This is a genomic window from Methylobacterium sp. Leaf399, assembly GCF_001424525.1.
In the GTDB taxonomy this organism is placed as follows: Bacteria; Pseudomonadota; Alphaproteobacteria; order Rhizobiales; family Beijerinckiaceae; genus Methylobacterium.
This window is the reverse complement of record NZ_LMQK01000034.1, coordinates 1-112,857: the sequence shown is the minus strand read 5'-3', so window position 1 is coordinate 112,857 and position 112,857 is coordinate 1. Positions and strand designations below refer to the sequence as shown.

Genomic DNA, 112,857 nt, shown 5'->3' with positions numbered 1-112,857 from the left:
GGTTGGCGTGGCTGAGCATCACCCCCTTGGGCAACCCGGTGGAGCCGGAGGTGTAGAGGATCGCCGCGAGGTTTTCCGGAGGAGGCGGGCCGTCCCGCGGTGCCAGGGCGAAGACGCGGACGGTGTCGTCCGGGCGGTCGCCGCCCCCAAGGGACAGCGGATCGGAGGTCGCGTCGCTCACCAGCGCGCCGGCCCCGCAATCGTCCAGGATGTGCCGGACCTGGGGCGGCTTCAGGCTCGGATGGATCGGCACCACGACCCCGCCCGCGAGGCTCACGGCGAAGATCGCGGCACATTCCGCCGCCGATTTCGGCAGGAGGATCCCGACCCGGTCGCCCGCCCCCACCCCCGCCGTCCTCAGGCGGTCGGCCAGAACCGTCACCCGGCCGCGCAGGGCGTCGTAGCTCACGCGGTCGGCGCCATCGACGATGGCCTCGCGCCCGCCCGCGCTGGCCGGACCGTCGAGGAGGTGGTGCAGCAGGCGTGGGACGGCCATGCCGGTGGTCAGGCCCGCACCCGCCTGCCGTCGATGGACCGGGCCAGGGCGTCGACGCTCTCGAAGTTGGGAAGCGCGAAGCTCTCCTCGTCCACGGGCACGTCGAAGCGCTCGCCCAGCTCCATCAGGAGGTCGAGCACCCCAATCGAATCGAGGACGTCGCTGGTGACGAGGGAGGTCGCCCCGGTCACCGCGCCGGGCGCGATGCCGGGATTGCGGCTGGCGACGAAGGCGAGGATGGCCTCGCGCACGGCGGCTTCGCTCGGACTCAACACGGCCATGCTCCCGGCTCGGCGCCGACCTGCGCCGTTCGCGCCCTTAGCGAGGGCTGCGGGACAAGTCCATCGGGCCGTCGCTCCATGGCATGCGCGACAGCAGGCGCCCTTTCGGGCGCCTGCTGTCGTCGTGACGTCCCGCGGGGGCTCAGTTGGCGCGCGACACCTCGACGAGGTTGTCGGAGAAGGACGGGGCGTGGCCCATGTCGGTGAAGGCCGACGAGCTGATGCTGTTGACCGTGCCGTCGTTGAGCTGGCGCCAGTAGCCCAGCGTCGCCACGACGATGCCGGCCCTGACGTCTTCGGTGATGCGCGCCACGCCCTTGAAGGCGCCGCGGTCGTTGGCGACCTGGACGCGGTCGCCGTCCCTGATCCCGCGCGCGTCGGCGTCGGCTTGACTGATCATCACGAACTGCTCGCCCTGGCCCTTCTGCTTGTCCTCCATGTTGGCGTAGCAGGAGTTCAGGAAGTAGTGGCTTTTCGGCGAGACGATGTTGAGCGGGAAGCGCCTGGCGAGCTCCGGATCGTTCGCGTGGGACTCGCGGGGGCCGAGGTAGTCGGGCAGCGGGTCGAGCGCCTCGCCGGGCTGGAAGCCCTCGTACATCTGCCGGAACGGCGGGGCGACGAAGTTGGTGGCGCCCTCGACCTTGAGCATGCACTTGCCGGTGGGCGTCGGGAAGTTGCCTTCCCGGTGCGGCGCCCGGTCGTCCGGCGTGCCGACCTTGAGTCGGGCGAAGCCGTTCTCGCGCATGTACTGGAGATCGATGCCCTCGCAGGCCGGCGCGTTCCAGTCCACGTAGTGCTCCAGGCACTCCGTGTCGGTCCACTTGAAGTTCTCCTCCTCGAAGCCGAGCCGGGCGGCCAGCCGCCGGAAGATCTCGTTGTTGGGGATCGCCTCCCCCGGCGCCTCGGCGCACTTGGTGTTGTAGGTCAGGTAGAGGTGGCCCCAGGACAGGATCATGTCCTCCATCTCCGCGCCCATCGTGGCGGGGAGCAGGATGTCGGCGTAGGCTGCGGTGTCCGAGACGAAGTGCTCGGCCGAGACCATGAACAGGTCCTCGCGCATCAGCCCGGCGACGATCTTGTCGGTCTCGGGCGCCTGCGTGACCGGGTTCGAGTTCCAGCACATCATCGACATGATCGGCGGGTCGAGCTGCAATTCGCCGGTGAGCGCGCGTCCGATCTGCAGGTTCGAGACGACGCGGGTGCCTTCCGGGATCAGGTCGGGGCGGCACATCACGTCGAACTTGTAGGGGTGCTCCCAGACGCCGAACTGCGTGACGCCGCCGCCGACGTGGCGCCAGGCGCCGGTCAGCGCCGGGATCGAGGACACCGCCCGGATGGTCTGGCCGCCGCCGTAGTGCCGCTCCAGCGCCACGCCCATGCGGATGCCCACGGGCTGCTCGGTGGCCATCTCGCGGGCGAGCGTGCGGATGTCCTCGGCCGGGATGCCGGTGATCTCGGCGGCCCATTCCGGCGTACGCGGAGCGGCACGCTCCTTCAGGTCCTCGAAACCGACCGTGTAGTTGTCGACGTAGTCCTGGTCGACGAGGCCCTGTTCGATGATCGAGTTGATCAGCGCCATGGCGAGCGCGCCGTCCGTGCCGGGCTTGGGCGCGATGTGCCAGTCGGCGGCTTTGGCGGTCCGCGAGGCGTAGGCGTCGATCACGACGACCTTGGCGCCCTTCTTCTGGGCGTCCTTGACGATGGCCCAATGGTGCAGGTTGGTGCTGACCGAGTTGCAGGCCCAGATCACGATGTACTTGGAGTGGATGTAGCTGTCCGGGTCGAGGCCGGCGGTGGGGCCGACCGTGAGCAGCCAGGCCGTGCACGAGCCCTCGCCGCAGAAGGTGCGCTCGGTCACCGTGGCGCCCAGGCGGTTGAAGAAGGCGTCGCCGCCGTTCAGCCCGTGCACGAGGCCCTGGTTGCCGAGGTAGCTGTAGGGGGCGATGGCCTCGGGGCCGTACTGGTCGACGATGCCCTTCCAGCGCGTGACGATCGTGTCGAGGGCCTCGTCCCAGGTGATGCGCTCGAACTGCTTCGAGCCCTTCGGGCCGACCCGCTTCATCGGGTAGAGCAGACGATCGGGATGGTAGTGGCGCTTCTCGTAGTCCTTGAGCTTCACGCACAGGCCGCCGCGGGTCATCGGATGGTCCGGGTTGCCGCGCACGCTCAGGAGCTCGCCATCCTTCACCTCGAACAGCATCGAGCAGGTGTCGGGACAGTCGTGCGGGCAGCCGCCGAAGAAGGTCTCGGTCAGGCTCTCGGCCTGGGCGACGAGCAGCGAGTCGGGCTTGACGATCTCGTTCATGTTTCCTCCACGGCCGAGCGTCCCGCCTTATTGTTCCTGGCGGGCCGGCCCGATGCGCCGGAGCATGCACGAAAGGTATAGGAATTCCAATTCCAGGTCGGTCCACGGTCCGACCAGGTGCCGTCGTCGAAGCTCATGAGGATGAGCCCGGACACTCCGGTTTCCCGGGCGGGGCGACCGCCGTCGGCCGGCGATCCTGCGAAGCGGAGGTGGGCTCGCCCGGGTCAGGCCGTGGCGGCCTCGGGCTCGGCCCGTTCGAACTCCGCGACCTCGGGCGGCATCGCCTCGCCCTCGGGGATCACGTCCACCTCCACCCGCAGCTTCTGCGAGCCGGAGGAGGAGACGATGCCGTCGATGGGGGAGACGTCGGTGTAGTCGCGGCCGCGCGCCACCAGGATGTGGTCGTCGCGCACGCCGATGCCGTTGGTGGGGTCGAGGCCGATCCAGCCCTGCCCGCACCAGACCGCGACCCAGGCGTGGCTGGCGTCCGCCCCGCGCAGGCGCGGCCGGCCCGGCGGCGGGATGGTGCGCAGGTAGCCGCTGACGTAGGCCGCCGGCAGCCCGAGGCCGCGCAGGGCCGCGATCATGATATGGGCGAAGTCCTGGCAGACGCCGGCGCGCAGGGCGAAGGATTCCGCCAGGGGGGTCTGCACGGTGGTGGCCTTGGAATCGAATCGGAAATCGGCCCGGATGCGCATCATCAGGTCGAAGGCGCCGCCGTAGGCGCTGCGGCCGGGCGGGAAGCTGGCGCGGGCGTAGTCCGTCACCTCCGCCACCAGGGGCACCCGCACGCTCGGGAACAGGAAGTGGATCGGCGCCTCGGGCGCCAGCGACCGCGACGCCAGGGCGGACAGGCGGACCTCCTCCCAGCTCGGGCCGGATTCGGGCTCGGGCAGGGCCGGTCGCTCCACCAGCACCCGCGACAGGGCCTCGACCCGCAGCTCGCTGTGGACCGCGTCGATGGTCACCGCCTCGGTCTCCAGGCCGAAGTAGTCGCGCCGCACGATGCGGGTGCGCGGGGTCGGCGAGATTGCGAGGGTGCTCTCCAGCACCCGCTGGCCGTCGCCGTCCTGGGGCCGCAGGCGCAGGGCGCAGCGGGCGAAGCGGACCGGCTTGCCGTAGCGATAGCGGGTGAGGTGGCGCAGCGTGTAGATCACGCGAGCCCCATCAGCTTCTCGGGCCGCAGGGCATGCGGGCCGTTGGGGAAGTAGCGTCCGGCGATGGCGTCGGCCAGGCTCTCGAACGAGGCCTCCAGGCGGGCCAGCGTCGCGCTCTCGAAGTCCACCGCCTCGCCGGTGGAGAACTCGGCCCGCAGCTGCAGGGCGAGGCGCCGGTGCGGCTCGGGCAGGCCGTCGGCGCGCAGGGCCGGCAACTCGTCGAGGTGGCGCACGATCGCCTCGATCTGGAAGGCCACCGAGCGGGGGTTGAAGGCGTCGAGCAGCACCATGTCCCGCACCGGATCGAGGGCGACGCCGTGCATGTAGCGCGCGCCGTAGGTGATATGCGAGTCGCACAGCGACAGCATCACCGCCAGGTCCTCGGCCCCCGCCTCGTCGCCGGCGAACCGCACCGCCAGGGCGCTGGTGTTGATCGCCCGCTCGATGCGCCGGCCGAGGTCGACGAAGTGCCAGCCGGCGGTGCGGTTCATGTTCTCGCCGGCCAGCCCCGAGAGGGCGGCGATGTGGCTGAGCGCCCGCTCGGCGAGGCCGAGCAGCTCCGCCTCCGAGCGCGCCTCGCCGTCGTCGTGGTCGAGGGCGTCGCGCAGGTCCGTGAGCACCCGCCAGGCCTCGCTGGAGAGGCGCTCGCGCAGGGAGGCGGCGTTGTCCCGCGCCGACAGCCCGTGCGCCAGGGCCGAGCCGTGGGTCTTGCGACCGCACAGGGCCTCGCGGGCGATGGCGACGGTGGGCAGGTCGGGCGCGCTGATGGCGCCCCATTCGTCGAGGAGCGCCCGGATGCGCAGGGCGGTGGGTGCCTTGGCGTCGCCGGCCAGATCCGCCACCACCGCGTCGCCGACGCTGCCCAGATGCGCGATGACGAGGCGGATCACGATCTCGGCGCGCTCGACGTAGCGACCGAACCAGAACAGGTTGTCGGCCGCCCGCGACGGCAGGTGCCCGGCGATGCGCCGCACACGGGGCGCGCCCTGCTGGATCAGCGAGACCGATTCCACCGGCCGGTTCGACAGGACCCACACGTCTGCCGACTTGATGCCCGCCCGCATCTCGATGGGGGCGACGTCCGGCCGTTCGGAGATGCGGCAGAACCCGCCGGGCATGACGCGCCAGCCCTCGGGGGTGGCGGCCGCGAACACCCGCATCACGAACGGGCGCGGCACCAGGCGCAGCCCGCCCGGGCCCCGCTCCCAGCCGGGGGTGGTGGAGAGGGGCGCCGCTTCCTCGGCGACGAAGTCGAACGGCCGGTCGCGCAGGGCCGAGACCAGGCGCTCGCGCTCGGCCTCCAGCGCGTGGGGCCCGAGGATGGCGTCGCGGGCCATGCCCTTGCCGGGGGTCGCCACCGGGCGGAGGGTGAGGCCGTCGAGGTGGTCGCGGACATGGGCGAGGGCGTCGGGATCGCCGCACCACCACGAGCGCGGCCCCGGCAGCGACAGGCCGTGCCCCAGCACGTGCCGGGCGATGCCGCCGAGGTAGGGCGAGAGCGCGCCCGATTCGAGGATGCCCGAGCCCGGCATGTTGCCCACGACCAGGTGGCCCCCGCGCAGGGCTTCGACCAGCCCGGGCACCCCCAGCCGCGAGGCCGGGTTGAGTTCGAGGGGGTCCATGTAATCGGAATCGATCCGCCGCCACAGGACGTCGGCCCGCTTGAGGCCCGAGACGGTGCGCACGTGCAGCACCCCGTCCTGGGTGACGAGGTCGTCGCCCTCCACCAGCAGCAGCCCGAGGTAGCGCGCCAGCGCCGCCTGCTCGACGTAGGTCGAGCTCATCGGCCCGGAGGTCAGCAGGCAGATGCGCGGATCGCTGCGCTGGGCCCCCACCGCCAGGCCCTCGCGAAACGCCTGGAAGAAGCTCGCCAGCCGCTCGACGTGGAGGTCGGTGTAGAGGTCGGGGAAGGCGCGGGTGAGCACCAGCCGGTTCTCCAGCGCGTAACCCGGGCCGGAGGGAGACTGCGTCCGGTCGGCGAGCACCCGCCAGCGCCCGTCGGGGCCGCGGCCGATGTCGGCGGCGTAGAGCTTGAGCCAGCGCCCGCCCGGCGGCGCGACGCCGTGGAGCGGCCGCAGGAACTCGGGGCTGCCGGCCACCGCGGCGGCGGGGAGCAGACCCTGCGCCACCAGGCTGCCGGCGCCGTAGATGTCGGAGAGCACCCATTCCATCAGGCCGGCGCGCTCGACGATGCCCTCGCTCAGGGAGCGCCACTCGTCCTCCTCGATCACCAGCGGCATCGAGCCCAGCGGCCAGGCGTGGTCGCGCTGGTCGCCGTAGATCCGGTAGGAGACCCCGGCATCGCGGATGTGGCGTTCGGCGGAGGCGAAGCGGGCGCCGATCTCGGATTCGTCCATGGCGCCGAGGCGGTCGAGCACCCGCGGCCAGGCCCCCTTCACCCGGCCCTGGTCGTCCATGAACTCGTCCGGCACGCCCGCGTGCGGCCGGTAGCCGGCCGTCCAGCGGGCGATGCGCTGGCTCGGTGTCTCGTGCGCCGATCCCGGGGGCGGTGTCATGTCGGGGCCGGAACCCGCATGTCGAGGGTCATGGGGAACTCGCGGCTGCCCTCCTCGGGCGGCATCGCGACCTTGCCGGGGGTGTGGCCGTGCGCCTGGAACCGTGCCAGGCGCCGCCCCTCGGCCTCGTAGGTGTTGACCGGGAAGGTCTCGTAGTTGCGCCCGCCCGGATGGCTGACGTGGTAGCGGCAGCCGCCGAGCGAACGCCCGCTCCACGCATCGAGGATGTCGATGGTGAGGGGCGAATGGGCCGGAATCGTCGGATGCATCGACGAGGCCGGTTGCCAGGCCTTGAAGCGCAGGCCCGCCACGGCCTCGCCGGAGACCCCGGTGGAGGTCATCGGCAGGCGCCGGCCGTTGCAGGCGATGACGTGGCGGCCGGGCACGAAGCCGGTGGCCTTCACCTGCAGGCGCTCCACCGAGGAATCGACGTAGCGCACGGTGCCGCCGATGGCGCCCTCTTCGCCGAGCACGTGCCAGGGCTCCAGGGCCTGGCGCAGTTCGAGGCTCACGCCGCCCTGCTCGATGCTGCCGAACACGGGGAAGCGGAACTCGAACTGCGCCTGGAAGGCGGCCGGGTCGAAGTCGTAGCCGGCCTCGCGCAGGTCCGCGAGGACGCCGAGGAAGTCGCTCCAGAGGAAGTGGGGCAGCATGAAGCGGTCGTGCAGCCCGGTGCCCCAGCGGACGCAGCCGCCACCTTGCGGCTCGCGCCAGGCCCAGGCCACGATGGCGCGCAGGAGGAGCTGCTGCGCCAGGCTCATGCGCGGGTCCGGCGGCATCTCGAAGGAGCGGAACTCGAGCAGCCCGAGGCGCCCCGTCGGCCCGTCCGGCGAGTACAGCTTGTCGATGCAGATCTCGGAGCGGTGGGTGTTGCCGGTGACGTCCACCAGGATGTTGCGGAAGATGCGGTCCACGAGCCAGCGCGGGATGTTGGGCTCGTCGGGCTTGGGCACCTGGGCCAGCGCGATCTCGAGTTCGTAGAGCCCGTCGTGGCGGGCCTCGTCCATGCGCGGTGCCTGGCTGGTGGGACCGATGTAGAGGCCGGCGAACAGGTACGAGAGCGAGGGGTGGCGCTGCCAGTACAGCACCAGGCTCTTGAGGAGGTCGGGCCGGCGCAGGAACGGCGAATCCGCCGGCGTGGCGCCGCCGAGCACCACGTGGTTGCCGCCGCCGGTGCCGGTGTGGCGCCCGTCGATCATGAACTTCTGGGCGCCGAGCCGGATCTGGCGGGCCTCCTCGTAGAGGTCGGTGGTGATGGCGACGGCCTCGCGCCAGCTGGCGGCGGGGTGCACGTTGACCTCGATCACGCCGGGATCGGGCGTGACCTTGATGACGCCGATGCGCGGATCGAACGGCGGCTCGTAGCCCTCGATGTGCAGGGGCTGGCCGAGGTCGGTGGCCACGGCCTCTAGGTGGCCGAGCAGTTCCAGGTACTCGTCCACCCGTTCGAGGGGCGGCATGAAGACGTGCAGCACGCCCTCGCGCGGCTCGATCGCCAGGGCGGTACGCACCGCCACCCCGGTGACGCCCGAGCCGTTGGCCGTCGCCGTGGCCGGCGCCGCCCCGGGCAGCACCCCACGCTCTTCGAGCGGGTCCTGCGGCTGGTAGTAGGGATAGTGCTCGGGCGGCACGTAGGGGAGCGAGGACAGCGGCAGGCGGTAGCCCGCCGGGGAATCGCCCGGCGTGAGGAAGGCGTGGCCGCGCCGGAACTCCCAGGCCTCCGAGATCCAGCGCCGAGCGTCGTCCTCCCCCAGGGCGAGGCTCGCCAGCGGAAGGGCGAACCCGGTGGGCTCGCCCAGGCCCCGCTCGAACACCCGCTTCATGCGGGCGTTGGTCTCGGGGTTGGGGAACTTCGGGTCCGAGGTGGTGACGTTGACCGGCAGTTCGTCCTTCTTCTCCTGCCAGTAGACCGGGTCCTCGTAGGCCGGGAGCACGTAGGCGGAGAGGCCGAGCTTGCCCGCGAGCCCGTCGATGAGGGCCTTGGCCTGGTGGATCTTGGCGTCGCGCGGGCCGGTCTCGGAGGCGATCAGGTCGGCGTCGCGCCAGATCGGCTGCCCGTCCTTGCGCCAGAACAGGGCGAAGGCCCAGCGCGGCAGGCTCTCGCCGGGATACCACTTGCCCTGGCCGTAGTGCAGCATGCCGCCGGGCGCGAACCGGGTGCGCAGGCGCCGGATCAGCTTGTCGGCGAGGCCCCGCTTGGTCGGCCCCACGGCGGAGGCGTTCCATTCGGCGGATTCGAAGTCGTCGATGGAGACGAAGGTCGGCTCGCCGCCCATGGTCAGGCGCACGTCCTGGGCCAGGAGGTCGGCGTCGATGCGCTCGCCCAGCGCATCCATCGCGGTCCAGACCGCGTCCGAGAACGGCTTGGTGATGCGCGGCGCCTCCGCCACGCGGGTCACGTTCATCTCGAAGCCGAAGGTCACCCCGGCCGGCTCGGCCAGGCCCGAGATCGGGGCCGCCGACTGGTAGTGCGGGGTCGCCGCCAGGGGGATGTGGCCCTCGCCGCACAGGAGGCCGGAGGTGGCGTCGAGCCCGATCCAGCCGGCACCCGGCAGGTAGACCTCGGCCCAGGCGTGGAGGTCGGTGAAATCGGTGGAGGTGCCGACCGGCCCGTCGACGGCGGTGGTGTCGGGAATGAGCTGGATCAGGTAGCCGGAGACGAAGCGGGCCGCCATGCCGAGGCGGCGCAGCACCTGCACCAGCAGCCAGGCGGAGTCGCGGCACGAGCCGCTCTTGAGGGTCAGGGTCTCGGCCGGCGTCTGGACGCCCGGCTCCATCCGCACGCCGTAGGCGACCTCGGCGGCGATCTGCGCGTTGAGCGCCACCAGGAACAGGACGGTGTTGGTCTCCGTCGGCAGCCGGGTCAGGAAGGCGTCGATCTCGGGGCCGGTGGCGTCGTCGGTGACGAGGTAGGGCTTCAGCTCGGCGGTGAGGTCGGCCTCGTAGGCGAACGGCCGGTTCTGGGCGTACTCCTCCACGAAGAAGTCGAACGGGTTGATCACCGCCATGTCGGCGGTGAGGTCGACCTGGATCTTCAGTTCGGTGGTCTTCTCGGGAAACACCAGCCGGGCGAGCCAGTTGCCGTTGGGGTCCTGCTGCCAGTTGATGAAGTGGTTCTCGGGCGTCACCGTGAGCGAATAGGCCGGCACCTTGGTGCGGGTGTGCGGCGCCGGACGCAGCCGCACCACCTGCGGCCCCAGCGCGATCGGCCGGTCGTAGGTGTAGTGGGTGACGTGGTGCAGGGCGGCTTTGATCGACACGGAGGCTCCCGCAAGTTCAGTCGAGGAGGCCGTGCCCGTCCCGCGCTCGGGATCGACACGGCGATGATCGAGGGACGGCCCGTCGGCCGCCCGTCACGATGCCGGCCCTCTATAGGCCGGCGATGGTAGGCCTGTAACCGGGCCGATGCGAATCCCGCAGGGCCCGGGGTGCGCGCGCCCGCTTCGTGAGCCGGCGGCGAGGCTTGGTGGCAAGCAAATCCCGTGCATCATGCCGTGGCGGGAACCGGGGGGCCGGCAATCCTCTTGGTTCCCGCCGGTGACGCCCGGTGCGAGCCCGCGGCGTGCGCCCGCCGCCCTCACCTGGAGTTCCGCCATCGAGACCCCGTCATGAAGATCTTCCAGTGCCAGGCCTGCGACCAGCCGGTGAGCTTCGAGAGCACCGCCTGCGACAGTTGCCAACGGCGCCTCGGCTACGTCTGCGAAGGGCACAGCGTCTCGGCGCTCGAACCGTCGGGAGACCTCTGGCACGCCTATGCCGACCCGGGCCGCAAGTATCGCTTCTGCGCCAACGCCGAGCACGGCGCCTGCAATTGGCTGGTGCCCGACGACGAGCCGGGGGCGTTCTGCGCCGCCTGCCGCCACAACCGGCTGGTGCCGGACCTGCGCATCGCCTGGAACCTGACCCGCTGGCGCCAGATCGAGGCGGCCAAGCACCGCCTGTTCTACTCGCTGATGCGCCTGCGTCTGCCGCTGATGACCCGTGCCGAGAACCCGGCCTCCGGGCTCGCCTTCGACTTCCTGGTGGACCCCACCGAGAGCTACCGCCTCGGGCCGCCGGTGATGACGGGCCATCTCAACGGCCTCATCACCATGAACATCGCCGAGGCCGACGACGTCGAGCGCGAGCGCCGGCGGATGCTGTTCGGCGAATACTACCGGACCCTGCTCGGCCATTTCCGGCACGAGATCGGCCATTACTTCTGGACGATGCTCGTGCGCCAGGACCCGAGCCTGTGGGATTTTCGCGATCTGTTCGGCGACGAGACCCGGAACTACGCCGCCGCCCTCCAACGCCACCACGCCTACGGGCCGCCCGACGACTGGGCCGAGGGCTACGTCAGCGCCTATGCCACCTGCCACCCGTGGGAAGATTTCGCCGAGACCTTCGCGCATTACCTCCACATCGTCGACACCCTGGAGACCGCCGGCGTGTTCGGCCTGAGCCTGAACCCGCACCTGCGCAACCAGGCGCCCCAGACCGTGCGGATCGAGTTCGACCCGCACCGCAGCCCCGACCTCGACCGGATGATCGAGGCCTGGCTGCCGTTGACCTACGCCATCAATTCGCTCAGCCGCAGCATGGGCCAGCCGGCCCTCTACCCCTTCAAGCTGACGCCGGCCGTGATCGCCAAGCTCTCCTTCGTCCACGACCGGATCTACGCGGCGCAGGGCTACCGGCAGGTCCAGGGCGACGCGGGCACCGACATCCTCAAGGCGGTGATCACCGGGCTGCGCCAGCGGGTGGCGGCGCCCAACATCTGAGCGTCCGCCCGGACGGCGGAACGATCACGGCCGATGCCCGCGGTTCCCTTAACCGGCCCCCCACACTTTCCGGCTAACGCTCGACGCGGCGCGACCTCGTCACGGTTCGGCGCGCAGGAGCCTGCCCGTGGCCGTCCCGTCCCTCGACACCCCGTCCGCGTCGCCCGCCGGCCAGGAGCCGCGCCGGCGCATCCTGCATGTGTTCCGTGCCCCCGTCGGCGGCCTGTTCCGCCACGTCTCCGACCTCGTCCGTCTCCAGGCCGCGGCCGGGCACGACGTCGGGATCGTCTGCGATTCCGGAACCGGCGGCGACCGGGCCGAACGCGCGCTGGCCGACCTGCGCCCGGTCCTCCGCCTCGGCGTCGTGCGCATCCCGATGAGCCGCAATCCGCACGCCGCCGACCTCGCGGCCCTGTGGCGGCTGTCGCGCCATGCCGCCGCCCTCGGGGTGGGCGTGTTGCACGGGCACGGCGCCAAGGGCGGCGCCTATGCCCGGCTCGCCGTCGTGCGGGGCGCCATCCGCGCCTACACGCCCCACGGCGGCAGCTACAACTACCGTCCGGGCAGCCGCCTCCACCGCCTCTACATGGGCGTCGAGCGTGCCCTCGCGGGGCGTACCGACGTGTTCCTGTTCGAGAGCGCCTTCGTCGCCGGCCGGCACCGGGCCTACGTGAGCGAGACCCGCCGCGCCCGGATCGTCTACAACGGCATCGACGCCGCAGAATTCGCCCCCATCGCGAGGGCGCACGACCCGTTCGACCTCGTCTATGTCGGCGAGTTGCGCGAGGCCAAGGGCATCCCGGTCCTCATCGACGCCCTGGCGGCCTTGCGCGCGGCGGGGCGCCCGGTGCGCCTGCTCATGGTCGGATCGGGCCCCGACGCCGATGCGATCGCCGCGGCCGTGGCGCGGCTGGGCCTCGCCGACGCCGTGGTCTACGAGCCGCCCCAGCCGATCCGGGACGCCCTGGCCCGGGGCCGGGTGATGGTGGTGCCCTCGTTCGCGGAATCCCTGCCCTACGTGGTGCTGGAGGCGGCGGCCGCGCGCCAACCCCTGGTCGCCACCGATGTCGGCGGCATTCCCGAGATCTTCGGCGCCGCGGCCCGGGACCTGGTGCCGCCCCGCGACGCCAAGGCCCTCGCCGCGGCCCTCGCCCGTGTCCTCGACGAGGCCCCCGAGGCCCTCGCCGAGCGGGTCGGCCGGCTGGCGACATCGGTGGAGGCCCGGTTCTCGATGCGGCGGATGGGAGCGGGCGTGCTCGCCGGCTACGCCGCCGCCGTGGCGGCCAGGGGCGACCCGGCCCGCGCGGCGGCGATCTTCGCCGACGACTCGCTCGGGTCGGGGGCGGCACCGTTAAGCCTTCCGTGAGGTCGGCCCGCTACGCTCGACCGACGCGCGATCCGGACCGGACGACGGGTCCCGACCCGCGAACGGGGGCGGTCGACGCCCGGCTCCCCCTCCCCGGTCCGATGTGCAAGGTGGCCATCCGATGAGTGCCTTCGACGTCCGCGACCTCCTCAAGGTGGCCGGCGCGCCCGGAGCCCGGGTCGCCGGGTTCGACGTCCCCGCCGCCGCGCCACCGGCCGAGACCACGCGGCCGATGCCCGCCGCGCCGCTCTCCCCCGTCGTCCTGACGGGGACGGTCCGCGTTCTCGAATTCGCGGCGATCGTCGGCCTCGGGGTGGCCGTCCACCTCGTGCAGCCCGACCGGATCGGGCCGCTGGGCCTGCGCTACCTCGCTGCCATCCTCGGCAGCGCGGTCCTGGCCGTGGCGCTGATCCAGGTGAGCGGCGGCTATCGCATCGCGGCCTTCCGCAGCGTCCTCAAGGCCGCTCCACGGCTGTTCGCGGCCTGGTCGCTCGCGTTTCTCGTGGTCGCCGCGGCCCTGGTCTTCGCCAAGATCGCCGACCAGTACTCGCGGATCTGGCTCGCCACCTTCTACGGGGCCGGCCTCGTTGGCGTGATGGCCGGCCGCATGGTGCTGGCGCGCATCGTCGCCACGCAGATGCGCCAGGGGCGCTTCGACCGCCGCACCGCCATCGTCGGCGGCGGGCCGCTGGCCGAGAACCTGATCCGCGCCCTCGAGGCGCAGGCCGATGCCGGCATCCGCGTCGTCGGGTTCTTCGACGATCGCGCCGACGACCGCGCCGCCACGGTGATCGCCGGCTATCCGAAGCTCGGCACGGTCAGCGATCTCGTCGCCTATGCCCGCTCCACCCGCCTCGACCTCGTGGTCTTCACCCTGCCCATCGCCGCCGAGGAGCGGCTGATGCAGATGCTGACCAAGTTGTGGGTCCTGCCCATCGACATCCGGCTCTCGGCCCAGGCGACGCGGCTGAAGCTGCGCCCGCGCGCCTATTCCTACCTCGGCGACGTCGCCGTCCTCGACGTGTTCGACAAGCCGATCGCCGATTGGGACATCGTGGTGAAGGGCATCTTCGACCGGGTCGTGGGCGTGGCGATGCTCGTCGCCCTCGCTCCCGTGATGATCGGCGTCGCCCTGGCGGTGCGCTTCACCTCGCCCGGCCCGATCCTGTTCCGGCAGAAGCGGCACGGCTTCAACAACGAGATCATCGAGGTCCTGAAGTTCCGCTCGATGTACGTCGACCAGTGCGACTACGCCGCCGCCAAGCAGGTGACGCGCGGCGACCCGCGCGTCACGCCCGTCGGGCGCTTCATCCGCCGCACGTCCCTCGACGAGCTGCCCCAGCTCTTCAACGTACTCAAGGGCGAGCTCTCCCTCGTCGGCCCGCGCCCGCACGCGATCAACGCGCGGACCGCCAACACCCTCTACGACCAGGTGGTGGACGGCTACTTCGCCCGCCACAAGGTCAAGCCGGGCATCACCGGCTGGGCCCAGGTCAAGGGCTGGCGCGGCGAGACCGACACCGACGACAAGATCCAGCGCCGGGTCGAGCACGACCTGTACTACATCGAGAACTGGTCGGTCCTGTTCGACATCCGGATCATGCTCGAGACGCCGATCTCGCTGTTCACGACACGCAACGCCTACTGAGGTCCTGGGCGGCGTACGCTACGGCAGGGCGCCGGCCTTCTCCTTGGCCTGGGTCATGGTCGCCTCGCAGCCCTTGACGTCGCCGGCCTTGTCCTGGGCCTTGGCCTGCCGGATGAGGTCGCGCGCCGCCTCGACACCCGAGGCGGTGGGGCGGGCCGCCGGATCGGTCGGCTTGCCGGCCGGGGGAGCGTCCAGCGCCTTGCCGGATGCCGGCGGGGTCGGCCCCCCGGGCGGGACCGTGCCGGTGACGGTGGCCGCCCCGGCGCTGTCGAGACGCTTCTCGATGGTCGCGATCTGGTCGGTGCAGGACGAGGCGAAGGCCGGCGCCGTACCGGACAGGGCGAGAAGACCGGCCGCGAGGCCAAGGGTGAACCGCATGAACACATTCCCGATCGTTGAAAAACAGACAACGCCGGAGGCGACTCCGGCGTTGCTGCGACAGATCGGGCCCTGGGGGGCGGCGGTTACTTCATCAGCTTGAGGACGGCCTTGCCGGCCGGCTTGCCGAATTCCTTGGCATCGAGGGTGCCGTCGCCGTCCGGATCGGCCTTCGAGAAGCGCTTGGCGACGATGGCCAGGTACTCGTTCTTGTCGAGGGTGCCGTCCATGTCCGGATCGGCGGCCTTGAGCTCCTTGGCCGTCAGGCGGCCCTTCAGCTCCTTCTTGTCGAGGGTGCCGTCCTTGTCGGGGTCGAGGGAATCGAACAGGGCGGCGGCGGCGGCCTGCGCCTCCTTGAGATCGACCGTGCCGTCCTTGTCGGGATCGAACATCTCGACGGCCATCTTGCCGGCGGGGGCGGCGAGGGCCTGCCCCATCGGCAGGGCGACGAGGATCGCGGAGAACAGCAGGGCGTGACGAAGGTGGGAGGACATCGATCGGGTCTCCAAGGTCATGGACCAGGGAACGGTCGGTCCCCGGTTCTCGTCCGTCGCAAGGGCCGGTCGGCGGGTGCTTCGCCCGCCGGGACCGCGGCGCATCCCGTGGCGACGGTTTTCGGGACGGCTGAGGCGACATAGTGCAAGTCGGCGGCCAAGGGAACGATGCGCAACCCATCCGGGTGACAATACCCGCCGATGTGCGTGTTTTTCCCGGTCCCCGAGGCGGTGTCCCACGCCTGCGAGTCCTGTCCGCCGTCGTTTTCGGCGTGCCCTCATGACAAAGCCCCCGCGGGGGCGACCCGCGGGGGCTTGTATCGGGATGATGCGGGGCCGCTCGGCGCGGCCCCGCGATCGCATCGGGCGGTGCTACCAGAAGATGCGCAGGCCACCGTAGGCGGCGATGGGCGCTCCGGGCGCGAGGCTGCGGTTGGAGCTGGCGTTGGGCAGGGCCAGGATCGGCACCTCGCCCACCGGCGAGAAGGTGCCGAAGGTGGCGTATTTCGCGTTGAGGGCGTTCTCGACGTAGCCGTAGACCTCGATGTTCTGGGCGATCCGGTAGCTGGTGTTGAAGCCGATCACCGCGTAGTCGCCGGTGGTCTTGTTGAGGTTCGAATCGTCGCCCACCAGGAACTTGCCGGTGGCGTAGCGGGCGAGCATGCCGACCTTCCACTCGGGCGTGACGAGGTACTGCACGCCGACCTTGATCTGGTGGGGGGCGACGCCGGGCAGCCTGTCGCCGGGCCGCACGAACACCTGGCGGGCCTCGTCGTTGTCCGGCTGGGCCGGGTTGGGGGTGGCGAAGGGGTTGCCGCCGGAGTTCAGGGTCAGGGGCGTCTGGAAGGTGGCGTCGACGAAGGCGTAGTCGAGGAAGGCGTTCCAGACCGGGGTGGTGTAGGCGATGCCCGCCTCGACGCCCTGGCGGCGGGTCGAGCCGACGTTCTGGAAGAAGGCCCGGCCGATGGTGATGTCGGAGGGGACGAAGGTGATGTCGTCCTCGTTGCGGGCCCGGAACACGCCGGCCTTCCAGCTCACGATGCCGCCGAATTCCGCCGACACCGGGATGCGGCCGCGAAAGCCGGCTTCCACGGTGCGCGACACCACCTGCTTGAGCGGCGGGTCGCCGACGAAGAAGTTGGTGAGCGAGCACGGCGCCAGCGGGTCGGCGCAGGAGAGCTCGGCCGGGGTCGGCGCGCGGTTGGCCTCGACGTAGCCGCCGTAGGCGGTGAGCAGGTCGGGGATGATCTTGTAGGTGGCGCCGATGCCGGGGTTGAAACGCTCGAAGTAATGGTCGCCGTTGAGCGCCGTGCCGATCTGGTCGCGCAGGACGATCTTGGCCATGTTGTAGCGGCCCTGCAGGGTCAGGGTCAGCCGGTCGGTGATGTCGGTGTTGTTCTGGATGTAGATGCCGCCGTAGTCGTTGCTGGAGTGCACGCTCACCGGGGTGATGGCGTTGTCGTCGGAGCGCACCACGATGCCGGGGCCGGCGAAACCGCGGTCGAAGGTCAGGCCGCCCACCGAGTTGTCGGCGGAAAAGCGGGTGCGACCGCCGTCGTAGGAGCCGCCGAGCACGAAGCGGTTGGGCATGTCGAACAGCCGCTCGCGCACCGTGGTCTGGATGGTGGCGCCGAAGTTGTCGGTCTGGGTGCGGGTCTGGTTGAGGAAGGCGTAGGGCCCGCCCTCGTCGAAGCGGTCGGCGAAGAGCGGCAGCGAGGCGAAGTCGGCCGTGCGCACGCTGCTGGCCCGCACCGGGGCGTTCATGCGGTCGCGCAGGAAGAACTGCTGCTCGTTGGCGCCTTCCGAACAGATGAAGTCCGGGTTGGCTTCGCAGTTCTCGAGCTCGGCGGCGTCGCCGTTGGCGGTCTGCTGCGAGAACCGGCCGATGTAGGCGTTGCCCTGCAGGGTGACGGTGGGCGCGATGTCGTAGATGCCCGAGATGCCGATGCGGCCGTACTCGTTGAGGGTCTTGTCGGGGTAGGTGAAGACCTCGTTGCGCTGGAAGGCGAGCAGGTCCACCGGCAGGGTGCCGTTGCCGGTCAGGCTGTTGATGGCGCCCGAGAAGTTGAGGTGGAACTCGCCCTTCTCCGCCTGCACGCCGAGGTCGGCGTAGAACTGGCGCAGCCGCGAGGGCGAGCGCTTGCGCCAGCCGTTCTCGGACAGCGAGGTGCCGGCGATGTAGAGGCCGACGTTGTCCGAGCGCTGGCCGTGCTGGAACGAGACCGAGCCGCGGCCGAACGAGCCGCCGAGCACGTTGAGCTCGGTGCCCTGGTAGGTGAAGCCGTTCTTGAGCAGCACCTGCAGCGAGCCGCCGAGCGCGTTGAGGCCGAAGGCCGGGTTCGAGCCCTCGAGCTCGATGCGGTCCACCGCGATGTCGGGGATCAGGTCCCACTGCACCGTGTCGCCGAACGAGGTGTTGAAGCGCTGGCCGTTGACGTAGACGGCGACCCCCTGCGGGCTGCCGCCCAGCGGCGAGGCCTCGAAGCCGCGATAGGTGATCGTCGGCTGGAAGGGGTTGCCCTGGGCGTTGTTGATGCTGATCGAGCCGACGCGCTCGTCCAGTGCCCGCAGCACGCTCGGTGCGCCGACGCGGTTCACGTCGGCCGAGGTCAGCACGCTGGAATTCTGGGGCAGCTTGTCGCGGTCGATGCCGAGGAGCGCGCCGCTGGCGCTGCGCACGCTCGCCGAGGGGGCCGAGGCGACGACGTCGAGCTCGCCCAGTGTGACCGCCTGCTGGGCGCCCTGAGCGTAGACCACGCTCGGCAGCATCGCCGCCGATACGAGGAGGCTGCTGCGCAGCGTCCGCTTGTTCATTCTCTCGACCCCTGTCCCCGGTTTGGTCCGCCGGTTGTTCCCCGGCGTGTTCGGGTATGTTTCGAGAGGAGTGCGCTTCAACACAATCGGGTGAGCCGCGAATTTCCCCATCTCACCGGAGGTTCGGTCCGGATCGCGATCGAGGGTGTCCAAACGGCAACAGAAATCTCAATGACCACAACGGGTTCATGCCAATTCGGCATCAAATCCGGGAGGATTCGGCAATGCGCGGCGACACGATTTTGGCCCGGTGTTGCGGATTGGCCCAGGGGCTCCGACCGTGTCGCTACGGGCGGTGCGGCGGTCGAATCGGCTCGGCGGTCGGGCCCAAGCGGCAGCTCGCCGCGGCGACGAAAAAAGGCCCGCCGGGAGGGGTCCGGCGAGCCTTTCGGTGAGAGGGCGCGGGGTCTGGCGATTCAGAGCCGCGCCTGAATCTTGCGGGCGATTTCGCCCAGGCGCTGTTCGAGCAGGGTCGGCACCTCGCAGACGTAGGCCAGCGACTGGCTGCGCTCGGTGAAGATGCGCCGGTCCCAGGCGAACTGGTTCTCGAGCTCGGAGGCTTCCTTGGGGATCTCGCGGGCGTCGGAGGCGCTCGGGCCGTCCTTGGTGGCGCTGATCTTGTCGGCCTCGTCGCGGATGCGCTCGGCCATGCGGCGCTGGCCCTGGGCGTAGCGGGTGATGCCGCCCATGACGCGGGCGCGCTCGCCGTTGACCACCTCGAACACGCCGGCGAACACCCGGGTCAGGCGCTTGGCCTTCTCGTCGCCGGCCTTGGCCGCGAAGTCGTCGAGGAGCGGATCGACCTGGGACAGCTCGGTGCGGCGCGAGGCGATCTTCTGGGCGAGGGCGGCCGCCTCGAAGTCGTCGCCCCACGGGCCGGCCTCGGCGATGTCCGGCCCGGTCCAGACCGTGCCGGGGCTGAGCGTCGTGACCTTGCGCTGCACGCAGGGCCAGTCGGGATCGCTCTTGGGCTGGGCGCCGGCCGGGGCGGCCAGGAGGGCGAGGGAGGCGAGGACCAGGGCGGAACGAACGGGAACGAAACGGATCATGGGGCTTCTCCGGCGGGACCGCCGCGCCGGGCCATGATGCCGCGGCCGGGATCGTAGGCGATGACGGCGAGGGTGAAGACGACGAGGGTGGTGCCGACCACCACGGCGCAGGCCAGCGGATCGAACTGGCCGTAGAGGGCGAACCGCACGAGCTGGACGGCGTGGGTGAAGGGGTTGGCCATGCAGATGGCGTAGAGGGTCTCGGAGGATTCCCGGATGCGCCAGAGCGGGTAGAGCGCCGAGGAGGCGAAGAACATCGGGAAGATCACGAAGTTCATGACGCTCGCGAAGTTCTCCAGCTGCTTGACCATCGAGGACAGCAACAGGCCGATGGCGCCGAGCATCAGCCCGGCGGCGACGAAGGCGGGCAGGGCGGCGAGGTAGCCGATCGCGGGGATGTCGAGCTCCCAGAAATACGCGATGGCGAGGAAGGCGTAGGCCTGCACCACCGACACCGTGACGCCGGCCACGAGCTTGGCCAGCAGCAGCAGCCAGCGCGGATAGGGGCTGGTGAGCAGCACCTTCATCGAGCCGACCTCGCGGTCGTAGACCATCGAGAGCGACGACTGCATGCCGTTGAAGAGCTGGATCATCACCGCGAGCCCGGGCACCACGTAGACCTCGTAGAGCACGTAGGTCTGGTAGGGCGGCTCGATGGAGACGCCGAGCGTGTTGCGGAAGCCCGCCGCGAAGATGAACAGCCACACCAGCGGCCGCACCAGGGCGGAGAAGAACCGCTCCTTCTGGTTGAAGAAGCGCAGCAGCTCCCGGCGCACGATGCCGGACAGGCAGATGAGGTAGCCGACCGCATCGAGCCGCCCGAGGTGGGGGACCGGCTTCTCGAGGGGGGTGGCCGAGGCCTGGGGGCCGGGTGGTGTCGTCATGCCGCCTGCCTCGCCGGGTCCGCCACCAGGCGCCGGAACGCCGCCTCCAGGGTCTCGCCCGGACGGGCGATGCTGCCGGCGGTGCCGCGCGCCACGATGCGGCCCTTGTGCAGCACCACCGCGTCGTCGTCCCCCTCGATCTCCTCGAAGATGTGGGTGGCCCACAGCACCGACAGCCCCTCCTCCCGCACCAGGGCGCGCACGATCGCGACGATGTCGGCCCGCGATTCGAGGTCGAGGCCGACGGTGGGCTCGTCGAGGAGCAGGAGCCGCGGCTCGTGGATCAGCGACCGCGCGATCTCGATGCGGCGGGACTGGCCGCCCGAGAGCGTGCGGATCTTGTCGGCCCGCCGGTCGGCGAGCCCGACCCGGTCGAGCAGCACCGCGATCCGCGCCCCGGCCACCCGGCGGGCGATGCCGTGCAGGCTGGCGTGGTAGAACAGGTTCTGCTCGACGGTGAGATCGGTGTCGAGGGTCCGGGCCTGGAACACCACGCCCATCCGGGCCAGCGCCCGGGACGGCTCCCGGTCGAGGCCGTGCCCGAAGATCGCGACCCGGCCGTCCTGGTGGGTGTAGAGCCGGGTGATCACCGAGAACAGGGTGGTCTTGCCGGCGCCGTTGGGGCCGAGCAGCGCCACGAACCGGCCGCGCCCGACCTCCAGGGAGACGTCGGAGAGCGCCGCCCGGCTGCCGAAGCGATGCGTGACGCCGGCGACCGCGAGGGCCGGAGCGTCGCTCATCGCGCCAAAGCCCGCTTGGCGTCGCCCACCGCGTCGAGGCACTCGTCGAACTCGCCCTCGTCGCGCTCGCGCTTGGCCACGCGCAGGGCGGTCGCCAGCTTGGGCCGCGCGGCTTCCGAGGGGGATGCGGCCAGGGCCGCCTCGATCATGGCGATGCCCTCCGAGCACTCGGCCTTGTCGTCGGCGAGGGCGGGCGCGGTGGTGAGGGCCAGGACGGCCAGGCCGTGACGGAGGGAACGCATGGAGGAACTCCGGTCTACTTGACGATGAACTTGCCGGTCATGCCCTTGGCCTCCAGGCCGCGGATCGTCCAGGGGTACTCGCCCGGCTTGATCGTCACGAACTCGACCGCGATCTCGCCCGGCTCGTCGAACTCGAAATGGTCGGGCGGGCCGCCGCCGTGGATCTCCAGGTGCTGGATCACGATCTGGTTGAGCCAGATGTAGCGGAAGAACTCGGGCGCGTAGAACTTGTACTCCTGCCGGCCCTTGGCGACGATGCGCAGCCGGTAGGCCTTGCCGGATTCGAGTTCGATCTCCTTGTTCTCGACGACGAAGTCGTTGCCCTCCTCGTTGCCGAGGACGAGGTCGGGCAGGGTCTGGCGCTTCTTCGTGAGGTCGAGGGCGGTGGCCGGGCCCGCTGCCAGGAGGGCCGCCAAGGGGGCCGCCAAAAGGGCCGCCAGCCGCAGGCCGGCGAGCCGAAACGTCGCTGTCATCCGTCTTGTCCCTCCCTGAGCGCCGCCTTGTGGCGGTCGCGTTCGGTCATCGTCTTCGCGACCCGCTCCCCTCCCCTGTGGAGAGGAGAAGCGCCTCGGCTAGTTCGGAGAACTCGCGACGCCCCAGGGCAGCAGCCCCACCGCGATGCTCTTCACGACCTTGCCGGCCTCCACGTCGATCACCGAGACGTCGTTGGACGAGCCGTTGGTGGAGAACAGGAGCTTCTGGTCCGGCGTGAAGGCGAGCTGCCAGACGCGCTGGCCCACCGGCAGGTACTTCTCGACCTCGAAGGTCTTGGCGTTGACCACCGCCACCCGGTTGGCCGGCCCCAGCGCCACGAAGGCCTTGGTGCCGTCCTTCGTGATGCGTACGCCCACCGGCTGGATCGCCTCGTCCGTCACGCCGGGGATCTTGAAGGTGATCTTGCGGGTCACCTTGCGCGTCTCCACGTCGATGATGCTGATCGTGCCGCCGACCTCGGCCGAGACCCAGAGCGTCTTGCCGTCCGACGTGAACTCGGCGAACCGGGGCCGGGCGTCCACCAGCACGTTGTCGACGATCTGGTGCGTCGTGGTGTCGATGAAGTGGGCCATGTTGGTGGTCTCGGAGGTGTTCACGAGAATCTTGCCGTCCGGCGAGAGGCCCATGCCCTCCGGCTCGACGCCGACGGGGATCTCCGCCAGCACCTTGTTCTTCTCGATGTCGATCACCGTGACCTGGCTGTCGTCCTCGTTGGCGACGTAGAGCGGGTTGCCGTCGGGACCGAGGATGAACTGCTCCGGGTCGGGCCCCGAGCGCAAGGAGCGCAGGGTCTTGCCGGTGGCGGTGTCGAGCACGTCGACGCGGTCGTCGTCCGAGGCGCAGACGAACAATTCCTTGCCGTCCTTGCTCACGGTGACGCCGCGCGGGCGGCGACCCGTCTTCCAGGTCCCGGTGACGGTCAGAGTCGTCGTGTCGATGACGCTGACCGAGTTGCCCTTCTCGTTGGTGACGTAGACGGTGTAGGCCGCGGCCGGGGCGGCCGTGCCCAGCAGCGCCCCGGCGAGGGCGGCGAGCCCGAACCCGGCCTTCACGTCCATGCGGGCCATCTTACGGCTCATCCGTGTCTCCCTGTCCCTGCGCGCGGCGCGCTCGTGTCGCGTCCGTCGTTTGAGGTTCCCGGTGCTGGTTGTAGGGCAGTTCGGCCTCCGAGACAGGCCCGGACCGCATCCGCATCGCCGCAGCCGGGCCGGTCGGCGGAGCCTGCCGCCCGTCAGCGCAGCTTGCAGGTCGTCTCCGGCTGGTCGACGCCCAGCGTGTCCAGCGGCGTGCGCTGGTGGATGAAGCCCTGCTCGGGCGCCACCGTCACCATCGCCTTAGCCTGCGCCACCACGATCGGTTGGCGCAGCTGGTGGTCCCACGGGCGGTAGCTCAACGACACACCCTTGTAGGCCGGCAGGCCGAAGGCGGGGTCGGCGAAATACGGCACCAGCACCGCCGGATCGGCGGTCTTCTTCTGGGTCGCCGCCTCGCCGACCGTGCGGACCGCCGCCCAGGCCTGGTAGTCGAGGGGGCGCATCAGCCGGCCGGCCTGACGCCGGAACCGGTTCTGCGCCTGGGCCGCCCCCCAGGTCTCCAGCGTCGGGTGCCAGGTGGTGGCGATCAGCCCCTGCGTGCCCGCCACGGGGCGCGGGTCCACCGTGCGGAACGGGACGTAGTCGCCCCAGTCGTTCGCCTCGTCGGCGACCACCGCGAGGTCGTAGTCGAGGCCGCGGGTGAACACCATCGCCTCGGCGCGGGTCGGCGTGTCGCCGCGCGCCCGCGCCAGGGGGCCGAAGGTCCAGGGTTTCTCGGCGTTGATCTTGAGCGAGAACTTTTTCGCCGATTTCCGGAACGCGTCGGCATAGAGCCCGTCGGCCTCGTTGGGGCCGACGATGAGGAACATCTTGCGCCAGCGCATCAGCGTGAAGAACTGCGCCAGGGCGTCGGTCTGCATCGCCCGGCTCGGGACGACGTGGAAGACGTTGGCGCGGCACTCGGCTCCCCGCAGGGCGTCGTCGGGGGCGGCGGTGTTGAAGACCGTGACGCCCTCGCCCTTCACCGCGTCGGCGACCGCCAGCACCTCCGCCGCCGGCAGGGCGAGGACGAGGTAGCGGATGCCGCGCGAGGCCAGGTCCCTGGCCGCCGCCACGGCCGCGTCCCGCCCCTGCTCGGGCGTCAGGGCGACCTCGTCGAGGGCGTAGGTCTGCTTGGTGAAGCGGCCGGTGGTGTTGTTGTCGCGCACCGCCATGCGGGCGCCGGCGACCCCCTCGTCGTCGGGCACGGCCTCGGCGTCGTAGGAGGACGGGGCCGGCTGCGGCCGGTAGATCAGGCCGATGTGGGTATCGCCGGGCGCCGCCGCGGGCGGCGTGGCGCCCTGTCCCTTGGTCTCCTGAGCCAACGTCTCCTGAGCTGCCACCGGCATCGGGACGAGCCCCGCCGAGGCTGCGGCGAGGGCGAGGGCGAGGAGGGGCCGGGATGAAGCGTGCATGCGGCCGGCACGCTAACAACATTGCGGGTTCGCGCTCAACGCCGGATGCATAAGGAAACGCTAAGGAGCCGCCGTCGCCGTTGCCCGGCGCCCGCCGGGTGCTATCTGAGGTCGGCCGGCACCGATGAGAGGCTAGAGATCGCATGACCGTCGTCTTCAAGTCCCTCGCGGGCGCCCTCGCCCTCGGCCTGATGCTGCCGGGCGTCGCCTCGGCCGCCCCCGACAAGGTGGCGATCTTCGGGATCGAGCTCAACGATCCGGCCGTGGTCGGCGGCCGCAAGGCCCGGCCCGACGAGGTCCGCCGCCTCGGGCTCGTCACCGAGGAACTGCGCAAGGCGCTCACCGCCACCCTGGAGCCGGTGGACGTGGCGCCGCAGGCGACCGAGATCACGAAGCAGGCGCCACTGTTCAAGTGCGAGGGCTGCGCCGCGACGATCGCCAAGGCCCTGGGCGCCGATCTCGCCGTCACCGGCTACGTCGACAAGGGCTCCAACCAGATCTTCAACCTCAACGTCGCCATCTCGGACGCCGCCACCGGCAAGGTGCTGCGCGCCGGTCAGGCGGTGATCCGCGCCGACACCGACGACACCTGGGCCCACGCCATGCGCTGGATCGTCAAGAACCGCCTCCTGGCCGAGCCGTTGCCGAACCGCTCGTGAACGGCGTCGTCCCGGCCCGCGCTCGCTCGTCGCCGGTCGCCCCGAACCGACCGCATTGATCATTCGGCGCGCGTATGACACCCCACGGCCCCATGACCCGGCCTGAGCCCCATCTGTCCGTCCGAGCGGCTCCGCGCCTCCTCGTGAGCGTGCGCGACGCCGCCGAGGCGGAGGTCGCCCGTGCGGCGGGAGCCGACCTCGTCGACGCCAAGGATCCCGCCCGCGGGGCGCTGGGCGCCCTTGACCCGGCCCTGGTCCGTGCCATGGTGGCCCGCATCGGGGACCGCGCGACCACCAGCGCCGTGGCCGGCGAGCCGCGGGAGGCGGGCGACCTCGTCGCCAAGGTCGCCGCCATGGCCGCGACGGGGGTCGACTACGTCAAGGTCGCGCTCCCTCCCGGCCTGCGCTCCGGCCGCGACGGCCTTCGCGAGGCGGCGGATGCGGCGCGCGGCCGCCTCATCGCCGTGCTGTTCGCCGAGGACGGGCTCGACCTCGCCGTCCTGCCGACCCTGGCCGACGCCGGGTTCGTCGGCGCGATGATCGATACGAACACCAAGGACGGGCGCCGCCTCACCGACCGCATCGCCGTGCCGGCTCTATCCGCCTTCACCGCCGCCTGCCGAGCGGAGGGGCTGGTCTCGGGGCTGGCGGGCTCCCTGGCGCTCGCCGACATCCCGGCCCTGTCGGACCTCGGCGCCGGTTACCTCGGCTTTCGCGGCGGCCTCTGCCGGGGCGGCGACCGCCGGGGCGACCTCGATCCGGCTCGCATCGCCGAGGCCGCCCGGCTCCTGCGCGCCGGAGGCCGCCGCGATGCCGCCTGAGGCGACGCCTTTGAGCGTGGTGAAGGTCGGCGGCAGCCTGCTCGCCGATCCCGCCCGCCTCGCCCGCCTGCTGTCGGACCTCGCCGAAGGGCGCGAGGGAGCCGTCGTCGTCGTGCCCGGCGGCGGCGGCTTCGCGGATGCCGTGCGCGCGGCGCAGGCCATCGCGCGCTTCGACGACGGCGAGGCCCACCGCCGCGCCCTCGACGCCATGGGACGCATGGCGGCGTGCTTCGTCGGGATCGAGCCGAGGCTGAGGATCGCGAAAACCCTCGCCGCGTGCCGGAGCCTGTCCGAGGCCGGCGCCACCCCGGTATGGGACCCGGTGATGCTGCGGGCCGGGCACCCCGGCATCGCCGAATCCTGGGCCGTCACCTCCGACAGCCTCGCCCTGTGGCTGGCGGGCGAGATCGGGGCGCGGGCCTGCATCCTGGAGAAGTCCGTCGCCGTGCCGGCCGGCGCCGGTCCGGCCGAACTCGCCGCGACCGGTCTCGTCGACGCCGCCTTCCCGGACTTCGCCCGGCGCTTTGCCGGCCGCATCGTGGTCCGCGGCCCGGGCTGCGCCGCGCCGGACCGGGCCGCCGCATGAGCGCCGCAGGCAAGAGCATGAGCGCCCCCGAACACCTCGTCTTCATCACCGGCAAGATGGCGCGGGCCCGGCTGGAGAAGGTCGCCGCCACCCTGCCGGCCGACCGGTTCGCCTGGAGCATCGCCGATGCCGGGGTGAAGGTCGCCGCGCTGATGACCGAGGAGATCATCCGCCGCCGGGTGACGATGCCCGAGGGCGCCACCCGCATCGTCCTGCCCGGCCGCTGCCGCGCCGACCCCGAGGCCCTGAGCCGGCATTTCGGCCTGCCGGTGGAACGCGGCCCCGACGAGGTGGTGGACCTGCCCGCCCACCTCGGGCTCGCCGGCCGCACCATCGACCTCTCGAAACACGACCTGCGCATCTTCTCCGAGATCGTCGATTCCTCGAAGATGACGCCCGAGCAGATCCTGGCCAAGGGCCTCGACCTCGCCCGGCGCGGGGCCGACGTGATCGACCTCGGCGGCCTGCCCGACACCGACTTCCCCCATCTCGAGGAGAGCGTGCGCCTGCTCAAGGGCGCCGGGCTCAAGGTCAGCGTCGATTCGTTCTCCCTCGACGAACTGATCCGCGGCGCCAGGGCCGGGGCCGACTTCCTCCTCAGCCTCAACGAGGAGACGCTCGATCTCGCCTTCGAGACCGACGCGGTGCCGGTGCTGGTGCCGATGCGGCCCGACGACCTGCCCTCCCTCGACCGGGCGATCGAGCGGATGGAGAAGGCCGGGCGCCCCTACATGGCCGACCCGATCCTGGAGCCGATCCACTTCGGCTTCGTCGAATCGATCACCCGCTACCACGAGATCCGCCGGCGCTGGCCAGGCATCGAGATGATGATGGGCACCGGCAACCTCACCGAGCTCACCGAGGCCGACAGCCTCGGCGTCACCGCGCTGCTGGTGGGGATGTGCTCCGAGCTGAGCGTGCGCAACGTGCTCATCGTCCAGGTCTCCAACCACACCCGGCGCACGGTGGAGGAGCACGACGCCGCCCGACGGGTGATGTTCGCCGCCAAGGGCGACGCGGCCCTGCCCAAGGGCTACGGCCGGGAGCTTCTGGCACTTCACGACAAGCGCCCCTTCGTGCAGACCTCGGACGAGATCGCGGCGCAGGCGGCCGAGGTGCGCGACCCCAACTACCGCATCGCGGTGGCCGAGGACGGCGTCCACGTCTACAACCGCTCCGTTCACGAGGTCGGCACCGACGCGATGGCGTTCTTCCCTCATCTCGACGTCGCCACCGACGGAGGCCACGCCTTCTATCTCGGCGGCGAACTGACCAAGGCCGAGACCGCCTGGCGGCTCGGCAAGCGCTACGTGCAGGACGAGCCCCTGCGCTGGGGGGCCGCCGCCGATCCGGTCGCCGAGGACACCACCGCGTTCAAGGCCGCCGGGCCGACGCGGGGCACCGGCTCTCCCTCCGCGGCGGAACCCGCCGCCGAGGCCGGGCGTATCGTCTGCGGCAAGCTCGTGCCGGCCGGGGAGCGTTGAGTCGGTGCCCTTGATCCTGGAAACCGTGGTGACGACGCGCTCGGCCGAGGGCGACGTCCATCTCGTGCCGTTCGGCCTGATCGAGGACGGCGGGGAGTGGATCCTCGCCCCGTTCCGGCCCTCGCCCACCATCCTCAACCTCGAGGCCAACCCGGTGTTCGCCGCCTCGAGCCCGCGCGACATCCGGGTGATCGCCGGCGCCGTCACCGGCCGGCGCGAGTGGGCCACCCTGCCCTGCGCGGTCATTCCCGGCGTGCGCCTGGCCGAGAGCTTCGGCCATGCCGAGTTCGAGGTGGTGGCGGTGGAGGAGGACGAGACCCGCCCGCGTTACCGCGGCCGCATGGTCCATCGGGAGAGCCACACCCCGTTCATCGGCTACAACCGGGCACAGGGCGCGGTGCTGGAGGCGGCGATCCTCTCGACGCGCCTGACCATGCTGGAGCCCGAGAAGATCCTGACGGAGATGGCCTACCATGCCATCGCGATATCCAAGACCGCCGGGCCTGCCGAGCGCGAGGCCTGGAGCTGGATCGAGGACAAGGTCGCCGCCGCCCTCGGGCGCGACGGTCCCGTCCTCGCACAACCCGACGCCGCCGGCTAAACCGCGGCTCGTCCAAGGAGAACGAACACATGAAAGTCATGACGCTGGCCGCCGTGGCGGCGCTCGCCACGGTGTCCTTCGCGGCGCAGGCCCACGGCCCGACCCGCCAGAAGGTTTCGGACTCGATCGAGATCGCCGCCCCCGCCGACAAGGTCTGGGCCGTCGTCGGCGAGTTCCAGGACGCGAGCTGGATCCCGGTGGTCGAGAAGACCGAGGGCAAGGGCGGCAACGACGCCAAGGCCACCCGCGTGCTGACGCTCAAGGGCGGCGCCACCGTCGAGGAGGAGCTCAACAAGCGCGACGCCGACAAGAAGAGCCTCTCCTACCGGATCACCAAGGTCGACGTGAAGACCCTGCCGGTGAACGACTATTCCTCCACGATCGAGGTCGAGGGCGACGGCGCCAAGACCAAGGTCACCTGGAAGGGGGCGTTCTACCGGGGCTACATGAACAACGATCCCCCGGCCGACCTCAACGACGAGGCCTCCAAGAAGGCGGTCCTCGGCCTCTACAAGGCCGGCCTCGAGAACCTGAAGACGAAGGTCGAGAAGGGCTCGTGAGCCGTCCGCGCCTCGTCGCGGCCTGCCTCGTCGCGCTGATCGCGACGGCTCCCGCCGCGTCGGCGGCGCAGGCCGCGTCGGCGGCGCAGGCCGTGGTGACGGTGCAGGGCGCCAATGCCGTCGAGATCGTCGATCTCGACGGCGGCGCCGTCGTCGCCACCATCCCGGTGGCGGGCTCGCCCGCAGGGGTCGCGCTGTCCCCCGACAGGGCCACCGCCTACGTCACCCGGCCCGATGGGCCGGGGCTGGCGGTGATCGACCTCGCCGCCCGCAAGGTCGTCGGCCTCGTCCCCCTCCCCGGCGGGCCGCTCGGCATCGCCGTCGATCCGGTCTCCGGGGCGGTCTACGTGGCCGATTGGTACGCCGCCCGCGTCTTCGTCCTGGTGCCGAGGGACGGCACCCTCGCCCTCGACGGCGAGATCGCGGTGGGCGCCTCGCCCTCGGGCCTCGCCGTGACGCCGGACGGTGCCACGCTGCTCGTTGCCAACCGCGAGGACGATTCCGTCTCCATCGTCGCCCTCGCCACCCGGCGCGAGACGGCACGCGTCAAGGTCGGCCACCACCCCTTCGGCCTCACCCTCGATGCGACCGGCGCGCGCGCCTACACCGCCAACGTCACCGGCAACGACGTCTCGGTGATCGACGTCGCCGCCGCCCGCGAGGTCGGCCGGGCCGCCACGGGCGAGCGGCCCTACGTGGTGGCTCTGGCCGGGGGGCGCGGCTTCGTCACCGACCAGTACGGGAACACCGTGACGGTGTTCGACCTCGCCACCCTGAAGACCCTCAAGACCATCGACGTCGGAGACCATCCCGAAGGCATCGCCGCCACCAGGGACGGACGCCGGCTCTATGTCGCCAACTGGGGCGACAACACGCTGAGCGTGATCGATGCCGGCACCCTCGCCGTGACCGGGGAGATCAAGATGTCGGACGGACCGAGGGCGTTCGGAGATTTCTTGCGCTAGCCCCTCGCCTCACGCCGCCTCAGGCGGCTCGCCGGTCCCCTCGTCGGCCGGCGAGTTGAGGATATCCTCCAATTCGTCGATCAGCCGGTCGACCTGATCGGGCGTCGCCAGCAGCTTGAGGGTCTGGCCACCCTGGGTTGCGATGGCAAGCTCGATGTCGGCGCCCGAGCGCGCGGCGAGGATGCGGGCGAGTTTCTGGGCGTGGCTCATGAGGGGCTCCGGTCGGATGGGGGCGAGGTCGGGCCCGGCGCTACCTCGGCGAGCAGGGCCACCGCCACGGCCGGGCCGCAGGTGGAAGCCCATTCCGCCCCCTCCCCGCTGGGAAGCCGAGGGGCGATCAGGTCGGTGAAGGCGACGCCGGCGCGGCCGAGGCGCCGGGCCAGGCGCTCGGCCAGGAAGCGGCCGGCGCCGCAGACCACGAGGGGCGCGTCGCCGGGCATGTCGGGGTGCGACAGCAGCCGGGCGGCCGCGTCGTGGACGAGGCGCAGCTGCGCCTCCGCCACATGGTCGGCGAGCGCGCGCCAGTCCGCCGTGCCGCCCTCGCCGTGGTCGCGTCCGATCATCCGGGCGAGCCGCGTCTCACTCTCGGGGACGGACTTGCCCTTGAGGTCGGCGCTGTCCTGCTGGTCGGCGCCGGCGGGGAGGTCGCCGGTGATCCGGTAGACGTCCGCCGTGGTGGCGAAGACCTCCGCCATCAGCGCCGTGCGCCGGCCCCGGAACGGAACGTGGCGGCACAGGGCCAGCACCGGCGTGCGCACCACCCCGGTGTAGACGAGTTCGCCCGTCTCCAGCCGCTCGGCGTCGCTGTAGCCGGTGGCCGCCGGCAGCCCGTCGCGGATCGGGATCAGGTCGGCGGTGGTCGAGCCGATGTCCACGAGGAGGCCCGCGCGAACGCCCTGCCCAGCCAGGGCCGCGGTGGCGTGCCAATTGGCCGAGGCGATGTCGGCGGCCGCTCGTCGCGCGGCTTCGGGCGCGACGAGGCCGGCGCGTCCGCCGTAGATCGCCACCGGTCCGCGCAGGGTCCGTGCGGCCCACTCCGCGATCTGCCCGACGCCGTCGGTCCGGTCCGAAAAGCAGTCGGTGAGTTCGCCGGTCATGGTGACGGCGTGGCGGGCCTGTCCGCGAAAGACCTCCGGCAGCAGGCCGAGGGCGTCGTCGATGGCGCCGACCCCCTCCCACAGCCGGCACGGCGCCTGGACCACCTCCACCACCCGGCCGTCCCGCACCAGGGCCGCCTTGACATGGACCCCCCCGAGATCCCAGCCGATCACCGGCGACGTCGAGGGCAGGGCTGGATCTGTCACGGCGGTGGCTCGACGGAGGAAACGGATGGGCGACGCGTTCGAGGTGATCCCGGTGATCGACCTGCGCCACGGGCTGGTGGTGCGGGCGCGGGCCGGGATGCGCGACTCCTATGCCCCGATCGTGACGCCCTTGGCAAAGGGGTCCGCCCCCGCCGACGTCGCTCGCGGGCTGATCGGGGCGACCGGTGCCGCGACCCTCTACGTCGCCGACCTCGATGCGATCGTGGAGGGCGCAAGCCCGGATCTGGCGAGCCTGCGCCGGATCGCGGCGGCCTGCCCGGGGGTGACGCTGTGGGTCGATGCGGGATTTCGCGATCGTGATTCCGCCGATGCATTCCTGAGTGAAGAGCTCGGCCGGCCGGTGATCGGCAGCGAGAGCCAGACGGATGCGGCCCTGGTACGGGCGCTCGGCGACCGGGCGGTGTTCTCCCTCGATACCCGCGGCGGGCAGGCCCTGGGGCCGGCGTGCCTCCACGCCGATGCACAGGCCTGGCCGGGCGAGGTGATCGTGATGACCCTGGCCAGCATCGGCACCGGGGCGGGGCCGGACATGGCGCGGCTCGCAGGCCTCGCGGCGGCCCATCCCGGCCGGCGCTTCTACGCGGCGGGCGGCGTGCGCGGGCCGGAGGACCTCGCGGCGCTGGCGGCGATCGGGGTCGCCGGGGCCCTGGTCGCCTCGGCGATCCACGACCGACGCCTCGGCCGCGGTGCGGTCACGGGGTGACGGGGCCGCCAAAAAGAATGGGGCGGCCGAAGCCGCCCCACGCAAAGAAGTTCATCGTCCGAGGAAGATGGAAGCCAGTCGCTGGAGCAGGCCCCGCGGTACGGGCGGAGGCTCGCTCTGCCCAGGACTGCCCCCAATCTAAGCGTTCGCGGCGAAGGGGTGCGAGGCCGAGTTGCGCTGCTCGGTGACGACGGCCGCGGTGGGCTCGCCCTTCACGGCGCGCTCGATCGAGAGCTTGACGGCGTCGTAGTTGTACTTCTGGATCTTGGCGTCGTCGGCCGCTTCCCAGTGGATGAACACGCCGACCAGGATGAACAGGTCGTCGGCTTCGTCGGCCGGGATGGTGCCTTCGGCAACCGCGTCCTGGACGGCCTTGGCGACGCCGTGCTGAGCAGGGCCGAACATCTGGACGGCCTGACGGGCGTCGTTGATGGTGACCTTGTTGAACATCAGGGTGTTGGGCTTGCAGGGCAGGTTCGGCGCGATGACCGCGAGCAGGCTGGTGAAGCCGTGCTTGTTGTTCACGAGGCCGTTGCAGAAGGCGGTCTCGGCAGGCGAACCGCGCGGTCCGATGATGAGATCGATGTGGGCGACCTCGTTGCCGTCGCCGACGAGAGCCTCGCCGACCATAACCTTGGTGATTTTCGCCATGTGGGGTTTCTCCCGGTAGTCTTGAAAGACGCGGCCGCATCCGGAGTCGGACGCGGCCCAAAGCCATCCTTGTTCACGGCGTCCAGCCCCGTTCGGGCCGGACCGGTTTGCCCGGATCGCGGCGCGGACCCTACTCTGGGCTCCTGCCCGGAACAACCCGCCTGCGGCCGGGAGGGTGCGGAATTATCGAGCGGCCACCATCCGGGGACGAGGAGGGCTCGCCGGCCGTCGGGCTCACGCCACGAGCTGGGCGAGGGCGTCGCAGAACAGGGTCGCCACGGTGAAATCGGCGCTGGTGCCCGGGTTGATCGCCTGGGCCTTCAGCCGCGCGTCGTGGGCGAGCAGGGCGGAAACGGGGCCCGTCGCCAGGTCGAGGGACAGCAGGGCCCGGGCTTCGCTGCGCACCGCCTCGGCCCGGGCCGCCCCGTGCTTGCGGGCCACATGGCTGTCGGGCACGGCCGCGAGATAGGCGAGGAACACGGCCGTGGTCGTCCAGGGCGGCGCCAGCCCGCGGCCACGGGCGGCGGCCAGGGCCGGCAGGCCGATGGCGGCAAGATCCGAGAACCCGGTGACGTAGGCCCCGGCGATGCGGTCGCGCGGGGCGGCCTCGGCCATCGCCGCCAACAGGGAGGCGGGGGCGGCCTCGTGGACGTCGTGGCGCGCCGCGGCGCCGAGCCCGCCCGGATTGGCGATCCGGATTGCGGCGAAGACGTCGGCGGCGTCCTGCGCCTCCAGCCCGGCCAGCACGTCGCCGAGCGGGATGCCGCGTTCGGCGGCCATGGCCAGGGGGGCGCACAGGAGCAGGATGCCGAGGTTGGTGTTCTGGCCCACGGCCGCCATCGTGGCCTCGACCCCGCCCAGCACCCGTTGCCCGAGGCCGGCCCCGGCCTTGGCGAGGTGGGGCGCCGAGACGGCGGCGCTGGTGACGAAATCGGCCGCGTCCATGCGGTGGCCGGCCGAGAAGACGTGGACGTTGCCGGGCTTCAGCGCGTCGAGTTCGGCCAGGCAGCAGGCCTCGTAGGCCGCCGCAACGGCGGCGGGCGGGAGCGTCACGCCACCACCAGCCGCGGGGCGTGGCCGGCGCGCACCGCCGCCAGGAAGCCGCGCGCCACGCTGAGCGCGATGTCGACCTCGGTGACCTTCTGCAGGCCCGACCAGGCCGGCATCGAGTTCACCTCGAGCACCTGGAAGCCGCCCTCCCCGTCCTCGACGAGGTCGACGCCGGTGTAGTCGACGCCCACCGCCTGCGCGGTACGCTCGGCGAGGTCGGCGGCCTGGCGCGGCATCGCCCAGGGCAGCGGCCGGCCGCCGCGGTGGACGTTGGTGATCCAGCCGTCGCCCTCGCGGATCATGCCGGCGATGGCGCGGCCCTCGCAGACGAAGACGCGGAAGTCGCGCCACAGCCCGTCGCTGCGCGGCACGTAGCGCTGCAGGTAGTAGACCCGCGACACGGCCGCCTCGTCGGGCAGGTCCTCCGGTCGTTCGACGAGCTGGAGCCCCTCTCCCTGCGACCCGAACAGGGGTTTCAGGACCAGCGGACGGCCCGGGGCCGCCTCGCGGGCGACGATGGCGGCGGCGGCCTCGCGCCTCGAGACCACGAAGGTGTCGGGCGTCGGCAGGCCGGCGCGGGCGATGAGCAGGCTCGTCATCGCCTTGTCCACCGAGCGCTCGATGGCCACGGGCGCGTTCCAGACGGTGGTGCCCGCCGCCACCAGGGCGTGCAGCACGCCGAGCCGCATGGTGGTCGCCTCGAAGGTCCCTCCGGCGACGGTGCGCAGGAGGACGCCGTCGGGCAGGCCGTCGGGGAAGCCCGGCACCCGCAGCGGCTCGCCCCCGTCGGTGACGATGGCGACGTCGGCCAGCGAGAACAGCACCGGCTCGGCCCCGAGCGTCCGCAGGGCCGCCAGGAGGCGCCCCTTGTGCCAATTGCCGTTGTCGGCGGCGAGCCCGATGCGCATGGAGGTTTTCTCTGACGTCACCCGCCCCCTTCGTGGGGAGGGTGGCCCGCGAAGGGGGTCGGGAGAGGGGATCGCCGCCATATCCGAAGCGGTCGCGATCCCCCGTCTACCCTGTGGAAGCGCTCAGCTGAACGAGGCTTCCACCAGCTCGGGCATCAGCTTGCCCCCGCGAAAGCTCTCGCCGGTGGTGAGCGAGGTCACGATGACCTCGGCCGGGCTGAACAGGGCGCCGTCGATCTTGTAGAAGTCGCCGTTCACCCGCGAGAAGATGTCGGCGAAGGGCGCGCCGTGGTCGGCGGAGGTCGTCGAGGGCAGCTGCTCGGCGAGCTGGCGGGCGTCGGCCGAATCGGCCTCCACGAACAGCTGCACCCGGCCGCCGTAGATGATGGCGTCGTTGGTGCGGCCCATCGCCTTGACGAAGTCGGGATGCTGGGGCGAGAGCGGCGCCGAGCCGATGCCGTCCACGATCTTGTGGAGGTCGAAGCCGACCGTGTGGGCCTTGTGCAGGGCGACCTCGAGGACGCGGGCCACCACCTGGGTGGAACCGGCGAGGCTCTGGGTCGGCGCGTAGATGAAGGTCACGGCCTCGGGCGACAGGCCTGCCGCCTCGGCGACCTTGGCGACGACGGAGGCCGGGGGCGCGCTGGCGCTCTCCAGCACCAGGGCGGTGGCGCCGGCGGCATCGCGATATCCGAGTTCCTTGTAGAGGTCCTCGACCACCGCCAGCGCCCGGCCGGGGCCCGACCCCAGGGCGAAGAAGCCGGAATCGCCGGTCTCGTCGGCGAGACTCCAGCCGGCGTACTGGCTGCCGAGGCAGGCGAGCACCGGATCGGCGGCATGGACCACCACCGAATACGGCCAGGCCGCGATCGGCCCGGTGGGGGAGATCGTGACGGTGCCCAGCCCCCCGAGGCAGATCTCGGCGATGCGCCGGCCGGCCTCGATCGATCCGCGCGCGCGAGCGCCGGCATCGACCATGCGCGCGCCGTGCGCCGTGGTCACCGACAGGCGCAGGCTCTCGGCCTCGGCCACCAGCCGCTCCACCAGGGGGGCGGTGAGGCCGTTGAGGCTCGGGCTGGTGCGGACGGGGCCGGTGTGGGTCGTGCTCATCGATGGACTCCTTGAGAACCGAGGCGGGCGCGGAGCCTGTCGGCCCTCGCCTGCGAGATCGCGCGCGCGTCCGATGCGTCCCGTCCCGTGGCGACCACCGTGCAGAGCGGCGCCCCCCGTGCGACTGGGGAGCCGGCGCGGGGGCGGTCACGCACGTGGTCGGGCCAGTCGAGGGGGGGCACCGGGGCGTAGTCGGTGGTCGCGTAACAGATCCGCGCGGCCGCCGCATCCACCGGAACGTCGCCGACGGACAGGAGACGGCCGAGATGGGCCGCCACATGCGCCGACAGCAGCGGTTCTGGGCGCCGGTCGAGGACGTCGAGGGTGGCACCGGGGCGCGGGTTGATCTCCATGAGCCACCAGGCCCCGCCGTCGACCAGGATGTCGGCGCTGGCGAGCCCCGTGAGGCCGGTGGCGGAGACGAGCGCCGCCGCCGCCCGCGTCACCGCGGCGACGAGGGCGGGAGGCAGCAGGGGCGTGGCGTCCCGCGCCTGCTCGACGGCGCCGCCGTAGCGGAAGGGCCGGATCCGCGAAGGGTCGCTCCATTGCGCCGTGACCCCGACCGCGGCGATGTCGCGGCCGTCGGCGAGGAAGGCGAGGGCGTGGGCATTTCCCCTCACCCGCGCCTGGAGATAGGCGCCCGGCGGCGGCGCGGCGGCGGTCGCCGCGCGGATGTGGCTGCCGCCCGAGCCGCCGTCCCGCTTCAGGAGCCAGGCCTTCGGGTCGGCGACCGCCCCGCGGGTGACCGCCGGATGCGGGATGGCGAGGCGCTCGCACAGGGACGCGAAGCGGATCGGGTCCTTCAGCGCCGCCACCGCATCGGCCGAGGCGCCGAGCAGGCGATGGCGCGTCGCGATTCTCGCGACGAGGTCGGGGGCATCCTCGAACCCGGAGCCGAGCACGATGCCCAGCGGCGTCGGGCCGGTGGCCGCGAGGTCGTCGAGGTGCGCCAGCAGGGCATCGCCGTCGAGGCGGCCGGCGCCGAACCGCCCCGCCGCCAGCCGGTGGCGTCCCGCCAGCGCCAGGGTGTCGGCATCGCCGAACAGGTCGACCACCAGGGGGACGAGCCCGGCCCGGCGCGCCGCCTGCGCCAGGGCGCGGCCCGATTGCGCCGCGACGAGGATGGTGTCGGCGGACCGGTTCAGCCGGCGACCTCGACGGCCACCGTGTAGGCATCGCGGAAATCGAGGATCAGCGGCTCGGGCGCCTCGAGCATCCGCCGGAGCAGGCGCGACTGGGTCTGGTACTTGACGTTGCCCACCGCCAGCGCGCCGATGCCGATGCCCTTGCCGGTGGGCAGGGCCACGTCGACGGCGTTGACGTCGATGCCCGCGATGCCGGCGGGGGGCACGGCGTTGACGTCCGAGGCCACCAGGAGGCGAGGCGCCGATTCGAGGTCCTCGGCCGAAAGGATCGAGACGCCGGCCGGGCCGGCCGAGAGGATGACGTCGGCGTCCCGGATGGCGGCGCGGCGCGCCTCCGCGTTCGAACCGTCGACGGCGCCGACGTCGATGCCGAAGCGCCACTTCATGGTGAAGGCGATCTTGCTCACCCGCTCCTCGCCGTCGTGGCCGACGATGACGGTCTTGGCGCCTTCGAGCGCGCCGATCACCGCCGCCACGTAGGCGACGACGCCGGCGCCCCCGAAGATCACGATGCGCTTGTCCTTGAGGTCGGTGTCGAACTTCGCCTTCAGCGCGCGGGTCACCTCGGCGACCATGGCCGCACCCGTGGTGAAGGACCCGGCCGGATCGGCGATGATGTGGTTGGCGAAGGGCGGCACCAGGGCCTTCCTGGCCCGGTCCACCATGTCGAGGGCGTCCTCGGCGTTCTTGCCGCCGATGAAGATGCCGGTGCGGATCCCGTCCTGGGGGGAGCGCGAAAAGATCGAATCCTGCACCAGGGAGGTCACGTCGGGCAGCGTCACGTCGGTGTAGGTGGCGATGGTCTCGAAGCCGGCATCGATGGCCATGTTCACGTCGAACGGGCTCATGTGCTTGAGCGGGGTCAGCATGTGCAGGATCGAGCGGGCCATCGTCGGTTTCCTCGGATCTGGCGTGTCGGATCAGGCGTATCGGCGCCGGCGTACGTTCGGTGCGTTGAAGGACGGCGGGCCGACGAGGTCAAGCGCGGCCGGGGCGGCGACCCTGCCACGCCCTCTCTTAAGGTGCCGTGACCGCGCAGACGTCAGGCCGAGGGGATTTCAGGCCGAGGAGACGTCAGGCCGAGGAGACGTCAGGCCGAGGAGACGTCAGGCCGAGGAGACGTCGGCGCCTGTGTTGCGGCCCCGCGCGACGAGGAAGCGCAAAGGTCCTGGCCGCTGCAGGCTCGCCACCAGGGCCCGCGCCTCGGCTTCGGAGGCCACGAGCGCGAAGCCGGTGGGGCCCCACGAGCTCTGGCCGTAACCGGCCACCCCCTGCGCCGCGACGGCGGCGAGCACCTCGGCGACGCGGGGGCTGGCGAACCGCCCGCCCTGGTGGGGTGCGAAGTGGTCGCCGACGAGGCGCTGGATGGTGCTGATGCCGGCCCCGAAGCCCTGCGGCTCCGCGGTGGCGAGCGCGGGCAGGATCTGCATCAGCACGATGCGGCAGATCTCGGCGGCCTCGCCTTCGGGGAACCGCGGCAGGTCGCGGAAAGCCTCGACCTCGCGGCTGCCGTGGACGCCGGTCATCGCTTCGTCGAGGATGAGGACCACCCGCCAGGCGTCCGGATAGGGCAGCCGCGCGATCACGGGGGGTGGGGCGCCACCGGCATCGCGGCCGCCGTCGACGATGAGCCCCCCTTGCGTGAAGGCGGCGAGCCCGACCCCGGAGCGGTTGCCCCGATCGAGGACGTCGGCGAAGTCGGCGGGTGCGAAGGGCCGTCCGTGCAGGGCGGCCAGGGCCGCCGCCACGGCGAGCGCGAGCTGCGTGCCCGAGCCGAACCCGGCATGCGCCGGAATCGCCGACTCGATCCGGATCGCCACGTCGGGGGGCAGGTCGAGGTGCTTGGCCGCCGCCAGGACGTAGCCGCGGACCCGCTCGACCTCCGGTCCGGTGACGATCGTGCCGGGGGCGCGTTCGGCGGTGAGGGCGACCGCCGGCGTGTCGAGGGCGAGCCCGATGCTGCCGAAACGCCGGCCGAGGCCGCCGTGCAGGTCGAGGAACCCGAAATGCAGGCGGGCCGGGGCGCGGACCGCGACGCGGGCCGGCAACGCTTCGGGGGTCTCCATCACTTCGGGGGTCTCCACCACGACGATCCCCTCGATCCTCTTCGACGGCGCGGCCGACGCCGCCGCGCGGGCTTCTCCCACGGCGGCGGGAGGCCTCGCAAGCCGCGTCGCACGAAACCTGGTCGACCACGGACGGTGCCGGAGAAATCGCGCCCCGGGACTTGCTTGCGGCGTTGCGCGAATGCAAACGTCCCCGCCGGGCCCCCTCGGGAGCCCGTACGACGTGACCGGCCGGACCCGAGTAGACGGCATCCGATCGACGGAGACGGCGTCCGATCGAAGCCGGGCACAACGGCCGGCAGCGCGACAGCGGCGCGCGTTTCCCGAAGGTGAGGACCATGGCAGCCTGGGTTAAGGGTGGCGCGACCGACGCCGACGCGGCGATCAAGGCCGCCGCCGATCTGCTGGCCGGCGCCCGGACACCCGTCTTCGCCGGCCTCAACGCCGACGTCGCCGCCCTCCGTGCGGCCTACGGCCTGGCCGGGGTCATCGGCGCCTCCCTCGATTCCGTCGCCGCCCCCGCCCTCTACGCCGAACTCGGCGTCCTCAGCCGGGCCGGCGCCATGCTCACCACCGCCGCCGAGGCGGTCGGGCGCGCCGATGTCGTGCTGGTGATCGGCAGCGCGCCGTGGGACCGTCCCATCGTCGCCGAGATCGCCGCGGCCGCACCCCGGCGCGGCCGCGCCGCCGGCTCCGAACGCACCCTTCTTTCGCTCGGGAGCCCGAGCAACGGCGCCACCCGCCACGTCTCCTACCCCGTCGAGGACGGCGGCCTCGCGGTCTCGATCGCGCACCTGCGGGCCTTCGCCAAGGGCAACCTGTCCGGCGAGGCCGCCTATGCCGACCTCGCCCGTCGCCTCGCCGCCGCCCGGTTCGGGGTGGTGCTCTACGAGCCCGCAGAGGTGGGCGAACTCGGCGTCGAGATGTTGCAGGGCCTCGTCAAGGACCTCAACGAGACCACGCGCTTCTTCGCCCTGCCCATCGCCGACCCCTTCCAGGGTCGCGCCCTGGTGCAGCTTTCGGCCTGGACCACCGGACAGGCCCCGCGCACCGGCTTCGGCCGATCCCTGCCCGAGCACGACCCCTGGCGCTTCGACAGCGAGCGCCAGGTCCGCGCGGGCGAGGCCGATGCCGTCGTGTGGCTCGCCACCCTGCCCGCCCCGCGGCCGGATTGGCTCGGCTCGGTGCCCTCGGTCGCCATCGTCGGCGAGGGCGGCACCGACGCCACCGGCGACGCCGCCGAGGTCGTGATCGCCGTGGGCGTCCCGGGCGAGAGCGCGGGCGGCACGCTCTGGGACGAACGCCGGGGCACGCTGGGCTATCGCGCCGCCGCCGGGCAGCCCGTCGCGCTGACCGCCGCAGCGGTCCTCGACGCGATCCGCGCGCACCTCACTGTGAAGGACCTTGCCGCATGCTGACGCTGATCAGGGGTGGACGGGTCGTCGATCCCACCGCCGGCCGCGACGCCGTCGGCGACGTCTGGATCGAGGACGGCCGCATCGTGGCGCCCTCACAGCGCGCCCCCGACAGCACCGTCGACGCCACCGGCTGCGTCGTGATGGCCGGCGGCGTCGAGGTGCATTCGCACATCGCCGGCGGCAACGTGAACATGTCGCGTCTGCTCCTGCCCGACCTCTATGCCAGCGAGGCGGCGCCCGAGGGCCATCCCTTCGCCCATGCCGGCGGCTCCGCCGCCTGGATCGGCGCCAACTACGCCCGGATGGGTTACACCACGGCGGTGGAGCCGGCGATGCCGCCCGCCAACGCGCTCTCGACCCAGCTCGAACTCGCCGACATCCCGCTCCTCGACCGCGGCGCGCTCGCCGTGTTGGGGAACGACGACCAGCTCCTCGAGCTCCTGCGCCAGCGCGAGGGTGCCAACGCGGTGCGCGACCTCGTGGCCCTCAACGTCGCTACCTCGCGGGCGCTGGGCGTCAAGTGCATCAATGCCGGCGGCGCCTCGGCCTTCAAGGACGGCGTGCTCAAGCTCAGCCTCGACGACGAGATCCCGGTCTACGGCCTCTCGACGCGCAAGATCATGACGGCGCTCCTCGACGCCGTCGAGGAGATCGGGGTGCCCCACCCCCTCCACGTCCATTGCAACAACCTCGGCATCCCCGGCGCCGACGATTCGTTCGTCGCGACGATGGAGGCGGCGGAAGGCCGGCGCATCCACTTCGCCCATGCCCAGTTCTACGCCTATGCCGTCTCCGACCCGTCCGACCCCTCCGTGGGCGGGTTCCGTTCGGCGGCGGCCCGGATCGCGGAGGCGATGGAGAAGCATCCCAACGCCACCTACGACGTCGGCCAGGTCGCCTTCGGCCAGACCGTGACGATCTCGCTGGACATCCTGCGCCAGTTCGCCGGGCGCAAGGGCGCCAACCCGAAGAAGTGGATCCTCACCGCGGGCGATGCCGAGGGCGGCGGCGTGGTGCCGTTCCTCTACAAGCCGCGCGGCGCGGTCAGCTCCCTGCAATGGGCGATCGGCCTCGAGCTGATGCTGCTCTCGGGCGACCCCGAGCGCACCATCCTCACCACCGACCACCCCAACGGCGGCCCCTTCACCGAATACCCGCGCATCATCCACTGGCTGATGGACAAGGAGGCCCGCGACCGCGAGATCGCGAGCCTGCATGCGGTGATCGGCGAGCGCTCCGGCCTCGGCGCCATCGAGCGCGAATATACCCTGTCCGAGATCGCGCAGCTCACCCGCTCCGGGCCGGCCAAGCTGTTGGGGCTCACCGACCGCGGCCACCTGCGCGAGGGCGCCCGCGCCGATGTCGCGGTCTACCGCGACGACCGCGACCGCACCGCCATGTTCGCCCGGGCGAAACTGGTGTTCAAGGACGGCCAGGTCGTCGTCGAGGACGGCGAGGTGGTGTCCTGGCGCTCGGGCCACACCCTCGCACTGTCGGTGGAATCCGATCGTGCGATGGAGAAGCGCACCGACGCCTACCTGGTCGACCGCTTCGGCGCCGGCCTCGACAGTTTCGCCGTGCCCGACGAGGCGTTCTCCACGCCCGACGCCTTCGAGGACGTGGCATGCCTGGCGTGATCGCGAGGGTTCGTTGCGTCCCGCACGGGACCGTCCGGGCCAGTGGGACGACACGTGGCGTCAAGAACCGGTGACCGAGATGTCTGACTTCACCCTCAACGGCATCACCGTCGTCGACACCTTCGCCGAGGCGTTCGACGTCGCCGGGACGGCGCTGATCATCACCAACGACACCGCCAAATGGGCGATGATCGCGGCCGTCACGATGACCGGGTTCGCCACCTCCGTCATCGGCTGCGGCGCCGAGGCCGGGATCGACTGCGAACTGTCGCCGGACGAGACGCCGGACGGGCGCCCCGGCGTGCGCGTGCTGCTGTTCGGCTTCGAGCCCAACGGCCTCAAGGACCAGCTCCTCAAGCGCGTCGGCCAGTGCATCCTCACCTGCCCCGGCACCGCCTGCTATGCCGGCGTCGAGGGGCCCCACAAGATCAAGCTCGGGGGCGCCATCCGCTACTTCGGCGACGGCTTCGCCGTGGCCAAGCGCCTGCCCGACCCCGCCACGGGCAAGGCCCGGCGCTACTGGCGCATCCCGGTGATGGACGGCGAGTTCCTGTGCGAGGACTTCGTGCGCGCGGTGGACGGCGCCGTGGGCGGCGGCAACCTGCTGTTCCTAGGGCGCACCCACGCCGGGACGCTGAAGGTGGCCGAGATCGCCGTGGACGCCGCCCGGGCGGTGTCCGACGTCATCCTGCCCTTCCCCGGCGGCATCGTCCGCTCGGGCTCGAAGGTGGGGGCGCGCACCAAGGGTATGATGGCCTCCACCAATGACGCCTATTGCCCGACGCTCAAGGGCAGGGCCGGCTCGGAGCTGGCGGCCGAGGTCGGCGTGGTGCTGGAGATCGTCATCGACGGCCTGACCTCGCGCTCGGTGGCCGAATCCATGCGCGCGGCCCTGCATGCCTCCACCGAGGCCGGGGCGGCCCACGGCCTCGTGGCGGTGACGGCGGGGAACTACGGCGGCAATCTCGGCCGCCACCATTACCACCTCAAGGATCTCCTCTCGAAGGAGCCGGCGGCCGAGGCGACAGCGTCATGAGCACCCTCACCCTGCGCCAGGAGCCGCCCGAGCGGCTCGACCTCCTCCCCGTCACCCCGCTCTCGCTGTCCGGCCTGTCCGAGGCCGAGGCGGCGCGCCTGCCCGTCGGCACCAGCCGGCGCGGGCTGACGCTGGGCGATTGCTTCTCCCTGTCGCTCGATGGCTCCGACACGCTCACCATCGAGGGCGGATCCGCGCGCCTCGACGGCGTCGGCGGCTCCCTGAGCGGCGGCGTCATCCGGGTCGTCGGCGACGTCGGCCAGCGGCTGGGTGCCGGCATGAGCGGGGGGACGCTCACCGTCACCGGCTCGGCCGGACCCTTCGCCGGAGCGGGCGCCACCGGCGGCACCATCACGATCGAGGGGGATGCCGGCGACCACGCCGGCGGGGCGGTCTATGCCGCCAAGGCCGGCCTCGACGGCGCCACCCTGGTGATCCGGGGCCGGGCCGGCGACCACCTCGGCGACCGCATGCGCCGCGGCCTGCTCCTCGTGGGCCAGGCCGGCGCCTATGCCGGCGCCCGCATGATCGCCGGTACCATCGCCGCGCAGAGCGTCGGCGACCATCCCGGCTACGGCATGCGCCGGGGCACGATCCTCACCGGCGGCCACGGCGCCCTGTCCCCGAGCTTCGTCGCCACCGGCACCCACGACCTGGTGTTCCTGCGCCTCCTGGCCCGCTCCCTGCGCACGATCAGCGCCACCCATGCCGACCTCGCCGCCGGGGCGCTCACGCGCTACTCGGGCGACCTCGCGACCCTGGGCAAGGGGGAATTGTGGGTGGCGGCGGGCTGAAGTCGCGATGGCCTTTGCCATCGTTTGAAACGCGGCTCCCGCCATCGTTCGGTCGGCGAAGCGTCGGCTCCTTCCTCCCTGGTTGAGGAGGATCCCTGCGCCTCTCGTCTCGGGGACGACCAGACCGCTCCGGGGGGCTCGACGGCGGCGATGATCGTCTCGCGGACGCCGTCGAGATTTTCGACGACATTCCTCCAGCCGTCGAGACGGCGTGGGCGCGGGGCCTTCCAGAGCTTGGCTCCCGCGCCCGCCGATGGCCGCGGGAGGTGTGCAGCCGTGTTCGAGCGCGCCACAGGCAGGTCCAGTCGGTCGGAGGTCTTGCACTCACCATGATACTGCAACGTCGCCTCCTGAGGCGACGTGGCGCAGAACTATTCTGCAACGAGGCTTGCCTTGCCAGGTTGCTTCCATGACGTTCGACAACCCGGATCGTGACGCACTCGCGGGGGTCCGGGTCCTTTCCCCGTCAGGCGAGCCCGGACCGATGCTCCTCCTTCTCTCCGTCTGCCTCATCGCGCAGCCCGATCAATGCCGCGAAGATCGCATCAGCATGTCGTTCGAGGCGCGCAGCCCCTTCGTCTGCCTGCGCCACGCCCAGAGCACGCTGGCCACCTGGCAGGCCGAGCATCCCGAATGGCATGTGGCCCGCTGGCGCTGTGCCGTGCGCGGGAGCTTGCCCAAGGACCTCTAGGCGGTTCATCTGCCCCTCGAGCGGCGGTCCGGTCGGGCGTCGCGGGCGGGTATGGACGGTGTGAGACGATGCGGTCCCTGAAAGTCCGGTTCGCGCTTCTCCTCGGCGCGACGGCGGTCCTCGTCGTCCTCGCCGCCCTCGGGGTCCTCGCCGCCATCGGCGCCGCCGAGCGCGCCATCGACCGGACCCTGGCCGCGCAGGGGCGCCTCGAACTGCTGGTCGAGCTCTCCGGACGGATGACGCAGTACGGGCTGGCCGCCCTCGAGGCCGTGAGCAACCCCGACGCCCAGCCGGAGGGGCTGGCCCTGGCCCGCACCGCCGTCGACAAGGCCCTGACCGCGGTGGACGATTCCCTCGGGCGCACCATCGTGGCCAGCAACGATCCCCTCGACCGCACCCTCTACGCCGCCCGCACCCGCCCGATGGCGCAACTGCGCTCGGCGCGGGTGGTGCTCGACCGGCAGGTCACCCAGGTGCTGCGCAAGTCCGAGGACGAACAGCGCAAGGCGGCGATCCGCGGCGCCCTCAACGGGTTCGGCGCCATGACCGGCCAGCCGCTGTCGTTCCTGATCGAGGTCGAGCGCCGCTCGATGATCGCCGGATCGGACGAGGCCCGCGACCTGTCGGGCCGGCTGCGGATCGCCGCCTTCGCGGCGGCCGTCTTCGCCCTCGCGGTGGTGCTGGTGCTCTACCGCGGCGTCACCCGCCCGACCCTGGCGCGGATCGAGGCGATCCGCCGGGCCGCCGGTGCCGTCGGCCGCGGCGAACTCGACACCCGTCTTTCGGTGGCCACCCGCGACGAACTCGGGTTGCTCGTCGCCAACTTCAACCGCATGGCCGCGCGCCTCGCCCGGCGCGAGGGCCGGCTGGCGGCGGACAGGGCCGCCCTCGAGGATACGGTGGCCGCCCGCACCCTGGACCTGCGCGCGGCCAACGAGCGCCTGGAGGCGGTGGACCGCTCGCGGCGCCGGTTCTTCGCCGACGTCAGCCACGAGTTGCGCACGCCGCTCACGGTCATCCTCGGCGAATGCGACATCGCCGCCCGTTCGTCCGGGCGCAACCTCGACCCGACCCCGGTCTTCTCCACCATCCGCAAGCGGGCGTTGCGCCTGCAGCGGCGGGTGGAGGACCTGCTGCGGGTCGCCCGCTCGGAATCCGGCCAGATCGAACTCGACCGCCGGCCCACGGACGCGGCCGCCATCCTCACCGATGCCGTCGACAGCATGGCCTCTGAGGCGGTCCGCCGGCGCGTGGCGCTGCGCCTCGAGACGCACGGGCACGAGGCCCGGGTGCTGGCCGACCGCGAGTGGCTGCGCCAGGTCGTCGAGAGCCTGGTGGACAACGCCATGCGCCACGCGCTCGGCCTGACCCGGGTCGTGGTCGCCCTGGAGGTCGGCGAGGCCGTGGCCACTCTCACGGTGAGCGACGACGGCCCCGGCTTCCCCGAGGCGGCCGAGGGGCTGTTCGAGCGGTTCCAGCGTGGCCCGCGCTCGGTGGAAAGCGGCTTCGGGATCGGTTTGGCCCTGGCGCGCTGGGTGATCGAACGCCATGATGGCGCGATCCGCATCGGGACGGCCGAGGGGGGCGGCGCCCGCGTGGCGCTCGACATCCCCCTCCTGGACGCCGATCCGGGCCACCCGATCGAGCTGACGCAGAAGGAGGGCGTGGCATGACGCGCATACTCATCGTGGAGGATGACGGCGACATCCGCGGCATGCTCGCCCGCGGCCTCGAGGCGGAGGGGTTCTCGGTGGGCGTCGCCGGCCGGGTCGACGACGCCCTGGCCGCCGCCCGCGACGACGCCCCGGAGGCCATCGTCCTCGACATCAACCTGCCGGACGGCTCGGGCCACGACGTCTGCCGCTCCCTGCGCGAGGGCGGCTATCCCGGCCCGATCCTGTTCCTGTCGGCCCGCGACGAGGTCCGCGACCGCGCCGAGGGCTTGGCGCTCGGCGCCGACGACTACATCGTCAAGCCGTTCGTGTTCGACGAGCTCCTGGCCCGCCTGCAGACCCACTTGCTACGGCGCAAGGCGTCGGAGCAGCCGCGCACCGTCATCACCGCCGGCCGGCTGATCCTCGACCTGACCATCCGCCAGGTCGCCTTCTCCGACGCCACCGCCCGGCTCACACCCCGCGAGGCCGAGGTGCTGGCCCTCCTGATGGACAGCGCCAACCAGCCGGTCTCGCGCGGCGACATCTTCGACAAGCTCTGGGCCGGCCAGGGCGGGCTCTCGCTCAACGTGGTCGACGTCTACGTCGGCTACCTGCGCACCAAGCTCTCGGACTTCGTGCGGCTCGGCGGCCCGGTGATCGTCACGGTGCGCGGACGCGGGTTCATGCTCGACCTGAAGGGGCAGGATTTTCGCCATTAGCCCCGCCGCGATCGGGCGACGGTGGTATCCGCGACCGCGGCTGCCGCGGGCGCACGGCGATCCCGCCGCCTGACCATCGCCGGGGGCGCGGCGTCGCGCCGCCCTGTCGCGAGGCTGCAGGATATGAGAACTTTCTAATGGCGCAGCGGGACGATTCGGCAATTTTGCGCTTGAAGAGTCGGCGTAAAACGACGATACAGCTCCCGCGACAGAAATGACTGCGCCGTCAGTATCTTACGATCTTCTTAGTCGTCGATCCGGACACTGACGACCCTTAAGAAACTGTATTGGAGAAACACCATGACCTGGGCTGCCCCCATCGTTTCCGAGATCTGCGTCGGCATGGAAGTCACGAGCTACGAGTCGGCCGAGATCGACACCTTCAACTGAGACCTTGTAACCAAGGTCGTGTGGAACCAGCGGATTGAAGGATAGCATCGGTTCGCCATGCATGTCGTGATCCTCGGTTCCGCCGCGGGCGGCGGCCTTCCCCAGTGGAACTGCCGCTGCCCCATCTGTTCCCTCGCCCGCACGGCGTCGGGGCGGGTCAAGCCCCGCACCCAGTCGAGCATCGCCGTCTCTCCCGATGGAGAACGCTGGCTCCTGGTGAACGCTTCGCCGGACATCCGGCAACAGATCTCCGATACCGCCGTGCTGCATCCGCGTGACGGCCTGCGCCACTCGCCGATCCATGCCGTGCTCCTGACCAACGGTGACGTCGACCATGTCGCCGGCCTCCTCACCCTGCGCGAGGGCCAGCCCTTCACCCTCTACGGCACCGCCGGCATCCTCGATTCGGTGAACGGCAACCGGGTCTTCGACGTGATGGCGGCGGACGTGGTGCGCCGCGAGCCGATCCGTCTCGACCACGCCTTCGAGCCGGTCCCCGGCCTCACCGTCACCCTCTTCGCGGTGCCCGGCAAGGTGCCCCTGTGGCTCGAGGACGAGACCATGGAGATCGGCGCCGAGACCGAGACCACGGTGGGCGCGATGATCGAGTCCGGCCCCAAGCGCCTCGCCTACATCCCTGGCTGCGCTCGCGTCACCGACGACCTCAAGGCGCGGATCGCGGGGGTCGACGCGCTCCTCTTCGACGGCACCGTCCTCCACGACGACGACATGATCCGGGCCGGGGTCGGCACCAAGACCGGCTGGCGCATGGGCCATGTGCCGATGACCGGTCCGGGCGGCTCGATCGAGGCCCTGGCCGACACGGACATCGGTCGGCGCATCTTCGTCCATATCAACAACACCAACCCGGTGCTGGTCGAGGATTCGGTCGAGCGCGACCGCGTCGAGAGCCGGAATTGGACCGTGGCCCATGACGGATTGAGCCTGACGCTCTAGGTCATGTGCGAGGCGCCCGCGTTCCTTCCGCCCAAGGGCGGAGTGACGCGTGCCCGGTGACGGACCTGGAAATTTAGTTCTCCGGTCCTTATAGGATGCGCAATATAATAGCGCGATCGGCACCCTCGACGGTGTCGCCCACGAACCATTCGGAAACGCCTCGAACGGACGAACGCCATGACCGCGCCCTTCCCGACTCCCAAGACCGAAGATGCCCAGCGCCTGCTCGGCCCCGACGAGATCGAGGCGGCCCTGCGCGACATCGGCGCCCGCCGCTACCACAACCTGCATCCGTTCCACCGCCTGCTGCACGACGGCAAGCTGAACAAGGATCAGGTCCGGGCCTGGGCGCTCAACCGCTACTACTACCAGGCGATGATCCCGGTGAAGGACGCCGCCGTTCTCGCCCGCATGGAGGATGCCTCCCTGCGCCGGGTCTGGCGCCAGCGCATCGTCGACCACGACGGCGACGCGCCCGGCGACGGCGGCATCGAGCGCTGGCTCAAGCTGGCGGAAGGGGTGGGCTTCGAACGCGCCTACGTCGAGTCGACGCAGGGCATCCTGTCGGCGACCCGCTTCTCGGTGGACGCCTACGTCCACTTCGTGAAGGAGCGTTCGCTCCTCGAGGCCATCGCCTCGTCGCTCACCGAGATGTTCTCGCCGACCATCATCTCCGAGCGCGTCGCGGGGATGCTCAAGAACTACGACTTCATCACCAAGGACACCCTGGCCTATTTCGACAAGCGCCTCACCCAGGCGCCGCGCGATGCGGAATTCGCCATCGACTACGTCAAGCAGCACGCCACCACGCCGGAGCTGCAGCGCAAGGCCATGGCGGCACTCACCTTCAAGTGCAACGTGCTGTGGACGCAGCTCGACGCCTTGTATTTCGCCTATGTCGCGCCGGGCATGATCCCGCCCGACGCCTGGACCCCCGGCACCGGGCTCGTGCCCGAGGTGACGCAGGCCGCCGGCACCGGGACGATCGGCGCCACCGACGTGCCGCGCCTGCCCCGCGGCGTGCGCCTGCGCCACGACGAGGTTCGCGGCCAGCACGTGCTGCTGGCGCCCGAGCGCACCTTCGACCTCGACGGCAACGCCGTCGCCGTGCTCTCCCTCGTGGACGGCACGCGCACGGTGCGCGACATCGCGGGCGTGCTCGCCGAGACATACGCGGCCGATCGCGCGGTGATCGAGGTCGACGTCCTGGCGATGCTCAACGACCTGGCCACGAAACGGGTGCTCGAGCGATGAACGCCGTCACGCCGACCGGTCCCGTGTTGCCGGCCCCGGTCGGGCTGCTGGCGGAGCTGACGCATCGCTGCCCCCTGCGCTGTCCGTATTGCTCGAACCCGCTCGAACTCGACCGGCGCTCGGGCGAGCTCGACACGGCCACCTGGCAGCGGGTGCTCACCGAGGCGGCGGGGCTCGGCGTGCTGCACGTCCACCTCTCGGGCGGCGAACCCACCGCGCGCAACGACATCGTCGAGATCACCGAGACCTGCGCCAAGCTCGGCCTCTACTCCAACCTGATCACCTCGGGCGTCGGCGGCGCGCTCGCCAAGCTCGACGCGCTCTACGACGTCGGCCTCGACCACGTTCAGCTGTCGGTGCAGGGCGTCGATGCCGCCAATGCCGAGAAGATCGGCGGCCTCAAGAACGCGCAGCCCCAGAAACTCGCCTTCGCCGAGCGGGTGACGCAGCTCGGCCTGCCGCTGACGCTCAACAGCGTGATCCACCGCGGCAATATCCACGAGGTCGAGGGCTTCATCGACCTCGCGGTGAAGCTCGGCGCCAAGCGCCTGGAGGTGGCCCACACCCAGTATTACGGCTGGGCCTACGTCAACCGGCCCGCTCTGATGCCGGACAAGGCCCAGGTCGACCGGTCGATCCGGATCGTCGAGGCGGCGCGCGAGCGGCTCAAGGGCCAGCTCGTCATCGATCTCGTGGTGCCGGACTATTATGCGAAATACCCCAAGGCCTGCGCCGGCGGCTGGGGCCGCAAGCTGATGAACGTCACCCCGGCCGGCAAGGTGCTGCCCTGCCACGCCGCCGAGACCATCAAGCAACTGGAGTTCTGGTACGTCACCGATCATTCGCTCGGCGACATCTGGGCGAACTCCCCGGCCTTCACCGCCTACCGCGGCACCGACTGGATGCAGGAGCCCTGCCGCTCCTGCGACCGGCGCGAGAAGGACTGGGGCGGTTGCCGCTGCCAGGCCCTGGCGCTGGCCGGTGACGCCGCCGCCACCGACCCGGCCTGCTCGCTCTCGCCCCTCCACGCCAAGGTCCGCGAACTCGCCACCGAGGAAGCGGCCGAGACCCCGCCCGACTACGTGTATCGCACCATCGGCAGTAACGCGGACCGCGCGGTCCGTTCGCCGCTGACGGAGGAAGCCCCCCAGTGAAGATTTTCGGACTGGCCGCGCTGATCGCGGTCCTGACATCGTCCGCTCTGGCGCAGACCGCCCCGCCCACCGGGGCCCCGCCCGTGGAGGCGGCCAAGCCGGACTCTGCCAAGCCGGACTCTGCCAAGCCGGATGCCGCCAAAGCGGATGTGCCCAACGCCTCCGACGTGCTGTTCGAACAGCCGCAGATGAAGAACGTCGCCCCCGGCACCACGCTCACCTACGGCTACCTGCGCCGCAGCGGCATCGAGAAGGCCCCGTTCGGCCCTCCCCTCGACGACCGCATCAAGCTGATGGTCGACCCGGGGGCCAACCCCGACACCCGCACCATCCGGGTCGAGATGTTCTCGGGCGCCAACCGCTTCCCGGCCGGCCCCTTCACCGACATGCCCGGCAATCCGGTGATGACGCTGTTCCTGGAGCATCACCTCAAGGATCTCGCCCGCGTCCTGATGGCCAACCCGCGCTACATCAAGAACGCCATCCGCAAGTCCCTGCGCGAGAACGCCACGGTGACGCCGGTCAAGGCGACCTTCAAGGGTCGGACGGTGGATGCCTGGCGCATCGAGACCAGGCCCTTCGTCGAGGACAGGATGAAGGATCGCATGCGCGGGTTCGACAACCTGACCTACGTCTTCGTCACATCCGAGGCCGTTCCCGGCGAGCTGCTCTCCATCGAGGCGCAGTCCAAGAACCCGGAGGGCGGAGAACTCCTCGAGGAGAAGCTGAGCTATGATCAGAACGCTGGTTGAACGCGCCGCGGGCGCCCTCGTCGGTCTCGCCATGCTCGCCGGACCGGCGCTGGCCGTGGACGGCGAGAACGACTACCCCACCGAGGCGCGGGCCGATTACATCTTCGGCTGCATGGCGGCCAACGGCCAGTCGCGCGAGGCGCTGTCGCGCTGCTCGTGCTCGCTGGACGCCCTCGCCTCGATCCTGCCGTACGACAAATACGTGCAGGCGAGCACCGTGCTCTCCATGCGCCAGGGCATCGGCGCGCGCACGGCCCAGTTCAAGACCACCAAGGTGTTCGACGACCAGGTCGCCGACCTTCGGCGCGCCCAGGCCGAGGCCGAGATCCGCTGCTATCGCGGCAGCACCTGAGGGCCGGGCGTCGGTCCGTCCGCGAGCGCGGACCGGGCCCAGCGCCCTCGCGTTTTCGCCTTGCATGAGCGCCGTTTCGCGGGGATGACACGGTGGCGGTCCGGGTCTGCCGGGCATGCCCCCTTCCCGAGTGACGAGACGCCGTGCCGACAGCTCCAACGCCCCTCGCCGCGCTGCTTCCGGACCTCGGGCGCCGCACCCTGGTCATGGGCATCCTCAACGTCACGCCCGATTCCTTCTCCGACGGCGGTCGCTTCCAGGCCCTCGACGCGGCCCGGGACCAGGCCGGGACCCTGGTGACCGAGGGCGCCGCCCTCGTCGACATCGGCGGCGAGTCGACCCGCCCCGGACATGTCCCGGTGACCGCGGAGGAGGAGCAGGCGCGCGTCCTGCCGGTGATCCGCGCCCTCGCCCCGCATCTCGGCGTGCCGATCTCCATCGATACCTACAAGGCCTCCACCGCCCGCCTCGCCCTGGAGGCGGGAGCCACCATCGTCAACGACGTCTGGGGCCTGCAACGCGAGCCCGACATCGCCACCGTGGCCGCCGCCCACGGGGCGCCGGTGATGGTGATGCACAACCGCGAGACCATCGATCCGGGGATCGACATCGTCGCCGACATGCTGGCCTTCTTCGAACGCTCCCTGGCGATCGCCCGGCGTGCCGGCATCCATGACCGCGACATCGTCCTCGATCCGGGCATCGGCTTCGGCAAGAGCTGGGCACAGCATCTCGAGGCCCTGCGGCGCCTCCCCGAGATCCGGGCTCTCGGCTTTCCCGTGCTCGTGGGCGTCTCGCGGAAGTCGCTGCTCGGGCGGCTGCAGGAGGGCGAGACCCGGCCGGCCGACCGGCTGTCGGGATCCATCGCCGCGCATGTCCTCTCGGCCACCCTCGGCGCCGACATCGTGCGCGTCCACGACGTGCGCGCCCATGTCGATGCCCTGCGCGTCGTCGATGCGGTGATGCGTCCTCCGCTGGAGGCGGCATCGGCATGACCGACCACATCCTCGTCGAGCGCATCGCCGTCTTCGCCTATCACGGCCTGCTGGCCGAGGAGGCGCGCATCGGGCAGCGCTTCTACATCTCCCTCGATTGCACCCTCGATCTCGGCCCGGCCGGACGCTCCGACGCAGTCGCCGCCACGGTCAGCTACGCCGATCTCACCGCCGTCGTCGTCCGGATCGCCACGGAGCGGCGCTTCGACCTGATCGAGGCCCTGGCCGAGGCCATCGCCACCGCCCTCCTCGACGGGTTCCCCCTCCTCGACGGCGTGACGGTGCGGGTGGACAAGCCGAGCGCGCCGGTGCCGGCGGTGATCGACGGGGTCTCGGTCGTGATCGCGCGGCAGCGGCGCTCCGCGGTGCCGGCATGACGGCCGCCTATCTCGGCCTCGGCAGCAACATCGGCGACAAGGCGGCGATCCTGGCCGAAGCGGTGGCGCGACTGGCGGTGACGCCCGGCATCCGCATCACGGCGCGGTCGAGCGACTATCGCACGCCGCCCTGGGGCGACACCGAGCAGGACTGGTTCCTGAATGCCGCCGTGGCCGTCGACACGACCCTGAGCCCGCATGCCCTGCTCGAAGCGGGGCTGGCCATCGAGACCGCCCTCGGCCGGGTTCGCGAACGCCGATGGGGGCCACGGGTCATCGACATCGACGTCCTCTTCTACGACGGCGCCGACATCGCCGACGAGCGGCTGGTGCTGCCGCACCGGTTCGTGCGCGAACGCGCCTTCGTCCTCGTCCCCCTGGCCGAAATCGCGCCCGACCTCATGATCGGCCCGGTGACCGTTACGCAGGCCCTGTCAGCGCTCGACGCCACCGGGATCGAACGGATGGCGTGACAGAAAAAAGGCCGGTTCGCGGAACCGGCCTTTCGTCGTCGCCGGCCGGACCGGGATTATTTCGAGGGTTCGAGAAGGGTGTTGCCTTCTTCCGCCAGGAGCGGAACCTCGAACTCCCGCAGCACCGCTTCGATATCGGCCCGGCGCTTGCGCAGGACCGCGTTGAGGCTGCGCTTCCAGTCGTTCTCCTCGAGGCGGACGCCCATGGCGATCCGGAAGCTCAGGGGTGGGCGCTCCGGCTCGTTGAGGAGCGGGACCACGTCCATCCCGACGCCGCTCTGCTTGGCGAGCCAGCCGGCGGCAGGCCCCCACAGGACGGCGGCATCGAGCTTCTTCTCCGCGAGGTCGGCTACGATCTCGGCGGACACCGTCTGGTGCTTGCGGCCGGGATCGAGCTGGTAGGGCGCGTAGGTCCGCATCTTCCCGATCAGCCCGATCTCGCCCATCCGCGAGACCGGCGGCGTTCCGGCGATCACGCCGATGCTCTTGTCCTTGAGCTTGGGGTCGTCGAGGCGCGTGACGCCGTCGTACTCCCCCCGGCGGGTGATCAGCGCATAGGCCGAACGGTAATAGGGGTTGGTGTTCTGAACGCCTTCGGCGCCGGAGGTCGACCCGATGATGAGGTCGCACAGACCGGTACCGAGGGTGTTGCGAACGAACCCCGGTCCCTGCGTCAGCCAGTAGTACCGGACCTTCACCTTGAGCTCGTCGCCGATGATGGCGGCGATCCTGTTCTCAAAACCGTTCTCGCGCCGGTCCGAGAACGGCATGTTGCCCGGATCCCCGCAGACGCGCAGCACGTCCGGCGTCACGAGGTCGGGGAGCGTCTGTGAACGGGCCGGAAGCGCCCCTGCCGTCACCAGCAGGAGCGCGATGGCGTTCCGGAGTGCCGGGCGCATCATCAGCCGCCCAGGCATTCCTTTTCGGCCGCACGGGCAGCCTCGGGCTTCTCTTCCTTGTCGCCCGGACGGATGCGCGGCATCGCACCGGATGCACGGGCCTTCAGGTACACGTAGAGGTCGTCGGCGTAGCACATGACGTTCTTGTTGTCGCCGAACGCCGGCATCACGCTCTGGCCGCCCGCGCTCTCGTTCTTCTTGCCACCCGCGATGATACCGACGAACTCCTCGTAGGACAGGCGCTTGAGCGAGTCCTTCAGGGCCGGCGCATAGGTCGAGCCCATGGCATCGGGGCCGTGGCAGACGTGGCATTCGGCATGGTAGCGGCGGTAGCCCGAGTAGGCGTACCAGTCGAACTTCTTGCCGTCGTTGGAGATGTGGTAGGTCGGGGCGCCGTCCTTGTCGATGTACTTGCCGTCTTCGACCTTGACCGCCTGATACTTGTCGAGAAGCTTCGGGTCCTGCTCACCGGATTTGTCGTTCGGGTCGAGCTGGTTCGCCAGAGCCGCATTGGCGGGCTTCGCATCTTGAGCGTGGACCGACAGTGTCGCGATGGACGCGAGGGCGACAAAGGCCAGGACCGGACGGATTGCTGCTTTGCTCAGGTAGTGCAACGACGTTTCTCCCATCTTGTATATCACATCGGCCAACATGCCGGATGTCACGACCATTCTTGAGGTGATCTAATCATAAAGGTGCCGGCGCGGAAACCCGCGCCGGCACCCTAAGGTTCAACTTGTCGTGCGACCGATTAGTTCGGCAGAGCGAACACGGTGAGCTGACCGCCGAGGTTGGTGTAGTTCGACAGAGCGGCGTAGCCACCCACCGCACCGAGGCCGGCGTTCGGATCGGTCAGACCGGCGGCGAGGCCGATGCCGGCCCATCCACCGACACCCGACAGGATGCCGACGAACTGCTTGCCCTTGTGCTGGTAGGTCATCACGTTACCGATGATGCCCGACGGGGTCTTGAACTTGTAGAGTTCCTTACCCGACTTGGCGTCGACGGCCTTCAGGTAGCCCTCGAGGGTACCGTAGAACACGATGTCACCGGCGGTGGCGAGAGCACCGGACCAGACCGAGAACTGCTCGGCGTTGGACCAGGCGATCTTACCCTTGATGTTGTCCCAGGCGATGAAGTTACCCATGCCGCCATGGCTGCCCGGAGCCGGGTACATGGCGAGCGTGGCACCGACGTAGGGCTGGCCCGGGGTGTAGGTCACCCGGAACGGCTCGTAGTCCATGCAGACGTGGTTGGTGGGGACGTAGAACAGGTTGGTCTTCGGGGAGAACGCAGCAGGCTGCTGGTCCTTGGTGCCGAGAGCGGCGGGGCAGATACCCTTGGAGTTGGTATCTTCACCGTTCTGCTCGGTGGAGTACTTGGCCTGGACGAGCGGACGACCGTAGGTCTTCGAGCCCTTGTCCATGTCGACCTTGGAGGCCCAGTTCACGACCGGATCGAACTTCTCGGCGACGAGGAGCTCGCCGGTGGCGCGATCGAGGGTGTAGCCGAAGCCGTTACGGTCGAAGTGCGTCAGCAGCGGACGGTCCTTACCATCGACCTTCTGGTCGGTGAGGATCATCTCGTTGATGCCGTCGTAATCCCACTCGTCGTGGGGGGTCATCTGGTAGACCCACTTGGTCATGCCGGTGTCGACGTCACGGGCGAAGACGGTCATGGACCACTTGTTGTCGCCGGGACGCTGCTTGGGGTTCCAGGTCGAGGGGTTGCCCGAGCCGTAGTACATGGCGTTCAGCTTGGGGTCGTAGGAGAACCAGCCCCAGGTGCAGCCGCCGCCGGTCTTCCACTGGTCACCTTCCCAGGTGGTGATGGAGGAGTCCTTGCCGACCGGCTTGCCGAGGTGGGTCGTCTTGGCCGGGTCGATGATCAGCTGCTCGTCGGTGCCGACCGAGTAACCGCGCCACACCTTCTTGCCGCTCTTGGCGTCGTAGGCGGTGACGTGGCACTGCACGCCGAACTCGCCGCCGGAGATGCCGACGATGATCTTGTCCTTGACGGGCAGGACGGTGGCGGTGTTGGTCTCACCCTTCTTGGGGTCGCCGTTGACGACGGACCAGTTCACCTTGCCGGACTTGGCGTCGAGCGAGACGACGGTGGTGTCGGCCTGGTGCAGGATGATGGCGCCGTCGGCGTAGGCCAGGCCACGGTTGACCGTGTCACAGCACATCACCGGGATGACGCTCGGGTCCTGCTTGGGCTCGTACTTCCAGAGGATCTTGCCGTCCTGATCGAGATCGAGGGCGTACACGATGTTCGGGAAGGGGGTGTGGACGAACATCACGTTGCCCACGACGAGGGGCGAACCCTCGTGACCGCGCAGCACGCCGGTCGAGAACGTCCAGGCCACCTGCAGGTTCTTGACGTTGCCGGCGTTGATCTGGTCGAGCTTCGAATAGCGGGTGTTGGCGTAGTCGACGGTCTGAAGGACCTGCTCGGCCGGGTTGGCCGTGCGCTTCAGGACGTCTTCGTTGGCGAAAGCCGGGGCCGAAGCCATCAGGCCGGCGCCGAGTGCGAGAAGATGGACCGCTCTCATGCATTCCTCCGACAAGTCTTTACAGCCGTCATCCGCTCGCATGAGCGGCATGTCCGGTGCGACCTGCTGTTTGCGACTGGGACTCGATCGCCTCGGTGGCTTCGCCAAACCCTTCCGGCAACGAACCTTTTCGCTGCCTTCCGTCTTTGCCGGCCGGACCCCGCTATCCCTTTGCGGCGCCCCTCAAAACCAAAGCTTGAATGAACTCTAAGAAAAAAACGGGCGGCGTCAACACGCTTCGCCAAAGCTCAGCGGTGCGGCCGGGACAGTGATGGTTGACGGTTTGTCTCGGCGGGCCCGGTCTTCGCCCCGCAAAATCGAATGGTGCAGCGCAAAAAGAAGACGAGGGGCGATAAAGCGATTTATAGCAACGACCCCTTTGTTCATGCGCTCCTTGCATGTCTCGCCGGTCTCCCTTTGCTCTCCATGCCGTTCGAGGGGCCGAAGGGCCCGTCGCGGTGCGTCTCGACAATCGTTTCGATACCCGCACGGCCGTGGACGGCAATTGGATGCAACATGTTGCATGATGGCGGCAGTCAATGGGTGACGCGATTCAGGGCGCGCGATCGCGTCCGCGGTCTCGATTTCGCACGATCTGATCGTGTGTGCGCCTTCTCGCCGCAGAACCCGCCGACGAAACCGTGATCGCCCCCGGCCGCGCCGGAAGGCTCTGAGGCGGTACTTTTTCGCCTCCCGTGCGCGATCTCAGGCCGCGATGATGCCGGGAAAGCGAGTCGCGAGGTCCCGGCGGGTTTCCTCGGTCCAGCTGCGCGGTCGGTCTGAGCGCGGGCGATCGAGGGGAATCGTCGCCACCAGGCTCGCCGGCCGGCCCGAGAGCAGCAGGAGGCGGTCGGCCATCTCGATCGCCTCGGCGACGTTGTGGGTCACCATCAGCACGCTCACGCCTGCGCGGGTCACGCTCTCCACCACGATCGCCCGCAGCGCGGCGGCCGAGGCGTCGTCGAGGGACACGAAGGGTTCGTCGAGGATCAGGATCCGCGGCGCCAGCGCCAGCGCCCGTGCCAGGGCCACCCGGCGCGCCATGCCCAGCGAGAGGGCGCGCGGGTAGCGGCCGCGCCAGGGAGAGAGGCCGAGGGAGTCGAATAGGGCATCGAGGTCGCGGCCACGCTGCGGGCGCGGCAACGCGAGCCGCACGTTCTGCTCCACCGTGCGCCACGGCATCAGGCGCGGCTCCTGGAACACCATGCCGATGCCGGCCCCGGCCGGATCGGGCACGACGCTGCCCTCGTAATCGAGGTCGAGGCCGAGCAGGATGCGCAGGGTCGTGGTCTTGCCCGCCCCCGACGGTCCGATCAGGCAGGCGATCTCGCCGGCGACGACCGAGAAGGCGAGGTCGCGCACCGCCTCCACCGGCTCCGGGCCGGTGCCGCCGTAGACCTTGCGGCGGATGGCGACCGACAGGACGACCTCGCCCGCCGCCCGAGAGTCCGCACGCACGTCAGCGCCAGCGTCGGACATGGGCCTCGAGCCTCTGCAGGATCAGGATGTCGATGGCGATCATCACGCTCATGAAGACGATGCTGTAGCCGACGATCGCCGCGACGTTCAGGCTCTGCACGAAGTAGAAGTTGATGGCGAAGCCGACGCCGTTGGGCCGGCCCAGCAGCTCGATCACCAGGACGATCTTCCAGGACAGCGACAGCCCCGAGCGTGCCGCGGCCACCACGAACGGCTGGAGTTGCGGCACCAAGACGTGCGCGATCCACGTGCGCCGGTCGAAGCGGTAGGTCCGGGCCATCTCCTCCAGCTGCGGATCGAGGCCGCGGGCACCCTCGCGCAGGATCACCGCCACGTTGGGCAGCTTGTTGAGGACGACGGCCAGCACCGCCGCCCCCTCGTTGAGCCCGACCCAGATGTAGGCCAGCACCGTGATCACCAGGGCGGGGGTGTTGAGCAGGATCAGGAGGGGGGTGTCGAGGACGAGGTTGAGCCGCCTGAATCGCCCCAGCGCGATGCCGAGGATCACCCCCAGTACCATGGCGATGAGGAAGGATACGCCCACCCGCGCCAGGGTCAGGCCGACGTTGCGCCAGAGGTCGCCGGTGGCCGATTCGGATACGATGAACGCCAGGATGGTCAGGGGGGCGGGCAGCAGGCGTGAGTCCGCGAGCATGGCCGCGACCTGCCAGCCGGCCAGCAGCACGAGCACCGAGACGAGGCGGGTGGCAAAGCCCATGAGCTTACCGCCGGGTCCGTGATGGCGGCGTGGCCGCGGTCCGCCGCAGGATCATGTCGGGCATGTCGAGGCGGCCAACTCAGGCGGTGCCGTCGAAATAGAGCCCGGCCGGCAGGGTCTTGCCCGCTCCGACGAGGCGCTCGCCCCCGAGCCTGGCCAGCACGCCGTAGAGGCGTTCGCCGTCCGAGCGCTCGGTGTCGAGGGCACGCTGCGGGATGCCGGCGAGGAAGTCGCGCTTGAGCGCCTCGAAGGTCGGCGCGTCCTCGGCCGACATCAACGGCCTCACGATCTCCCAGGCGGAGGGGTCGGTGGCCAGCAGCGCCTTGGCGGCCTTCGAGGCCCGGGCGAACCCGGCGATCGCCTCGGGCTTGGCCTTCACGGTGCCCGCGTCGAACAGGTAGCCGATCAGGGCGATCGACCCGGTGGCGCCGAAACCGCGCATGATCTCGTCGGCTCCGATCAGCCGGCGAAAGCCCTTGGGCTCGAGGCGGGCGCAATAGGTCCAGTAGAGCAGGCCTGCGTCGAGTTCGCCCTGTTCCAGCTTCAGTGCCAGCAGCGGCGGCGCGCCGAAGGCGACGTTGGCCACCGACTCGAGGTCGATGCCGGCCACGTCGCGGGCCTGCGCCTTGAGGAGCAGCCAGTTCTTGTCGAGGGGGCCGCCGGCGACGCCGAGGCGCTTGCCGGCGAGATCCTTGAGCGAGGCGATCCCGCTCCCGGCCGCCACCATCAGTGAGCCCTCCGTGGTGGAATAGGGCATGAACCGCACCGGACGGCCGTCGTTGCCGAGCCGCGCCGCCCACAGGAGGTCGCCGACGATGGTGTCGACCTGGCCGCCCATGAAGGCGATGCGCGCCGCGTCGTTGCCGGCGAGCTTGACGACGTCGAGGGAAAAGCCGTTGGCCGCGTCGAGGCCGCGCGCCTTGATGACGGCGGCCTCCCAGGAGACGGTGCCGAACGGAAGGCTGCCGACGCTGACCGACCTGGGCGCGGCCACGGCCGGCCGCGCGACGGCGAGCGACCCGGCCAGGGATCCGGCGAGGGATCCGGCGAGGGACCACAGCGACGCCGTCGCCAGCAACTCGCGCCGTGACAGCATGACCGCATCCTTCCCCGGTGATTCTTCGCTCAGGGCCGCACGATCGCCCGACGCGGCTGGACCGGTCGCGCCGTCATGCAGCTTATTGCCGGTCTAGATAGAGTGGCCCCGCCACCGCGTCCACACGGCCCGGGTGTCCCGGTCGCCCTGGCGGCCCGGCCCGAGCGCGACGTCGGCGCGCAGGTGCCGCGATCGAAAGCCTCACGTCGCCGTTCGATCTTGCCCCGAGGCCGCCCCCCGGCGCAGGGTCGTGCCACCCCCTCTCTCGACAGGAGCGACCCGATCATGGCCGGAACCCGCGACGACGTCCTCGACGACGCCACCATCACCCAGCGCCTCGGTGCCGAGCTGCCGCAGTGGACCTACGAGGGCGGCTGGATCAAGCGCACCTACAAGACCGCGAGCTGGAAGGGCACGCTCATGGTCATCAACACGGTCGGGCACCTGGCCGAGGCCGCCTGGCACCACCCGGATCTCACCGCCTCCTACGCCTGGGTCGAGGTGCGCCTCACCAACCATGCCGCCAAGGGCGTCACCGAGAAGGACTTCGCCCTGGCCAGGAAGATCGAGGAGGTGGTGAGCTGGCAGCCCGGCACCGAGGGCGGCGCCCTCGAAGGCACGCCCACCGATCCGCGCTTCGCCTACGTGAAGTACGACCGATAGCTCCACGCCGGAGTCGTCGCGAAGATCAGTCCGCCTGCTTCACCCGCCGGCATTCGGTCTTGAGGTAGGCGGTCTTGCCGATCTCGGCGCTGAGGTCGGTGCGGGCGATGATCTCCTGCCAGCCGTTGGTGCAGCCGAGCTCGTTGGCCACGCGCACCTTGCGCACCTCGCTCGCCTTGTCGTCGGTGCAGGCCTGCTGCGGGATGCCGTTGGCGCAGACGAGGACGACGGCGATGAAGCTGTTCATGGGAATTGTCCTGGGCGCGCGAGGGTGCGATTTGCGACGGTGCACCTTCCATGACCTTACGCTCGGGACGGCGGGCCGGTTTCACGAGGCCCCGCGCGATCGTCAGTCCTCGTCGAGTTCCCGCAGCATCGCGTCGACGACCGGCGCCAGAATGGGGAGATGTTCGGACAGGATGTTCCATAGTACCGGCGCCTCGACCGCGAAGTAATCGTGGCGCAGGATATTCCCGATGCCTTTGATGTCGGCCCAGGCCGGACCGGGATGACGGTCCGTCAGCTCGAGAGGAAGCGCCCTCACCGCTTCCGAAATGATGAGGATCGCGTGTTCCGTGGTGCGTCGCAGGACGTAGGAGGCCGCAAAAGCCTCCGGTGTCAGCCCGCGGGTGGCTTCGGAGAGATCCCGGATCTCGGCTCGAATGTGTTCGAGACGTATCCTTGGGTTTCGGCTTGCTGCCATCAGAAGACGCGGACGGCCTCACGTTCCACCGTCGGTCGGACGGCCGATGCGAGCCCCTGGCGAGTGGAGTAACCGATCGTGACGCCGGGAAAGGCCTCCACCAGACGCCTGTAGGCACCGACGTAGTTTCGCAAGCCGTAGAAGGCGTCCGTTCCAGGATCCACGAAGACGTCGAGGTCCGATCGGGCCTCTGCCTCGTCGCGGGCGACGGAACCGAAGATCGACAGGCTTTCGACCCCGAATGCCCGGATGTCCGGCTCGATCGCCTTCAAGATGGTCACTGCGTCCTGGCGCCTCATGAGCCGATCCTAGAGCATCGAAGCCGGAGGTGGGAACCGGCTTCCTGCGTCGATGACGGGTCACCCCACCTCGATGATCCTGTCGGACTTGAAGCTCCCCCCCTCCACCGGATTCGCCACCCACCGGGTCCGCCCGACCCGGATGTCGTGGCCCGCGTGGAAATGACCCGAGATCCACAGGTCCGGCCGGTCGGAATCGGGGAGGTCGTCGAGGACGCGGCTGGCGTAGAAGGCCGGTAGCCACCAGGGCACGCCCGGCGCGTCGCGGAACGCGTCGGCCGCCATGGTGCCGGCGGGGTGGTGGGTGACGACCACGGTCGGGCCGGCGTGACGCACGGAGAGGGCGGCCATGAGGGTCGCGCGCTCGCGGGCATGGGCCGCCATCGCGTCGCCCGGCGACCACACCGAGCCGTCGCCGTTGCGGATCGCGCCGCGGAACTCGCGCGAGCCGGTGACCGGGTCGGTCATCCGTGCGGCCGCGTAGGCGACGGGGTCGCCGGGGTGCTCGGGATCGGCCGGGTCGAGCCAGCGGCCGGCGAGCGACCAGTCGCTCCACAGGGTAGTGCCCACGAAGCGCACGCCCGCGATCACGACCGCCTCGGCGTCCTGGAGGAGGTGGAAGCGGGGCATTCCTCCGCCCCCGTTGATTCGGGCGACCTCCGCGCCCAGCGCCGCCATGAGTTCGGGGGCGGTGCGGCCGTCGCCGGTGGGGGCGTAACGCTCGTGGTTGCCCGGTACCAGCACGATCGGGCGCTCGCCGGCCAGAGCCAGCAGGGCGGCCAGCCCCCGCTCGGGCCGGCCCTCGTGCATGTCCCCGGCGCAGACGAGGACGTCGAACGGCCGGCTCGGCGGCGGAATCAGGTCCGGCCGCCGCCGTTCGAGGTGGAGGTCCGAGATCGGGAACAGGCGCAGGCTCATCGGGTCGTCTCCTCGCCCGCCCGCGCGGCCCGCCATTCGGCGCGGGCTGCACGGACGATGTCGCCGGCCGAATCGGCGTTGAGGACGGCGATGCCCGCCGCCGCCACGAGGTCGGGCCAGGGCGAGAGCGTCATCGCCGTGGCGAGCCCCGCCGCGATGATGGCGAGGTTGGCGAAGGCGTCGTTGCGGGCCGAGAGGAAGGCGGCCCGCGTCAGGCTGCCGCCGCCGTCGCGGTGGGCGCTGAGCATGGCGGCACAGGTGAGGTTCACGGCGAGCGCCCCGAGTCCGGTGAGCGTCAGCGGGATCGGGTCGGGGGGCGCCATCGTCGCGAACTTCTGCCAGGCGGCGTAGGCGGTGGCGATCGCCGGTAGCATCAGGATGGCGGCCAGCGCCATCCCGAGGCGGGCCCGGTTGCGCAGGCTCCAGCCGATGCCGGCGAAGATCAGCAGGTTGATCGCCGCGTCCTCCAGGAAGTCGAGGCTGTCGGCGATGAGGGCCACCGAGCCGATCGCGAGGGCGACGACGATCTCGATGCCGAAATAGGCGAGGTTCAGCCCGGCGACGCGGGCGACCACCGGGCGCAGGGCCGGGTCGGGGGTAGTCTGGCGAGGCATGGGGTTGGCCGATACTCCGAAGGCCCGGCCTCATGGCGCATCCGCCACGCGCGTGTCGAGGGCGCATTTTCAGGTGGCGGCGGGCTGGATTTGAGTGTTCGCCTGTGTGAAGGGCGATGGACGGCCCCTGCGGCACCAAGCCCTCGCCTGCACCAAGCCCTCGCCTGCAACGAGCCCCTGCCCGTATCGGGCGACCGCGACACGGAGACCCCGACGATGATGCCCGAACTGCGCGTCCTCTATTTCGAGGATCTCGAACTCGGCATGTCCGAGACGCTGCTCAAGGTCATCGCCTCGTCCGACGTGGTGGGCTTCGCCGAGATCACCGGCGACCGCAACCCCATCCACCTCTCCGAGCATTTCGCGGCGCGCACCCCCTTCGGCACCCGCATCGCCCACGGCCTCTACACCGCCGGGCTGATCTCGGCGGTGCTCGGCACCCGCCTGCCCGGTCCGGGGGCCATCTACATCTCCCAGACCCTGAACTTTCGCGCGCCGGTGCGCATCGGCGACACCGTCGAGGTGAAGGTCGAGGTGGCCGAGCTGGTGCCCGAGCGCCGCCGCGCCCGCCTCAAGTGCACCTGTTCCGTCGCCGGCGAGGTCGTCCTCGACGGCGAGGCCCTGGTGAAGGTGCCGACCAAGGCGGAGGCCGACCCGCTGGCGATCCGGATGGGGGGACGCGCCCCGGAGGCGTGACGCGGGCGTGCCCGACGTCGTTGCCATCGACGACCCCGCCGATCCGCGCATCGCCGCCTACGGCGCGATGCGCGAGCGCGACCTGATCGGACGGGCCGGGCGCTTCGTCGTCGAGGGCGAGGTCACCCTGCGCATCGCCCTGTCGGCGCGGTCCCGCTTTTCCCTCGACTCGATCCTGCTGCTGCCCGAGCGGGTCGAGGGCCTGACGGGGGCGATCGCGGCCCTGCCCGCCCCTCCGCCGGTCTACGTCGCCTCGCGCGCGGTCATGAGCGCCATCGCCGGCTTTCCGATCCACCGCGGCGTGCTCGCGGTGGGGGTGGCCGGCCCGGCGCCCGACCCCGAGGCATCGATCCCCCATGCCCCGGCCGGGGCCCTCGTCGTCGGCCTCCTCGGGCTCACCAACCACGACAACGTCGGCGCGATCTTCCGCAACGCCGCCGCCTTCGGCGTCGACGCGGTCCTGCGCGACGCCGCCACCTGCGATCCGCTCTACCGCAAGGCGATCCGGGTCTCGGCGGGCGCCGCCCTGATCGTGCCCTCGGTGCGCGTGGCCGATGGACATGCCCTCCTCGACCTCGCCGAGCGGCACGACCTGGTGCCGCTGGCCATGACGCCGCGGGGACGCACCGACCTCGACCGCCTCGACCACGTTCCGCGCGCCCTGCTCCTGCTCGGCACGGAGGGGCCGGGCCTGGCGCCCGAGGTCATGGCCAGGGCGCGGACCCTGCGGATCGCGATGGCGCCGGGCTTCGATTCCCTCAACGTCGCCACCGCCGGCGCCATCGCGTTGCACCATCTGGCGGGCCGGTCGCGTGCGATGCGCGACAATCGGTGGCAATTGTCGCATACCCAAGCGTAGCCGATGTTGCCCCCAGTCGGTACGCGGCGGCCCCGGGGTTCCAACCGGCCGGCCCCGCCTCGTTTCGGCTGCGCGGGCGAGTGCGCTATGATCGCCGCGTAGGCCCCCAGGCATCGGGAGTTGTGAGCGTTGCTTCAGTCACGGGACGGCTTGCGGACCTTGTCCGGACGCCGAGTCATCATCGTCGGTGCCGGTCCCGGTGGCCTGGCGACGGCCCTGCTCCTCGCCAAGGCGGGGGTCCACGTCACCGTCCTGGAGAAGGACGAGGCGGTCGGCGGGCGCACCAAGACGGTCGAGGCGCCGGGCGGTTTCCGGTTCGACATAGGGCCGACCTTTTTCCTCTACCCGCAGATCCTCGCCGACATCTTCGAATCCTGCGGTGAGCGGCTCGAGGACCACATCAAGCTCGAGCGGCTCGATCCGCAGTATCACCTCGTGTTCGAGTCGGGCGGCGAGATCCGCGCCACCAATGACATGGACCGGCTCGAGGCCGAGGTCGCCCGCATCGCCCCCGGCGACGCCCCGAACGTGCGCAAGTTCTTCGCGGACAACCGCGTCAAGCTGAAGTTCTTCAAGCCGATCCTGCAGCAGGCCTTCCACACCCTGCGCTCGATGGCCTCGCCGGCGATGCTCACGGCCCTGCCCCACCTCCACCCGGGCCGCAGCGTCGACCAGGACCTGAAGCGCTACTTCAAGGACCCGCGCATCCGCCTGGCCTTCGCGTTCCAGACCAAATACCTCGGGATGTCGCCGTTCCGGTGCCCGAGCCTGTTCACGATCCTCTCGTTCCTCGAATACGAGCACGGCGTCTATCACCCGGTCGGGGGCTGCGGCGCGGTCTCCGAGGCGATGGCCAACCTCGCCCGGCGCATGGGCGTCGACGTCCGGCTCAACGCCGCGGTCGAGCGCGTCACCTTCACCGGAAAGAAGGCCGACGGCGTCATCGTCGGCGGCGAGCGCATCGGCGCCGACGCGGTGGTGATCAACGGCGACTTCGCCCGTGTCGTGCCGGACCTGGTGCCCGAGACCCATCGGCCGCGCTGGCGCGACGCCAAGGTCGCCAAGGCGCGCCTCTCGTGCTCCACCTTCATGCTCTACCTCGGCATCGAGGGGAGCGTGCCGGACGCGCTGGGCCACCACACCATCCTGCTCGCCGACGATTACGCCCGCAACATCCGCGAGATCACCGACGGCACGCTGTCGCAGCAGCCCTCGCTCTACGTCCAGCACGCGGGCTTCACCGACGGCGGCATGGCGCCCCCCGGCCACACCAGCCTCTACGTGCTCGTGCCGGTGCCCAACCTCAAGGCTGGCATCGACTGGCCGGGCGTACGGGCGGACTACCGCCGCCTCGTCCTCGACCGCCTCAAGCTCCTGGGCCTCGGCGACATCGAGGGCCGCATCCGCTACGAGCGCATCGTCGACCCGACCCAGTGGCGCGACGATTTCTTCGTCCACGAGGGCGCCACCTTCAATCTCGCCCACGACCTGATGCAGATGTTGTACTTCCGGCCCCACAACCGCTTCGGGCCGGGGCTCTACCTCGTCGGCGGCGGCACCCACCCGGGTTCGGGCCTGCCGGTGATCTACGAGGGCGCGCGCATCACCGCCCGGCTGCTCATGGAGGAGCTTGCCGCCGGCCGCGTGCCCGTCGAGACCTCCGGGCTACCCACCACGCCCCCGCTCGCGACCTCGGGCGAGGCCACGTGAGCGTGCTGCGCTGGGCCGCTCGCGCCGTCCTGGGCCTGTCGTTGACGGGGATCGCCGCCGCCGCCACCGTCGAGGTCACCGTCGACGGGATCGAGCCGGTGCAGAGCAACCTGTACGTCGCGCTCTGCCAGGGCGGCCTCTCCGAGGCGAACTGCCGGACCGGGCAGGACGCCCCGGTTCGGGGCACGCTCCAGCGGGTCGTCCTCCAGGACGTCGCGCCGGGGACCTATGCGGTCGCCGTCTTCCAGGACGTCAACGGCAACGGCCGGCTCGACCGGACCGGCCTCGGCCTGCCGATGGAGCCCTACGGCTTTTCCGGCGAGGCCGTGCGCGGCGCCCGGCCCGATTTCGAGCGCGCCCACATCGCCGTGCGCGAACCCGGCCTGTCGGTGCGGGTCCGCCTCTCGCGCGCCCTGCCGCCGCGCTGACCCATCCGCGCGCGATGAGCCAGCCGGACGTGCCCCTGGTCCGGGTCAGGGGGGCCTCGCTCTCCTATCGCGGGCGCCGGGTGGTGGAGGGGGTCGACTGCGTCCTCGACGCGGGCGAGACCCTGGCGCTGCTCGGCCCCAACGGTGCGGGCAAGAGCTCGCTGATGCGCCTCGTCGCCGGCCGGCTGCCGCCGGAATCCGGGACCGTACGGATCGCCGGGGCCGACCCCTACCGCGAGCGCGCCATCCGTGGCGGCATCGGCTGGGTGCCCCAGGACATCGCCCTCTACCCGCGCCTGAGCGTCGCCGAGAACCTCGACGTGTTCGCACAGCTCTCCGGCCTCACGCGGCGCGAGCGCCCCGCCCTGGTGCGGGCCGCCCTCGACCTGGCCGACATCGCCGACGTCGCCCGCCGGCCGGTCGGGCTGCTCTCGGGCGGCTACCAGCGCCGGGTCAACATCGCCGCGAGCCTGATGGCGCGGCCGCGGCTCGTCCTCCTCGACGAGCCGACGCAGGGCGTCGACCTCGCCGCCAGGGCCGCGATCCACGCGGTGCTCGCGCGCCTGAGGGCGGAGGGTGCGGCGATCCTCATCGCCAGCCACGATTTCGCCGAGGTCGAGCGCCTCGCCGACCGCATCGCGGTCATGGCCGGCGGCAGGATCGTCCAGGAGGGTCGCCTGTCCGACCTCCTCGCTCGCCTGCACCAGGGCGCGCCCGAGCACGAGGTCGCCCTCGTCGACCTGCCCGACGCGGCGGCCACCGCCGCCCTGCGCGGCGCGGGCTTCACCCCCGTCGATACCGGCCTGACCTGGCGGGCGACCCATCGCGGCGGGCCGGAGGGCGCCGCCCTCCTGTCCGCCCTGCGCGGCCAGGGCGTGCCGGTGGGCGAAATCCGCATCCGCGCGCCGGGCGTCGAGACCCTCTACCGCGCCGCCCTCGACCCCGCCCCGGTCGACCGGGGCCATCCGCGCATCGTGGCAAGGAGCCCGTCGTGATCGGTGCCGCCTTCCGGGTCATGCTCCTGAGCCTGCTGCGCGACCGCGCCGCCCTGGCGATGGCGTTCGTGCTGCCGACCGTGATCTTCGTGATCTTCGCGGCGATCTTCTCGGGCGCCATCGGCGACCGCATTCGCATCCACCTCGGCCTCGTCGACCTCGTCGGCAGCGCCACCACCCAGCGCCTGGTCGCCGCCCTCTCCGAGGATCCCTCGCTGCGCATCGAGATGCTGCGCGCCACCTCCATCGCGCAGGCCACGGCGTCCGTCCGCCGCGGCGAGGTCGATGCCGCCCTCGTCCTGCGCGGCGACCTCGACGCCGGCGCCGGCAAGGACGAGGCCGCCCAGCCCGTCGTCCTCGTCGAGAACCCGGCCCGCGCCCTGGCGACGCCGATCGCCCTGGGCCAGCTACAGCGGGTCCTCAACGAATCGCTGCCCGACGTGGTGCTGGCGCGGATCGTCGCCGACGTCGAACGCTCGGGCAAGATCGGGCCGGACGAGCGCGCCTTCCTCACCTCCGCCTTCGCCGAGCAGCGGGCGCGCAAGGAGCCGTTCTCCTTCGCCTCCCTGGTGGAGCGCCGCTCGACGTCCTCGGGCCAGGCCAACGAGCGGGTCGGCTATTATGCTGGCGCCATCACCGCGGTGTTCCTGCTGTTTGCCGCCATGCAGGGGGCGATGTCCCTGGTGGAGGAGCGCCAGTCGGGCCTCGCCGACCGCCTGATGGCCGGCCCCGGCGGCCTGGCGGTGATCGTGGTCGGCAAGTTCGGCTTCCTGGTGGTGCAGGGCGTGCTCCAGGCCGGGCTCATCTTCACCGCCGCCACCCTGTTCTACGGGGTCGACGTCGGCCCGCATCTGGCGTCCTGGCTCGCGACCTCGCTCCTCGTATCGGCGATGGCGGCCGGTTTGGCGCTGGCGGCCTGTGCCGCGGCCTCCACCCGCCAGCAGGCGCATCTGGCCTCGACCTTCGGCGTACTCCTGCTCTCGGCGGTGGGCGGCAGCATGGTGCCGCGCTTCCTGATGCCGCCCTGGCTGCAGGAGGCGGGCTGGTTCACGCCCAACGCCTGGGCGATCGAGGCCTACCAGATGGCGCTGGGCGAAGGCTGGGCCGCGGCCCTGCCGGCCTGGGGCGTGATGATCACCGTCGCGGCGCTCTCGCTGGTGACGGCGGTGGGGCTGGTGTCGCGCCGGGTGGTCTGACCGGCGAGCCCGGCGGTCAGAACGGGCTCACCGGGAAGAAGCGCAGGTAGATCTCGGTGTACTTGCCCTCGTCCCACAGCCGCTGCAGGGCGTCGTCCAGGGCGCGGGACAGGGCGACGTCCTCGCGGCGGGCGACGAAGCCGATGCCCTCGCCGAAGTAGCGGTTCTCCAGGTAGTCGCCGCCGAGGAAGCCGCAGCAGCCCTCGGCCTCGGTGCCGCCGATCCAGAGGGCGAGGGTGAGGCCGTCGGAGAACAAATAGTCGGTCTCGCCGCGCTTGAGCGCGCCCTGCGCCGCGCTGAGATCGGTGAAGTCCTTGGCCAAGGCCTTGGGAAAGAACGCCTTGAGGTAGGCCGCATGCGCGCTGCCGCCCAACACCGCCACGGTCCTCCCGGCCAGGGCCTCGGCCGAGGGCGCCGGCAGTCCCCGGTCGCTGCGGGCGGCGAAGCGCGCGGGCCACCGGAAGTACGGCCGCGTCGCCAGGAAGCGGGCGCGCAGGGCCGGCGTCAGCGGGATCGCCGCGGCGACCACGTCGCCCTGGCGCTCGGCCAGGGCGTCGAGGAGGGTATCGAACCGGCGGGCCTGGACGGTGCAGGTGATCGACAGGCGCTCGCAGACCGCGCGGGCGAGCTCGACCACGAAGCCCGTGGGCGTGCCGTCGGGCCCCGAGAAATGCAGCGGCGGAAACTCGTCGTCGGTGAGGAAGCGGACCGGGCGGCCGGTCTGTGGCGCCTCGAGGCGCTCCTGGCGGCTGCGCGGATTCCACAGGTTGGGCACCATCACCCCGGGTGCGGCGGATTTCGAAGTGTCGGTCTTCGAAGCGTCGGTCTTCGAAGCCTCGGTCTTCGGGATCTCGGCTGTGGGAGTCTCGGCTCTGGGAGTCTCGGCCCCCTGGGCCAGGGCGCCGTCCCCGCCCGCGAGCGTCAGAACGGCCAGGACGATTGCGGTTCGCAATCCCTGCGGGCATCTTGACGCAAGGGTTGCAGGCGTGGTGCGCTGGCGATGCGCGGACGGGCTGTGGCTCACCGAGGTCCTCTCAGCAGGGTCCGCAAACGTGCCGTGCGGTTTGTTCGACCGGACCTTGCGGCACTCCGAGGATCGCGGCGGGCGAAACGTCGGCCTGCCGACGCGCACCCGCTTAGCACGATCCGCAACCGTCGGGAGCCGGTTCTGGTGTCGATCCCGGGTTTCAGGTGGCCGCGACGCGACGCCGGACGACCGGTTCGCGGGGAAACGCGGGCCGGCGGCACCCGGCTCCCGGTGGAGATCGGCTTCCTCCTCGCCGAAGGCGTCGCGCCGGCCGGGCTCGTGGAGGCCGCCGCCCGGGCCGAGGCCTGCGGCAGCGATGCCGCCACGGTGCTGGTGGCCACCGGGACGGTGAGCGAGGACGCCTATTACCGGGCCCTGGCCCGTGCCCTCGGGGCGCCCTTCCTCAGCGAGCCCCTGCCCCTCGGACCGGGCACCCGCTACCCCGAGAGCCTGGTGGCCGGGCTCGCTCCCCTGCTGCCCGGGACGGGTGCCGCCTTCGTCTACGCTCCGCGCGGCCGGGCCATCCGCGAACTGCTGGAGGGCCGTGGCCCGGTCGGGCGGATGCCGGCGATCGCGACGCCGACCGGCCTGCGCCGGGCCGTGTTCGCCCAGAATCCCGCCGGCATCGCCGCCCACGCGGCGGACGACCTCCAGGTGCGGCGGCCGGACTGGGCCCTCAAGACGCGGGCGCCGCCGCCGACCCTCGCCGCCGCCGGCCTCGGGCTCTGGGCTGTCGCGGTCGCCTGCCTTGCCCTGCCGTCCCCGGTGCTCATGGGCGCCTGGACGCTGCTGCAGATCGGCTTTCTCGTCCTCGTCACCTTTCGCGTGGCCGCCGTCTCGGTCGACCCGGACCCGGAGGCCACCGCCCCGCCGCTGGCCGACATCGACCTGCCGATCTACACCGTCCTCGTCGCCCTCCACCGCGAGACCGCCGTGGTGCCGCGCCTGATCCTGGCGCTCGGCCGGCTCGACTATCCCGCGGCCAAGCTCGACATCAAGCTCTTGATCGAGGCGCACGACGGCGAGACCGCCGCCGCCCTGGCCGCCGCGCCGCTGCCGGGCCGGTTCGAGGTGATCGTGGTGCCGCCGGGCCTGCCGCGCACCAAGCCGCGCGCCCTCAACGCCGCCCTGCCGCTCGCCCGCGGCGAGCATCTCGTGGTCTACGACGCCGAGGACGTGCCCGACCCCGGCCAACTGCGCGCCGCCGCCTCGCGGTTCGCCCGCGCCCCGCGCCAGACCGCCTGCCTCCAGGGCCGCCTCGTCATCGACAACGTCCGCGACGCCTGGCTCACCCGCCTGTTCGCCCTCGAGTACGGGGCGCTGTTCGACGTCCTCGGCCCGGCCCTGGCCGCGTGGAAGATGCCGACGCCGCTGGGCGGCACCTCGACCCATTTCCGCACCGACGTGCTGCGCGCGGTCCATGGCTGGGACGCCTGGAACGTGACCGAGGATTGCGACCTCGGTATCCGGCTGGCGCGGGCGGGCTATCACGTCGGCGACCTGCCCAGCGACACCATCGAGGAGGCACCCGCGCGGATCGGCGCCTGGCTGGCCCAGCGCACCCGCTGGATGAAGGGCTTCCTGCAGACGAGCCTGACCCATGGCCGGCACCCGCTGCGGACCTTTCGCGAGCTGGGCCTGCCGGGCACCCTGTGTGCGCTGGCCCTGGTGCCGGGCACCGTGCTCTCCGCCCTCGCCTACCCGTTCCTGATGCTGCCGGCGGTGATCGGGCTCTGGCCGGGCCGGATCGAATCGGCGCCGGATTTCTGGTCGAACCTGCCCACGGGCACGGCGATCGTCATCCTCCTCACCGGATTTGCCGCGATGCTGGCACCGGCGGCACTCGGCGCGGTGCGGCGGGGATGGTGGGACTTGCTGCCGTTCGTGCCGCTGCTGCCGGCCTACTTCCTGCTCATGAGCGCGGCGGCCTGGCTCGGGCTGATCGAACTCGTCACCGCGCCCGACCGCTGGAACAAGACCGAGCACGGCCTCTCGCGCACCTCCCGCAGCGGCGCCCTCTCGCCCGGTCGCAGTGATCACAAGGCGTCCGCTTGATTCAGGCGGACGCCTTGTGATTCAGCCCGCGCGGCGCTCGAGCGAAGCCGAGATCCGTATTGCAAAGCAATCGAACGGATTTCGCGTCATATCATTTCCGGTTGATCACTTCGTGATGCGGAAATGGGCTTCGCTCAGGTGCCGCGCGGGCTCGGTGATACGGTTCCCTGTACCTGAGGGCTGGCCGTGGTTTGATGCGGCTTGGGCGTCCGGCGATCTGACGGTTTCCAGGTCTGTCGGGATGAGATGTGCTTTGCCATCGTGGCGCGACCGTCAATCGGCGCGATCCCGGACGCCCTGTGTGCGTACTCCGAACAGTCGGTTGGGCTCCGCTCCGGCGGGCGCCCGCGTACAGGACAGGATCCGCCATGCTCAGCCTCGTACCGGTGGCCGGCGTCGATGTCGGCAAGCATTTCCTCGATCTCGGGTTCCACCCCGCCGCCAAGCCGCTCCGGTGTGAGAACACCCCGGCCGGCATCGAAAGCCTGATCGACGCCTTGCGCCAGCGTGGCGTGCTGCGCGTCGCCCTGGAAGCGATCGGCCCTTATGCCCATCCCGTCACGACGGCCCTGGCCGAGGCCGGTTTCACGGTCGCCCTGGTCGATCCGCGCCGGGTCCGAGCGTTCCGCACGGCCGAAGGACTGATCGCCAAGACCGACCGGCTGGACGCCGCGCTCATCGCGCGCTTTGCTCATCGCATGCCCGAGCATCGGCACCCTGCGCCCACGCCCGATCAGGTCCGGCTCAAGGCGCTCTCGACCCGCCGGCGCCAGATCACCGAACTGATCGCCATGGAGAAGACGCGCCTGGCCCCAGGCCCTCGACCCGCTGGTGGCCGACAGCCACCGGGCGGTGATCGAGGCCCTGGAGGGCGCCTGCGCCGCCATCGAGGCGGAACTCGATCAACGCATCGCCGACGATCAGGTCCTCGCCCGCAAACGCGCCATCCTCACCTCGATCCCCGGCATCGGCCGGCGCATCGCCACCGTGCTGATCACCGACATGCCCGAACTCGGCAGGCTCGACTGCAAGGCGGCGGCCAGCCTGGCCGGCATGGCTCCCCATCCCACCCAGAGCGGGGCCCATCCCGGACGCCATGCCATCGCGGGCGGTCGACCCTGCCTCAGAACCGCGTTCTACATGGCCGGCATGGTCGCGGCCCGAACGTGCCCGACCTTCAAGACGCCCTACAAAGCGATGCGAGAGGCGGGCAAACCCGCCAAGGTCGCCATCGTCGCCACCGGCCGACGCCTCGTCGTCCTCGCCAACGCCCTGGTCAAGGACGACAAAACCTTCGCCGAAAGCGACCTCATGGCTTGACCGACAATACAGTCGCCGCTTGATTCAAGCGGGAACCGCATCACAACAGCTTGCCGAGTTCGGCCGCGCTCTGCTCGGGGGGGCGGGCGAGGTTGAGGGCGGTCGCGAAGCGGTTCCTGGCGTCCATGATGTAGACCAGCGCGGTGTGGTCCATGGTGTAGTCGTCGCCCTTGGTCGGTACCTTGCGGACGTAGGCGCGATAGGCCTTCACCGCCGCGGCGACCTCCTCGGGCGAGCCGGTGAGGCCGACGATGCGCGGGTCGAAGCTGGCGAGATAGGCCTTGAGGGCGGCCGGCGTGTCGCGCTCGGGGTCGACCGCGATGAACAGGGCCTTGGTGTCCCGGCCCTTGGGCCCCAGCGCCTTCAGCACGTCGCCGATCTGCTGCAGGGTCGTCGGGCAGATGTCGGGACAATGGGTGAAGCCGAAGAACACGAGGTGGGTGGCGCCGGTGAAATCGCGCTCGGTGACCCGTCGCCCGTCCTGCGTCGTCAGCGTGAACGGCCCGCCCACGCTGCTGGTGGACACCTCGCGCGCGCCGGGCAGGAACGCGAACACGCTGGCGATGCCCAGCGCCACGACACCCAGGGCGAAAGCGATGATGGGAAGCGCACGCCGCATGTCGAAAACCCCTCGCTCCCGATCGCGGCGCGCCGTCGCCGCCCGACCGGTCCCGGGGCCAAGACCATAGGGCGGCGGCACGGGCAACCCCGCAAAGGGTCGCCCGTGCCGCTCCGAGGGGATGCGCGAGGGTCACACGCTCGCCGCCTCGATCCATCACACCCGCGGTCGCACCGCCTCAGCCCCCGAAAGCCAGAATGCCCTCGACCCCCGCGACCGAGACGTCCGCCACCGGCCGGCCCACCGAGATCATGGCCATCAAGATCCCGGCCACCGAGATCCTGGCCACCCGCCTCCTGTTCCTGATCGTCGGGTTCGGCGTCGCCGCCTGGGCGCCGCTGGTGCCCTTCGTCAAGGCGCGGACCGGGCTCGACGACGGCGCCCTCGGCCTGCTGCTCCTCGCCCTCGGGATCGGCTCCCTCGTGGCGATGCCGACGGCCGGCGCCATGGCGGTCCGGTTCGGGTCGCGCACGGTCCTCGCCGTGGCCGTGGCGGTCATCTGCGCCACCCTGCCGGTCCTGGCGGCGGTGGCCGACGTCGCCCTGCTCACCGCGGCCCTCGTGCTGTTCGGGGCCGGGATGGGCTGCCTCGACTGCCTCATGAACCTCCAGGCCGTGGCGGTGGAGCGGCGGGCCGGACGCCCGATGATGTCGGGCTTCCACGGGCTCTACAGCCTGGGCTGCATCGTCGGGGCCGCCGGGGTCAGCGCCATGCTGAGCCTCGGCCTGACGCCGTGGAGCGCCACCCTCGTCGGCGTCGCCTGCATCGTCGCGGCCTTCGTGGCGGCGCTACCCGGCATCCTGCCGAGCGGCGGCGGCGGCGGGCCCGCCTTCGCGATGCCCCGCGGCCGGGTGCTGTTCCTCGGCGTCCTCTGCTTCGTCGTGTTCCTCACCGAAGGGTCGGCGCTGGATTGGAGCGCGGTGTTCCTGGTGCAGGAGCGCGGGCTCCCGGCGGCGCAGGCCGGCCTCGGCTATGCCGCCTTTTCGGTGACGATGACGGTGGGGCGGCTCACCGGCGATGCGATCGTGACGCGGCTCGGCCCGGCCCGCGTGGTCGCCGGCGGCGGTGCGCTCGCCGCGCTGGGCCTCGCGGTCGTCACGATGGTGCCCGGCTGGCCGGCGGCGCTCGCCGGCTACGCCCTGGTCGGGGCCGGCTGCGCCAACATCGTGCCGGTGCTGTTCACCGCGGCCGCGCGCCAGCGGGCGATGCCCGAGCGCCTGGCGATCCCGGCAGTGACCACGCTGGGCTATGCCGGCGTGCTGGCCGGGCCGGCGCTGATCGGAGTCCTCGCCCATGCCACCAGCCTGGCGGCGGCCTTCCTCCTGGTGGCGGTCCTTCTCGTCGGCGTCGCGGGCGGCGGACGGTGGCTGCGGGCCTGATCCTTCACACCGCCACCTGCCCGCGTTCGCCCGCCTCCGCCGTCGCCTGGGCGCCGTGGTGGTGCAACGCCTCGCCCACCATCAGCAGCGCGGGTCCCTCCAGGCCCGAGGCCTCGACCCGGTCGGCGAGGTCGGCGGCCGTGCCCGCGACCACCGCCTGGTTGGGCCGGGTGGCGTTGAAGACGAGGAGCGCGGTGGTCGTCGGCGCCAGCCCTTCGGCGACCGCGCGTTCCAGCAGCACCCGCAGCGTCTTCTTGGGCATGTAGACCACGGTGGTGACGCTCGGATCGGCCAGCGCCCCCCAGTTGAGGTCTTCGGGCAGCGCCCCGCGCCGGTCGTGGCCGGTGACGAACTGAAGGCGCCGGGCCGCGTCGCGGTTGGTGAGCGAGACGGTGAGCGAGGCCGCCGCGCCCTGCGCCGCCGAGATGCCGGGCACCACGCTCACCGGCACGCCGGCCAGACGGCAGGCGTCGATCTCCTCCCCGGCCCGGCCGAACACCAGCGGATCGCCGGACTTGAGCCGCACCACCTGCTTGCCGGACTTGGCCAGGGAGACCATCAGCGCGTTGATGTCGTCCTGGCGGCAGGACGGGCCGTGCCCGGTCTTGCCCACCAGCATGGTGCGGGCCTCGCGGCGGGCGTAGTCGAGGATCTCGGGCGCGACGAGGTCGTCGTAGAGGATCACGTCGGCGTTGCGCAGGGCGCGCAGGGCCTTGAGGGTGAGGAGTTCGGCGTCGCCGGGCCCGGCGCCGACCAGCGTCACCGCACCGCCCTTGGGCGCGGCCTCGGTCTGGCCGAGGAGTTCGGCGAGGTCCTGGCTCGTGGGCGTCCGGTCGGGTTCGGCGAAGGCGCGATCCGTGAACCGCTCCCAGAAGGCGCGGCGGTCGGAAAAGGCGTGGAAGCGGCTCGTCACCTCCTCGCGCCAATCCCGCGCCGCCCCGATCCAGGCCTTGAACCCGCGCGGCAGCATGCCCTCGATGCGGGCCCGCACCGTCTGCCCGAAGACCGGGGCGGCGCCCTCGGTGGAGATGCCGACCACCATCGGCGAGCGGTTGACGATGGCGCCGAACTTCACGTCGCACAGGTGCGGCCGGTCGACGGCGTTGACGATGGCGCCGGCCCGGCGCCCGGCGGCGACGAATTCGATGCAGTCGGTCTCGTCCTCCATGGCGCCGATGACGAAGGCGGCGCCGTCGAGGTCGGCCGGGTGCCACTGGCGCTCGTGCAGCGTGACCGAGCCCGCGACGATCTCCCCCGGCACCGCGCGCAGTTCCTCGCTCGGCTCGGGCGCGTAGACGTCGACGTGGGCGCCGGCCGCGGCCAGCAGCTTCACCTTCCAAGGCGCCCCGCCGTTGGACCCGGCGAGCACCGCGCGCTTGCCGACGAGCGGCACGAAGACCGGCAGGACGGCGAGCGGTTCGAGGCCGGCCGGACCTGCGCCCTCGCGGGTGGTGCTTCCGGCGGCCCGGGTTTCGCGGGGAGTTCTCGGTGTACTCATGGTTCTCGACAGCGGATCGGGCCTGGGACGGCCCGCGATCCGAAAGTGCGACTACGCGGCGTCGCGCGCAAGCGCGGGAGGCAGCATCTTGCGGATCTCAGGGATGCACGAGCCGCAATTCGTGCCCGCCCTGCAGGCGGCGCCCACCGCCTCCACGCTGCCGGCACCCGCCGCGATGGCGGCCGCGATCACGTCGAGGCCGACCCCATGGCAGGCGCAGACCGTGGGCCCGGCCGATGCGGTCTCGGCCCGGCCGGAGAGCAGGGCGCGCCGCGCGCTCGGCTCGAGGGCCGGAGCCGCGAAATAGGCCTTTTCCGCCTCCCAGTCCGGGCGCTCCGCGCTCGGTGCCAGGGCGAGGCAGGCGACGAGACGGCCCTCGTCGTACACGGCACAGCGATAGCGGCCGCGACCGTGGTCGGCGTAGTCGGCGACGTCGAGGCCCTGGAACAGGCCGCGCATCGCCAGGGCCACCTCGCGGGAGGAATCCTGCGTGGCGAACTGCAGCCCCGCGCCGCCCTGGACCGTGGCCCGCGCCCACCACCAGCCCGCCGGCGGACGGATCGGCGCGCGGGCGAGGAGGAAGCCGCGGTGGCGGTAGGCGACCGGGGCGACCGCGGCCGGGGTCGCCTTGAGCTCGGGCTGGCCCGAGACCGGGTCGGGCACGCCGCGCACCAAGGCGCCGACGCGGGCGTCCGACGCCGTGGCGTCGCTCCAGTGGAAGGGGGCGAACAGGCTGCCCGGACGGACGCCTGCGGTGACCATCACCTCGAGGACGGCGCTGCCGTGGAACGTGGCGACCCGCGCGAGGTCCCCGTTGGCGAGGCCAGCCGCGGCCGCGTCGTCGGGGTGGATCTCGACGAAGGGCACGGCCCGGTGCGCCGAGAGGCGCTGGCTTTTGCCGGTGCGCGTCATCGTGTGCCAGTGGTCGCGGACCCGGCCGGTGTTGAGGACGAAGGGGAAGTCCGGGCCCGGCGTCGAGGCCAATGCCGGCGCTTCCACCGCCACGAAGCGGGCGCGCCGGTCGGGCGTGAAGAAGCGGCCGTCCGCGAACAGCCGGGCCTGTCCATCCCCGCAGTCGCGCAGCGGCCATTGCAGCGGCGCGGCGTCGGCGTAGGCGGCGTCGGTGATGGCGCCGACGCCGGTAAGGTCGAAGTCGCGGCTGCCCGCGTTCTCGAAGCCGGAGAGGGCGGCGTGCTCGCGGAACACCGCCGCCGGCCCGTCGAACCGGAAGGCGGCCCCGAAGCCCAGGCGCCGGCCGACGTCTGCCATCACCGCCCAATCGGCGCGGGCCTCGCCCGGCGCGGGCAGGAACCCGCGCTGGCGCGAGATGCGGCGCTCGGAGTTGGTGACGGTGCCGTCCTTCTCGCCCCAGGCCAGCGCCGGCAACAGCACCGTGGTCCGCCCGCGTGCGCGTACCGTGTCGCTGTCGTCCACCGCCTCGGAGACCACGTAGAGGTCGAGTTGTCCCATGCTCTCGCGGATCGTGTCCGCCTGCGGCATCGAGACGAGGGGGTTGGTGCCCATCACCCACAGCGCCTTGACGGTGCCGGCGCGGATCCCCTCGAACAGGGCCACGGCCTTCCTGCCCTCGCCGGTGACGATGGCCGGCGCGTCCCAGAACCGGCGGACCCGGTCGACGTCGGGGGCGGAAAACCCCATGTGGGCGGCCAGCATGTTGGCCAGCCCCCCGACCTCGCGCCCGCCCATGGCGTTGGGCTGGCCGGTGAGCGAGAACGGCCCGCACCCGGGCTTGCCGATGCGGCCGGTGGCCAGGTGGCAGTTGATGATCGCGTTGCCCTTGTCGGTCCCCTGCGCCGACTGGTTCACGCCCTGCGAGAAGGCGGTGACCACGCGCGGGGTCGCGGCGAACAGCGCGAAGAAGGCGGCCACGTCCGCGATCGCGAGGCCGGTCGCCCGAGCGGTGGCGGCGACGTCGGGGGCGATGGTGCGGGCGCGCTCCAGGGCGGCCTCGAAATCAGCGGTGTGCTCGGTGACGAAGCGGCGGTCGATCGCCCCGGTCTCGACCAGATGGACGAAGAGGCCGGAGAACAGGGCCGTGTCGGTGCCGGGCTCGAGCCCGAGGAAGAGGTCGGCCTCCTCCCCGGTCTGGGTGCGGCGGGGATCGACGACGACGAGCTTCGTCCCGCGCCGGGTGCGCGCGTCGACCATGCGGCGGAACAGGATCGGGTGGCACCAGGCGGTGTTGGAGCCCACCAGCACGATCACGTCGGCCTCGTCGAGGTCCTCGTAGCAGCCGGGTACCGTGTCCGAGCCGAAGGCGCGCTTGTGCGCGGCCACCGCGCTCGACATGCACAGGCGCGAGTTGGTGTCGACGTTGGGCGTGCCGATGAAGCCCTTGGCGAGCTTGTTGGCGACGTAATAATCCTCCGTGAGCAGCTGGCCCGACAGGTAGAACGCGATCGCCTCCGGCCCGTGCTTCGCGGCGATGCGGGCAAAGCCGTCGGCCACCGTCGACAGGGCGGCGTCCCAGCTCGCCCGGGCGCCGTCGACGGAGGGGTGGAGCAGCCGGCCGTCGAGGGACAGGGTCTCGCCCAGCGCCGAGCCCTTCGAGCACAGGCGGCCGAAGTTGGCCGGATGCGACGGGTCGCCCGCGATAGCCGCCCCGCCCTGCCCGTCCGGGGTCGCGAGCACGCCGCAGCCGACGCCGCAATAGGGGCAGGTGGTCTTGACGGTGACCGGCACCGGGTCCGGGACGTGCGCATTCATGGCGTGATCCTCGGGGATGGCGACGTGTCCTCCCCCCTTGCGGGGAGGGGGAATGCCACCTCAGTAAACGTCGGCCTGGTAGCGCCCGCTCTTCTTCAGGTGCGCGAGATAGGCCACGGCCTCGTCGGGGTTCTTGCCGCCGTGGGCGCCGGCGACGTCGATGATCGCGCGCTCGACGTCCTTGGCCATGCGCTTGGCATCGCCGCAGACGTAGAAATGCGCGCCCTCCTCCAGCCACTTCCAGAGTTCGGCGCCGTTCTCGCGCATGCGGTCCTGGACGTAGGTCTTCTCGGTGCCGTCGCGCGACCAGGCCAGCGACAGGCGGGTCAGAACACGCGCGTCCTTCAGGCCGTTCAGCTCGTCCCTGTAGAAGAAGTCGGAGGCCTGGCGCTGGTGGCCATAGAACAGCCAGTTGCGCCCCGGCGCCTTGGTCGCGGCCCGCTCGCGCAGGAAGGCCCTGAACGGCGCGATGCCGGTGCCGGGGCCGCACATGATGACGTCCTTCGACAGGTCCTCGGGCAGCGCGAAGCCGTGCGCCTTCTGCAGGTAGACCTTGACCTTGGTGCTCTCGGGCATGCGCTCGCCCAGGTGCGTCGAGGCGACGCCGAGCCGCAGGCGCGAGCGGTGGGTGTAGCGCACCGCGTCCACCGTCAGCGAGACCCGGCCCGGATCGGCCTTGGGGCTCGACGAGATCGAGTACAGCCGCGGCTGCAACGCGTCCAAGGCTTCCAGGAACACCTCCGCATCGGGCCGGGCACCGGGGAACTTGTGGAGCGCGCCGAGCACGTCGAGATGGGCGGCGTCCCCGTCCGGGTCCTCGCCGGCGGCGAGCGCCTGCGCCTTCCTGCGGGCCTCCCCCGCGGTCAGGAGCGAGAGGAGCTGGTAGAGCGCGTCCGGCGCGCCGCCGAGCGCGTAGTCGGCGATGAGGCGCTGGCGCAGGGTCTTGCCCCCGATCATCCGCTCGGGCCGGCTGCCGAGTTCGGCGATCACCGCATCGACCAACGCCGGGGCGTTAGTCGGGAACAGGCCCAGCGAATCGCCGACGACGTATTCGATCGGCGTATCCGTCAGGTCGAACTCGATGTGCCAGGTCTCCTTCTCGCCGCCCGGCGCGTTGAGGCGCTCGCGGAACAGGAAGGTCGCCTCCACCGGGTTTTCGCGGCAGTAGCCGAGCGGCCCGAGCGGGGCCTCCGCCTTGGGCGCATCGGCATCGACGGTCTTTGCAGTGACGCCTCCGGCAGTGCCGAACTCCTCCTCCAGCTTCTTGAGCATCCGGAGGGTGTCCTTGCCCCCGGGCTGGCACAGGTTCAGCCGCTCCTCCTTCTTGAGGAAGATCGCATTGGCGTAATCGGCGCAGTTGTAGCCGCACTGGCCGCAGTCCTGCTGGGCCATGGCCGCCATCAGCTTCTGGGGCTCGGGCCGCTCACGCGCCATGTCCATGCGCTCGGGCAGGGGCATGGCCGGGTCGTGCCAGGGCGCGTCGTCGTTGTCGGCGAGCTTTGGCCCGCCCGGCAGGGCGCCGGGTGCCAGCGCGGTGGCACCCTCGACGGCCGGGCCGAGCAGCGCCGCGAAATAGCCCGACAGCCAGGAGCGCTGGTCGTCGGAGAAGGGGGCGGTCTCGGGGATGAGGACCAGCGGGGGGGCGACGTGCTCGCTCATGCGGCGGCTCTCAACACGGGTTGGTCTTCGGCGAGGTTGCGCAGGGTCTCGGGCCCGGTGCGGGCGGTGAAGGCCTGGAAGCTCTCGGCGGGGCTCGTGCGCCGCGCGAGGTAGCTGCGCAGCAGCGCCTCGACCCGGCCGGGGCAATCCTCGGCCTTGACCGCCTTCCAGATCTCGGTGCCGATCTTGGGGGCGTCGCCGAAGCCGCCGCCGACGACGATGTCGTAGCCCTCGACGGTGTCGCCCTCCTCGCCCACCGGGACCTTGGCGCCGATGAGGCCGATGTCGCCGATGTAGTGCTGGGCGCAGGAATGGTGGCAGCCGGTGACGTGGACGTTCACCGGCACGTCGAGCTCGAGGACGTTCGCCTCGATGTAGTCGGCGATCATCAGGGCGTGGCCCTTGGTGTCGGAGGCGGCGAACTTGCAGCCCTTGATGCCGGTGCAGGCCACGAGGCCGGCGCGGATGCTCGACGCCGAGGTGGTGAGCCCCAGCGCGGCGACCCGCGCCTCGACCTCGGCGACCTTCGCGTCAGGCACGCCCGAGAACAGGAAGTTCTGCCAGACGGTGAGGCGGATGGCGCCGTCGCCGCAGTCGGCGGCGATGGCGGCCAGGGCCCGCATCTGGTCGGTGGTCATCTTGCCCACCGGCAGGATCACGCCGATCCAGTTCAGGCCCGCCTGGACCTGGCTGTGGACGCCGACATGGGCGAAGCGGTCCATGGGCCCGCGCGGGGCGACATGGGCGGGATCGACGCGAGCGAGCGTGTAGCCCAGCTCCTCTTCGACGGCGGCGAGGTACTTGTCGAAGCCCCAGGCGTCGAGCACGTACTTCATGCGGCTCTTGTTGCGGTTGGTGCGGTCGCCGTTCTTGATGAACACCCGCAGGATCGCGTCGGCGACCCGGTTGCAGTCCCCGGGCTTCAGGACGACGCCGGTGTCGCGGGCGAGGTCGCGGTGGCCGGAGATGCCGCCGAGCACGAGACGCATCCACACGCCCGGAGCGACCGCGGCACCCTCCAGGACCTCGACCGCCTGGAAGCCGATGTCGTTGGTCTCCTCCAGCACCGGCATGACGCCGCCGCCGTCGAAGGCGACGTTGAACTTGCGCGGCAGGCCGTAGAGCGAGCGGTCGTTGACGATCCAGTTGTGCCAGGATTTCGCCAGCGGCCGGGTGTCGAGCAGTTCCTGGGCGTCGATGCCGGCCACCGGCGAGCCGGTGACGTTGCGGATGTTGTCCGCCCCCGAGCCGCGGGCGGTGAGCCCGAGGTCGATCAGCCCGTCGAGGAAGGGCTGGCCGTGCTCGACCTTGATCTCGCGGACCTGGAGGTTGGCGCGGGTGGTGACGTGGCTGTAGCCGCCGCCGTGGGCGTCGGCGAGGTCGGCGATGCCGGCAAACTGCCAGTGCTGCAGGATGCCGTTGGGGATGCGCAGGCGGCACATGAAGTCGCTGCTGGCCGGCGAGAGCCAGAACAGGCCGTGGTAGCGCCAGCGGAAGTTGTCCTCGGGCTTCGGGGTCTTGCCGGCGGCGGCTTCCGCGATGAGGCGGTTGTGGCCCTCGAACGGGTTCTCGGCGCGCTTCCACTTCTCCTGGTCGACGAGCTTGCCGCCGGCCTTCACGGCGGCGTCCTGCGCCTTGATGTGGATCGCGTCCGGCCCGGTGGGTTCGGAGGGCGCGGCGGCACCTTGCCCGAGGGCGAGGCCGCCGGTGAGGCGCGCGGCGGCGATGCCCGAGGCGAAGCCTTCGAGGTAGCGCTTCTGCTCGGCGTTGAAGTCGTCGGCCATGGTAGCCTCCATCATGCTGCCAGGGATTGGGCTTGGGGCGCCGCGCGCCCGAACATCAGGTCGTCGCGGCGGTCCGCGATGCGTTCGCCCGAGCGGATCAGGGACTTGCACCAGCCCTGCTCGGAGATGTCGCCGACGAAGACCGCGCCGATGAGTCGGTCGTCGGCGATGACGAGCTTGCGGTAGAGGCCGAGGCCGGGATCGGACATCACCACCGTCTCGGCGCCATCGGGCGCCTCGATCTGCCCGGCGGAGAACACCGGCAGGCCCGAGACCTTGAGGCTCGTCGACAGGGCGGTGCCGGCATAGGCCGCCTCCTCGCCGATGAGGTGGCGGCTCAGGGCCTCGGCCTGCTCGTAGGCCGGCTCCACGAGGCCGTAGACGAGCCCGCGATGCTCGGCACATTCGCCGAGCGCGAAGATGCGTGGGTCCGAGCTCGTCATGCGATCGTCGACCTTGATGCCGCGACCGACCTCGATCCCGGCGTCCCGGGCCAGGCCCGCGTTGGGGCGCACCCCCACCGACATCACCACGAGGTCGGCCGGCAGCACCGTGCCGTCCGAGAGGACGAGGCGCTCGACCCGGCCCTCGCCCTCGATCGTGGCGGTGTCGGCCTCGAGCAGCACCCGGATGCCGCGCGATTCCATGGCGCGTTTGACGAGGTCGGCGGCCGCGTGGTCGAGCTGGCGCTCCATCAGCCGGTCCATGACGTGGAGCAGGGTGGTGTCGACCCCGAGGCGGGCGAGGCCGACGGCCGCCTCCAGCCCGAGCAGGCCGCCGCCGATGACGATGGCCTTCGCCCCGGCCACCGCCGCCCGGCGGATCGCGGCGACGTCGGCGAGGTCGCGGAAGGTGAGGACGCCGGGCAGGTCCATGCCGGGCTTCGGCAGCCGGATCGGCAGGGAGCCGACGGCCAGCACGAGCTTGTCGAAGGGCAGGACGTGCGCCTCGCCGACGATGACCATCGCGTTCTCGCGGTCGATCTGCGTGACCGGAGCGCCGGTGATGAGGCGGATGCCGTGGCTCTCGTACCAGTCGAGGCCCCGGAAGGCGCAGGCGCCCTCGTCGACCTCGCCGCCGAGCAGCGAGGACAGCAGCACCCGGTTGTAGGCGGCCACCGGCTCGGCGCCGACCACCGTGACGTCGTAGAGGCCCGGCGCCGCCTCGGTCAGGCGTTCGAGGAAGCGCAACGAGGCCATGCCGTTGCCGATGACGACGAGACGCTCACGCATGACGGGCTCCCGCACGGTCCGCGTCAGGCCGCCACCGCCGGCTTGGCGTGGCGGGCGTAGAGGAACTCCAGCACCTCGGCGCGGGCGTGGGTGTAGGTCGGGTCCTCGACGAGTTCGAGGCGGCGGCGCGGGCGCTCGAGGTCGACCTTGAGGATCTCGCCGACCGTGGCCGAGGGGCCGTTGGTCATCATCACGATGCGGTCGGACAGCAGCACCGCCTCGTCGACGTCGTGGGTGATCATGATGACGGCGTTGCCGAGCCGCCCGTGGATCTCCATCAGCGAATCCTGAAGGTGGGCGCGGGTGAGCGCGTCGAGCGCCCCGAAGGGCTCGTCGAGCAGCAGCACCTTGGGCTCCATCGCGAGCGCCCGGGCGATGCCCACGCGCTGCTTCATGCCGCCCGAGATCTCGTTGGGCCGCCGCTCGGCCGCATGGGTCATGTTCACGAGCGCCAGGTTGTGGTCGATCCACTCGTTGCGCTCGGCCTTGGTCTTGCGGCCCTTCATCACCTTGTCCACGGCCAGCGACACGTTCTCGCGCACCGTGAGCCAGGGCAGGAGGGAATGGTTCTGGAACACCACGGCCCGGTCGGGGCCGGGGCTGTTCACCTCCTTGTCCTCCAGGAGAACCACGCCGGTGGAGGCCTTGAGCAGGCCGGCGACGATGTTGAGCACCGTTGACTTGCCGCAGCCCGAGTGCCCGATCAGCGAGACGAACTCGCCCTTGGCGATCTTCACGCTCACGTCGCGCAGCACCTCGTTGGTGCGGCCGTTGCGCGTGAAGCTGATGCCGACGTTCTCGATGCTGAGGTAGGTCATCGTGGGCTCTTCGATGTCGGAGGAAGCGGGCGTCGTCGGGGGCGTGCCCGCGGCCCGCCGGGCCGCGGGCACGGGGGTCAGGCGGCGGCGCCGCGGGTGACGAGGTTGCCGATGAAGGCCACGAAGCGGTCGAGGATGAACCCGATCACCCCGACGTAGACGAGGGCGACGATGATCTCGCTGATGTGCGAGGAATTCCACGCGTCCCAGATGAAGAACCCGATCCCGACGCCGCCGATCAGCATCTCGGCGGCCACGATGGCGAGCCAGGACAGGCCGACGCCGATGCGCAGGCCGGTGAAGATGTAGGGAGCGGCCGAGGGGAGCATGATCTTGGAGAAGAACTCGATCGGGTTGAGCTGCAGCACCGCCGAGACGTTGCGGTAGTCCTGCGGGATGTTGCGGATGCCCACGGCCGTGTTGATGATGATCGGCCAGATCGAGGTGATGAAGATCACGAAGATGGCCGAGGGCTGCCCGTCGCGAAAGGCGGCGAGCGAGAGCGGCAGCCAGGCCAGCGGCGGGATCGTGCGCAGCACCTGGAAGATCGGGTCCAGCCCGCGCATGGCCCAGTCCGACTGCCCGATCAGGGTGCCGACCAGGATGCCGACGACGGTGGCGAGGGCAAAGCCCAGGGCGACGCGCTGGATGCTGGCGGAGATGTGCCAGAACAGGCCCTTGTCGGTGCCGCCGTTGTCGTAGAACGGGTTGACGATGATGTCCCAGGCCTCGGTGACCACGCGCGAGGGCGGCGGCAGGCCGGCGCCGGGGCGCGAGCACAGCAACTCCCAGATCACCAGGAAGGCGATCATCACCACCACGGGCGGGATCAGGTTGGCGGCCATCCCCCGCAGGGACGCCGCGGTGATGAACGGCGCCCGCGGTGCCTTCTCCGCGGCCTTGGCCGCGATGCCCGGCGCGGTGACGCCGATGGTGGAGGTGGTGGCCATTTAAGCGGTCCTCTTGATGCCGAGGCTGGCGAGGTAGGCGGCGGGATCGGCCGGATCGAACACCTTGCCGTCGAAGAAGGTCTCCTTGCCGCGCGAGGTCGAGGCCGGGATGGCGGTGACGCCGAGCGCCTTGGCGGCCTCGCGCCAGAGGTCCTCGCGGTTGACCTTGGCGATGAGCGCCTTGGTGTCGGTTTGCGCGTCGAACTTGCCCCAGCGGATGTCCTCGGTGAGGAACCAGAGGTCGTGGGACTGGTAGGGGTAGGAGGAATTGTCGGCGAAGAACTTCATGATGTGCGGGCTGTTCTCGACCACCCGGCCGTCGCCGTAGTCGATGGTGCCCTTCATGCGGCCGGCCACGTCGCCGACGGGGATGTTGATCCACTGGCGCTTGGCGACGATGGCGGCGAACTCGTCGCGGTTCTCGGGCTTGTCGCACCACATCTGCGCCTCGAGCACCGCCATCAGCAGCGCCTTGGTCGCGATCGGGTTCTTCTCCACCCAGGAGGCGCGCATGGCGAAGGCCTTCTCGGGGTGGTCCTTCCAGAGTTCGCCGGTGGTGAGCGCGGTGTAGCCGAGCCCCTGCTGCACGAGCTGGGCGTTCCACGGCTCGCCGACGCAGAAGCAGTCCATCGTGCCGACCTTCATGTTCGCCACCATCTGGGGCGGGGGCACGACGATGGTCTCGATGTCCTTGTCCGGGTCGATGCCGCCGGCCGCCATCCAGTAGCGGATCCAGAGGTCGTGGGTGCCGCCGGGGAAGGTCATGGCCGCCTTGGCCGCCTTGCCGGCGGCGCGCTTCTTCTCGACGGCCGCCTTGAACACCTTGGAATCGAGCCCGACCTTCTGCTCGAGGTATTCCTTGGCCACCGAGATGCACTGGCCGTTGGTGTTCAGCCGCGCCAGGATCTGCATCGGCACGGGGACGTTGTTCTGCGTCACGCGGCCGGCGGTGATGAGGTAGGGCATCGGCGTCAGGATGTGGGCGCCGTCGATGCCGTTGCCCTCCGAGCCCAGCACGAGGTTGTCGCGGGTGGTGCCCCAGGAGGCCTGCTTGAGCACCTCGACGTCGGGCATGCCGTGCTTGGCGAAGAAGCCCTTCTCCTTGGCGACGAACAGCGGGCCGGCATCGGTGAGCGCGATGAAGCCGAGCTTGGCGCCCTTGACCTCCGGCCCCGCGCCTTGCGCGAAGGCGCCGCCGGGAAGGGCGGCCCGGGCGGCGGCGGCCACCGAGAGGGCGGCGGCCGCCCCCTTCAGGAGGCTGCGCCGGCTTGTGGGGCGGTCATGTTGAAAACTGTCACCCATCGAACCGCAGACTCCCTCGTGAAGATCGCCAAACAAAAAACCGCCGCCCAGCGCCGATCGTCGGCAGCAGCGGATGCGCGCCAACGGAAGACTTGGGTCAGCGGCTTTGCCGACGGATACGCCCATCGCCTTTGACGGACCGGGGGGAGGCTTGCAGATCGCGTGCCAACCGCCGTGAGCGGCCGATTCCAGTCGCGGACGGCAGCGCAAGGGGGGCACGGCGACGGCGGGCGCCGCCTCGCCCGGTCTCGGCGTCTTGAGTGCGCTGCACAAAAGCCGGGCAGGCTGCCGGTGTGCCGTGCAGAAAGGCATCCGGCGTCGCGTGACGGACTCAGGCGATCCCGGTCGCGAGGGCGTCGTCGTAGAGGTCGGGCCGGTAGATCGCGGCGGCGATCTCGGCCGCGCCTGCGGTCGGGACGACCTGGCCGGCCCGCCGCATCGCATCGAGGCACCAGAGCGCGTGGGCGGGATCGGGCCTTTGCGCGTCCTCTCCGAACACGATGAAGCGCGGATCGACCCTGACGGCACCGTCGGCGCCCGAGATCGGGGTTCCCGCCAGGGCATGCCCCAGCACGGTGGGATCGACGCCGAGGACGTCGCGCGCGGACAGCAGCGCGGCCAACTGCGCGCGGTTGCCCGGCTCCTGGCACCAGAGCCCGGCCCGGCGCAGGGCCCGCACCAGCGGCAGGCTGATCTCGGTCTCGCTGGCGGGCAGGGCCAGCACCTTTTCCGGGCAATCGGCGATGAGTTCGCTGCCCAGGACCGCGACCCGCCCGTAGCCGGCGGCGGCCGCGACGCTGTTCCAGGGGCTGCCGACGCAGAACCCGTCGATGAGCCGGCGCTGCAGTGCCTCGGCGATCTGCGGCGGCGGGATCACCACGAGGTGGACGCCCTCGTCCAGGTCGAGGCCGCCGAGTTCGGCGAAGCGCCGGAGCTGGTAGGTGTGGCTGGAGAACGGGTGCACGGTGCCGATGACGAGCGGCCTGCCCTCCCCCGACCGGCGCCGGGCGACGCCGGCGAAGGCCCGGGCCACGGTGCCCGCGTCGCTGCCGTCGGTGACGGCCATCGCCTCCCAGACCGGCATCGACACGGTGATGGCGTTGCCGTTGAGGTTGAGCGCGATCGGCACGATCAGCGGCGTCTCCAGGCCGCTGAGGCCGAGCGCGCTCGCCACCGCCAGCGGCGCCAGCATGTGCGCCCCGTCGAGGTGGCCGAGCGCCAGCCTGTCGCGCAGGGTCGCCCAGGACGGCACCGGCACGAGGTCCACGGCGAGCCCCTCCTGGGCCGTGAAGCCGAGCTTCACCGCCGCGATCAGCGCGGCCGCATCGAGGAGCGGGACGTAGCCGATCTGGAGCCTCATCCGAGCATGTCCGCGGCGGTGACGATGGCCCGGGCGATGTCCGCCATCCGCCGCTTCTCGTTCATGGCCTTGCGCCGCATCATCTTGTAGGCCTCCTCCTCGCCGAGGCCGCGGGCGGCCATGAGGATGCCCTTGGCGCGTTCGATGACCTTGCGGTCGGCCAGTTCCTCGCGGGCCTCGGACAATTCGCGCTGCAGCCGGGCGAAGGCGTTGAAGCGCAGGATCGCGATGTCGAGGATCGAGCGGATGCGCTGGGGCTGCAGCCCGTCGACGACGTAGGCCGAGATGCCGGCATCCACCGCCGCCTGCATCATCGGCACGTCGGAGCGGTCGACGAACATCGCCACCGGCCGCTCGACGTGGCGCGACAGGCCCGACATCTGTTCGAGGATGTCCCGGCTCGGACTCTCCAGGTGGATGACCACCACGTCCGGCCGCAGGGCGGCCACCTGCGCGGGCAGGTCGGCACTGTCGGACAGGATGACGACGCGCTCCACCCCCGCCGCCCGCAGCCCCTCCTCGAGGATCGCGGCGCGGGCGTGGCTCGGGTCGATCACGGCGACGGTGAGGGTGGTCTCGGTCATCGAAGCCAGGGGGCAAGAGGGGACGCCCGCCCCTCGCTGCGCGGCATCCATAGGCGACGGCTCGGCGGTTCCGCAAGTTACGGTCGGGCAAGCGAACGGCCCCGCTTCCGCCGCAAACCGCGGGCTCTATCGCCGCAGGCGCAAGCACCGGAGGGTCGGACGAGATGGCGAGGCGGAACGGGCCAAGCATCGAGCCAAGCATCCAGCCATGCATCGGGCCATGCACCGGGCCGGACGCGTTCGCCGGAGCGCCGTCGGCCGGCGCGACCCTGCCGTTCCTGCCCACCCTCGTCGTCGCCGCCGTGATCGGACTGACCGCGGTGTGCTGGGAGTCGATGCCCGCGACCGGCCCCTCCGAGCCGGCCGCCACAGTCTCCACATCGGTCTCGTCCGATGCCCCGGCGCTGCCGCGCATGGCCCGCCTGCCCCTTGGCGCGGCCGAGCCTTCGGTGGCCGTTCTCGACCAGGACCGGACCGGGGCCGTCGCCACCTTCGCCGCGTTCACGCCCCTGGTGCCGTCCGTGACGGTCGCCCGCGTCGCCGCGCGACCGGTCAGGATCGCCGCCCCACATATCGCCGTCCCCCAAGTCCCCGCATCCCTCGGCCGCTGCGGCGGGGACCGCTGCCGCGAGGCGCCTGCGCAGACGGCGGCGACGTCGCCGCGCCGGCACCCGGCCGCCCCCGTCGTTCCGGCCGAGGCGCAGCCGTTCGCGGCCGCCGTGGTCGAGGCCGAGGCCGCCGACGAGGCGCTGCCGGAGCGCCTGCTGCCCTTCGCCCCGACGCTGGCGCCCACGATCCGCGCCGTCCGGCGCACCGTTGGCTTCGTCGGGGCCCAGGCCGCCGCCCTCCGGACCGAGGCCGTCGCCATCGGCGGTGCGGTCGGCGATCTCGTGGGCGACCTGCGCTGAGCGGCCGGCGCTCCGGCGCCGCCCTTCGCGCGACATCATCCCTGCCATTCCCCCTGCGGTCTGGACCCGCTCGCCCCCGAGACCTACCTGGACGCGGGACGACGGCGCTCGCGGACGGGCTGGCCCCGTGAGCGACGCCGAGGGCATGGATGGCAGGACGGATCGAGGATTACGCGCTCGTCGGCGACGGCCGCACGGCGGCTCTGATCGGGCGCAGGGGCAGCGTCGACTGGCTGTGCTGGCCGCGGTTCGATTCGTCCGCCTGCTTTGCCGCGCTCCTGGGCACCGAGGACCATGGCTTCTGGGCGCTTTTCCCCGCGGAGGCCGGCGCGGAGGAGTCGCGGACCTACCGCAGCGGCAGCCTCGTCCTGGAGACCTGCTACGCGACTCCCACCGGCGAGGTCCGGGTCACCGACTACATGCCGGCCAACGACGGCTCCCACCTCGTGCGCATCGTCGAGGGCCTCACCGGCTCCGTGGCGATGCGGATGCGGCTCTCGGTGCGGTTCGACTACGGGCTCGCCGTCCCGTGGGTCTCCCACAACGAGCTCGGTGACCTGAGGGCCATCTCGGGACCGCACAAGGTGGTGCTGCGCACCCCCGTGCCGCTGCGCGGCGAGGACCAGACCACGGTCGCGGACTTCGCTGTCGCGGCGGGGGAGAGCGTCGCCTTCACCCTCAGCTACGGCCTCTCGCACGAGGACGATCCGCCCCCCATCGAGCCGCGCAAGGTGCTGTTCGAGACCGACCGCTACTGGCGCGACTGGTCGATCCGCTGCGCCCGCGGCACCCCCTGGGACGAGGTCCTGCAACGGTCGCTCCTGACCCTCAAGGCGCTGATCTACCAGCCCACCGGCGGGATCGTGGCGGCGCCCACCACCTCCCTGCCGGAGGAGCTCGGCGGCGTGCGCAACTGGGACTACCGCTACTGCTGGCTGCGCGATTCCACCTTCACCCTGATCGCGCTGATGGACGGCGGCTACATCGACGAGGCCCGCGCCTGGCGCGACTGGCTGGTGCGGGCGGTGGCCGGCAACCCGGAGCAGGCCCACATCCTCTACGGCATCGCCGGCGAGCGCATGCTGCCCGAGATCGAGCTCGACTGGCTGCCCGGCTACGAGGGCGCCAAGCCCGTGCGGATCGGCAACGCCGCGGTCGACCAGTTCCAGCTCGACGTCTACGGCGAGATCTTCGATGCGCTGTTCCAGGCGCGCCAGCGCGGGCTCCTGGGCGACCGCGACGGCTGGCGGGTCGGCCTCGCCCTCCTGCGCCATCTCGAGACGGTCTGGACCGAGCCCGACGAGGGCATCTGGGAGGTGCGCGGCGGGCGCAGGCACTTCGTCCATTCCAAGGTCATGGCCTGGGTCGCCTTCGACCGGGCGATCCGGGCCTACGAGGACGGCGACGCCCCCGACGCCCCGGTGGACCGCTGGCGCGCCACCCGCGACCGCATCCATGCGGAGGTCTGCCAGAAGGGCTTCGATCCCGAGCTCGGCAGCTTCGTGCAGTTCTACGGCGGCAAGAGCCTCGATGCGAGCCTGCTGCTCATCGCCCTCGTGGGGTTCCTGCCCCAGGACGACCCGCGGGTGGTCGGAACGGTGGCGGCGATCGGCCGGACCCTGATGCGCGACGGCCTCGTCCTGCGCTATGACACCGAGGACCAGGCCACCGACGGCCTACCCGGCGGCGAGGGGGCGTTCCTGCCCTGCAGTTTCTGGTATGCCGACAATCTCATCGGCCTCGGCCGCCGCGAGGAGGCGCGCGCCATGATCGAGCGGCTCATCGGTCTCAGCACCGATCTCGGGCTTCTGTCCGAGGAATACGACGTGGAGGCCAAGCGGCTCGTGGGCAATTTCCCTCAGGCTTTCAGCCACGTCACCCTCGTGAACACGATCCTGAACTATGCGCGTGCCGCCGGACCTGCCAAGGAGCGGTGCGAGGGGTGAGACCACGCCCGCGGCCGGCCCGATCGGCCGAGGCGTCTCTTTGACGGACGCGTCTCATGGATGGACGCGTCCCGGGGTGAAGGACATCGCGGCGCGGGTGCCGCATGCATGGGGACCTGATGCACGGGGATCCGGGCGAGCCGCCCGGCGCCGCCGCGTGCAGAAGAACGGAAAGACTGAGACATGAGCGGAGCCGACACCAAGCCCACGGGCGCCTTGAGCGAGATCGACAAGCTCTCGATCGATACGATCCGGACGCTGGCGATCGACGCGGTGCAGAAGGCCAATTCCGGGCACCCGGGCGCCCCGATGGCGCTCGCCCCCGTCGCCTACACCCTGTGGAACCGCTACCTGCGCTACGATCCGGCGCATCCGCACTGGCCCAACCGCGACCGCTTCGTGCTGTCGGCCGGCCACGCCTCCATGCTGCTCTACGCGCTGCTGCATCTGGCCGGCGTGGCGGAGACGGACGGCGGCAACGCGCCGGCGGTGAGCCTCGAGGACATCAAGAACTTCCGCCAGCTCGACTCGAAGACGCCGGGCCACCCGGAGTACCACTTCACCACCGGCGTCGAGACCACCACCGGGCCGCTCGGCCAGGGGGTCGCCAACTCGGTGGGCATGGCCATCGGCGGGCGCTTCCTCGGCGAGACCCTGAACCGGCCCGACCTGCCGCTGTTCGACTACAACGTCTACGCCATCTGCTCGGACGGGGACCTGATGGAGGGCGTGGCCGCCGAGGCCGCCTCCATCGCCGGGCATCTGCGCCTGTCGAACCTGTGCTGGATTTACGACAACAACACCATCACCATCGAGGGCCATACCGAGCTCGCCTTCTCCGAGGAGGTGGCGACGCGCTTCCTCGCCTACGGCTGGCAGGTGCTGCGGGTGGCGGACGCCAACGACGTGCACGCCATCGCCGGCGCCCTGGAGACCTTCCTGCAGTCCGGCGACCGGCCGACCCTCATCGTGGTCAACTCGGTGATCGGGTTCGGCGCACCAAGCAAGCAGAACACCTCCAAGGCCCATTCCGACGCTCTCGGCGAGGAGGAGGCCCGGGGCGCCAAGCGCGCCTACGGCTGGCCCGAGGACGCGCAGTTCCTCGTGCCCGACGGGGTCGTCGAGAACTTCCGGGCCGGAATCGGCGAGCGGGGGGCGGCCCTCTATGCCGATTGGGAGGGCTTCCTCGCCGAGGCCAAGGCCTCCGATCCGGCGCTGGCCGAGGAGATCGCCGCCATCCACGAGGGCCGTCTGCCCGAGGGCTGGGACAGGGACATCCCGGTCTTCCCGGCCGACGCCAAGGGCATGGCCACCCGCGAATCCTCGGGCAAGGTCCTCAACGCGATTGCCAAGAACGTGTCCCATCTCCTTGGCGGGTCTGCCGATCTGGCCCCCTCCAACAAGACCAAGCTCGAGTTCGAAGGCGCCGGCACCCTGTCGCCGTTCGATCCGGGCGGCCGCAACATCCACTTCGGCGTGCGCGAGCATGCGATGGGCTCGATCGTGAACGGCCTCGGCCTCGTCGGCCTCCGGGCCTACGGCGCCACCTTCCTGGTGTTCGCCGACTACATGCGCCCGCCGATCCGCCTCGCGGCCCTGATGGAGCTGCCGGTCTTCCACGTGTTCACGCACGATTCCATCGGCGTCGGCGAGGACGGGCCGACCCACCAGCCGGTGGAGCAGCTCCTGAGCCTGCGCTGCATCCCCGGCCTCGTCACCCTGCGCCCGGCCGACGCCAATGAGGTGTCGGAGGCCTATCGGGTGATCATGGGCCTGAAGAACCAGCCGGCGGTCCTGGCCCTCTCGCGCCAGCCGCTGCCGACCCTGGACCGGACCCGCTTCGCGAGTGCCGCCGGCGTCGCCCGGGGCGCCTACGTGCTGGCGGGCGGCGACGACACGCCCGACGTCATCCTGATCGGGACGGGCAGCGAGGTGCAGCTCTGCATCGGCGCCTACGAGGCGCTGACGGCGGACGGGGTGAAGGCCCGCGTCGTCTCGATGCCGTCCTGGGATCTGTTCGAGCGCCAGACGCAGGCCTACCGCGACGCGGTGCTGCCGCCGCGGGTTCTCGCCCGCGTCGCGGTGGAACAGGGCTCCGCGATCGGCTGGGACCGCTACGCCGGCTCGGCCGGCACGATCATCGGCATGCACACCTTCGGCTCGTCCGCGCCGATCAAGGACCTCCAGACCAAGTTCGGCTTCACGCCGGACAAGGTGCTGCAGGCCGCGCGGGACCAGATCGCCAAGCACCAGATCGCCAAGCACAGGACGTAGCGAGACGTCCCTCCCCCCTGTGGGGAGGGGCCGGGGGTGAGGGTGGTTCCGCCGTCCCGGATGTCGGGGGCACCCGGCCACCCCCACCTCCCTCCTCCTCCCCACCAGGGGGAGGAGAGGCGCCAGGCCCCCGTTCGGCCTGGTCACGAAGAAACAGGAGACCGGCATGAACCCGCTCAAGGCACTCTTCCCCGAACAGGGCCAGGCCGTGTGGCTCGACTTCGTCGCGCGCGGCTTCATCGCCGACGGCCGCCTCAAGGCCCTGGTGGACGGCGACGGCCTGCGCGGCGTCACCTCCAACCCGTCGATCTTCGAGAAGGCGATCGGCGATTCCACCGAATACGACGGGGCCCTGAAGGCGGTGATGGACGGGGGCGACAGCCGCGTCGTCGACCTCTACGAGGGCTGCGCCATCGCCGACATCCAGGCGGCCGCCGACGTGCTGCGCCCGGTCTACGAGGCGAGCGACGGGGCCGACGGCTACGTCAGCCTCGAGGTCTCGCCCTACCTCGCGCTGAGCACCGAGGACACCCTCGAGGAGGCCCGGCGCCTGCACGCCACGGTCGCCCGCGACAACCTGATGGTGAAGGTGCCGGCCACCCCCGCCGGCATCCCGGCGATCCAGGCGCTCACCGCCGAGGGCATCAGCGTCAACGTCACCCTGCTGTTCGGGCAGGACGCCTACGAGCAGGTGGCGCGCGCCTTCGTCGCCGGCCTCCGGGCCTTCGCCGACAAGGGCGGCGACGTCTCCCGGGTGGCGAGCGTCGCCAGCTTCTTCATCAGCCGCATCGACGTGGCGGTCGACAAGGCGCTGGACGAGGCGATCGCCCGGACCGAGGGCGCCGACGAGAAGGCGGCGCTGGAGGCCCTGAAGGGCAAGGTCGCGATCGCCAACGCCAAGCTCGCCTACCAGCGCTACAAGCGCATCGTCGCCGAGCCGGCCTGGCAGGCCCTGGCGGCCAGGGGCGCCAAGCCGCAGCGCCTGCTCTGGGCCTCCACCGGCACCAAGAACAAGGCCTATTCCGACGTGCTCTACGTCGAGGAGCTGATCGGCCCCGACACCGTCAACACCATGCCGCCGGCCACCATGGACGCGTTTCGCGACCACGGCACCGTGCGCGCTGCCATCGAGGAGGACGTCGCGGGCGCAAGAGCCGTGATGGCGAGCCTCGCCGCCGCCGGGATCGACATCGACGCGATCACGACAAGGCTCGTCGAGGAGGGCGTTCAGCTCTTCATCGACGCCGCCGACAAGCTCCTGGGCGCGGTGGCGGCCAAGCGCGCCGACCTGCTCGGGCCCAAGCTCGACGGCCAGACCCTGGTGCTCGACGACGCCATCGGCGGCCACGCCCGCAAGGCAGTGGAGGCCTGGCGCGCGTCCGGCGCGATCCGGCGGCTCTGGGCCCGCGACAAGACTCTCTGGAGCGACACCGACGAGGACAAATGGCTGTCCTGGCTGCGCATCGTCGAGGACGAGCTCGCCCATGTGTCCGACTACGCCGCCTTCGCCGAGGACGTGCGCCAGACCGGGTTCACCGACGTGGTGGTGCTCGGCATGGGCGGGTCGAGCCTCGGGCCCGAGGTGCTGGCCGAGACCTACGGCGCGCGCGAGGGCTACCCGAGCTTGCGCATCCTCGATTCCACCGATCCCGACCAGGTCCGGCAGGTCGAGGCGGCCGTCACCCTGGAGACGACGCTGTTCGTCGTGGCGAGCAAGTCCGGCTCGACCCTCGAGCCCAACGTGTTCCGCGACTATTTCCTCGGCCGGATGAAGGCGCTGGTGGGGGCGCGGGCGGGCGCGCATTTCGTGGCCGTGACCGATCCCGGCTCGGCCATGGAGGCGGCGGCCAAGGCCGACGGCTTCCGCAAGGTGTTCTACGGCGTCAAGCAGATCGGCGGGCGCTATTCGGTGCTCTCGGCCTTCGGGCTGGTGCCGGCCGCCGCCTCGGGCATCGACGTCGAGGCCTTCCTGAACACCGCCCGGACGATGGTGCGCTCCTGCGGCCCGGCCGTGCCGCCGGCCCAGAACCCCGGCGTGCTGCTGGGGACGGCGCTGGGCGCGGCCGCCCTGCAGGCGGGGCGCGACAAGGTCACCTTCATCGCCTCGCCGGGCATCGACACCTTCGGGGCCTGGGCCGAGCAGCTCATCGCCGAATCCACCGGCAAGGAGGGCAAGGGCCTGATCCCCATCGACGGCGAGCCGGTGGACGTGCCGGCGGTCTACGGCCGCGACCGCATCTTCGTGTACCTGCGCCTCGACAATCGCGCCGACCCCTACCAGGACGAGGCGGTGCGCAACCTCGAGCGCGAGGGGCATCCGGTCGTCCACATCACGATGGCCAACGAGGAGCAGCTGCCGCAGGAGTTCTTCCGCTTCGAGATGGCCACCGCCGTGGTCGGCGCGATGATGGGCATCAACCCGTTCGACCAGCCCGACGTCGAGGCGAGCAAGATCGAGACGAAGAAGCTGTTCGACGCGGCCGAGCGCGACGGCGCCCTGCCCGCCGAGACGCCGCTGTTTGCCGACGACACCATCGCCCTCTACGCCGACCCCGCCAACGCCGGGGCGCTGCCCGCGGCGGCCGAGGGGCTGGAGGCGGCCATCGCCGCCCATCTCGCCCGGGTGAAGGACGGCGACTACGTGGCGCTTCTGGCCTATGTCGCGCGCAACGAAGGGCATCGGGCCATCCTGCAGGACGCCAGGGTGCGGCTGCGCGACACTCGCAAGGTCGCCACCTGCCTCGAGTTCGGGCCGCGCTTCCTCCACTCCACCGGCCAGGCCTACAAGGGCGGGCCCGACACCGGCGTGTTCCTCCAGATCACCGCCGACCCGGCGCAGGACCTCCCCATTCCCGGCCGCACCCTCGGGTTCGGGACGGTGGTGGCGGCCCAGGCGCGGGGCGACTTCTCGGTGCTGGCCGAGCGCGGGCGCCGGGCCCTGCGGGTCCACATCAAGGGCGGCGACGTCGAGGCGGGATTGAAGCGCATCGCGGCGGCGATCAAGGCGGCTCTGGTCTGACCAGGCCGGGGCTGTCCACCGCGGTCCGGTCGTTCCCCTCCACCACCTCATCCCGAGGTGCCCGCCTCGGCGGGCCTCGAAGGAGGGCTCCAGGGACGACGGCGCGAACGGGAGGGCTCCTTCGAGGCCTTCGCTTCGCTGCGGCGCCTCGGGGACGGGCGGATCGGTAGGACAAGGGTTGGCACGCATCGTGGGCCGCAAGGTTCATGATGCTGCCTCTGAAGGAGATCACCCATGCAACTCGGTATGATCGGTCTCGGCCGAATGGGCGGCAACATCGTCCGGCGGCTCATGCGCGACGGGCACACGGCGGTGGTGTTCGACCGGGACCCCGATGCCGTGGCGGCCCTGGTGGCCGAGGGGGCGACCGGCGCCGACAGCCTGGACGACCTCGTCGCCAAGCTCGACGCCCCCCGTGCCGCCTGGGTGATGCTGCCGGCCGGCGAGATCACGGACGGCACGGTGACCCGGCTCGGCGCCCTGATGGCGGCCGACGACATCGTCATCGACGGCGGCAACTCCTTCTACAAGGACGATGTGCGCCGCGCCGCCGACCTGAAGCCGAAGGGCATTTCCTACGTCGACGTCGGCACCTCGGGCGGGGTCTGGGGGCTGGAGCGCGGCTATTGCATGATGATCGGCGGCGAGACCGCCGCCGTCGAGCGCCTCGACCCGATCTTCCGCACCCTCGCTCCCGGCGCCGGCGCCATCCCCAGGACGCCGGGCCGCGAGGGCCGCGACCCGCGCGCCGAGCAAGGCTACATCCATGCCGGCCGGAGCGGGGCCGGCCATTTCGTCAAGATGGTCCACAACGGCATCGAGTACGGGCTGATGCAGGCCTACGCCGAGGGGTTCGACATCCTCCGGCATGCCGACTCCCCGGACCTGGCCGAGGCGCACCGGTTCGACCTCGATCTGGGCGACATCGCCGAGGTCTGGCGCCGGGGCAGCGTGGTCTCGTCCTGGCTCCTCGACCTCACCGCCGGGGCGCTAGCGGCCGACGAGACCCTGGCCGGGTTCTCCGGCTTCGTCGCCGATTCCGGGGAAGGGCGCTGGACGCTCAATGCGGCCATCGAGGAATCGGTGCCCGCCAACGTGCTCTCGGCGGCCCTCTACGCCCGCTTCCGCTCCCGCGAAGACGCCTCCTACGCCGACAAGCTGCTCTCGGCGATGCGGAAGGGCTTCGGCGGGCACCGGGAGCCGACCTGAGCGTCGTCCCGCCGAAGATCACTCCAATTGCCCATGCCGGCGATCCCGGGGCATCGGCAATCCAGCCTCACTCGGCCTCAGCGAGGTGCTTCGCGATGATCCCCCTCCCCCAGGGCACGGTCCTGTTCGACGACGCCGACGCGGTGGCCAGGGCCGCCGCCGACCACCTGCGGGCCCTGTGCGCCTCGGCGCCGCACGGGCGCATCGCCGTGTGCCTGTCGGGCGGCTCGACGCCCCGGCGTCTCTACACGGCGCTCGCCGGGGCGGCGTATGCCGACCTCCCCTGGTCGCGCCTGCACTGGTTCTTCGGCGACGACCGCGCCGTGGCTGCCGAGGATGACCTGAGCAACGTCCGCATGGCGCGCGAGGCCTTCGGGCCGGCGAGCGCCATCCCCGCCGGCCAGTTCCATCCGATCCCGATGGCGGACGGCCCGCCGGCCGCCGCCGGCCGCTACGAGGCGGCGCTCAAGGCGTTCTACGGTGCCGAGACCCTCGATCCGGCTCGCCCCCTGTTCGACCTCGTCCTGCTCGGCCTCGGCGAGGACGGCCACGTCGCCTCGCTGTTTCCCGGCCAGCCCGCCCTGGAGGAGACACCGGCCTGGGTGGTGGCGGTGCCCGAGGCCGGGATGACCCCATTCGTGCCCCGCGTCAGCCTGACCTTTCCCGCCCTGGCTTCCGCCCGTTCGGTGCTGCTCCTCGTCAGCGGGGCGGGAAAACGCGACCCGCTCGCGCGGCTGGCGGCGGGCGAGGACCTGCCGGCCGCCCGTGTCCGCGGGCCGGTGCGATGGTTCGTCGACCGTGCCGCCGCCGACGTCTAGAGTCTCCGGCCCCGTCGGCGACCGGTGAGGGCGGTGCGCTCCAAGTCCGGCGGAAGTTTCGTCAGTCGACGGCTTGTCCATGTCGGTTTACCGTCCAGAAATTGACTCGTCTCCGGCGGCTCTATAGTTCCGTCAGTCATAGCGATGACAATGCGGGCGGGGGCTCGGCATGGCGGGACACAGTCAGGACGAGGCGGACCTCGACATCTCGCGGCGCTGGCGCCTTCCGTTCGGGCGACGGCTCGCCGCCGGTCCGCTGCGCTCGGTGTCGCGGCGCCGGCCGTTCGAGCGTCTGATCGTTCCGGCGCTCGTCGCGGTCGCGGTGGTGTCGGCCCTGGCGATCCCGTCCTTCGTCGGGCGAAAGCCGGTCCTCACCGCCGCCGCCCAACCCGAGGTGAAGCGGATCGAGCCGCGCCCCGTGGCCGTCGTCCCCATCGCCAGGCCGGCGCCGGGTCAGCCCCCGGCTGCGATGCCGCCGGTTCGGACGGCGGTGGCCGTCGATCCATCCAAACCCGCTGCCCCGGCGACGACTCCCTCCGTCGTCTCGCCTCCGGCAACTCCGCTCGCGGTGCCGCCGCCCGCCAGAACGGCCGCGCGGCCGGCGCCCCCGCCCCTCAGCCTCGACATGCTGCCGGTCCTGGCCGGCGATCCGGCCGTGTCGGAGGTCGAGGCCGCGAAGCCGCCCGCCCGCAAGGGGCCGGTCCAGCGCCCGGCGGTTCCCTGAGGGCGGTCGTCCTCAGACGAAGTGCTTCGACAGCTTGAGGCCCTGGGCCTGGTAGTTCGAGCCGGCCCCGGAGCCGTAGAGGGTGGCCGGCACCTGCGCCATGCGCTCGTAGACGAGGCGGCCCACCACCTGTCCGTCCTCGAGCAGGAACGGCACGTCGCGCGAGCGCACCTCGAGCACCGCCCGCGCGCCGGCGCCGCCGGCGCTGGCATGGCCGAAGCCGGGATCGAAAAAGCCGGCGTAATGCACCCGGAATTCGCCCACCAGCGGATCGAACGGCACCATCTCGGCGGCGTGGTCGGGCGGCACCTGCACCGCCTCCTTCGAGGCCAGGATGTAGAACTGGCCCGGATCGAGGATGAGCGCGCGCGACGCGTCCGCCGGGATCGGCTCCCAGAAATCGGCCACCCTGTGGCGGCCCGGCGCATCGACGTCGACGAGGCCGGTATGGCGCCGCGCCCGGTAGCCGATCAGCCCGTCGAAGCCGGAGAGGTCCACCGAGACGGCGACACCCCCCTGGAACGAGGGCGCGGCGCTGTTCACCACCGGCGAGCGGGCATGGAGGGCGGCGAGTTCGGCGTCTGTGAGCCGGACCTCGCCGCGCCGGAAGCGGATCTGCGACAGGCGCGAGCCGGTGCGCACCTTCACCGGGAAGGTGCGCGGCGAGATCTCGGCATAGAGCGGGCCGTGGTAGCCGGCCTCGACCTGGTCGAAGGCGGCCCCCCCGTCGGTGATGACCCGGGTGAAGACGTCGATGCGCCCGGTGGAGCTCTTGGGGTTGGCGCCGGCCGAGACGTCGGGGGGCAGGGCGAGGCCCTCCTGCAACTCGGCGATGAAGACGCAGCCGGTCTCCAGGACGGCGCCGCCGGTCAGGTCCATCTCGTGCAGGGCGAAGGCCTCGATGCAGGAGGCCACCGCGCGGTTGCCCGGCAGGAAGCTGGTGCGGACCCGGTAGACCCGGCTCCCGAGCCGCAGGTCGAGGCTGGCCGGCTGGATCTGGTCGTGGGCGAAGGGCGTGGCGGGGAGGATGCCGCCGGCCTCGGTCAAGGCGGCGATGCCCTGCGCCGACAGGATGCCGCGGACGGTCGGGGCCTGGGACTCGCGCCGTGTGCTCATGCCGTTCAGCCCGCGTTCCCGTCCGGCCCGGTCGGTGGGCCGGCAAGCCTTTCCCCACCCGAGCCCTTCCACACCTAGGCGGCAGAACGCTTAAATCCCCGTAAACCGCGTTTGCCCGCGGGCGTCCGGTCAGGGTTCGGGATCGTCGGCGGTCTCCCCGGCGAGAATCCGGCGCACGATGGCCAGGCGCGCGATGCCGCCCATCGCCAGGAGGCCCGCCACGAGGCTCGCCATCACCGGAAATCCCTCCCCCCAGGCGATAGCGCCGGCGGCCAGGGCGACGGCCACCGCCGGCACGGCGCGATCGGGCAGCAGGATGAGCGAGGCCATCGCCATCGCCCCGTGGCCGGGGCTGCGGCGGGCCGCGATGCGCCCGGCCAGGCGACCGAGCCCGTCGACCAGAAGCGCCCCGATCAGGGCGCTGGCGGGCCAGCGGTTGCCCTCGGGATCGACCCAGGCGAACCCGAGCGCGAGACCGCCGAGGCCGAGCGCCCCGAGGAGCGCGTCGAAGGGGACGAGCCGCACCGGGGCCATGTCGGTCGGCGCGATGGGCCGGGTCTCCTGACGCACGGATTGGGTCCTCGGCGGGGATCGGTCGCCGTACCGATTGACGCGGTTTTCGGGCGGACGTACCACGGCATGACATCCCTGTCGCGTTGGCGGCGCGAGCCCGGACGATGCGGGTCAGGAGCTTCTTTCAGCCATGTACAAGGCCCAGACGCGCGGCATCAGCGTGACCGTCGAGCCCCGCTTCGTGGAGGAGGAATCCTCCCCGAGCGAGAGCCGCTACTTCTTCGCCTACACCGTCGAGATCGTGAACAACGGCTCCGAGCCGGTGCAGCTGCGCTCGCGCCACTGGCGCATCATCGACGGGCGCGGCACCTGCCAGGAGGTGCGCGGCGCCGGGGTCGTCGGCAAGCAGCCGGTGCTCGATCCGGGCGAATCGTTCAGCTACACCAGCGGCTGCCCGCTCACGACGCCGGACGGGCTCATGGCCGGCAGCTACACCATGGCGACACACGCCGGCGAAAGCTTCGAGGCCGAGATCCCGGCCTTCTCCCTCGATTCGCCGCACGTCCGCCGCAGCGTCCACTGACCGTCATGTCCGCGCACGGACGGCGGCTGACGCACCTCGAGCTGCTCGAACGCCTCGTCGCGTTCGACACCGAGAGTTCGAAGACCAACCTGCCCCTCGTCGACATGGTCTGCGACTACCTCGCCGGCTGGGGCGTGCCCACGGTGCGCGTGCCCAACGCGGCCGGTGACAAGGCCGCGATCTTCGCCACCCTCGGCCCCAGGGTCGACGGCGGCGTCGTGCTCTCGGGCCATACCGACGTCGTCCCCGTCACGGGCCAAGCCTGGACCGGCGACCCCTTCGCCCTGCGGGTAGAGGACGGGCGGGCCATCGGCCGCGGGGCCGTCGACATGAAGGGCTTCTGCGCCCTGGCGCTCGCCGCCGTGCCGGACTTCCTCGCCGCAGGCCTCAAGCGGCCGATCCATATCCTCCTGTCCTACGACGAGGAGACCACCTGCCTCGGGGTGGCCGACACCATCGCCCGGTTCGGCGCCGATCTGCCCCGGCCTGGCGCGGTCGTCGTCGGCGAGCCCACCGACATGGAGGTGGCCGACGCCCACAAGAGCATCGTCACCTATCTCACCACCGTCCACGGGCACGAGGCCCATTCGGCCAAACCCATGCTCGGGGCCAACGCCGTGATGGCGGCGGCCGACCTCGTGTCGGAGCTCAACCGCATCGCCGACGCGATGATCGCGCGGGGCGACGCCTCGGGCCGGTTCGACCCGCCGGCCACCACGGTCCACGTGGGCACGATCCACGGCGGCACGGCCCGCAACATCCTGCCCAAGGTCTGCACCTTCCACTGGGAGTTCCGCGGCCTGCCCGACCTCGACATGGCCGAGATCCCGGCCCTGTTCGAGGCGAGGGTCGCCGCCGTCACCCGCGACCGGCTGAACCGCTACGGCCCGTTCGGGCGCATCGAGACCCTGGAGGAGGTGGCGGTGCCGGGGCTGGCGCCCGAGCCCGGTTCCGACGCCGAGCGGCTGGCGCTGCGGCTGGCGGGGCGCAACCACACGATCTCGGTGCCCTATGCCACCGAGGCCGGCCGCTTCCAGGCGGCGGGCATCCCCACCGTGGTGTGCGGGCCCGGCTCCATCGACCAGGCCCACCAACCCGACGAATTCATCACCCTCGCGGCCCTGCAGGCGGGCGCCGCCTTCATGCGCCGCCTCGCCGCCGACTGCGCGGGTTCGTGAGGGCCGTCCCGTCATGAGAACCGTCACCCCCCGCACCATCGCCGCCGACGGCCCGGTCAAGCTCCGGCCGCTGGAGCGCGAGGACCTGATGTTCGTGCATCAGCTCAACAACAACGACAGCATCATGCGCTACTGGTTCGAGGAGGCCTACGAGTCCTTCGCCGAACTGGCGCAGCTCTACGAGCGCAACATCCACAACCAGACCGAGCGGCGCTTCATCATCGCCAATTCCGACGGCGCGCCCGCCGGCCTCGTCGAGCTCGTGGAGATCAACCACCTCCACCGGCGCTGCGAATTCCAGATCGCGATCCACCCCGCCTTCCAGGGGCAGGGCTATGCGCCCCGCGCCACCCGGATCGCCATGGACTACGCCTTCAGCGTCCTCAACATCCACAAGCTCTACCTGCATGTGGATCGCGACAATGCCCGCGCGGTGCGCATCTACGAACGCTGCGGCTTCGAGCCCGAGGGCATCCTCAAGGACGAGTTCTTCGTGAACGGCAAGTACCGCGACGCGGTGCGGATGTGCCTGTTCCAGCCGGCCTACCTGGCGCGCCGGGGCGGCGGCGAGATCGCCGAGCCGGTGCTCAAGAGCTGACGGTTCTTCCGGGGCCCCGCGGAGACGACGTGGAAGAGCCGGAGCGGCTGGCTGCCGCTCCGGCTCGTCGGGGCGTCGGGCCTGTCCCGAGCGATCAGTTGCGCGGTGCGCCACCCGGCGCGGACTGACCGGCGGCACCGCCGCGACCGCCCTCGGAACCGCGACCGCCCTCGGAATTCCCGCCCATGGAGCGGCCGCCGGCGTTCGTGGTGCCCTTGTCGGCGTCGGCCCCGCCGCGATCGGCGGCGTTGCGGATGCCCTGCTGCTCGGAACCGCCCTCGCGGCCGGCATTGCCGGACCGCTCGGCCCGGCCCTGCCCGTTGCGGTTCTCGTCGCGGCGGTTCATGTCGCCGCGGCCGGCCTCGTTACGCCCGCCCTCGTTGCGCATGCCACCCCCGGTGCGGCGCTCCTCGCGGGACTCGCTGCGCGTCGAGACGCTGTTGCGCACCTCCACGCCACCGCGCGAGCGCTCGCTGAAACGCGCGCCCACGGACACGCCGCCACGCTCGCGGGTGGTCACGGTCAGGCGCCGATACTGCGGCGAGCCGTAGACGACGCGCTGGCCGCGAACCACCACGTAGCGCGAGCCGGGACGGCGCTTGGTCGTCTCGCGGACGGTGACGAGGCGCCGGTACTGCGGCGAGCCGTAGACGACGCGCTGGCCGCGGATGGTGACGTAGCGGCGGCGGCCGCCCTCGACGTAGCGATTGCCGCCACGGCGACGCTCGATCACCACGAGGCGCCGGTACTCGGGCGAGCCGTAGACGACGCGCCGGCCGCCCAGGAGCACGGTGCGCTGGCTGGTGCGGGTGCGTCCCTCCACCCGGGTGTCGATCCGGCGCTCGCCGCGGCGGCTCACCGACCGGTCGTCACGGTCGCCGCGCATGCCGTCGCGTCCACCGCGCCGGTCGGCCCTCTCGTCGCGTCCGCCGTCGCGGCCCGCGGTGTCGCGACGGTCGGAGGCCTCACCGCCGGATCTGCCCTCTGTCTTGCCGGAATCCTGCCTGGACGCATCGCGCTTGCCGGAATCCGCGCCCGCGGCGTCACGCCCCGCCGGACCCGGCTGGGCATTGTCCTGCTTGGCCGATGCGCCTGCGCGTCCCTCGGACGCCTTCTGGCCCATCCCCTGCCCGGCGTTACCCTGCCCGGCGTTGCCCTGCCCACCGCCGCTGACTTGCCCGCTGGCGCCCGCACCCTCGCGCGCGGCGCTGCCGCCGGCCGCCGTGCCGGCACCTTGTGCATAGACCGATGTCGACATCAGTAATGCGGCGAGACCCAATCCGATCTTCTTCATCGACGTTCCTCCCAGATCTTCAGGGATCCGAAACGTCGAACGGGGCAAAACCGTTCGTTTCCGCCGGCAAGAAAAACGACGTCCTGTCATCTCGCATCGCAAGATGACGGCATGCGCGACGACAGACCTCGCGCGTGACGGCGAGAGCCCGGGTCTCGGTCGAGTCTCGGGCCGCCCGGTCGAGATCAGTGCGCGCCGCCGTCCGCTTCGACTTCGGCCGGATCGAGATCGTAGCGGCGCGAGCAGAACTCGCAGGTGATGCCGATGCGGCCGTCGTCGGCGACCATGTCGCGGCGTTCCTGCACCGAGAACGAGCGGATCATCCCGAGCACCCGCTCGGGCGAACAGCGGCATTGCTCGCGCACGCCCTGCGCCTCGAACACCCGGACGCCGCGCTCGTGGAACAGGCGGTAGAGCAGCCGCTGCGACGACACGGTGGGATCGACGAGTTCGTGGTCCTCCACGGTGGCGACCAGCGAGCGCGCCTCGACCCAGGCGTCGTCCTCGGGCGCCGTCCCGCCGCCGACATGGAGGTGGCCCTCGGGGATGTCGCCCGGCGGCAGGTCGGCCAACCGCGCGCGGTCGATGGATTGGGGCAGGAACTGCACGAGCAGACCGCCGGCCCGGTAGCTGGTGACGCCGTCCTCGAACCGTTCGGCCACGGCCAGGCGCACCTGCGTCGGGATCTGCTCGGACTGGCGGAAGTACTGGTGGGCCGCCTCCTCCAGGCTCTGGCCTTCCAGCGCCACGACGCCCTGGTAGCGGCTGCGCTCGGAGCCCTGGTCGATGGTCATGGCCAGATGCCCCTGCCCGATCAGGTCCTCGCTCTTGAGCGGCGGCACGCCCAGGGCCGAGATCCGCGCCGCGTCGAAGCGGGCGGTGGCGCGCAAGGAATCGGGCGCCTCGAAATCGACGACGATCATCTCCACCGGGCCGTCGGTGCGGGTCTGGAGCTGGAAACGGCCCTCGAACTTCAGGGACGAGCCGAGCAGCACCGTCAGCGCCGCCGCCTCGCCCAGCAGCCGCGCCACCGGATCGGGATAGCCGTGCCGGCGCAGGATGGTGTCGACGGACGCGCCTAGGCGCACGACGCGGCCGCGCACGTCCAGCGCCTCCACCGAAAACGGCAGGGCGACGTCGTCCTCGCCCTCGATGACGGCGGATGTCTCGTGTCCGGAGGCCATGGCCCCTCCCTTCGGCTCGTGGAACGGTGCTGCAGGGTCATGCGGGAACCCGATGCCGAAGGAACGCAATCGACCCTTCGAAGGCTGCCGCCCGCCCGTGACTGACCGTGGATGACGTGTCGCGCCTTGGTATCACACACAAGCCTGCCGGCCCGCGTCACAGGCTGCCCGAGATCGTCCCGATGGGAAGGAACAGGGTGCGTGACCCGTCCGGAAAGGCCAGAAACTCCGCCTGCCGTCGATAGAACGCCAGCGCGGCCTCATCGAGGGCATGGACCATGACGGCGCCGATCCCGATGATCTCGGCGGCCTGCGCGATCCTCCGGAAAGCATCCGCGAGTAGGTCCGCGCCGAGCCCGCGACCGGCATGGGTAAGGTCGACCGCCAGGCGACCGAGGATCGAGACCGGGATCGGCTCGGGAGCATTGCGCCGCAGCCGCCCCGGGGCGCCTGCGCGCTCCACCGTTCCAGCCGAGACGCAGTAGTATCCTACCACGACATCGTCTTCGCACACGACGTAGGTACGGGCGAACTTCCCTTCGCTGCGACGGGTTTGGTTCTTCAGCCAATCGTCGAGCACGGGCCGCCCGCATGCGAAGCGGTCCAGGATGTGATGCGCTCCGAGCGGCACTGGGCGCCCGAGCATCGCTCACCTGTCCCAAAGCGGTGTCTTGCGCATCAGCGCGGTCAGCCGGGGGCCAGGCGACGGCGGTGCGTCGAGGGCCGATACGAAGGCGGCGTGCCGTGCGTCGTCCAGCACGAACAGGCGCTGGTCCAGCAGAACGTCGACGGCATGGCGGCGTGCGGTATCGATCATGAACTCGGTCCGCGTCTTGCCGAGGACCGAGGCTGCGCTATCGATCAGATCGCGCGTCTCGCCCTCGATGCGCAGGTTGATCGTGGAGCTGCGGCGCGGCGGAAGGCCATCCAGGCCGTCGACACTCATGGACGCCTCCGTCGTCTGGAAGGTCCGAAGACCGCGCTTCCATCGACAAATCGTATACACGATGTCAACACAGTCAAGGCCACTCCCGTCGGTGTTCCGACGTATCGGTCCTTCGCCGCCGCCGCTGCAAGACCATCCCCAACCCTGGGTTCAGGCCCCGCCCGCCCCCAGGCACCAGGCCAGGATCCCCTTCTGCGCGTGCAGCCGGTTCTCGGCCTCGTCGAACACCACCGACTGCGGCCCGTCGATCACCTCGGCGGTGACCTCTTCGCCGCGGTGGGCCGGCAGGCAATGGAGGAACAGCGCGTCCTTGGCCGCCGCCTTCATCAGGCGGGCATCGACCTGGTAGGGCATGAGCAGGGCGTGGCGGGAATGCTCGTCCTCGTCGCCCATGGAGACCCAGCAGTCGGTCACCACCGCGTCCGCACCCGCCACCGCCTCGTAGGGATCGGTGGTGAGGTTGAGGCGCGCGCCCTCGGCCTTCGCCCAGGCGATCAGGTCGGGGGGAACCGACAGGTCGGGCGGGGCGGCGACGTTGAGGGTGAAGTCGAAGCGCGCGGCCGCATGCGCCCAGGAGGCGAGCACGTTGTTGGCGTCCCCCGACCAGGCGATGGTGCGCCCCCGGATCGGCCCGCGGTGCTCCTCGAAGGTCATGACGTCCGCCATGATCTGGCAGGGGTGCGAGACCTTGGTGAGCGCGTTGATCACCGGCACCTCGGCATGCTCGGCGAGTTCGAGCATCAGGTCGTGGTCGAGGATGCGGATCATGATCGCATCGATGTAGCGCGACAGCACGCGGGCGGTGTCGCCCACGGTCTCGCCGCGCCCGAGCTGCATCTCCTTGCCGGTGAGCATCAGCGTCTCGCCGCCGAGCTCGCGCATCGCCACGTCGAAGGAGACCCGGGTGCGGGTGGAGGGGCGGTCGAACACCATCGCCAGCATCCGGCCGGTGAGCGGGCGCTCGGCCGCGACCTCGCCCTTGCGGCGGCGGCCCTTCATGGCGGCGCTGGAGTCGAGGATCGCGCGCAGGTCCTCCCCGGAGAAATCCTTGAGGTCGAGGAAGTGGCGGGGACCCGCTTGGCTGGCGGCTGTGGCGGTCCCGGAGGTCGTCGTCGTCATCTGTCCGTTCTTCAACTTGTCCGGCCCCGATGAGGACCCCGTTCGATGCGTCCGGGTTCCGGTCGTCCGGTTGGAAAATGAGGCCCGTCGCTCACGACGGGATCACGTCTGCGTCGGGAGGCTCACGCGGCGGCGCCGCGGATGTCGCGCTCGAGGCCGGCCGCGGTCGCCTCGAGACGCTCCACGGCCGCCTCGACGTCGGCGTCCGTGACGATCAGCGGAGGCAACAGCCGGACCACGTTGTCGCCGGCGGGGATCACCAGCAGGTGGTGGTCGCGGGCCGCGGCGGCGAAATCGGTGTTGGGCACGTTGAGCTTGAGCCCCAGCAGCAGGCCGCTGCCGCGGATCTCGGCGACGATATGGGGGTGGCGGTCCTTGAGCGCGGCGAGGCGCTGCTTGAGCAGGAGCCCCATGCGCTGGACGTGGTCGAGGAAGCCGTCGGCCAGCACCACGTCGAGGACGGCGTTGCCCACCGCCATGGCGAGGGGGTTGCCGCCGAAGGTGGTGCCGTGGCTGCCGGCCGTCATGCCGCGGGCGGCCTCGGCGGTGGCGAGGCAGACCCCGAGGGGGAAGCCGCCGCCGATGCCCTTGGCCGCGCTCATGATGTCGGGGGCCATGCCGGCCCATTCGTGCGCGAACAGCCTGCCCGTGCGCCCGACCCCGGTCTGGACCTCGTCCATGATGAGCAGCAGGCCGCGCGCGTCGCACAACTCGCGTAGGCCGCGCAGGCACTGCGGCGGCACCGAGCGGATGCCGCCCTCCCCCTGGATCGGCTCGATCATCAGGGCCGCCGTCTCCGGGCCGATGGCCGCGAGCAGCGCCTCGTGGTCGCCGAACGGCACCTGGTCGAAGCCGTCGGCCTTGGGCCCGAAGCCCTCAATGTACTTCTGCTGCCCGCCGGCGGCCAGCGTCGCCAGGGTGCGACCGTGGAAGGCGCCCTCGAAGGTGACGATGCGCCACCGCTCCGGCGCGCCGCCGGCCGCATGGTACTTGCGCGCCATCTTGATGGCGGCCTCGTTGGCCTCCGCCCCGGAATTGCAGAAGAAGGCGGTGTCCGCGAAGGTCGCGTCCACGAGGCGCCGCCCGAGGCGCTCGCCCTGCGGGATCTGGAACAGGTTGGAGGTGTGCCACAGCTTGGCCGCCTGCGCGGTCAGGGCCTCGACGAGGTGGGGGTGGGCGTGGCCGAGCGCGTTGACCGCGATGCCCGCGCCGAAGTCGAGGTAGCGCTCGCCGCCCTCCGTCACGAGCCAGGCGCCCTCTCCCCGCTCGAAGGCGATGGGAGCCCGGGCATAGGTCGGCAGAAGGGCGGATGTCACGTGTTCGTCTCCGTGAATGCGCGATCGGGGACAGCGGCCGCCGGAAATGACAATGCCGCCTCGAAACGGGGCGGCACGCGCGCGATTACTAGAGACATGGCTGGTTCTGTCAATCGCGTGCCTCGCCGGCAGGCTCCGAACCGAGGTCGACGACCGACGCTCGAAATGTGACCCGAACCGGGAAATCCTCGTGCCCGGTCGTTCCGGGGCGCCGCAGGAGAACCCGGAATCCAGAGCCGCCGACGCCTCGTCATCCGGCCGCCGCTGCGCCGTCGCGAGCAGGAAAGGCTCCCGGTGATCGAGGGCCCAGGTGAGGTACGCCGGGTGAGGGACGCCAGGCGCGGCCGGTTCCGGGTTGCATCCGTCCCACCGGCCGTGTTCAGAGCCGCGCAGCGGCGCGCCTTCCGCGCTTCGTGCCCCAGGAGATCCCAGCCCCGATGAGCATCGTCACGCAACGCCTGGCCGATCTCGGCCTCACCCTGCCCAAGGCCGCAGCCCCCGTGGCCAACTACGTTCCCTTCATCCGCAGCGGCAATCTCGTCATCGTCTCGGGCCAGATCTGTTTCGGGCCCGACGGCACCATCGCCCCGGCCCACAAGGGCAAGCTCGGCGAGGGCGTCTCCACCGAGGCCGGGTTCGAGGCGGCCAAGCTCTGCGCCCTCAACGTCCTGGCACAGGTGGAGGCGGCGGTGGGCGACCTCGACCGCGGCGTCGTCCAGTGCCTGCGCCTGGGCGGCTTCATCAACGCCGCCGCCGGCTTCCATGCGCTCGCCCCGATCATGAACGGCGCTTCCGATCTGATGGTCGCCGTGCTGGGGGACCGCGGCCGCCACGCCCGTTCCACCGTGGGCGTGGCCGGGCTGCCGCTGGACGCCGCCGTCGAGGTCGAGGCGATATTCGAGGTGAAGTGATGGCAGCCAACGCCCCGGCCTGGCTCACCGCCCGGCCGATCGCCCATCGCGGCCTGCACGACCGCGCCGCCGGCATCCCCGAGAACACCCTCGCCGCGGCGCAGGCCGCGGTCGCCGGCGGCTACGCCATCGAATGCGACGTCCAGCTCAGCGCCGACGGCGAGGCGATGGTGTTCCACGACGTGGCGCTCGGCCGGCTCACCGATGTCGGCGACCCCGTCGCCGCCCTCGACGCGGCGGCGCTCGGCCGGCTCGGCGTGGCCGGCACCGGGGAGCGCATTCCCACCCTGTCCGCGTTCCTTTCGGCCATCGGCGGTCGGGTGCCCCTCGTCGTCGAGGTGAAGTCGCGGTTCATGGTCGACCTGCGGCTGGTGCGGCGCGTGGCCGAGGTGGTGTCCGGCCAGGACGGGCCGGTGGCGGTCAAGTCGTTCGATCCGACCCTCGTCGCGGCGCTCGCCGACCTCGCCCCGGCGATCCCCCGCGGGATCGTGGGCGAGACCAACCAGGACGACCCCTCCTATGCCGCCCTGGCGCCGAGCCTGCGCCGGTCGCTGTCCGACCTGCTGCATCTCTCCGAGAGTCGGCCGGACTTCCTGTCCTGGCGGGTCGACGATCTCCCCTGCGCGGCCACCCACCTCTGCCGCCGTCTCGGCGGGATGCCGGTGATGACCTGGACGGTGCGCACCCCGGACCAGCGCGCGCTGGCGTCGGCCCACGCCGATCAGATGGTGTTCGAGGGGTTTCGGCCGTGAAGGCGTGGGATTTGAAGGTGCTCGCGACCACATTCACAATGTGACTTGTAGGATTTAGGCTTTGATTTTTTTGCTCAGGTTTTCAATTGTTTGTTGTAATTCAGTAACCTGGTCTATAAGATGGTCTACTTTGTCCCATGGAGCTTCGGCTGGCTCTTGAACAAATTCTTTAGCATTTTGTTGCCATCTCGCTCCCTGTTTGTTTAAGCGCGGCTCAAGAACCTCAATTAAAATTCCTTCAATTTCTGATAGTGCATCGGCGTAGCTGATTGAGGTCATAGCCTCTGGATTCTGACGTTCAGAGAGTTCTCCGGATTCCGTGACGGCACGAAAACCAAACCATGAAAAACAGTTCCACCGATCACGAAGGTGATCATTTTGGTGATTCTTGAGACGCGCGAACAATCTCGCTGTCCCGACTCCTGCTTGTCCAGTATAAACAGGAATAAAACCTGGCTCATATAAAACATAGATTCCAATTTGCTCACGAAAATCGACAATTTCCGAGCTCTTAATTGTGGCAAGTTTGCCATCAAGTGTTCCCGCGCGGCCGCGTTCACCCCAATTTACGCTATCACGCGTCCATCGTAATCCGTAGTTTTTAATAATAGGCACGACACCGCTCGCTTTGGTTGAGCTAATGAGATCTAACTAGCAGTTGGATCATTGAGGTGCAATATCACTGTCGATTACGTGCTTTATTCTGAACTCGACCAGTTCGTGGTCGGCCAAATGCTGTATAATTTCGTGCGGGCGTCCATCGCATGGCAGGACGCAGGTCGCCGCGCCGATTGCGACATTAATACCAAGCCTCGCTGAGCAGGACTCACGCGGGGTAGCGTCAGCATCTCGGTCGTGATTCCTTCCTTGGGTTTGGAGCCTGAGGAGGATGCGATGGCTGCTC

105 protein-coding genes and 1 pseudogene (1 of these 106 only partly in view) are annotated in these 112,857 nt (G+C 71.1%); 49 read left to right on the top strand and 57 right to left on the bottom strand.

Annotated features, from left to right (window positions below; translation table 11 throughout):
- The 6 genes from ASG40_RS18990 to ASG40_RS18965 all read right to left on the bottom strand — a co-directional run.
- Positions 1-496 carry the 5' end (the start) of an AMP-binding protein gene (locus tag ASG40_RS18990; RefSeq protein ID WP_055889287.1) on the bottom strand. It extends 1,013 nt beyond the left edge of the window, so the window shows 496 of its 1,509 coding nt (coding positions 1-496); its start codon is at positions 494-496; its stop codon lies beyond the left edge, outside the window.
- Between the two features lie 8 nt (positions 497-504).
- Positions 505-777 carry an acyl carrier protein gene (locus ASG40_RS18985; protein ID WP_055889284.1) on the bottom strand — a complete coding sequence of 91 codons (273 nt, stop codon included), beginning with the start codon at positions 775-777 and terminating at the stop codon, positions 505-507.
- Positions 778-919: 142 nt separating this feature from the next.
- Positions 920-3,082 (bottom strand): molybdopterin-containing oxidoreductase family protein, encoded by a 2,163-nt coding sequence (locus ASG40_RS18980; protein WP_055889281.1) that lies wholly within the window; start codon positions 3,080-3,082, stop codon positions 920-922.
- Positions 3,083-3,306: 224 nt separating this feature from the next.
- Positions 3,307-4,239 carry a transglutaminase family protein gene (locus ASG40_RS18975; RefSeq protein WP_055889277.1) on the bottom strand — a complete coding sequence of 311 codons (933 nt, stop codon included), beginning with the start codon at positions 4,237-4,239 and terminating at the stop codon, positions 3,307-3,309.
- Complete coding sequence (locus tag ASG40_RS18970; protein ID WP_055889274.1) at positions 4,236-6,755, bottom strand: circularly permuted type 2 ATP-grasp protein; 2,520 nt, start codon at positions 6,753-6,755, stop codon at positions 4,236-4,238. Before ASG40_RS18970 ends, ASG40_RS18975 begins: the two co-directional genes overlap by 4 nt.
- Positions 6,752-10,015 carry a transglutaminase family protein gene (locus ASG40_RS18965; protein ID WP_055889273.1) on the bottom strand — a complete coding sequence of 1,088 codons (3,264 nt, stop codon included), beginning with the start codon at positions 10,013-10,015 and terminating at the stop codon, positions 6,752-6,754. The genes ASG40_RS18970 and ASG40_RS18965 overlap by 4 nt, the downstream gene beginning before the upstream one ends.
- A 348-nt stretch (positions 10,016-10,363) precedes the next feature.
- Here ASG40_RS18965 and ASG40_RS18960 point away from each other — a divergent pair, with 348 nt between their 5' ends.
- The 3 genes from ASG40_RS18960 to ASG40_RS18950 all read left to right on the top strand — a co-directional run bounded on the left by ASG40_RS18960 (position 10,364) and on the right by ASG40_RS18950 (position 14,532).
- A complete protein-coding gene (locus ASG40_RS18960) occupies positions 10,364-11,518 on the top strand; it encodes a zinc-binding metallopeptidase family protein (RefSeq protein ID WP_055889270.1) in 1,155 nt (384 codons plus the stop codon).
- 127 nt (positions 11,519-11,645) lie between these two features.
- Positions 11,646-12,884 (top strand): glycosyltransferase, encoded by a 1,239-nt coding sequence (locus ASG40_RS18955; protein ID WP_200944284.1) that lies wholly within the window; start codon positions 11,646-11,648, stop codon positions 12,882-12,884.
- A gap of 121 nt (positions 12,885-13,005) precedes the next feature.
- On the top strand, positions 13,006-14,532 hold the full coding sequence (locus ASG40_RS18950) for an undecaprenyl-phosphate glucose phosphotransferase (RefSeq protein WP_055889267.1): 1,527 nt from the start codon (positions 13,006-13,008) through the stop codon (positions 14,530-14,532).
- A gap of 18 nt (positions 14,533-14,550) precedes the next feature.
- Here ASG40_RS18950 and ASG40_RS18945 read toward each other — a convergent pair whose 3' ends face one another.
- The 10 genes from ASG40_RS18945 to ASG40_RS18900 all read right to left on the bottom strand — a co-directional run bounded on the left by ASG40_RS18945 (position 14,551) and on the right by ASG40_RS18900 (position 24,116).
- Positions 14,551-14,910: a hypothetical protein gene (locus tag ASG40_RS18945; RefSeq protein WP_055889484.1), complete on the bottom strand. Its 360-nt coding sequence runs from the start codon at positions 14,908-14,910 to the stop codon at positions 14,551-14,553.
- An 86-nt stretch (positions 14,911-14,996) separates the two neighbouring features.
- A complete protein-coding gene (locus ASG40_RS18940) occupies positions 14,997-15,404 on the bottom strand; it encodes an EF-hand domain-containing protein (protein WP_055889478.1) in 408 nt (135 codons plus the stop codon).
- A 372-nt stretch (positions 15,405-15,776) separates the two neighbouring features.
- Positions 15,777-18,218: a TonB-dependent receptor gene (locus ASG40_RS18935; RefSeq protein ID WP_055889265.1), complete on the bottom strand. Its 2,442-nt coding sequence runs from the start codon at positions 18,216-18,218 to the stop codon at positions 15,777-15,779.
- A 416-nt stretch (positions 18,219-18,634) separates the two neighbouring features.
- On the bottom strand, positions 18,635-19,267 hold the full coding sequence (locus ASG40_RS18930) for a hypothetical protein (RefSeq protein WP_055889263.1): 633 nt from the start codon (positions 19,265-19,267) through the stop codon (positions 18,635-18,637).
- Positions 19,264-20,151: an ABC transporter permease gene (locus tag ASG40_RS18925; protein ID WP_055889261.1), complete on the bottom strand. Its 888-nt coding sequence runs from the start codon at positions 20,149-20,151 to the stop codon at positions 19,264-19,266. The genes ASG40_RS18930 and ASG40_RS18925 overlap by 4 nt, the downstream gene beginning before the upstream one ends.
- Complete coding sequence (locus ASG40_RS18920) at positions 20,148-20,891, bottom strand: ABC transporter ATP-binding protein (RefSeq protein WP_055889258.1); 744 nt, start codon at positions 20,889-20,891, stop codon at positions 20,148-20,150. The genes ASG40_RS18925 and ASG40_RS18920 overlap by 4 nt, the downstream gene beginning before the upstream one ends.
- Positions 20,888-21,133, bottom strand: a complete 246-nt coding sequence (locus tag ASG40_RS18915; protein WP_055889255.1) for a hypothetical protein — start codon at positions 21,131-21,133, stop codon at positions 20,888-20,890. Before ASG40_RS18915 ends, ASG40_RS18920 begins: the two co-directional genes overlap by 4 nt.
- A gap of 14 nt (positions 21,134-21,147) precedes the next feature.
- Positions 21,148-21,606 (bottom strand): hypothetical protein, encoded by a 459-nt coding sequence (locus ASG40_RS18910; protein WP_055889251.1) that lies wholly within the window; start codon positions 21,604-21,606, stop codon positions 21,148-21,150.
- 99 nt (positions 21,607-21,705) lie between these two features.
- Entirely contained in the window at positions 21,706-22,707 is a 1,002-nt protein-coding gene (locus ASG40_RS18905) for a YVTN family beta-propeller repeat protein (protein WP_244480659.1), read from the bottom strand.
- 152 nt (positions 22,708-22,859) lie between these two features.
- Complete coding sequence (locus tag ASG40_RS18900; RefSeq protein WP_055889246.1) at positions 22,860-24,116, bottom strand: ABC transporter substrate-binding protein; 1,257 nt, start codon at positions 24,114-24,116, stop codon at positions 22,860-22,862.
- A gap of 143 nt (positions 24,117-24,259) precedes the next feature.
- Here ASG40_RS18900 and ASG40_RS18895 point away from each other — a divergent pair, with 143 nt between their 5' ends.
- From ASG40_RS18895 to ASG40_RS18865, 7 genes are all read left to right on the top strand, one after another.
- Positions 24,260-24,775 carry a DUF3280 domain-containing protein gene (locus ASG40_RS18895; protein WP_055889242.1) on the top strand — a complete coding sequence of 172 codons (516 nt, stop codon included), beginning with the start codon at positions 24,260-24,262 and terminating at the stop codon, positions 24,773-24,775.
- 92 nt (positions 24,776-24,867) lie between these two features.
- Positions 24,868-25,596 carry a (5-formylfuran-3-yl)methyl phosphate synthase gene (locus tag ASG40_RS18890; RefSeq protein ID WP_055889239.1) on the top strand — a complete coding sequence of 243 codons (729 nt, stop codon included), beginning with the start codon at positions 24,868-24,870 and terminating at the stop codon, positions 25,594-25,596.
- On the top strand, positions 25,586-26,182 hold the full coding sequence (locus ASG40_RS18885) for an amino acid kinase family protein (protein ID WP_055889235.1): 597 nt from the start codon (positions 25,586-25,588) through the stop codon (positions 26,180-26,182). Before ASG40_RS18890 ends, ASG40_RS18885 begins: the two co-directional genes overlap by 11 nt.
- A 17-nt stretch (positions 26,183-26,199) precedes the next feature.
- The gene (locus ASG40_RS18880) at positions 26,200-27,666 is read left to right on the top strand and encodes a DUF6513 domain-containing protein (RefSeq protein ID WP_055889467.1); all 1,467 of its coding nucleotides are present in this window, start codon (positions 26,200-26,202) and stop codon (positions 27,664-27,666) included.
- Between the two features lie 4 nt (positions 27,667-27,670).
- Positions 27,671-28,267 (top strand): DUF447 domain-containing protein, encoded by a 597-nt coding sequence (locus ASG40_RS18875; protein WP_055889231.1) that lies wholly within the window; start codon positions 27,671-27,673, stop codon positions 28,265-28,267.
- Between the two features lie 29 nt (positions 28,268-28,296).
- The gene (locus ASG40_RS18870; protein WP_055889228.1) at positions 28,297-28,827 is read left to right on the top strand and encodes an SRPBCC family protein; all 531 of its coding nucleotides are present in this window, start codon (positions 28,297-28,299) and stop codon (positions 28,825-28,827) included.
- On the top strand, positions 28,824-29,792 hold the full coding sequence (locus ASG40_RS18865) for a YncE family protein (RefSeq protein WP_082524153.1): 969 nt from the start codon (positions 28,824-28,826) through the stop codon (positions 29,790-29,792). The genes ASG40_RS18870 and ASG40_RS18865 overlap by 4 nt, the downstream gene beginning before the upstream one ends.
- Positions 29,793-29,801: 9 nt before the next feature.
- Here ASG40_RS18865 and ASG40_RS18860 read toward each other — a convergent pair whose 3' ends face one another.
- A complete protein-coding gene (locus tag ASG40_RS18860; protein ID WP_055889225.1) occupies positions 29,802-30,002 on the bottom strand; it encodes a hypothetical protein in 201 nt (66 codons plus the stop codon).
- Positions 29,999-31,096, bottom strand: a complete 1,098-nt coding sequence (locus tag ASG40_RS18855; protein WP_200944283.1) for a hydantoinase/oxoprolinase family protein — start codon at positions 31,094-31,096, stop codon at positions 29,999-30,001. Before ASG40_RS18855 ends, ASG40_RS18860 begins: the two co-directional genes overlap by 4 nt.
- Positions 31,097-31,121: 25 nt before the next feature.
- Between ASG40_RS18855 and ASG40_RS18850 the strand changes: the two genes are divergently transcribed.
- The gene (locus ASG40_RS18850) at positions 31,122-31,820 is read left to right on the top strand and encodes a HisA/HisF-related TIM barrel protein (protein WP_055889222.1); all 699 of its coding nucleotides are present in this window, start codon (positions 31,122-31,124) and stop codon (positions 31,818-31,820) included.
- A gap of 138 nt (positions 31,821-31,958) precedes the next feature.
- Here ASG40_RS18850 and fae read toward each other — a convergent pair whose 3' ends face one another.
- From fae to ASG40_RS18815, 7 genes are all read right to left on the bottom strand, one after another.
- Positions 31,959-32,471, bottom strand: a complete 513-nt coding sequence (gene fae / locus ASG40_RS18845; protein ID WP_055889218.1) for a formaldehyde-activating enzyme — start codon at positions 32,469-32,471, stop codon at positions 31,959-31,961.
- Positions 32,472-32,705: 234 nt separating this feature from the next.
- On the bottom strand, positions 32,706-33,524 hold the full coding sequence (locus ASG40_RS18840) for a triphosphoribosyl-dephospho-CoA synthase (RefSeq protein WP_055889216.1): 819 nt from the start codon (positions 33,522-33,524) through the stop codon (positions 32,706-32,708).
- Entirely contained in the window at positions 33,521-34,429 is a 909-nt protein-coding gene (locus ASG40_RS18835) for an ATP-grasp domain-containing protein (RefSeq protein ID WP_055889213.1), read from the bottom strand. Before ASG40_RS18835 ends, ASG40_RS18840 begins: the two co-directional genes overlap by 4 nt.
- A 123-nt stretch (positions 34,430-34,552) precedes the next feature.
- Positions 34,553-35,539, bottom strand: a complete 987-nt coding sequence (gene mch, locus ASG40_RS18830) for a methenyltetrahydromethanopterin cyclohydrolase (RefSeq protein WP_055889211.1) — start codon at positions 35,537-35,539, stop codon at positions 34,553-34,555.
- Positions 35,536-36,594, bottom strand: a complete 1,059-nt coding sequence (locus tag ASG40_RS18825; protein WP_082524152.1) for an ATP-grasp domain-containing protein — start codon at positions 36,592-36,594, stop codon at positions 35,536-35,538. Before ASG40_RS18825 ends, mch begins: the two co-directional genes overlap by 4 nt.
- Before the next feature lie 86 nt (positions 36,595-36,680).
- A complete protein-coding gene (locus tag ASG40_RS18820) occupies positions 36,681-37,574 on the bottom strand; it encodes an NAD(P)-dependent methylenetetrahydromethanopterin dehydrogenase (protein WP_055889209.1) in 894 nt (297 codons plus the stop codon).
- Positions 37,575-37,790: 216 nt separating this feature from the next.
- A complete protein-coding gene (locus ASG40_RS18815) occupies positions 37,791-38,750 on the bottom strand; it encodes a beta-ribofuranosylaminobenzene 5'-phosphate synthase family protein (RefSeq protein WP_055889449.1) in 960 nt (319 codons plus the stop codon).
- A 338-nt stretch (positions 38,751-39,088) separates the two neighbouring features.
- Here ASG40_RS18815 and ASG40_RS18810 point away from each other — a divergent pair, with 338 nt between their 5' ends.
- From ASG40_RS18810 to folK, 16 genes are all read left to right on the top strand, one after another.
- Entirely contained in the window at positions 39,089-40,168 is a 1,080-nt protein-coding gene (locus ASG40_RS18810) for a hypothetical protein (RefSeq protein ID WP_055889206.1), read from the top strand.
- Positions 40,162-41,805 (top strand): formylmethanofuran dehydrogenase subunit A, encoded by a 1,644-nt coding sequence (locus ASG40_RS18805; RefSeq protein WP_055889203.1) that lies wholly within the window; start codon positions 40,162-40,164, stop codon positions 41,803-41,805. The genes ASG40_RS18810 and ASG40_RS18805 overlap by 7 nt, the downstream gene beginning before the upstream one ends.
- A gap of 79 nt (positions 41,806-41,884) precedes the next feature.
- Complete coding sequence (gene fhcD / locus ASG40_RS18800) at positions 41,885-42,841, top strand: formylmethanofuran--tetrahydromethanopterin N-formyltransferase (RefSeq protein WP_055889446.1); 957 nt, start codon at positions 41,885-41,887, stop codon at positions 42,839-42,841.
- Positions 42,838-43,635: a formylmethanofuran dehydrogenase subunit C gene (locus ASG40_RS18795; protein ID WP_055889200.1), complete on the top strand. Its 798-nt coding sequence runs from the start codon at positions 42,838-42,840 to the stop codon at positions 43,633-43,635. The genes fhcD and ASG40_RS18795 overlap by 4 nt, the downstream gene beginning before the upstream one ends.
- A 484-nt stretch (positions 43,636-44,119) precedes the next feature.
- Positions 44,120-44,326, top strand: coding sequence for a hypothetical protein (locus ASG40_RS18790; protein WP_055889197.1), 207 nt, complete (start codon positions 44,120-44,122; stop codon positions 44,324-44,326).
- A gap of 68 nt (positions 44,327-44,394) precedes the next feature.
- The gene (locus tag ASG40_RS18785) at positions 44,395-45,999 is read left to right on the top strand and encodes a sensor histidine kinase (protein WP_055889194.1); all 1,605 of its coding nucleotides are present in this window, start codon (positions 44,395-44,397) and stop codon (positions 45,997-45,999) included.
- Positions 45,996-46,700, top strand: coding sequence for a response regulator transcription factor (locus tag ASG40_RS18780; RefSeq protein ID WP_055889190.1), 705 nt, complete (start codon positions 45,996-45,998; stop codon positions 46,698-46,700). Before ASG40_RS18785 ends, ASG40_RS18780 begins: the two co-directional genes overlap by 4 nt.
- Before the next feature lie 300 nt (positions 46,701-47,000).
- A complete protein-coding gene (pqqA, locus tag ASG40_RS18775) occupies positions 47,001-47,090 on the top strand; it encodes a pyrroloquinoline quinone precursor peptide PqqA (RefSeq protein WP_055889187.1) in 90 nt (29 codons plus the stop codon).
- 57 nt (positions 47,091-47,147) lie between these two features.
- Complete coding sequence (pqqB, locus tag ASG40_RS18770; RefSeq protein ID WP_055889177.1) at positions 47,148-48,047, top strand: pyrroloquinoline quinone biosynthesis protein PqqB; 900 nt, start codon at positions 47,148-47,150, stop codon at positions 48,045-48,047.
- Positions 48,048-48,224: 177 nt separating this feature from the next.
- Positions 48,225-49,301, top strand: coding sequence for a pyrroloquinoline-quinone synthase PqqC (gene pqqC / locus ASG40_RS18765; RefSeq protein WP_055889174.1), 1,077 nt, complete (start codon positions 48,225-48,227; stop codon positions 49,299-49,301).
- Positions 49,298-50,455, top strand: a complete 1,158-nt coding sequence (pqqE, locus tag ASG40_RS18760; RefSeq protein ID WP_055889171.1) for a pyrroloquinoline quinone biosynthesis protein PqqE — start codon at positions 49,298-49,300, stop codon at positions 50,453-50,455. The genes pqqC and pqqE overlap by 4 nt, the downstream gene beginning before the upstream one ends.
- Positions 50,452-51,207 carry a hypothetical protein gene (locus tag ASG40_RS18755; RefSeq protein WP_055889167.1) on the top strand — a complete coding sequence of 252 codons (756 nt, stop codon included), beginning with the start codon at positions 50,452-50,454 and terminating at the stop codon, positions 51,205-51,207. Before pqqE ends, ASG40_RS18755 begins: the two co-directional genes overlap by 4 nt.
- Complete coding sequence (locus tag ASG40_RS18750; protein WP_055889164.1) at positions 51,188-51,559, top strand: hypothetical protein; 372 nt, start codon at positions 51,188-51,190, stop codon at positions 51,557-51,559. Before ASG40_RS18755 ends, ASG40_RS18750 begins: the two co-directional genes overlap by 20 nt.
- Before the next feature lie 206 nt (positions 51,560-51,765).
- On the top strand, positions 51,766-52,554 hold the full coding sequence (gene folP / locus ASG40_RS18745; protein WP_082524150.1) for a dihydropteroate synthase: 789 nt from the start codon (positions 51,766-51,768) through the stop codon (positions 52,552-52,554).
- Positions 52,551-52,931 (top strand): dihydroneopterin aldolase, encoded by a 381-nt coding sequence (gene folB / locus ASG40_RS18740; protein ID WP_055889158.1) that lies wholly within the window; start codon positions 52,551-52,553, stop codon positions 52,929-52,931. The genes folP and folB overlap by 4 nt, the downstream gene beginning before the upstream one ends.
- On the top strand, positions 52,928-53,404 hold the full coding sequence (gene folK, locus ASG40_RS18735; RefSeq protein ID WP_055889155.1) for a 2-amino-4-hydroxy-6-hydroxymethyldihydropteridine diphosphokinase: 477 nt from the start codon (positions 52,928-52,930) through the stop codon (positions 53,402-53,404). The genes folB and folK overlap by 4 nt, the downstream gene beginning before the upstream one ends.
- Before the next feature lie 56 nt (positions 53,405-53,460).
- Here folK and xoxJ read toward each other — a convergent pair whose 3' ends face one another.
- The 6 genes from xoxJ to ASG40_RS18705 form a co-directional block, all read right to left on the bottom strand.
- The gene (gene xoxJ, locus ASG40_RS18730; protein WP_055889151.1) at positions 53,461-54,306 is read right to left on the bottom strand and encodes a rare earth element methanol dehydrogenase accessory protein XoxJ; all 846 of its coding nucleotides are present in this window, start codon (positions 54,304-54,306) and stop codon (positions 53,461-53,463) included.
- Positions 54,306-54,932, bottom strand: a complete 627-nt coding sequence (locus tag ASG40_RS18725) for a c-type cytochrome, methanol metabolism-related (protein ID WP_055889444.1) — start codon at positions 54,930-54,932, stop codon at positions 54,306-54,308. Before ASG40_RS18725 ends, xoxJ begins: the two co-directional genes overlap by 1 nt.
- 122 nt (positions 54,933-55,054) lie before the next feature.
- Positions 55,055-56,857 (bottom strand): lanthanide-dependent methanol dehydrogenase XoxF5, encoded by a 1,803-nt coding sequence (gene xoxF5, locus ASG40_RS18720; protein ID WP_055889148.1) that lies wholly within the window; start codon positions 56,855-56,857, stop codon positions 55,055-55,057.
- 705 nt (positions 56,858-57,562) lie between these two features.
- Positions 57,563-58,336 carry an ABC transporter ATP-binding protein gene (locus ASG40_RS18715; protein ID WP_055889145.1) on the bottom strand — a complete coding sequence of 258 codons (774 nt, stop codon included), beginning with the start codon at positions 58,334-58,336 and terminating at the stop codon, positions 57,563-57,565.
- The gene (locus tag ASG40_RS18710; RefSeq protein ID WP_055889142.1) at positions 58,317-59,054 is read right to left on the bottom strand and encodes an ABC transporter permease; all 738 of its coding nucleotides are present in this window, start codon (positions 59,052-59,054) and stop codon (positions 58,317-58,319) included. Before ASG40_RS18710 ends, ASG40_RS18715 begins: the two co-directional genes overlap by 20 nt.
- A 79-nt stretch (positions 59,055-59,133) precedes the next feature.
- Positions 59,134-60,150 carry an ABC transporter substrate-binding protein gene (locus tag ASG40_RS18705; protein WP_055889139.1) on the bottom strand — a complete coding sequence of 339 codons (1,017 nt, stop codon included), beginning with the start codon at positions 60,148-60,150 and terminating at the stop codon, positions 59,134-59,136.
- 285 nt (positions 60,151-60,435) lie between these two features.
- Between ASG40_RS18705 and ASG40_RS18700 the strand changes: the two genes are divergently transcribed.
- Positions 60,436-60,813, top strand: coding sequence for a 4a-hydroxytetrahydrobiopterin dehydratase (locus ASG40_RS18700; RefSeq protein WP_055889136.1), 378 nt, complete (start codon positions 60,436-60,438; stop codon positions 60,811-60,813).
- A gap of 25 nt (positions 60,814-60,838) precedes the next feature.
- Here the strand turns inward: ASG40_RS18700 and ASG40_RS18695 are convergent, their stop codons facing one another.
- The 5 genes from ASG40_RS18695 to ASG40_RS18675 form a co-directional block, all read right to left on the bottom strand.
- The gene (locus ASG40_RS18695; RefSeq protein WP_055889132.1) at positions 60,839-61,060 is read right to left on the bottom strand and encodes a hypothetical protein; all 222 of its coding nucleotides are present in this window, start codon (positions 61,058-61,060) and stop codon (positions 60,839-60,841) included.
- 102 nt (positions 61,061-61,162) lie between these two features.
- A complete protein-coding gene (locus ASG40_RS20870; protein ID WP_082494594.1) occupies positions 61,163-61,516 on the bottom strand; it encodes a HepT-like ribonuclease domain-containing protein in 354 nt (117 codons plus the stop codon).
- Positions 61,516-61,815, bottom strand: coding sequence for a nucleotidyltransferase family protein (locus ASG40_RS18685; RefSeq protein ID WP_055889126.1), 300 nt, complete (start codon positions 61,813-61,815; stop codon positions 61,516-61,518). The genes ASG40_RS20870 and ASG40_RS18685 overlap by 1 nt, the downstream gene beginning before the upstream one ends.
- Positions 61,816-61,875: 60 nt before the next feature.
- Positions 61,876-62,733 (bottom strand): metallophosphoesterase, encoded by an 858-nt coding sequence (locus ASG40_RS18680; RefSeq protein ID WP_055889123.1) that lies wholly within the window; start codon positions 62,731-62,733, stop codon positions 61,876-61,878.
- Entirely contained in the window at positions 62,730-63,347 is a 618-nt protein-coding gene (locus tag ASG40_RS18675; RefSeq protein WP_055889120.1) for a cation transporter, read from the bottom strand. The genes ASG40_RS18680 and ASG40_RS18675 overlap by 4 nt, the downstream gene beginning before the upstream one ends.
- 216 nt (positions 63,348-63,563) lie before the next feature.
- On the opposite strand from ASG40_RS18675, the gene croR reads away from it, so the two are divergent.
- The 6 genes from croR (at position 63,564) to ASG40_RS18645 (ending at position 69,231) form a co-directional block, all read left to right on the top strand.
- Positions 63,564-64,043: a 3-hydroxybutyryl-CoA dehydratase gene (gene croR, locus ASG40_RS18670; RefSeq protein WP_055889117.1), complete on the top strand. Its 480-nt coding sequence runs from the start codon at positions 63,564-63,566 to the stop codon at positions 64,041-64,043.
- Positions 64,044-64,050: 7 nt separating this feature from the next.
- On the top strand, positions 64,051-64,902 hold the full coding sequence (locus ASG40_RS18665; RefSeq protein ID WP_055889115.1) for a TrmH family RNA methyltransferase: 852 nt from the start codon (positions 64,051-64,053) through the stop codon (positions 64,900-64,902).
- Positions 64,903-65,031: 129 nt separating this feature from the next.
- Positions 65,032-66,612: a phytoene desaturase family protein gene (crtI, locus tag ASG40_RS18660; RefSeq protein ID WP_055889111.1), complete on the top strand. Its 1,581-nt coding sequence runs from the start codon at positions 65,032-65,034 to the stop codon at positions 66,610-66,612.
- A complete protein-coding gene (locus ASG40_RS18655; protein ID WP_244480658.1) occupies positions 66,609-67,040 on the top strand; it encodes a DUF2141 domain-containing protein in 432 nt (143 codons plus the stop codon). The genes crtI and ASG40_RS18655 overlap by 4 nt, the downstream gene beginning before the upstream one ends.
- Before the next feature lie 14 nt (positions 67,041-67,054).
- Positions 67,055-68,035 carry an ABC transporter ATP-binding protein gene (locus ASG40_RS18650; protein WP_055889108.1) on the top strand — a complete coding sequence of 327 codons (981 nt, stop codon included), beginning with the start codon at positions 67,055-67,057 and terminating at the stop codon, positions 68,033-68,035.
- Positions 68,032-69,231 carry an ABC transporter permease gene (locus tag ASG40_RS18645; RefSeq protein ID WP_055889104.1) on the top strand — a complete coding sequence of 400 codons (1,200 nt, stop codon included), beginning with the start codon at positions 68,032-68,034 and terminating at the stop codon, positions 69,229-69,231. Before ASG40_RS18650 ends, ASG40_RS18645 begins: the two co-directional genes overlap by 4 nt.
- Positions 69,232-69,247: 16 nt before the next feature.
- Here the strand turns inward: ASG40_RS18645 and ASG40_RS18640 are convergent, their stop codons facing one another.
- Positions 69,248-70,081: a transporter substrate-binding domain-containing protein gene (locus ASG40_RS18640; protein WP_055889438.1), complete on the bottom strand. Its 834-nt coding sequence runs from the start codon at positions 70,079-70,081 to the stop codon at positions 69,248-69,250.
- Between the two features lie 408 nt (positions 70,082-70,489).
- Here ASG40_RS18640 and ASG40_RS22295 point away from each other — a divergent pair, with 408 nt between their 5' ends.
- Both ASG40_RS22295 and ASG40_RS18630 read left to right on the top strand, forming a co-directional pair.
- Positions 70,490-72,313, top strand: coding sequence for a glycosyltransferase family 2 protein (locus tag ASG40_RS22295; RefSeq protein ID WP_055889101.1), 1,824 nt, complete (start codon positions 70,490-70,492; stop codon positions 72,311-72,313).
- A 368-nt stretch (positions 72,314-72,681) separates the two neighbouring features.
- Positions 72,682-73,633 (top strand): annotated as a pseudogene (locus ASG40_RS18630) (IS110 family transposase).
- 40 nt (positions 73,634-73,673) lie between these two features.
- Here the strand turns inward: ASG40_RS18630 and ASG40_RS18625 are convergent.
- Positions 73,674-74,252 (bottom strand): SCO family protein, encoded by a 579-nt coding sequence (locus tag ASG40_RS18625; RefSeq protein WP_055889098.1) that lies wholly within the window; start codon positions 74,250-74,252, stop codon positions 73,674-73,676.
- Positions 74,253-74,449: 197 nt separating this feature from the next.
- Between ASG40_RS18625 and ASG40_RS18620 the strand changes: the two genes are divergently transcribed.
- Positions 74,450-75,631, top strand: coding sequence for an MFS transporter (locus ASG40_RS18620; RefSeq protein WP_200944282.1), 1,182 nt, complete (start codon positions 74,450-74,452; stop codon positions 75,629-75,631).
- Between the two features lie 4 nt (positions 75,632-75,635).
- Here ASG40_RS18620 and cysG read toward each other — a convergent pair whose 3' ends face one another.
- The 10 genes from cysG to ASG40_RS18570 form a co-directional block, all read right to left on the bottom strand.
- Positions 75,636-77,129: a siroheme synthase CysG gene (gene cysG / locus ASG40_RS18615; protein WP_055889095.1), complete on the bottom strand. Its 1,494-nt coding sequence runs from the start codon at positions 77,127-77,129 to the stop codon at positions 75,636-75,638.
- Positions 77,130-77,180: 51 nt separating this feature from the next.
- Positions 77,181-79,856 carry a nitrate reductase gene (locus ASG40_RS18610; protein WP_055889092.1) on the bottom strand — a complete coding sequence of 892 codons (2,676 nt, stop codon included), beginning with the start codon at positions 79,854-79,856 and terminating at the stop codon, positions 77,181-77,183.
- A gap of 60 nt (positions 79,857-79,916) precedes the next feature.
- Positions 79,917-81,515, bottom strand: a complete 1,599-nt coding sequence (locus ASG40_RS18605) for a sulfite reductase subunit alpha (protein WP_055889089.1) — start codon at positions 81,513-81,515, stop codon at positions 79,917-79,919.
- Positions 81,512-83,299, bottom strand: coding sequence for a NirA family protein (locus tag ASG40_RS18600; protein WP_055889087.1), 1,788 nt, complete (start codon positions 83,297-83,299; stop codon positions 81,512-81,514). Before ASG40_RS18600 ends, ASG40_RS18605 begins: the two co-directional genes overlap by 4 nt.
- 11 nt (positions 83,300-83,310) lie before the next feature.
- Positions 83,311-84,531 carry an NAD(P)/FAD-dependent oxidoreductase gene (locus ASG40_RS18595; protein ID WP_055889084.1) on the bottom strand — a complete coding sequence of 407 codons (1,221 nt, stop codon included), beginning with the start codon at positions 84,529-84,531 and terminating at the stop codon, positions 83,311-83,313.
- Positions 84,532-84,554: 23 nt separating this feature from the next.
- The gene (locus tag ASG40_RS18590; RefSeq protein WP_055889081.1) at positions 84,555-85,349 is read right to left on the bottom strand and encodes an ABC transporter ATP-binding protein; all 795 of its coding nucleotides are present in this window, start codon (positions 85,347-85,349) and stop codon (positions 84,555-84,557) included.
- Positions 85,350-85,426: 77 nt separating this feature from the next.
- The gene (gene ntrB / locus ASG40_RS18585) at positions 85,427-86,299 is read right to left on the bottom strand and encodes a nitrate ABC transporter permease (protein ID WP_055889077.1); all 873 of its coding nucleotides are present in this window, start codon (positions 86,297-86,299) and stop codon (positions 85,427-85,429) included.
- The gene (locus ASG40_RS18580) at positions 86,300-87,601 is read right to left on the bottom strand and encodes a CmpA/NrtA family ABC transporter substrate-binding protein (RefSeq protein ID WP_055889074.1); all 1,302 of its coding nucleotides are present in this window, start codon (positions 87,599-87,601) and stop codon (positions 86,300-86,302) included.
- A gap of 331 nt (positions 87,602-87,932) precedes the next feature.
- Entirely contained in the window at positions 87,933-88,961 is a 1,029-nt protein-coding gene (locus tag ASG40_RS18575) for a CmpA/NrtA family ABC transporter substrate-binding protein (RefSeq protein WP_055889071.1), read from the bottom strand.
- Complete coding sequence (locus ASG40_RS18570) at positions 88,958-89,545, bottom strand: ANTAR domain-containing response regulator (RefSeq protein WP_055889067.1); 588 nt, start codon at positions 89,543-89,545, stop codon at positions 88,958-88,960. The genes ASG40_RS18575 and ASG40_RS18570 overlap by 4 nt, the downstream gene beginning before the upstream one ends.
- 335 nt (positions 89,546-89,880) lie before the next feature.
- Here ASG40_RS18570 and ASG40_RS18565 point away from each other — a divergent pair, with 335 nt between their 5' ends.
- From ASG40_RS18565 to ASG40_RS18535, 7 genes are all read left to right on the top strand, one after another.
- Positions 89,881-90,453: a hypothetical protein gene (locus ASG40_RS18565; RefSeq protein WP_156387812.1), complete on the top strand. Its 573-nt coding sequence runs from the start codon at positions 89,881-89,883 to the stop codon at positions 90,451-90,453.
- 149 nt (positions 90,454-90,602) lie between these two features.
- Positions 90,603-92,399 (top strand): glycoside hydrolase family 15 protein, encoded by a 1,797-nt coding sequence (locus ASG40_RS18560; protein WP_055889063.1) that lies wholly within the window; start codon positions 90,603-90,605, stop codon positions 92,397-92,399.
- Positions 92,400-92,582: 183 nt separating this feature from the next.
- Positions 92,583-94,673 (top strand): transketolase, encoded by a 2,091-nt coding sequence (gene tkt / locus ASG40_RS18555; protein WP_055889060.1) that lies wholly within the window; start codon positions 92,583-92,585, stop codon positions 94,671-94,673.
- 166 nt (positions 94,674-94,839) lie between these two features.
- Positions 94,840-97,692: a bifunctional transaldolase/phosoglucose isomerase gene (locus tag ASG40_RS18550; protein WP_055889057.1), complete on the top strand. Its 2,853-nt coding sequence runs from the start codon at positions 94,840-94,842 to the stop codon at positions 97,690-97,692.
- 234 nt (positions 97,693-97,926) lie between these two features.
- Positions 97,927-98,901 carry a phosphogluconate dehydrogenase (NAD(+)-dependent, decarboxylating) gene (gnd, locus tag ASG40_RS18545; protein ID WP_055889054.1) on the top strand — a complete coding sequence of 325 codons (975 nt, stop codon included), beginning with the start codon at positions 97,927-97,929 and terminating at the stop codon, positions 98,899-98,901.
- 95 nt (positions 98,902-98,996) lie between these two features.
- On the top strand, positions 98,997-99,719 hold the full coding sequence (gene pgl, locus ASG40_RS18540; RefSeq protein WP_055889052.1) for a 6-phosphogluconolactonase: 723 nt from the start codon (positions 98,997-98,999) through the stop codon (positions 99,717-99,719).
- A 169-nt stretch (positions 99,720-99,888) separates the two neighbouring features.
- On the top strand, positions 99,889-100,443 hold the full coding sequence (locus tag ASG40_RS18535; protein ID WP_055889049.1) for a hypothetical protein: 555 nt from the start codon (positions 99,889-99,891) through the stop codon (positions 100,441-100,443).
- A gap of 12 nt (positions 100,444-100,455) precedes the next feature.
- Here ASG40_RS18535 and ASG40_RS18530 read toward each other — a convergent pair whose 3' ends face one another.
- On the bottom strand, positions 100,456-101,559 hold the full coding sequence (locus ASG40_RS18530) for a 2'-deoxycytidine 5'-triphosphate deaminase (RefSeq protein WP_055889046.1): 1,104 nt from the start codon (positions 101,557-101,559) through the stop codon (positions 100,456-100,458).
- Between the two features lie 129 nt (positions 101,560-101,688).
- Complete coding sequence (locus ASG40_RS18525; RefSeq protein ID WP_055889043.1) at positions 101,689-102,129, bottom strand: hypothetical protein; 441 nt, start codon at positions 102,127-102,129, stop codon at positions 101,689-101,691.
- 133 nt (positions 102,130-102,262) lie between these two features.
- Here ASG40_RS18525 and apaG point away from each other — a divergent pair, with 133 nt between their 5' ends.
- The 3 genes from apaG to speG are packed head-to-tail and all read left to right on the top strand — an operon-like array spanning position 102,263 to position 104,431.
- Positions 102,263-102,655 carry a Co2+/Mg2+ efflux protein ApaG gene (gene apaG, locus ASG40_RS18520; protein WP_055889040.1) on the top strand — a complete coding sequence of 131 codons (393 nt, stop codon included), beginning with the start codon at positions 102,263-102,265 and terminating at the stop codon, positions 102,653-102,655.
- Positions 102,656-102,660: 5 nt separating this feature from the next.
- Positions 102,661-103,833 (top strand): acetylornithine deacetylase, encoded by a 1,173-nt coding sequence (argE, locus tag ASG40_RS18515; RefSeq protein ID WP_055889037.1) that lies wholly within the window; start codon positions 102,661-102,663, stop codon positions 103,831-103,833.
- Positions 103,834-103,846: 13 nt separating this feature from the next.
- A complete protein-coding gene (gene speG / locus ASG40_RS18510; RefSeq protein WP_055889035.1) occupies positions 103,847-104,431 on the top strand; it encodes a spermidine N1-acetyltransferase in 585 nt (194 codons plus the stop codon).
- A 94-nt stretch (positions 104,432-104,525) separates the two neighbouring features.
- Here speG and ASG40_RS18505 read toward each other — a convergent pair whose 3' ends face one another.
- From ASG40_RS18505 to ASG40_RS18480, 6 genes are all read right to left on the bottom strand, one after another.
- Complete coding sequence (locus tag ASG40_RS18505; RefSeq protein ID WP_082524148.1) at positions 104,526-105,725, bottom strand: hypothetical protein; 1,200 nt, start codon at positions 105,723-105,725, stop codon at positions 104,526-104,528.
- A 185-nt stretch (positions 105,726-105,910) separates the two neighbouring features.
- Complete coding sequence (locus ASG40_RS18500) at positions 105,911-106,909, bottom strand: Hsp33 family molecular chaperone (protein ID WP_055889028.1); 999 nt, start codon at positions 106,907-106,909, stop codon at positions 105,911-105,913.
- A gap of 157 nt (positions 106,910-107,066) precedes the next feature.
- Positions 107,067-107,540 carry a GNAT family N-acetyltransferase gene (locus ASG40_RS18495; RefSeq protein ID WP_338011785.1) on the bottom strand — a complete coding sequence of 158 codons (474 nt, stop codon included), beginning with the start codon at positions 107,538-107,540 and terminating at the stop codon, positions 107,067-107,069.
- Positions 107,541-107,558: 18 nt separating this feature from the next.
- The gene (locus ASG40_RS18490) at positions 107,559-107,855 is read right to left on the bottom strand and encodes a type II toxin-antitoxin system TacA family antitoxin (RefSeq protein WP_055889023.1); all 297 of its coding nucleotides are present in this window, start codon (positions 107,853-107,855) and stop codon (positions 107,559-107,561) included.
- 150 nt (positions 107,856-108,005) lie between these two features.
- Positions 108,006-108,974, bottom strand: a complete 969-nt coding sequence (gene argF / locus ASG40_RS18485) for an ornithine carbamoyltransferase (protein WP_055889433.1) — start codon at positions 108,972-108,974, stop codon at positions 108,006-108,008.
- A gap of 122 nt (positions 108,975-109,096) precedes the next feature.
- Positions 109,097-110,290, bottom strand: coding sequence for an aspartate aminotransferase family protein (locus tag ASG40_RS18480; RefSeq protein ID WP_055889020.1), 1,194 nt, complete (start codon positions 110,288-110,290; stop codon positions 109,097-109,099).
- 437 nt (positions 110,291-110,727) lie between these two features.
- Here ASG40_RS18480 and ASG40_RS18475 point away from each other — a divergent pair, with 437 nt between their 5' ends.
- Complete coding sequence (locus ASG40_RS18475; RefSeq protein WP_055889017.1) at positions 110,728-111,201, top strand: RidA family protein; 474 nt, start codon at positions 110,728-110,730, stop codon at positions 111,199-111,201.
- Positions 111,201-111,953, top strand: a complete 753-nt coding sequence (locus tag ASG40_RS18470) for a glycerophosphodiester phosphodiesterase family protein (protein WP_055889015.1) — start codon at positions 111,201-111,203, stop codon at positions 111,951-111,953. Before ASG40_RS18475 ends, ASG40_RS18470 begins: the two co-directional genes overlap by 1 nt.
- Positions 111,954-112,007: 54 nt before the next feature.
- On the opposite strand, the gene ASG40_RS21420 is transcribed toward ASG40_RS18470, so the two are convergent.
- A complete protein-coding gene (locus tag ASG40_RS21420; protein ID WP_156387810.1) occupies positions 112,008-112,568 on the bottom strand; it encodes a GIY-YIG nuclease family protein in 561 nt (186 codons plus the stop codon).
- Positions 112,569-112,857: the final 289 nt, after the last annotated feature.

Excerpts from the sequence above, each read along its gene's own strand:
- ASG40_RS18985 (WP_055889284.1), bottom strand. The coding sequence starts at position 777 with ATGGCCGTGTTGAGTCCGAGCGAAGCCGCCGTGCGCGAGGCCATCCTC.
- ASG40_RS18980 (WP_055889281.1), bottom strand. The coding sequence starts at position 3,082 with ATGAACGAGATCGTCAAGCCCGACTCGCTGCTCGTCGCCCAGGCCGAG.
- ASG40_RS18970 (WP_055889274.1), bottom strand. The coding sequence starts at position 6,755 with ATGACACCGCCCCCGGGATCGGCGCACGAGACACCGAGCCAGCGCATC.
- ASG40_RS18960 (WP_055889270.1), top strand. The coding sequence starts at position 10,364 with ATGAAGATCTTCCAGTGCCAGGCCTGCGACCAGCCGGTGAGCTTCGAG.
- ASG40_RS18950 (WP_055889267.1), top strand. The coding sequence starts at position 13,006 with ATGAGTGCCTTCGACGTCCGCGACCTCCTCAAGGTGGCCGGCGCGCCC.
- ASG40_RS18945 (WP_055889484.1), bottom strand. The coding sequence starts at position 14,910 with ATGCGGTTCACCCTTGGCCTCGCGGCCGGTCTTCTCGCCCTGTCCGGT.
- ASG40_RS18940 (WP_055889478.1), bottom strand. The coding sequence starts at position 15,404 with ATGTCCTCCCACCTTCGTCACGCCCTGCTGTTCTCCGCGATCCTCGTC.
- ASG40_RS18935 (WP_055889265.1), bottom strand. The coding sequence starts at position 18,218 with ATGAACAAGCGGACGCTGCGCAGCAGCCTCCTCGTATCGGCGGCGATG.
- ASG40_RS18930 (WP_055889263.1), bottom strand. The coding sequence starts at position 19,267 with ATGATCCGTTTCGTTCCCGTTCGTTCCGCCCTGGTCCTCGCCTCCCTC.
- ASG40_RS18925 (WP_055889261.1), bottom strand. The coding sequence starts at position 20,151 with ATGACGACACCACCCGGCCCCCAGGCCTCGGCCACCCCCCTCGAGAAG.
- ASG40_RS18920 (WP_055889258.1), bottom strand. The coding sequence starts at position 20,891 with ATGAGCGACGCTCCGGCCCTCGCGGTCGCCGGCGTCACGCATCGCTTC.
- ASG40_RS18915 (WP_055889255.1), bottom strand. The coding sequence starts at position 21,133 with ATGCGTTCCCTCCGTCACGGCCTGGCCGTCCTGGCCCTCACCACCGCG.
- ASG40_RS18910 (WP_055889251.1), bottom strand. The coding sequence starts at position 21,606 with ATGACAGCGACGTTTCGGCTCGCCGGCCTGCGGCTGGCGGCCCTTTTG.
- ASG40_RS18905 (WP_244480659.1), bottom strand. The coding sequence starts at position 22,707 with ATGAGCCGTAAGATGGCCCGCATGGACGTGAAGGCCGGGTTCGGGCTC.
- ASG40_RS18900 (WP_055889246.1), bottom strand. The coding sequence starts at position 24,116 with ATGCACGCTTCATCCCGGCCCCTCCTCGCCCTCGCCCTCGCCGCAGCC.
- ASG40_RS18895 (WP_055889242.1), top strand. The coding sequence starts at position 24,260 with ATGACCGTCGTCTTCAAGTCCCTCGCGGGCGCCCTCGCCCTCGGCCTG.
- ASG40_RS18890 (WP_055889239.1), top strand. The coding sequence starts at position 24,868 with ATGACCCGGCCTGAGCCCCATCTGTCCGTCCGAGCGGCTCCGCGCCTC.
- ASG40_RS18885 (WP_055889235.1), top strand. The coding sequence starts at position 25,586 with ATGCCGCCTGAGGCGACGCCTTTGAGCGTGGTGAAGGTCGGCGGCAGC.
- ASG40_RS18880 (WP_055889467.1), top strand. The coding sequence starts at position 26,200 with ATGAGCGCCCCCGAACACCTCGTCTTCATCACCGGCAAGATGGCGCGG.
- ASG40_RS18870 (WP_055889228.1), top strand. The coding sequence starts at position 28,297 with ATGAAAGTCATGACGCTGGCCGCCGTGGCGGCGCTCGCCACGGTGTCC.
- ASG40_RS18860 (WP_055889225.1), bottom strand. The coding sequence starts at position 30,002 with ATGAGCCACGCCCAGAAACTCGCCCGCATCCTCGCCGCGCGCTCGGGC.
- ASG40_RS18850 (WP_055889222.1), top strand. The coding sequence starts at position 31,122 with ATGGGCGACGCGTTCGAGGTGATCCCGGTGATCGACCTGCGCCACGGG.
- fae (WP_055889218.1), bottom strand. The coding sequence starts at position 32,471 with ATGGCGAAAATCACCAAGGTTATGGTCGGCGAGGCTCTCGTCGGCGAC.
- ASG40_RS18835 (WP_055889213.1), bottom strand. The coding sequence starts at position 34,429 with ATGCGCATCGGGCTCGCCGCCGACAACGGCAATTGGCACAAGGGGCGC.
- mch (WP_055889211.1), bottom strand. The coding sequence starts at position 35,539 with ATGAGCACGACCCACACCGGCCCCGTCCGCACCAGCCCGAGCCTCAAC.
- ASG40_RS18820 (WP_055889209.1), bottom strand. The coding sequence starts at position 37,574 with ATGGCCCGCTCGATCCTGCACATGCTGACCCCGCTCAAGCACATGAGC.
- ASG40_RS18815 (WP_055889449.1), bottom strand. The coding sequence starts at position 38,750 with ATGGAGACCCCCGAAGCGTTGCCGGCCCGCGTCGCGGTCCGCGCCCCG.
- ASG40_RS18810 (WP_055889206.1), top strand. The coding sequence starts at position 39,089 with ATGGCAGCCTGGGTTAAGGGTGGCGCGACCGACGCCGACGCGGCGATC.
- ASG40_RS18805 (WP_055889203.1), top strand. The coding sequence starts at position 40,162 with ATGCTGACGCTGATCAGGGGTGGACGGGTCGTCGATCCCACCGCCGGC.
- fhcD (WP_055889446.1), top strand. The coding sequence starts at position 41,885 with ATGTCTGACTTCACCCTCAACGGCATCACCGTCGTCGACACCTTCGCC.
- ASG40_RS18795 (WP_055889200.1), top strand. The coding sequence starts at position 42,838 with ATGAGCACCCTCACCCTGCGCCAGGAGCCGCCCGAGCGGCTCGACCTC.
- ASG40_RS18790 (WP_055889197.1), top strand. The coding sequence starts at position 44,120 with ATGCTCCTCCTTCTCTCCGTCTGCCTCATCGCGCAGCCCGATCAATGC.
- ASG40_RS18785 (WP_055889194.1), top strand. The coding sequence starts at position 44,395 with ATGCGGTCCCTGAAAGTCCGGTTCGCGCTTCTCCTCGGCGCGACGGCG.
- ASG40_RS18780 (WP_055889190.1), top strand. The coding sequence starts at position 45,996 with ATGACGCGCATACTCATCGTGGAGGATGACGGCGACATCCGCGGCATG.
- pqqA (WP_055889187.1), top strand. The coding sequence starts at position 47,001 with ATGACCTGGGCTGCCCCCATCGTTTCCGAGATCTGCGTCGGCATGGAA.
- pqqB (WP_055889177.1), top strand. The coding sequence starts at position 47,148 with ATGCATGTCGTGATCCTCGGTTCCGCCGCGGGCGGCGGCCTTCCCCAG.
- pqqC (WP_055889174.1), top strand. The coding sequence starts at position 48,225 with ATGACCGCGCCCTTCCCGACTCCCAAGACCGAAGATGCCCAGCGCCTG.
- pqqE (WP_055889171.1), top strand. The coding sequence starts at position 49,298 with ATGAACGCCGTCACGCCGACCGGTCCCGTGTTGCCGGCCCCGGTCGGG.
- ASG40_RS18750 (WP_055889164.1), top strand. The coding sequence starts at position 51,188 with ATGATCAGAACGCTGGTTGAACGCGCCGCGGGCGCCCTCGTCGGTCTC.
- folP (WP_082524150.1), top strand. The coding sequence starts at position 51,766 with ATGGGCATCCTCAACGTCACGCCCGATTCCTTCTCCGACGGCGGTCGC.
- folB (WP_055889158.1), top strand. The coding sequence starts at position 52,551 with ATGACCGACCACATCCTCGTCGAGCGCATCGCCGTCTTCGCCTATCAC.
- folK (WP_055889155.1), top strand. The coding sequence starts at position 52,928 with ATGACGGCCGCCTATCTCGGCCTCGGCAGCAACATCGGCGACAAGGCG.
- xoxJ (WP_055889151.1), bottom strand. The coding sequence starts at position 54,306 with ATGATGCGCCCGGCACTCCGGAACGCCATCGCGCTCCTGCTGGTGACG.
- ASG40_RS18725 (WP_055889444.1), bottom strand. The coding sequence starts at position 54,932 with ATGGGAGAAACGTCGTTGCACTACCTGAGCAAAGCAGCAATCCGTCCG.
- xoxF5 (WP_055889148.1), bottom strand. The coding sequence starts at position 56,857 with ATGAGAGCGGTCCATCTTCTCGCACTCGGCGCCGGCCTGATGGCTTCG.
- ASG40_RS18715 (WP_055889145.1), bottom strand. The coding sequence starts at position 58,336 with ATGTCCGACGCTGGCGCTGACGTGCGTGCGGACTCTCGGGCGGCGGGC.
- ASG40_RS18710 (WP_055889142.1), bottom strand. The coding sequence starts at position 59,054 with ATGGGCTTTGCCACCCGCCTCGTCTCGGTGCTCGTGCTGCTGGCCGGC.
- ASG40_RS18705 (WP_055889139.1), bottom strand. The coding sequence starts at position 60,150 with ATGCTGTCACGGCGCGAGTTGCTGGCGACGGCGTCGCTGTGGTCCCTC.
- ASG40_RS18700 (WP_055889136.1), top strand. The coding sequence starts at position 60,436 with ATGGCCGGAACCCGCGACGACGTCCTCGACGACGCCACCATCACCCAG.
- ASG40_RS18695 (WP_055889132.1), bottom strand. The coding sequence starts at position 61,060 with ATGAACAGCTTCATCGCCGTCGTCCTCGTCTGCGCCAACGGCATCCCG.
- ASG40_RS20870 (WP_082494594.1), bottom strand. The coding sequence starts at position 61,516 with ATGGCAGCAAGCCGAAACCCAAGGATACGTCTCGAACACATTCGAGCC.
- ASG40_RS18685 (WP_055889126.1), bottom strand. The coding sequence starts at position 61,815 with ATGAGGCGCCAGGACGCAGTGACCATCTTGAAGGCGATCGAGCCGGAC.
- ASG40_RS18680 (WP_055889123.1), bottom strand. The coding sequence starts at position 62,733 with ATGAGCCTGCGCCTGTTCCCGATCTCGGACCTCCACCTCGAACGGCGG.
- ASG40_RS18675 (WP_055889120.1), bottom strand. The coding sequence starts at position 63,347 with ATGCCTCGCCAGACTACCCCCGACCCGGCCCTGCGCCCGGTGGTCGCC.
- croR (WP_055889117.1), top strand. The coding sequence starts at position 63,564 with ATGATGCCCGAACTGCGCGTCCTCTATTTCGAGGATCTCGAACTCGGC.
- ASG40_RS18650 (WP_055889108.1), top strand. The coding sequence starts at position 67,055 with ATGAGCCAGCCGGACGTGCCCCTGGTCCGGGTCAGGGGGGCCTCGCTC.
- ASG40_RS18625 (WP_055889098.1), bottom strand. The coding sequence starts at position 74,252 with ATGCGGCGTGCGCTTCCCATCATCGCTTTCGCCCTGGGTGTCGTGGCG.
- ASG40_RS18620 (WP_200944282.1), top strand. The coding sequence starts at position 74,450 with ATGCCCTCGACCCCCGCGACCGAGACGTCCGCCACCGGCCGGCCCACC.
- cysG (WP_055889095.1), bottom strand. The coding sequence starts at position 77,129 with ATGAGTACACCGAGAACTCCCCGCGAAACCCGGGCCGCCGGAAGCACC.
- ASG40_RS18610 (WP_055889092.1), bottom strand. The coding sequence starts at position 79,856 with ATGAATGCGCACGTCCCGGACCCGGTGCCGGTCACCGTCAAGACCACC.
- ASG40_RS18605 (WP_055889089.1), bottom strand. The coding sequence starts at position 81,515 with ATGAGCGAGCACGTCGCCCCCCCGCTGGTCCTCATCCCCGAGACCGCC.
- ASG40_RS18600 (WP_055889087.1), bottom strand. The coding sequence starts at position 83,299 with ATGGCCGACGACTTCAACGCCGAGCAGAAGCGCTACCTCGAAGGCTTC.
- ASG40_RS18595 (WP_055889084.1), bottom strand. The coding sequence starts at position 84,531 with ATGCGTGAGCGTCTCGTCGTCATCGGCAACGGCATGGCCTCGTTGCGC.
- ASG40_RS18590 (WP_055889081.1), bottom strand. The coding sequence starts at position 85,349 with ATGACCTACCTCAGCATCGAGAACGTCGGCATCAGCTTCACGCGCAAC.
- ntrB (WP_055889077.1), bottom strand. The coding sequence starts at position 86,299 with ATGGCCACCACCTCCACCATCGGCGTCACCGCGCCGGGCATCGCGGCC.
- ASG40_RS18580 (WP_055889074.1), bottom strand. The coding sequence starts at position 87,601 with ATGGGTGACAGTTTTCAACATGACCGCCCCACAAGCCGGCGCAGCCTC.
- ASG40_RS18575 (WP_055889071.1), bottom strand. The coding sequence starts at position 88,961 with ATGAGGCTCCAGATCGGCTACGTCCCGCTCCTCGATGCGGCCGCGCTG.
- ASG40_RS18570 (WP_055889067.1), bottom strand. The coding sequence starts at position 89,545 with ATGACCGAGACCACCCTCACCGTCGCCGTGATCGACCCGAGCCACGCC.
- ASG40_RS18565 (WP_156387812.1), top strand. The coding sequence starts at position 89,881 with ATGCCCGCGACCGGCCCCTCCGAGCCGGCCGCCACAGTCTCCACATCG.
- ASG40_RS18560 (WP_055889063.1), top strand. The coding sequence starts at position 90,603 with ATGGCAGGACGGATCGAGGATTACGCGCTCGTCGGCGACGGCCGCACG.
- tkt (WP_055889060.1), top strand. The coding sequence starts at position 92,583 with ATGAGCGGAGCCGACACCAAGCCCACGGGCGCCTTGAGCGAGATCGAC.
- ASG40_RS18550 (WP_055889057.1), top strand. The coding sequence starts at position 94,840 with ATGAACCCGCTCAAGGCACTCTTCCCCGAACAGGGCCAGGCCGTGTGG.
- gnd (WP_055889054.1), top strand. The coding sequence starts at position 97,927 with ATGCAACTCGGTATGATCGGTCTCGGCCGAATGGGCGGCAACATCGTC.
- pgl (WP_055889052.1), top strand. The coding sequence starts at position 98,997 with ATGATCCCCCTCCCCCAGGGCACGGTCCTGTTCGACGACGCCGACGCG.
- ASG40_RS18535 (WP_055889049.1), top strand. The coding sequence starts at position 99,889 with ATGGCGGGACACAGTCAGGACGAGGCGGACCTCGACATCTCGCGGCGC.
- ASG40_RS18530 (WP_055889046.1), bottom strand. The coding sequence starts at position 101,559 with ATGAGCACACGGCGCGAGTCCCAGGCCCCGACCGTCCGCGGCATCCTG.
- apaG (WP_055889040.1), top strand. The coding sequence starts at position 102,263 with ATGTACAAGGCCCAGACGCGCGGCATCAGCGTGACCGTCGAGCCCCGC.
- argE (WP_055889037.1), top strand. The coding sequence starts at position 102,661 with ATGTCCGCGCACGGACGGCGGCTGACGCACCTCGAGCTGCTCGAACGC.
- speG (WP_055889035.1), top strand. The coding sequence starts at position 103,847 with ATGAGAACCGTCACCCCCCGCACCATCGCCGCCGACGGCCCGGTCAAG.
- ASG40_RS18505 (WP_082524148.1), bottom strand. The coding sequence starts at position 105,725 with ATGAAGAAGATCGGATTGGGTCTCGCCGCATTACTGATGTCGACATCG.
- ASG40_RS18500 (WP_055889028.1), bottom strand. The coding sequence starts at position 106,909 with ATGGCCTCCGGACACGAGACATCCGCCGTCATCGAGGGCGAGGACGAC.
- ASG40_RS18490 (WP_055889023.1), bottom strand. The coding sequence starts at position 107,855 with ATGAGTGTCGACGGCCTGGATGGCCTTCCGCCGCGCCGCAGCTCCACG.
- argF (WP_055889433.1), bottom strand. The coding sequence starts at position 108,974 with ATGACGACGACGACCTCCGGGACCGCCACAGCCGCCAGCCAAGCGGGT.
- ASG40_RS18475 (WP_055889017.1), top strand. The coding sequence starts at position 110,728 with ATGAGCATCGTCACGCAACGCCTGGCCGATCTCGGCCTCACCCTGCCC.
- ASG40_RS18470 (WP_055889015.1), top strand. The coding sequence starts at position 111,201 with ATGGCAGCCAACGCCCCGGCCTGGCTCACCGCCCGGCCGATCGCCCAT.